General features: G+C 56.2%; 97 protein-coding genes, 1 tRNA gene, 2 other RNA genes, 1 pseudogene and 1 other annotated feature (2 of these 102 running past the window's edge). Of the genes and pseudogenes, 33 read left to right on the top strand and 68 right to left on the bottom strand.

What is annotated here, in order from left to right:
- Window positions 1–662, top strand: the 3' portion of a protein-coding gene (locus J3351_RS02125) for a DUF4300 family protein (RefSeq protein ID WP_242699270.1). It extends 247 nt beyond the left edge of the window; only the last 662 of its 909 coding nucleotides appear in the window; its start codon lies beyond the left edge, outside the window; its stop codon occupies window positions 660–662.
- A gap of 92 nt (window positions 663–754) precedes the next feature.
- On the opposite strand, the gene J3351_RS02120 is transcribed toward J3351_RS02125, so the two are convergent.
- Entirely contained in the window at window positions 755–1,618 is an 864-nt protein-coding gene (locus tag J3351_RS02120) for an AraC family transcriptional regulator (RefSeq protein WP_207697015.1), read from the bottom strand.
- 249 nt (window positions 1,619–1,867) lie between these two features.
- On the opposite strand from J3351_RS02120, the gene J3351_RS02115 reads away from it, so the two are divergent.
- Window positions 1,868–3,238 carry an MFS transporter gene (locus J3351_RS02115; protein WP_207697014.1) on the top strand — a complete coding sequence of 457 codons (1,371 nt, stop codon included), beginning with the start codon at window positions 1,868–1,870 and terminating at the stop codon, window positions 3,236–3,238.
- Between the two features lie 114 nt (window positions 3,239–3,352).
- Window positions 3,353–6,436: a glycoside hydrolase family 2 TIM barrel-domain containing protein gene (locus J3351_RS02110; RefSeq protein WP_207697013.1), complete on the top strand. Its 3,084-nt coding sequence runs from the start codon at window positions 3,353–3,355 to the stop codon at window positions 6,434–6,436.
- Window positions 6,437–6,739: 303 nt separating this feature from the next.
- On the opposite strand, the gene J3351_RS02105 is transcribed toward J3351_RS02110, so the two are convergent.
- The 4 genes from J3351_RS02105 to J3351_RS02090 form a co-directional block, all read right to left on the bottom strand.
- Window positions 6,740–6,817 (bottom strand) — tRNA-Pro (locus J3351_RS02105).
- Between the two features lie 138 nt (window positions 6,818–6,955).
- Window positions 6,956–9,838, bottom strand: coding sequence for an excinuclease ABC subunit UvrA (gene uvrA, locus J3351_RS02100; protein ID WP_207697012.1), 2,883 nt, complete (start codon window positions 9,836–9,838; stop codon window positions 6,956–6,958).
- A complete protein-coding gene (gene uvrB, locus J3351_RS02095) occupies window positions 9,825–11,882 on the bottom strand; it encodes an excinuclease ABC subunit UvrB (RefSeq protein WP_005930935.1) in 2,058 nt (685 codons plus the stop codon). Before uvrB ends, uvrA begins: the two co-directional genes overlap by 14 nt.
- Before the next feature lie 84 nt (window positions 11,883–11,966).
- Window positions 11,967–12,692, bottom strand: a complete 726-nt coding sequence (locus J3351_RS02090) for a RadC family protein (protein ID WP_207697011.1) — start codon at window positions 12,690–12,692, stop codon at window positions 11,967–11,969.
- A 314-nt stretch (window positions 12,693–13,006) separates the two neighbouring features.
- Between J3351_RS02090 and J3351_RS02085 the strand changes: the two genes are divergently transcribed.
- The gene (locus tag J3351_RS02085) at window positions 13,007–14,017 is read left to right on the top strand and encodes an RluA family pseudouridine synthase (RefSeq protein WP_097773615.1); all 1,011 of its coding nucleotides are present in this window, start codon (window positions 13,007–13,009) and stop codon (window positions 14,015–14,017) included.
- Window positions 14,005–14,382 (top strand): PAS domain-containing protein, encoded by a 378-nt coding sequence (locus J3351_RS02080; protein WP_097773614.1) that lies wholly within the window; start codon window positions 14,005–14,007, stop codon window positions 14,380–14,382. The genes J3351_RS02085 and J3351_RS02080 overlap by 13 nt, the downstream gene beginning before the upstream one ends.
- Before the next feature lie 150 nt (window positions 14,383–14,532).
- On the opposite strand, the gene J3351_RS02075 is transcribed toward J3351_RS02080, so the two are convergent.
- From J3351_RS02075 to J3351_RS02060, 4 genes are all read right to left on the bottom strand, one after another.
- Complete coding sequence (locus J3351_RS02075; protein WP_097773613.1) at window positions 14,533–15,714, bottom strand: FprA family A-type flavoprotein; 1,182 nt, start codon at window positions 15,712–15,714, stop codon at window positions 14,533–14,535.
- A gap of 89 nt (window positions 15,715–15,803) precedes the next feature.
- On the bottom strand, window positions 15,804–17,135 hold the full coding sequence (rmuC, locus tag J3351_RS02070) for a DNA recombination protein RmuC (RefSeq protein ID WP_097773612.1): 1,332 nt from the start codon (window positions 17,133–17,135) through the stop codon (window positions 15,804–15,806).
- A gap of 3 nt (window positions 17,136–17,138) precedes the next feature.
- Window positions 17,139–18,620, bottom strand: coding sequence for a transglutaminase-like domain-containing protein (locus J3351_RS02065; protein WP_207697010.1), 1,482 nt, complete (start codon window positions 18,618–18,620; stop codon window positions 17,139–17,141).
- Window positions 18,621–18,638: 18 nt separating this feature from the next.
- Window positions 18,639–19,712 (bottom strand): alpha/beta hydrolase, encoded by a 1,074-nt coding sequence (locus J3351_RS02060; protein WP_242699269.1) that lies wholly within the window; start codon window positions 19,710–19,712, stop codon window positions 18,639–18,641.
- A 326-nt stretch (window positions 19,713–20,038) separates the two neighbouring features.
- Between J3351_RS02060 and J3351_RS02055 the strand changes: the two genes are divergently transcribed.
- From J3351_RS02055 to ssrA, 3 genes are all read left to right on the top strand, one after another.
- Window positions 20,039–20,557, top strand: coding sequence for a GNAT family N-acetyltransferase (locus J3351_RS02055; RefSeq protein ID WP_098924772.1), 519 nt, complete (start codon window positions 20,039–20,041; stop codon window positions 20,555–20,557).
- Between the two features lie 113 nt (window positions 20,558–20,670).
- Entirely contained in the window at window positions 20,671–21,153 is a 483-nt protein-coding gene (gene smpB / locus J3351_RS02050; RefSeq protein WP_005930963.1) for an SsrA-binding protein SmpB, read from the top strand.
- A 62-nt stretch (window positions 21,154–21,215) separates the two neighbouring features.
- Window positions 21,216–21,564, top strand: a transfer-messenger RNA (tmRNA) gene (gene ssrA / locus J3351_RS02045).
- A 64-nt stretch (window positions 21,565–21,628) separates the two neighbouring features.
- On the opposite strand, the gene J3351_RS02040 is transcribed toward ssrA, so the two are convergent.
- The 3 genes from J3351_RS02040 to pheS are packed head-to-tail and all read right to left on the bottom strand — an operon-like array spanning window position 21,629 to window position 25,585.
- Window positions 21,629–22,129, bottom strand: a complete 501-nt coding sequence (locus J3351_RS02040; protein ID WP_207697009.1) for a methylated-DNA--[protein]-cysteine S-methyltransferase — start codon at window positions 22,127–22,129, stop codon at window positions 21,629–21,631.
- A gap of 3 nt (window positions 22,130–22,132) precedes the next feature.
- The gene (pheT, locus tag J3351_RS02035; RefSeq protein ID WP_207697008.1) at window positions 22,133–24,544 is read right to left on the bottom strand and encodes a phenylalanine--tRNA ligase subunit beta; all 2,412 of its coding nucleotides are present in this window, start codon (window positions 24,542–24,544) and stop codon (window positions 22,133–22,135) included.
- An 18-nt stretch (window positions 24,545–24,562) separates the two neighbouring features.
- Window positions 24,563–25,585, bottom strand: a complete 1,023-nt coding sequence (pheS, locus tag J3351_RS02030) for a phenylalanine--tRNA ligase subunit alpha (RefSeq protein ID WP_005930972.1) — start codon at window positions 25,583–25,585, stop codon at window positions 24,563–24,565.
- A gap of 85 nt (window positions 25,586–25,670) precedes the next feature.
- Window positions 25,671–25,912, bottom strand: a binding site (T-box leader).
- Window positions 25,913–26,505: 593 nt separating this feature from the next.
- On the opposite strand from pheS, the gene J3351_RS02025 reads away from it, so the two are divergent.
- Complete coding sequence (locus J3351_RS02025; RefSeq protein WP_207697007.1) at window positions 26,506–27,717, top strand: MFS transporter; 1,212 nt, start codon at window positions 26,506–26,508, stop codon at window positions 27,715–27,717.
- Window positions 27,718–27,771: 54 nt separating this feature from the next.
- Here J3351_RS02025 and J3351_RS02020 read toward each other — a convergent pair whose 3' ends face one another.
- The 9 genes from J3351_RS02020 to J3351_RS01980 all read right to left on the bottom strand — a co-directional run bounded on the left by J3351_RS02020 (window position 27,772) and on the right by J3351_RS01980 (window position 38,257).
- A complete protein-coding gene (locus tag J3351_RS02020; RefSeq protein WP_207697006.1) occupies window positions 27,772–29,214 on the bottom strand; it encodes a TrkH family potassium uptake protein in 1,443 nt (480 codons plus the stop codon).
- A 12-nt stretch (window positions 29,215–29,226) separates the two neighbouring features.
- Window positions 29,227–30,585, bottom strand: a complete 1,359-nt coding sequence (trkA, locus tag J3351_RS02015) for a Trk system potassium transporter TrkA (RefSeq protein WP_207697005.1) — start codon at window positions 30,583–30,585, stop codon at window positions 29,227–29,229.
- A gap of 47 nt (window positions 30,586–30,632) precedes the next feature.
- Entirely contained in the window at window positions 30,633–31,952 is a 1,320-nt protein-coding gene (locus J3351_RS02010; RefSeq protein WP_117504724.1) for a thymidine phosphorylase, read from the bottom strand.
- A gap of 155 nt (window positions 31,953–32,107) precedes the next feature.
- Window positions 32,108–33,025, bottom strand: a complete 918-nt coding sequence (locus J3351_RS02005) for an ABC transporter permease (protein ID WP_097770339.1) — start codon at window positions 33,023–33,025, stop codon at window positions 32,108–32,110.
- A gap of 1 nt (window position 33,026) precedes the next feature.
- Window positions 33,027–34,196 carry an ABC transporter permease gene (locus tag J3351_RS02000; protein WP_154276651.1) on the bottom strand — a complete coding sequence of 390 codons (1,170 nt, stop codon included), beginning with the start codon at window positions 34,194–34,196 and terminating at the stop codon, window positions 33,027–33,029.
- Window positions 34,197–34,202: 6 nt separating this feature from the next.
- On the bottom strand, window positions 34,203–35,711 hold the full coding sequence (locus tag J3351_RS01995) for an ABC transporter ATP-binding protein (RefSeq protein ID WP_207697059.1): 1,509 nt from the start codon (window positions 35,709–35,711) through the stop codon (window positions 34,203–34,205).
- 261 nt (window positions 35,712–35,972) lie between these two features.
- Complete coding sequence (locus tag J3351_RS01990; RefSeq protein ID WP_035393669.1) at window positions 35,973–37,148, bottom strand: BMP family protein; 1,176 nt, start codon at window positions 37,146–37,148, stop codon at window positions 35,973–35,975.
- A 202-nt stretch (window positions 37,149–37,350) separates the two neighbouring features.
- Window positions 37,351–37,800, bottom strand: a complete 450-nt coding sequence (locus J3351_RS01985; RefSeq protein ID WP_005931014.1) for a cytidine deaminase — start codon at window positions 37,798–37,800, stop codon at window positions 37,351–37,353.
- Window positions 37,801–37,813: 13 nt separating this feature from the next.
- A complete protein-coding gene (locus J3351_RS01980; RefSeq protein WP_207697004.1) occupies window positions 37,814–38,257 on the bottom strand; it encodes a GNAT family N-acetyltransferase in 444 nt (147 codons plus the stop codon).
- Window positions 38,258–38,404: 147 nt separating this feature from the next.
- Between J3351_RS01980 and J3351_RS01975 the strand changes: the two genes are divergently transcribed.
- Window positions 38,405–38,671, top strand: a complete 267-nt coding sequence (locus tag J3351_RS01975) for a type II toxin-antitoxin system RelB/DinJ family antitoxin (RefSeq protein WP_207697003.1) — start codon at window positions 38,405–38,407, stop codon at window positions 38,669–38,671.
- A gap of 106 nt (window positions 38,672–38,777) precedes the next feature.
- Here the strand turns inward: J3351_RS01975 and deoD are convergent, their stop codons facing one another.
- From deoD to J3351_RS01960, 3 genes are all read right to left on the bottom strand, one after another.
- Window positions 38,778–39,497, bottom strand: a complete 720-nt coding sequence (deoD, locus tag J3351_RS01970) for a purine-nucleoside phosphorylase (protein ID WP_035393670.1) — start codon at window positions 39,495–39,497, stop codon at window positions 38,778–38,780.
- A gap of 224 nt (window positions 39,498–39,721) precedes the next feature.
- Window positions 39,722–41,608, bottom strand: coding sequence for a M23 family metallopeptidase (locus J3351_RS01965; protein ID WP_207697002.1), 1,887 nt, complete (start codon window positions 41,606–41,608; stop codon window positions 39,722–39,724).
- A 130-nt stretch (window positions 41,609–41,738) separates the two neighbouring features.
- A complete protein-coding gene (locus tag J3351_RS01960) occupies window positions 41,739–42,656 on the bottom strand; it encodes an RluA family pseudouridine synthase (protein ID WP_207697001.1) in 918 nt (305 codons plus the stop codon).
- 106 nt (window positions 42,657–42,762) lie between these two features.
- On the opposite strand from J3351_RS01960, the gene rnpB reads away from it, so the two are divergent.
- The 4 genes from rnpB (at window position 42,763) to J3351_RS01940 (ending at window position 47,310) form a co-directional block, all read left to right on the top strand.
- Window positions 42,763–43,100: RNase P RNA component class A (rnpB, locus tag J3351_RS01955), an RNA gene on the top strand.
- Between the two features lie 183 nt (window positions 43,101–43,283).
- Window positions 43,284–45,218 (top strand): NAD(+) synthase, encoded by a 1,935-nt coding sequence (locus tag J3351_RS01950; RefSeq protein WP_207697000.1) that lies wholly within the window; start codon window positions 43,284–43,286, stop codon window positions 45,216–45,218.
- Between the two features lie 3 nt (window positions 45,219–45,221).
- The gene (locus tag J3351_RS01945) at window positions 45,222–45,578 is read left to right on the top strand and encodes a NusG domain II-containing protein (RefSeq protein WP_207696999.1); all 357 of its coding nucleotides are present in this window, start codon (window positions 45,222–45,224) and stop codon (window positions 45,576–45,578) included.
- Between the two features lie 25 nt (window positions 45,579–45,603).
- Complete coding sequence (locus tag J3351_RS01940) at window positions 45,604–47,310, top strand: LCP family protein (RefSeq protein WP_207696998.1); 1,707 nt, start codon at window positions 45,604–45,606, stop codon at window positions 47,308–47,310.
- 80 nt (window positions 47,311–47,390) lie between these two features.
- On the opposite strand, the gene J3351_RS01935 is transcribed toward J3351_RS01940, so the two are convergent.
- Both J3351_RS01935 and J3351_RS01930 read right to left on the bottom strand, forming a co-directional pair.
- On the bottom strand, window positions 47,391–47,870 hold the full coding sequence (locus tag J3351_RS01935; RefSeq protein WP_207696997.1) for a hypothetical protein: 480 nt from the start codon (window positions 47,868–47,870) through the stop codon (window positions 47,391–47,393).
- Window positions 47,871–48,038: 168 nt separating this feature from the next.
- Window positions 48,039–49,217: a phosphopentomutase gene (locus J3351_RS01930; RefSeq protein WP_207696996.1), complete on the bottom strand. Its 1,179-nt coding sequence runs from the start codon at window positions 49,215–49,217 to the stop codon at window positions 48,039–48,041.
- A gap of 334 nt (window positions 49,218–49,551) precedes the next feature.
- Here J3351_RS01930 and pyk point away from each other — a divergent pair, with 334 nt between their 5' ends.
- A complete protein-coding gene (gene pyk / locus J3351_RS01925) occupies window positions 49,552–51,300 on the top strand; it encodes a pyruvate kinase (RefSeq protein ID WP_097773593.1) in 1,749 nt (582 codons plus the stop codon).
- Between the two features lie 17 nt (window positions 51,301–51,317).
- A complete protein-coding gene (locus J3351_RS01920; protein WP_207696995.1) occupies window positions 51,318–51,770 on the top strand; it encodes an S-ribosylhomocysteine lyase in 453 nt (150 codons plus the stop codon).
- A gap of 86 nt (window positions 51,771–51,856) precedes the next feature.
- Here the strand turns inward: J3351_RS01920 and gpmI are convergent, their stop codons facing one another.
- The 22 genes from gpmI to J3351_RS01810 form a co-directional block, all read right to left on the bottom strand.
- Entirely contained in the window at window positions 51,857–53,383 is a 1,527-nt protein-coding gene (gene gpmI, locus J3351_RS01915; RefSeq protein ID WP_207696994.1) for a 2,3-bisphosphoglycerate-independent phosphoglycerate mutase, read from the bottom strand.
- A gap of 97 nt (window positions 53,384–53,480) precedes the next feature.
- Window positions 53,481–54,251, bottom strand: a complete 771-nt coding sequence (gene tpiA / locus J3351_RS01910) for a triose-phosphate isomerase (RefSeq protein WP_005931061.1) — start codon at window positions 54,249–54,251, stop codon at window positions 53,481–53,483.
- A gap of 186 nt (window positions 54,252–54,437) precedes the next feature.
- Complete coding sequence (pgk, locus tag J3351_RS01905; RefSeq protein WP_097773591.1) at window positions 54,438–55,646, bottom strand: phosphoglycerate kinase; 1,209 nt, start codon at window positions 55,644–55,646, stop codon at window positions 54,438–54,440.
- A 267-nt stretch (window positions 55,647–55,913) separates the two neighbouring features.
- Entirely contained in the window at window positions 55,914–57,362 is a 1,449-nt protein-coding gene (locus J3351_RS01900; protein WP_207696993.1) for a flippase, read from the bottom strand.
- Between the two features lie 12 nt (window positions 57,363–57,374).
- Window positions 57,375–58,334 (bottom strand): glycosyltransferase, encoded by a 960-nt coding sequence (locus J3351_RS01895; protein WP_307862846.1) that lies wholly within the window; start codon window positions 58,332–58,334, stop codon window positions 57,375–57,377.
- Window positions 58,335–58,347: 13 nt separating this feature from the next.
- Window positions 58,348–59,304 carry a glycosyltransferase gene (locus tag J3351_RS01890; protein ID WP_207696992.1) on the bottom strand — a complete coding sequence of 319 codons (957 nt, stop codon included), beginning with the start codon at window positions 59,302–59,304 and terminating at the stop codon, window positions 58,348–58,350.
- A gap of 11 nt (window positions 59,305–59,315) precedes the next feature.
- Window positions 59,316–60,464, bottom strand: a complete 1,149-nt coding sequence (locus tag J3351_RS01885) for an EpsG family protein (RefSeq protein WP_207696991.1) — start codon at window positions 60,462–60,464, stop codon at window positions 59,316–59,318.
- A gap of 12 nt (window positions 60,465–60,476) precedes the next feature.
- Entirely contained in the window at window positions 60,477–61,475 is a 999-nt protein-coding gene (locus J3351_RS01880; protein WP_207696990.1) for a glycosyltransferase family 2 protein, read from the bottom strand.
- A 15-nt stretch (window positions 61,476–61,490) separates the two neighbouring features.
- The gene (locus J3351_RS01875) at window positions 61,491–62,465 is read right to left on the bottom strand and encodes a glycosyltransferase (protein WP_207696989.1); all 975 of its coding nucleotides are present in this window, start codon (window positions 62,463–62,465) and stop codon (window positions 61,491–61,493) included.
- Between the two features lie 9 nt (window positions 62,466–62,474).
- Window positions 62,475–63,578: a glycosyltransferase family 1 protein gene (locus tag J3351_RS01870; RefSeq protein ID WP_207696988.1), complete on the bottom strand. Its 1,104-nt coding sequence runs from the start codon at window positions 63,576–63,578 to the stop codon at window positions 62,475–62,477.
- Window positions 63,579–63,580: 2 nt separating this feature from the next.
- Complete coding sequence (locus tag J3351_RS01865; RefSeq protein ID WP_156065542.1) at window positions 63,581–64,585, bottom strand: NAD(P)-dependent oxidoreductase; 1,005 nt, start codon at window positions 64,583–64,585, stop codon at window positions 63,581–63,583.
- Window positions 64,582–66,033: a sugar transferase gene (locus tag J3351_RS01860; protein ID WP_156065545.1), complete on the bottom strand. Its 1,452-nt coding sequence runs from the start codon at window positions 66,031–66,033 to the stop codon at window positions 64,582–64,584. Before J3351_RS01860 ends, J3351_RS01865 begins: the two co-directional genes overlap by 4 nt.
- Before the next feature lie 740 nt (window positions 66,034–66,773).
- Complete coding sequence (locus J3351_RS01855; RefSeq protein ID WP_156070768.1) at window positions 66,774–68,297, bottom strand: lipopolysaccharide biosynthesis protein; 1,524 nt, start codon at window positions 68,295–68,297, stop codon at window positions 66,774–66,776.
- Between the two features lie 256 nt (window positions 68,298–68,553).
- On the bottom strand, window positions 68,554–69,345 hold the full coding sequence (locus J3351_RS01850; RefSeq protein ID WP_156070770.1) for a glycosyltransferase family 32 protein: 792 nt from the start codon (window positions 69,343–69,345) through the stop codon (window positions 68,554–68,556).
- A 25-nt stretch (window positions 69,346–69,370) separates the two neighbouring features.
- The gene (locus J3351_RS01845) at window positions 69,371–70,369 is read right to left on the bottom strand and encodes an EpsG family protein (protein ID WP_207696987.1); all 999 of its coding nucleotides are present in this window, start codon (window positions 70,367–70,369) and stop codon (window positions 69,371–69,373) included.
- Window positions 70,370–70,422: 53 nt separating this feature from the next.
- The gene (locus J3351_RS01840; protein ID WP_207696986.1) at window positions 70,423–71,355 is read right to left on the bottom strand and encodes a glycosyltransferase family 2 protein; all 933 of its coding nucleotides are present in this window, start codon (window positions 71,353–71,355) and stop codon (window positions 70,423–70,425) included.
- Between the two features lie 15 nt (window positions 71,356–71,370).
- Window positions 71,371–71,964 carry a beta-1,6-N-acetylglucosaminyltransferase gene (locus J3351_RS01835; RefSeq protein ID WP_207696985.1) on the bottom strand — a complete coding sequence of 198 codons (594 nt, stop codon included), beginning with the start codon at window positions 71,962–71,964 and terminating at the stop codon, window positions 71,371–71,373.
- A 10-nt stretch (window positions 71,965–71,974) separates the two neighbouring features.
- Window positions 71,975–72,241, bottom strand: a complete 267-nt coding sequence (locus tag J3351_RS01830; RefSeq protein ID WP_207696984.1) for a hypothetical protein — start codon at window positions 72,239–72,241, stop codon at window positions 71,975–71,977.
- A 7-nt stretch (window positions 72,242–72,248) separates the two neighbouring features.
- Window positions 72,249–73,073: a glycosyltransferase gene (locus tag J3351_RS01825; RefSeq protein WP_242699268.1), complete on the bottom strand. Its 825-nt coding sequence runs from the start codon at window positions 73,071–73,073 to the stop codon at window positions 72,249–72,251.
- Window positions 73,070–73,936, bottom strand: coding sequence for a glycosyltransferase family 2 protein (locus tag J3351_RS01820; RefSeq protein ID WP_207697056.1), 867 nt, complete (start codon window positions 73,934–73,936; stop codon window positions 73,070–73,072). Before J3351_RS01820 ends, J3351_RS01825 begins: the two co-directional genes overlap by 4 nt.
- Window positions 73,936–75,297 (bottom strand): sugar transferase, encoded by a 1,362-nt coding sequence (locus tag J3351_RS01815; RefSeq protein WP_207696983.1) that lies wholly within the window; start codon window positions 75,295–75,297, stop codon window positions 73,936–73,938. The genes J3351_RS01820 and J3351_RS01815 overlap by 1 nt, the downstream gene beginning before the upstream one ends.
- A complete protein-coding gene (locus J3351_RS01810) occupies window positions 75,278–77,590 on the bottom strand; it encodes a Helicase associated domain protein (protein WP_307862845.1) in 2,313 nt (770 codons plus the stop codon). The genes J3351_RS01815 and J3351_RS01810 overlap by 20 nt, the downstream gene beginning before the upstream one ends.
- Window positions 77,591–77,872: 282 nt before the next feature.
- Between J3351_RS01810 and J3351_RS14050 the strand changes: the two are divergent.
- From J3351_RS14050 to J3351_RS01800, 3 genes and pseudogenes are all read left to right on the top strand, one after another.
- A pseudogene (locus J3351_RS14050) lies at window positions 77,873–78,208 on the top strand (site-specific integrase); the annotation flags it as partial.
- A 15-nt stretch (window positions 78,209–78,223) separates the two neighbouring features.
- Window positions 78,224–79,027, top strand: coding sequence for a site-specific integrase (locus tag J3351_RS01805; RefSeq protein ID WP_242699274.1), 804 nt, complete (start codon window positions 78,224–78,226; stop codon window positions 79,025–79,027).
- 178 nt (window positions 79,028–79,205) lie between these two features.
- Entirely contained in the window at window positions 79,206–79,448 is a 243-nt protein-coding gene (locus tag J3351_RS01800) for a helix-turn-helix transcriptional regulator (RefSeq protein WP_207696980.1), read from the top strand.
- Window positions 79,449–80,315: 867 nt separating this feature from the next.
- On the opposite strand, the gene gap is transcribed toward J3351_RS01800, so the two are convergent.
- The 3 genes from gap to J3351_RS01785 all read right to left on the bottom strand — a co-directional run bounded on the left by gap (window position 80,316) and on the right by J3351_RS01785 (window position 83,699).
- Window positions 80,316–81,347 carry a type I glyceraldehyde-3-phosphate dehydrogenase gene (gene gap / locus J3351_RS01795; RefSeq protein WP_156060671.1) on the bottom strand — a complete coding sequence of 344 codons (1,032 nt, stop codon included), beginning with the start codon at window positions 81,345–81,347 and terminating at the stop codon, window positions 80,316–80,318.
- Window positions 81,348–81,522: 175 nt separating this feature from the next.
- On the bottom strand, window positions 81,523–82,329 hold the full coding sequence (locus J3351_RS01790) for a hypothetical protein (RefSeq protein WP_207696979.1): 807 nt from the start codon (window positions 82,327–82,329) through the stop codon (window positions 81,523–81,525).
- Window positions 82,329–83,699: a citrate synthase gene (locus tag J3351_RS01785; protein WP_005931146.1), complete on the bottom strand. Its 1,371-nt coding sequence runs from the start codon at window positions 83,697–83,699 to the stop codon at window positions 82,329–82,331. Before J3351_RS01785 ends, J3351_RS01790 begins: the two co-directional genes overlap by 1 nt.
- Before the next feature lie 204 nt (window positions 83,700–83,903).
- Here J3351_RS01785 and J3351_RS01780 point away from each other — a divergent pair, with 204 nt between their 5' ends.
- On the top strand, window positions 83,904–84,923 hold the full coding sequence (locus tag J3351_RS01780; RefSeq protein ID WP_207696978.1) for a SpoIID/LytB domain-containing protein: 1,020 nt from the start codon (window positions 83,904–83,906) through the stop codon (window positions 84,921–84,923).
- Between the two features lie 197 nt (window positions 84,924–85,120).
- Here the strand turns inward: J3351_RS01780 and J3351_RS01775 are convergent, their stop codons facing one another.
- A complete protein-coding gene (locus J3351_RS01775) occupies window positions 85,121–85,774 on the bottom strand; it encodes a hypothetical protein (protein WP_207696977.1) in 654 nt (217 codons plus the stop codon).
- Window positions 85,775–86,108: 334 nt separating this feature from the next.
- On the opposite strand from J3351_RS01775, the gene J3351_RS01770 reads away from it, so the two are divergent.
- Window positions 86,109–87,107, top strand: a complete 999-nt coding sequence (locus J3351_RS01770) for a glycosyltransferase family 2 protein (RefSeq protein ID WP_207696976.1) — start codon at window positions 86,109–86,111, stop codon at window positions 87,105–87,107.
- 79 nt (window positions 87,108–87,186) lie between these two features.
- On the opposite strand, the gene J3351_RS01765 is transcribed toward J3351_RS01770, so the two are convergent.
- Window positions 87,187–88,095 (bottom strand): hypothetical protein, encoded by a 909-nt coding sequence (locus J3351_RS01765; protein WP_005931155.1) that lies wholly within the window; start codon window positions 88,093–88,095, stop codon window positions 87,187–87,189.
- Between the two features lie 114 nt (window positions 88,096–88,209).
- Window positions 88,210–88,551, bottom strand: a complete 342-nt coding sequence (locus J3351_RS01760; RefSeq protein ID WP_005931157.1) for an arsenate reductase family protein — start codon at window positions 88,549–88,551, stop codon at window positions 88,210–88,212.
- Window positions 88,552–88,707: 156 nt separating this feature from the next.
- On the opposite strand from J3351_RS01760, the gene J3351_RS01755 reads away from it, so the two are divergent.
- The 3 genes from J3351_RS01755 (at window position 88,708) to tsaD (ending at window position 92,587) form a co-directional block, all read left to right on the top strand.
- Window positions 88,708–88,896 carry a ferredoxin gene (locus J3351_RS01755; protein WP_005931159.1) on the top strand — a complete coding sequence of 63 codons (189 nt, stop codon included), beginning with the start codon at window positions 88,708–88,710 and terminating at the stop codon, window positions 88,894–88,896.
- A gap of 121 nt (window positions 88,897–89,017) precedes the next feature.
- Window positions 89,018–91,576, top strand: a complete 2,559-nt coding sequence (polA, locus tag J3351_RS01750) for a DNA polymerase I (RefSeq protein WP_207696975.1) — start codon at window positions 89,018–89,020, stop codon at window positions 91,574–91,576.
- Window positions 91,577–91,579: 3 nt separating this feature from the next.
- Window positions 91,580–92,587 (top strand): tRNA (adenosine(37)-N6)-threonylcarbamoyltransferase complex transferase subunit TsaD, encoded by a 1,008-nt coding sequence (gene tsaD / locus J3351_RS01745; RefSeq protein ID WP_005931163.1) that lies wholly within the window; start codon window positions 91,580–91,582, stop codon window positions 92,585–92,587.
- 169 nt (window positions 92,588–92,756) lie between these two features.
- Here tsaD and rplL read toward each other — a convergent pair whose 3' ends face one another.
- From rplL to rpmG, 7 genes are all read right to left on the bottom strand, one after another.
- Window positions 92,757–93,131 carry a 50S ribosomal protein L7/L12 gene (gene rplL / locus J3351_RS01740; RefSeq protein ID WP_005931165.1) on the bottom strand — a complete coding sequence of 125 codons (375 nt, stop codon included), beginning with the start codon at window positions 93,129–93,131 and terminating at the stop codon, window positions 92,757–92,759.
- A gap of 70 nt (window positions 93,132–93,201) precedes the next feature.
- Window positions 93,202–93,717: a 50S ribosomal protein L10 gene (gene rplJ / locus J3351_RS01735; RefSeq protein ID WP_005931168.1), complete on the bottom strand. Its 516-nt coding sequence runs from the start codon at window positions 93,715–93,717 to the stop codon at window positions 93,202–93,204.
- A 339-nt stretch (window positions 93,718–94,056) separates the two neighbouring features.
- On the bottom strand, window positions 94,057–94,749 hold the full coding sequence (rplA, locus tag J3351_RS01730) for a 50S ribosomal protein L1 (protein WP_005931176.1): 693 nt from the start codon (window positions 94,747–94,749) through the stop codon (window positions 94,057–94,059).
- A gap of 57 nt (window positions 94,750–94,806) precedes the next feature.
- On the bottom strand, window positions 94,807–95,232 hold the full coding sequence (rplK, locus tag J3351_RS01725; protein WP_005931181.1) for a 50S ribosomal protein L11: 426 nt from the start codon (window positions 95,230–95,232) through the stop codon (window positions 94,807–94,809).
- Window positions 95,233–95,365: 133 nt separating this feature from the next.
- Window positions 95,366–95,896 carry a transcription termination/antitermination protein NusG gene (nusG, locus tag J3351_RS01720; RefSeq protein WP_005931184.1) on the bottom strand — a complete coding sequence of 177 codons (531 nt, stop codon included), beginning with the start codon at window positions 95,894–95,896 and terminating at the stop codon, window positions 95,366–95,368.
- Between the two features lie 28 nt (window positions 95,897–95,924).
- Window positions 95,925–96,164, bottom strand: a complete 240-nt coding sequence (gene secE / locus J3351_RS01715; RefSeq protein ID WP_005931188.1) for a preprotein translocase subunit SecE — start codon at window positions 96,162–96,164, stop codon at window positions 95,925–95,927.
- 16 nt (window positions 96,165–96,180) lie between these two features.
- Window positions 96,181–96,330, bottom strand: coding sequence for a 50S ribosomal protein L33 (gene rpmG / locus J3351_RS01710; protein ID WP_005920501.1), 150 nt, complete (start codon window positions 96,328–96,330; stop codon window positions 96,181–96,183).
- Between the two features lie 306 nt (window positions 96,331–96,636).
- On the opposite strand from rpmG, the gene J3351_RS01705 reads away from it, so the two are divergent.
- The 5 genes from J3351_RS01705 to J3351_RS01685 all read left to right on the top strand — a co-directional run bounded on the left by J3351_RS01705 (window position 96,637) and on the right by J3351_RS01685 (window position 104,031).
- A complete protein-coding gene (locus J3351_RS01705; RefSeq protein ID WP_097773558.1) occupies window positions 96,637–97,731 on the top strand; it encodes a D-alanine--D-alanine ligase family protein in 1,095 nt (364 codons plus the stop codon).
- A complete protein-coding gene (murI, locus tag J3351_RS01700; protein WP_005931199.1) occupies window positions 97,724–98,548 on the top strand; it encodes a glutamate racemase in 825 nt (274 codons plus the stop codon). The genes J3351_RS01705 and murI overlap by 8 nt, the downstream gene beginning before the upstream one ends.
- A 19-nt stretch (window positions 98,549–98,567) precedes the next feature.
- Window positions 98,568–99,041 carry a DUF1934 domain-containing protein gene (locus tag J3351_RS01695; protein WP_227611447.1) on the top strand — a complete coding sequence of 158 codons (474 nt, stop codon included), beginning with the start codon at window positions 98,568–98,570 and terminating at the stop codon, window positions 99,039–99,041.
- 162 nt (window positions 99,042–99,203) lie between these two features.
- Window positions 99,204–101,018, top strand: a complete 1,815-nt coding sequence (gene argS / locus J3351_RS01690) for an arginine--tRNA ligase (RefSeq protein WP_207696974.1) — start codon at window positions 99,204–99,206, stop codon at window positions 101,016–101,018.
- A 313-nt stretch (window positions 101,019–101,331) separates the two neighbouring features.
- The gene (locus J3351_RS01685; protein WP_207696973.1) at window positions 101,332–104,031 is read left to right on the top strand and encodes a leucine-rich repeat domain-containing protein; all 2,700 of its coding nucleotides are present in this window, start codon (window positions 101,332–101,334) and stop codon (window positions 104,029–104,031) included.
- Window positions 104,032–104,178: 147 nt separating this feature from the next.
- Here J3351_RS01685 and J3351_RS01680 read toward each other — a convergent pair whose 3' ends face one another.
- Complete coding sequence (locus J3351_RS01680; RefSeq protein WP_156070073.1) at window positions 104,179–104,862, bottom strand: metallophosphoesterase; 684 nt, start codon at window positions 104,860–104,862, stop codon at window positions 104,179–104,181.
- A gap of 160 nt (window positions 104,863–105,022) precedes the next feature.
- On the opposite strand from J3351_RS01680, the gene J3351_RS01675 reads away from it, so the two are divergent.
- A complete protein-coding gene (locus J3351_RS01675) occupies window positions 105,023–106,363 on the top strand; it encodes a D-alanyl-D-alanine carboxypeptidase family protein (protein ID WP_207696972.1) in 1,341 nt (446 codons plus the stop codon).
- 50 nt (window positions 106,364–106,413) lie between these two features.
- Here the strand turns inward: J3351_RS01675 and J3351_RS01670 are convergent, their stop codons facing one another.
- The 6 genes from J3351_RS01670 to J3351_RS01645 all read right to left on the bottom strand — a co-directional run bounded on the left by J3351_RS01670 (window position 106,414) and on the right by J3351_RS01645 (window position 113,286).
- The gene (locus J3351_RS01670) at window positions 106,414–107,106 is read right to left on the bottom strand and encodes a peptidoglycan-binding protein (RefSeq protein WP_117476002.1); all 693 of its coding nucleotides are present in this window, start codon (window positions 107,104–107,106) and stop codon (window positions 106,414–106,416) included.
- A gap of 3 nt (window positions 107,107–107,109) precedes the next feature.
- The gene (locus J3351_RS01665) at window positions 107,110–109,710 is read right to left on the bottom strand and encodes a peptidoglycan-binding protein (protein WP_207696971.1); all 2,601 of its coding nucleotides are present in this window, start codon (window positions 109,708–109,710) and stop codon (window positions 107,110–107,112) included.
- Between the two features lie 72 nt (window positions 109,711–109,782).
- Window positions 109,783–109,977, bottom strand: coding sequence for a DUF3873 family protein (locus J3351_RS01660; protein WP_005931230.1), 195 nt, complete (start codon window positions 109,975–109,977; stop codon window positions 109,783–109,785).
- A gap of 198 nt (window positions 109,978–110,175) precedes the next feature.
- A complete protein-coding gene (locus J3351_RS01655) occupies window positions 110,176–111,117 on the bottom strand; it encodes an AEC family transporter (protein WP_207696970.1) in 942 nt (313 codons plus the stop codon).
- An 88-nt stretch (window positions 111,118–111,205) separates the two neighbouring features.
- Window positions 111,206–112,570, bottom strand: a complete 1,365-nt coding sequence (locus J3351_RS01650; protein WP_207696969.1) for a sensor histidine kinase KdpD — start codon at window positions 112,568–112,570, stop codon at window positions 111,206–111,208.
- On the bottom strand, window positions 112,567–113,286 hold the full coding sequence (locus J3351_RS01645; protein ID WP_113621247.1) for a response regulator transcription factor: 720 nt from the start codon (window positions 113,284–113,286) through the stop codon (window positions 112,567–112,569). Before J3351_RS01645 ends, J3351_RS01650 begins: the two co-directional genes overlap by 4 nt.
- A gap of 165 nt (window positions 113,287–113,451) precedes the next feature.
- Between J3351_RS01645 and J3351_RS01640 the strand changes: the two genes are divergently transcribed.
- The 3 genes in view from J3351_RS01640 to J3351_RS01630 are tightly spaced (at most 4 nt apart) and all read left to right on the top strand, a layout consistent with a single transcriptional unit that may run on beyond the window.
- Entirely contained in the window at window positions 113,452–114,378 is a 927-nt protein-coding gene (locus J3351_RS01640) for an ABC transporter ATP-binding protein (protein WP_207696968.1), read from the top strand.
- 1 nt (window position 114,379) lies between these two features.
- Window positions 114,380–115,129 (top strand): ABC transporter permease, encoded by a 750-nt coding sequence (locus J3351_RS01635; protein WP_207696967.1) that lies wholly within the window; start codon window positions 114,380–114,382, stop codon window positions 115,127–115,129.
- Window positions 115,130–115,133: 4 nt separating this feature from the next.
- Window positions 115,134–115,343: the start of an ABC transporter permease gene (locus J3351_RS01630; protein ID WP_207696966.1), read on the top strand. 525 nt of this gene lie beyond the right edge of the window; only the first 210 of its 735 coding nucleotides appear in the window; the start codon lies at window positions 115,134–115,136; the stop codon falls past the right edge of the window.

Below are 115,343 nucleotides of genomic sequence, written 5' to 3'. Positions count from 1 at the left end.
CCACAGGGTTTGAAAATGCCAAGCCTTCGGATCTGAAATACGATCCTTACTCCATGCAGGACGCATGGACAGAAAAATACGATACCTTCCCCGGCTGGAACTGTCGGATCACTGCCTGTGGGCTGTTCGGTGATTTTATCACTGTCACGGGCAAGGCAGACCTTGACTCAGCCGAGGACACCCTGTTTATGGACTATGAAACGCTGGATTCTGACCCGGAATCCCTTTGCGGCGACGAACGGCAAAAGTTTGATGCGCTGTTCGCCCCGGTTAAAACCACCAATACGACCGATATTCCTACCCATTTGAAAACGATTCAGCAGGAATGGAAGAAACGCGGTCTCTCCTTCGTGGACGATGATAAGATTCGTCTCGTCTCCGTGGTCCTGCACGATCAGTTCTCTGAAACGGACAATTCTCTTATGATCGGTCATGTCGGCGTTATGCTTCCCACATCGGATGCAGTATATTTCGTTGAAAAGGTCGCTTTTCAGGAGCCGTATCGCTTGTTGAAGTTCAAAAATCGAACCGAGTTGAGCGATTATCTGATGCTGAAATACGACAACTCGTGGGGACAGGATACTGCCCACACCTTTATTATGGAAAATTCAGACCTGATGGACGGCTGGCGCATTCTTGACGAACAGGAAAATGCAAGCTAAAAGCATCGCATTCGTTGGGTCGTAGACTTGTTGGCTGTGGATCGCATTTTTATCGGCATGGTTCTACTCTCCTTATTTATAAGGAATCCTTCTCATTTTTCAGTAGATTCTTCCAGATTCTTTCGGTACTGTGCCGGGCTGACACCATACTCTTTCTTGAATACCCGGCTAAAATAGAGTGGGTTATCATACCCTACGATCTCTGCAATTTCTCCAATATTGTATTCGGTGTTCTCCAATAAGCTTTGTGCATTTACCATCCGAAGGGACAGGATGTATTGTGCAGGGCTTATTTTCATGTACTGCTTAAAATTACGGATAAACCAGTTCGTACTGATATGCAGCGATTCTGCGTAATCGTCCACACTGACCTTTGTATTATAATTCTCGTTAAAGTAGGCAACGGCGGCTTCGATTTCTTCGGGGATGCTTGTAGTTGTTTTTTCGCTTTCCTGCTGTTGCCTGCTTACTAAAAGCAGAATGATGTTGAAGAGAGAAGCGATATAGTCTTCATAGCCATATTCACATTGTTGCAGTTCCCGGATGATCTTTCGGAACAGCATTTTGTAATCCGGCAGTGTGCCGCTGTAAAAAACGTGCTTGTCCAAGGGTATTCCGTGATAGTTCAGGATGTTTTTGACATCATATCCTGTAAAGTGAATCCAGAACACCTCTGGATGATCTTCTACATAGTAGACATACTTCTGGATTTCTTTCGGCTGATAAAGCACCATGTGTCCAGAAGTCACCACTTCCTCAACACCATCGAACCAGAAGTGTGCTTTACCAGATGCCACATAGAGGATTTGATAGTCTCTGCGACCCTTTGCCCAAAAAGTAGGTAGCTTAGGGCGTTTTTTCAAGCGATAAGTGCCGCAGCTGCCTACGACCAGCGGCTTTGAGTAGTCTTTGAAATCCAAACGGGAGTTGTGCAAATATCCTGAGTTGAAATACATCCCTGCGTCCTCCTCATCTTCAGAGATTTTACAGTGATTTGGGAAATGTTCTATCAAAAAATTACAAACTCTTTGATTTTGTGCATATTTTGTTCCATCTTGTCTATATCTTTTTGTTCCATTAGATTCTATAATATTTTCAGACGAAACGCAAGAGATTTGGGCAACTTGCGTAATGAGAATTCCAGTCTGAAGTGCGCAGCAGATTGGTCGCGCCCACACAAAACAAGCAAGATGGGAGAAAGCACAATGACTGGGAAACGTTATCTAAAGTGGTATAATAAAGTCGGCTATGGTTCAGGCGATATTGCAGGCAACGTGGTGTATGCATTCCTGTCCTCCTTCGTCATGATCTATCTGACCAACACCGTTGGCCTGAACCCCGGTATTGTCGGCACTCTGATTGCAGTTTCCAAACTGCTGGACGGTGTGACGGACATTTTCTTCGGTTCTTTGATTGACAAAACGCACTCCAAGATGGGCAAAGCCCGTCCTTGGATGCTGTACGGCTACATTGGCTGTGCCATTACGCTGGTGGCAATTTTCGCCATCCCGACCAATCTGGGACAGTTTGCACAGTACGCATGGTTCCTGATCGCATATACTCTGCTGAACGCTGTATTCTACACTGCCAACAACATTGCTTACTCTGCACTGACTGCTCTCGTCACGAAGAACAGTGCCGAACAGGTCGAGATGGGTTCTTGGCGTTTCATGTTCGCCTTTGCCACCAGCCTGCTCATCCAGTCCATCACGCTGGGTGCTGTTACGGCATTGGGCGGTGGTGCTGCCGGTTGGCGCACTGTTGCAATCATTTACGCCATCATCGGTCTGCTTGTCAACACCCTCTCCGTTTTCTCCGTGAAGGAACTGCCGGAAGGCGAATTGGTGGATACCACCGACAAAAAGGAAATCGAGCAGGACGAAAAGTACAATCTGGTTCAGGCTGCAAAGCTGCTTGCTGGTAACAAATATTATATGATGATTTGCGTCACCTACATTTTGCAGCAGATCTACGGTGCCATGATCAGCATGGGCACCTACTATGCAACCTACATCCTTGGCAACCAGAATCTGTTCGGTGTATTCTCTTGGGCAATCAACATTCCTCTGATCATCGCACTGGTGTTCACCCCGACCTTGGTTGCAAAGTGGAATGGAATGTATAAGCTGAATGTAATGAGCTATACTCTGGCAACGATTTCTCGTGCACTGGTTGCTGTAGCTGGTTACATGGGCAGCGGCAATGTGACCTTGATGCTGCTCTTTACTGCAATCGCAGCTCTTGGTCAGGGTCCTTGGCAGGGCGATATGAACGCTGCGATTGCTGCTTGCTCTGAATATACTTGGCTGACAAAGCATAAGCGCGTGGATGGCACGATGTACTCCTGCACTTCTCTCGGTGTGAAGCTGGGCGGCGGTCTGGGTACTGCCATCACCGGCTGGCTGCTGGCAGCAAGCCATTTTGACAGCGCTCTGACCGTTCAGCCGGATTCCTGCATCAATATGCTGAAGATCATGTATCTGGTGATTCCGTTTGCTCTGGATGCCATCATCACCTTCATTCTCTCTCGTATGAAGGTCGAAGAAGCAAATGAAAAACTGCGTGCAGCAGTCTGATAACAAGCCATTATCATTTCTCCTTCATCTGCTGTTCCCCGGAGGAATCCAGCGATTCCTCCGGGGAGGCTGGAGAAATATTATAAAATTATAAAAGGTAAATGAGGAAATACTATGGCTGCATTTGATTTTGCAAAAGTAAAAGACCCCACCTTTTTCAAGGAAAACGTGCTGAATGCTCATGCAAGTTTCCGTACTTACGCTTCCCGCGAAGAATATCTGGCAGGAGAATCTTCGCTTGCGCTGAAGCTGGACGGTATCTGGAAATTCGCCTACGCAAAGAACTACACCAGTGTCATCCCCGGCTTTGAAAAGACAGATTACGATTGCAGCGGCTGGGATGACATTCATGTTCCGGCACACATCCAGATGGAGGGCTACGACATTCCCCAGTACGCGAATGTTCAGTATCCGTGGGATGGCCGTGAAGAAGTACAGCCGGGCGAGATCCCGCAGCGGTTCAATCCGGTGGCAAGCTATGTAAAATACTTCGAGCTGCCGGAATCCATGCAGGGCAAGCCCGTCCACATCGAGTTCGAGGGTGTGGAAAGCGGCATGGCTCTTTGGCTGAACGGGTCTTATGTGGGTTACACCGAGGACAGCTTCTCCGCACACGCATTCGATCTGACTCCCTATCTCCAGCCGGGCGTGAACAAACTTGCTGTGCAGGTGTTCAAGTGGACTTCCTCCAGTTGGTGCGAAGATCAGGACTTCTTCCGCTTCTCCGGCATCTTCCGCAGTGTGTGGCTGTACGCCATCCCCACCGTGCATCTGGAAGATCTATCCGTCAAAACGCTGTTTGCCGGGGATGATTTTACTCATTCCACGCTGGAAGTTGCATTGCAGGTGGAGGGTAAGGGAGCAGCCCGTCTGACCCTGCGCCGCAGTGAACTGGAAGTGTTCTCCGAAAAAATCGCACTGAACGGCGGCTCTGCTCTGTTCAGCCATGCGGTGGAGAACCCCCACCTGTGGAGTGCAGAGGACCCGGCTCTGTATGAACTGGAAATCGAGCTGCTGGACAATGCAGGCCATCTGGTAGAGGTGACCGGGCAGAAAGTCGGTTTCCGCAAGTTCGAGTTGAAGAACAATCGGATGCTGCTCAACGGCAAGCGCATCGTGTTCAAGGGTGCCAACCGTCATGAGTTCAGCTCCATTACGGGTCGTGCTGTGGGCGTACACACCCATGAGGAACTGCTTCGGGATATCATCACCATGAAGCAGAACAACATCAATGCCATCCGTACCAGCCATTACCAGAATCAGGATGCACTGTACGACCTGTGCGACGAGTATGGTCTGTATCTGATCGCAGAGAACAATCTGGAATCCCATGGCACATGGGACATCCATCAGGCGGGCATTCGCGGCATCGAGGGCGTTTTGCCCAATGATAAGCCGGAGTGGAAAGCTGTCTTGTTTGACCGCATGAATTTCACTTACCAGCGTGATAAAAACCATCCTGCTGTTCTGATCTGGTCTCTGGGCAACGAATCGTTTGGCGGTGAGACCCTGCTCCAAATGGCAGAGATGGTCCGCCGCTTTGATGACACCCGTCTGGTGCATTACGAAGGTGTGGTCAATGATCCCCGCTTCCTCGAAACCACCGATATCGAGAGCCATATGTACAGCACGGTCAAGGACATTAAAGAGTATCTGGCACAGGGCGATAAGCGGCCTTATATCGAGTGCGAATATTCTCATGCTATGGGCAACTCCAACGGTGCTTTGCACAAGTACACGGAACTTGCCGACCAGAAGGACTGCGGCTATCAGGGCGGCTTCATCTGGGATTACATCGACCAGTCCATCTGGAAAAAAGACCGCTACGGCAAGTGGTTCCAAGCCTACGGCGGCGACTTCGGTGAGCGTCCTACCGACTATAATTTCAGCGGGAACGGCATTGCCTACGGTGGTGATCGTGCTCCTTCTCCCAAGATGCAGGAGGTCAAGTTCTGCTATCAGAACATCGCCGTTTCCATCGACAACTCTGGCTTTGAAGTCTGGAATAAGAACCTGTTCACCTCTACGGATGCTTTCGACTGCGTTGCTCTGCTGCATCGTGATGGAAAGCTGTATCAGCAACAGGAACTGACCAATATTGATGTTGCTCCCGAAGAGCGTTCCAGCTTCCCGCTGCCGTTTATGGTTCCTGCGCTCCCCGGTGAATATGCAGTGACCATCAGCTTCCGTTTGAAGGAGGACACCAGCTGGGCAAAGAAAGGCCATGAAGTCGCCTTTGGACAGGGTGTGATCGCTGTGGTCCGTTCCATTCCCAGCAAGAAGGTCACGCCGTTTACCGTTACGCACGGTACACACAACATCGGTGTCCGGGGTGAGAATTTCGATGTTTTGTTCTCCGATCTGAACGGCGGTCTGACTTCCTACCGCTATGCCGGCAAGGAGATGATTCAGGAGATTCCCCGTCCCAACTTCTGGCGCGCTCCCACCGACAACGACTGCGGCAACAACATGGGCGGCGTTCGCGGTCAGTGGAAGCTGGCAAGCCTGTACGCTACTGCCAAGGGCATCGGCAAGGAGATCCCGTCTGTTCATGGCGGAACCATCCTCCAGAACCCCACCTGCGAGGTGGAAGCCGACAGCGTGGTCGTGACCTATCTCTATAACCTCCAGACCAACCCCGCAGCAGAGTGCAGCCTGCAGTACCGTGTGTTCGGTGATGGCCGCATCCAGACCACCCTGCACTATGACCCGGTGGAAGGACTTGCAGCAATGCCGGAGTTCGGCGTACTGTTCAAGATCGACGCTGACTACGACACGGTGGAGTGGTACGGAAACGGCCCTGCGGAGACCTACTGGGATCGTCAGCATGGTGCCAAGCTGGGCATTTACCAGAACAAAGTCGCAGACAACATGGCACAGTACCTTGTGCCGCAGGAGTGCGGTGCAAAGACCGCTGTGCGCTGGGCAAAGGTAGTGGACCGCAAGGGTCGCGGGCTGCTGTTTACCGCAGATGCCGCAAAGCCCATGTTCTTCTCTGCGCTGCCCTACACTCCCCATGAAATGGAGAGTGCCAAGCATCCCTACGAGCTGCCCCCGGTCCATTACACGGTGATTCGTGCCATGGGTGAGCAGATGGGCGTTGGCGGCGATGACAGCTGGGGTGCCAATGTCCACCCGGAGTATATTCCTGATGTGACCAAGCCTGTGGAGTTCACCTTTACGTTCCGTGGCATCTGACCCTCGTTATTAAGACACCTTCGCGTTGAGATAAGGACATCCCTGCATGAGATTTCTATCAAAAGTGAGGGTGTCTTTTTTGGCATTCCAAAATCTCAATTCCTGACGCCACTATTTATAAGCAGTGCTTTGCTCTATATAAGCAGCGTTGCTATGTCAAAATAACCGTATTCAGTTTTTGTTCAGAGCATTTCTTTGAATGGTTCTCCAAACTTTCTTTATGGCATTGTGGTCAAAATCAAATTGAGGCCAGCCTATAAACAAAAAAATCCAACGATTTCTAACGTGAAATCGTTGGATTTATGGTCCGAGTGGCGAGAATCGAACTCACGGCCTCTTGAACCCCATTCAAGCGCGCTACCAAAACTGCGCTACACCCGGATATCGTCCTCTGCCTCCCTACCGAAGCATTGGCGACAAAAGATATTATACGCATCTTTCCGGGTTTTGTCAACACTTTTCTGCATCTTTTTCTGATTTTTTCAAGAAAAGTATGATTTTCGTCGTATGAGCGCCGCTTTACTTTTTTGCTTTTGCACCAATTTCCGCTTCCGCGGCCCGCAGCTGTCTGTCCTTTTCCAGCAGGGGCTTGAGGTACTGGCCGGTAAAGCTGCCGGGCACCTCGGCCACCTGCTCGGGCGTACCCTCGGCAATCACCAGGCCGCCGGCGCTGCCGCCTTCAGGGCCAAGGTCAATGATGTGGTCCGCACACTTGATGAGATCCAGGTTGTGCTCAATGACAATGACCGTGTTGCCCGCATCCACCAGCTTCTGCAGCACCTCGATCAGGCGATGCACGTCCGCAATGTGCAGGCCTGTGGTAGGCTCATCCAGAATATACACCGTCTTGCCGGTGCTGCGTCGGGCTAGCTCATTGGCCAGTTTGACACGCTGGGCTTCGCCGCCGGACAGGGTGGTGGCGCTCTGACCCAGGGTCACATAGCCAAGGCCCACATCCATCAGGGTCTGCAGCTTACGGGCAATCTTGGGCTGGTTGGCAAAGAACACCACCGCCTCCTCCACGGTCATGTTCAGCACGTCGGAGATGGTCTTTTCCTTATACTTTACCTCCAGCGTCTCGCGGTTATAGCGCGCGCCCTTGCATACCTCGCAGGGCACATAGACATCCGGCAGGAAGTGCATCTCGATCTGCAGGATGCCGTTGCCCTCACAAGCCTCACAGCGGCCACCCTTGACGTTGAAGCTGAACCGGCCCGGGCCATAGCCGCGCATCTTTGCATCCTGGGTCTCGGCAAAGACGGCGCGGATATCGTTGAACACACCGGTATAGGTGGCTGGGTTGGAGCGGGGCGTGCGGCCGATGGGCTGCTGGTCGATGCCAATGACCTTATCCACGAACTCAAGACCCTCCACCCCGTCGCACTTGCCCGCACGGCTGCGGGCACCGTTCAGCTCACAGGCCAGCGTCTTGTACAGGATCTCATTGATCAGGCTGGACTTGCCGGAACCGGAAATGCCGGTCACACAGACGAACTCCCCCAGCGGGAACCGGACATCAATGTTGCGCAGGTTGTTTTCCCGGGCACCTTTCACGGTCAGGAAGTTTCCATTGCCGGTGCGGCGGGTCTGGGGCACAGCAATGCGCTTGCGGCCGGAAAGGTAATCGCCGGTGATGCTTCGCTTGGCCTTACAGATATCCTTCACGGAGCCCGCCGCCACGATCTCGCCGCCGTGAACGCCCGCGCCGGGGCCCACATCCACGATATAGTCCGCGCTGCGCATGGTATCCTCGTCGTGCTCAACCACGATGACGGTATTACCGAGGTCCCGCAGGTTCTTCAGGGTCGCAATGAGCTTATCGTTGTCACGCTGGTGCAGGCCAATGCTGGGCTCGTCCAGCACATAGAGCACGCCGGACAGCGCACTGCCAATCTGGGTGGTGAGGCGGATGCGCTGGCTCTCGCCGCCGGACAGGGTGCCAGCCGCTCGGGCCAGGGTCAGGTAATCCAGACCCACGCTCTGCAAAAACTGCAGGCGGTTCCGGATCTCCTTCATGATCTGACCGCCGATCTGCCTCTGCTTCTCGGTCAGGTTCGGCTCATTTTCGGCAAAAAATTTCAGCTCATCCCGGATGGACATTTCGCAGAACTCGCTGATGTTCTTATCCCCAACGGTCACTGCCAGCACCACCGGCTTCAGGCGCTTGCCGTGGCAGTCCGGGCACTCCACGCCGGACATGAAGCTGCCGATCTCTTCCTTCATCCACTCGCTGTTGGTCTCCCGGAAGCGGCGCTCCAGGTTCTCCACGATGCCCTCAAACGTATTATAGTAGACACCGCTGCCGAACTCGTTGGTTCGGTGCATCTCGATCTTTTCGCCGTTGGTGCCGTAGAGCAGGGCGTTCACCGCCTCGGTGCTCATATCCTTGATGGGCGTGTCCAGCGTAAAGCCGTATTTTTTACCCAGACCAAGGTAGTACATTTCGCTGACAGATCCCTCGGCGTAGTACCAGCCGCTGGCCTTGATGGCCCCCTGCCGGATGGACAGGTTCTTATTGGGCAGGATGCGCTCCTCGTCCACCCGCATGAACGTACCAAGGCCCGTGCACTTCTCACAGGCACCCTGCGGGTTGTTGAAGGAGAAGAGCCGGGGCGACAGGTCCCCGATGGAGATGCCGTGCTCCGGGCAGGCAAAGTTCTGGCTGAAGGTCATGCACTCCCCACCGATGACATCGATCTCGGCGATGCCTCCGGTCAGAGCCAGCGCAGTTTCCAGCGAATCCGCCAGACGGCCCCGGATGCCCTTGCGCATGGCAAGGCGGTCCACCACGATCTCCACCGTGTGCTTGATGTTCTTTTCCAGCGTGATCTCTTCGTCCAAGTCATACAGATTGCCGTCGATCCTCACACGGGAGTAGCCGCCCCGCCGGGCGGCATCCAGCTCCTTCTGCTGCGTGCCCTTGCGCTGGCGTACCACAGGAGCCAGCACCTGGAATTTGGTGCCGTCCTCCAGCTTGAGCACGGCATCCACCATCTCATCCACGGTCTGCTGGCTGATGACACGGCCGCACACCGGGCAGTGGGGCACGCCCACCCGGGCATACAGCAGGCGCAGGTAATCATAGATCTCGGTCACGGTGCCCACGGTAGAGCGGGGGTTGTGGCTGGTGGTCTTCTGGTCAATGGAAATGGCCGGCGACAGGCCGGTGATCTCATCCACATCGGGCTTGTCCATCCGGCCCAGAAACATCCGGGCGTAGCTGGAAAGGCTCTCCACATAGCGGCGCTGGCCATCGGCATAAATGGTATCGAAGGCAAGGCTCGACTTGCCGGAACCGGACAGGCCGGTCATAACAATGAATTTTTCGCGCGGGAGGGTCAGATCAATATTCTTCAGGTTGTGCTCCCGTGCGCCTTTGATGACGATCTTATCGTTTGCCAAGGTACTTTCTCCCTCTTCTCTGTGTCTGTGCATGGTTCTGCCTGCGCTCGGTCTCGGCATCCGAGTCCACAGTGGGGTTCTCGCCCCGGCGCAGGCGGTCGATCTGGTCACGCAGGAAGGCCGCATGCTCAAATTCCAGCAGCTTGGCAGCCTCCTTCATCTCCCGGGTCAGGCGCTCGATGGCAGCTTCCCGCTCCAGTTTGCCCATGCGGCGGGTATTCCGCTTTGCGTTCTCCGCCTTATCGCTGATCTCAATGCTGTCCGCAATGGCCTTGACGATGGTCTTAGGCACGATGCCGTGTTCTTCATTGTAGGCCATCTGGATGGCACGGCGGCGCTCGGTCTCGGTGATGGCGCGTTCCATGCTGTCCGTCACCTCATCGGCGTACATGATGACCAGACCCTCGGCGTTGCGGGCCGCGCGGCCAATGGTCTGGATGAGGCTGGTCTCACTGCGCAGAAAGCCTTCCTTGTCGGCATCCAGGATCGCCACAAGGCTGACCTCCGGCAGATCCAGGCCCTCACGCAGGAGGTTGATGCCCACCACCACATCGATGGAGCCCAGGCGCAGATCTTTGATGATCTCCATCCGTTCAAAGGTATCTACCTCGTGGTGCATATATTTGACCTTGATGCCCTGCTCGGTCAAGAAGTCGGTCAGGTCCTCGGCCATCTTCTTGGTCAGGGTGGTCACAAGAACACGCTCGTTCTTCGCCGTGCGGGCGTTGATCTCGCCCAGCAGGTCAGTCACCTGCCCCTCCACAGGCCGCACCGAGATCAGCGGGTCCAGCAGGCCGGTGGGCCGGATGACCTGCTGCGCGATCCGGGTGCTGTTCCGGCGCTCGTACTCGCCCGGCGTGGCCGAGACGAACACCATCTGGTTCAGTTTGCTTTCCACCTCCTCAAACTTGAGGGGACGGTTGTCAAAGGCCGACGGCAGACGGAAGCCGTATTCCACCAGCGTCTTTTTGCGGGCGTAGTCGCCGCCGTACATAGCACGCACCTGCGGCAGGGTCACATGGCTCTCATCCACAAAAAGCAGAAAATCCTCCGGGAAATAATCCAGCAGGGTGGTGGGCATACTGCCCGGCGCACGGCCCGACAGCACCGCCGAGTAGTTCTCGATGCCCTTGCAGATCCCCACCTCGGTCAGCATCTCGATGTCGTAGTTCGTTCGCTGCTGGATGCGCTGGGCCTCGATGAGCTTGCCCTCGGCGGTAAACTTCTTCACCTGCTCGTCACACTCGGCGCGGATCTTTTCAATGGCCGCTGCCTTTTTATCGGCGCTGACGATGTAGTGGCTGGCCGGGAAGATGGCCACATGCTTCACCACGTTCTGCCGGGTGCCGGTAACGGGGTTGAACTCCGTGATGCGGTCGATCTCATCCCCAAAGAATTCCACCCGGATGGCAAGGTCGCTCATGTAGGCCAGATAGATATCCACCGTGTCGCCGTGAACGCGGAACTTATTGCGGATAAAATTGATGTCGTTCCGCTCATATTGCAGGGTGACCAGCTTTTTGCACAGGTCATCCCGCTCCATCTGCATCCCGGGCCGCAGGCTGATGACCATGCTGCGGTAATCGATGGGGTCGCCCAGAGAGTAGATACAGGACACCGATGCCACAATGATGACATCCCGCCGCTCCGAAAGCGCCGCCGTGGCCGAATGGCGCAGGCGGTCGATCTCATCGTTGATGGCGCTGTCCTTTTCAATGTAGGTATCGGTACTGGGGATGTAGGCTTCGGGCTGGTAGTAATCGTAGTAGGAAACAAAATACTCCACCGCATTGTCCGGGAAGAACGAGCGGAACTCGGTGCAGAGCTGGGCCGCCAGCGTCTTATTATGGGCCAGCACCAGCGTGGGGCGGTTGCACCGGGCGATCACGTTGGCCATGGTAAAGGTCTTGCCGCTGCCGGTCACACCCAGCAGGGTCTGGCAGCGGTCGCCCCGCTCAACGCCCTCTACCAGCTGCTCAATGGCCTGGGGCTGGTCACCCGTGGGGGCATAGTTGGAGACGAGATGGAACTGTTCATCGGCCATGTCTCGGTTCTCCTTTCTGTTCTCAGATAGAACTACAAATAGTTGTACTTTTCATGTTGATTATAACACAATTATTTTATAATATCAATACGGCCTGAGCATCTCCCCGGTCTGGAAATCGTAGTACGGCAGGCGGTTGGCCTCCCGCATGGAGAAATATTCGCTCTCAGTCAGGATGATGTGATCCCGCAGATGCACCTTGACCAGCCCCAGTGCCCGGACGATATTCTCGGTGGCCATCAGATCCTCCCGCGAGGGCAGGGCCACGCCGTTGGGGTGGTTATGGCAGAGCACCACACTGTCGGTACCGCCCTTGAGGGCTGCCGCCACCACATCCTTGATCTCCAGACTCACCCGGTCGCTGGTGCCGTCCCGCAGCCAGAACAGCCCCTTGATGCGGCTGCGGCCATCCAGCGCAGTCAGCAGGGCGCGTTCCTGCACAGTCCCGGCAAACTGTGCCATCAGGTATTCGACCAGCTGGTCGGTGGTCTTCATGCACTTTTTGCCGTTGACCGCACACTGGGTATAGTATCTGCCGACCTGCGGCAAAAGATGCAGCATCCGGGCGGTAGAGGGGCCTACGCCCTCCACCGTCAGCAGATCCTCCTCGGAAGCATCCAGCACCCCGGCAAAGTCTCCGAACCGGTCCATGAGGACATGGGCAAGGCCGTTGGTGTCCTTGCGGGTGTTGGTGATATAAAGGACATATTCCAGCGCTTCGTGGGGTTCCAGACTTTCCAGTCCGTACTGCTCTACCCGGGCGCGCATCCGCTGACGGTGCCCCTTATGCTGGCTGCTTTCCTTCGCCATGGTCATTCTCCTTTTGCGTTATTACTCTAATAGTACCGTTTTTTCAGCAAAACACAAGGAGGCACAGGAAATATTCTGCGTTGACTTCAAAGAAAGGGTGGTTTATTATAGAGAAAAGGCTTTTTTATGAATCAATATGCCCTCTCAGTCAAAGCCTGCGGCTTTGCCAGCTCTCCCAAAGGGAGAGCCCCTTGTGGCTCTCGGTCAGCATGTACTGAACCCGGGAGATGCATTGCCTCTCCCTTTGGGAGAGGTGGATTTGCGAAGCAAAGACGGAGAGGGCTTGTCTTTCATCCAACAAAAGGAACGATCTTATGAAACAATTTACTGCCACCGCAAACGACGAGGGCGTGCGGCTTTCCCGCTTTGTCCAGAGCGTGACGCGCGATCTCCCCACCAGCCTGCTGTACAAGAGCTTCCGCAATAAGCGGGTCAAGGTCAACGGCAAAAAAGGCGCCCCCGAGGATCGGCTCAAGGCGGGCGACCTCATTGAGCTGTACATCAACGATGAATTCTTCCCGCCCGAGGGCGCAAAGCCTGCAGCCCGCAAGCCTGCCCCCAAAAAGCAGCAGAACCAGCCCAAGGTGACCGTCATCTATGAGGACGAGAACATTGCCGTGCTGTACAAGCCCACCCACCTGCTCTGCCACAGCGACCGCACCGGCGATGCCAACCTTGTGGACGCATTCACCCAGTATCTGGCCCAGAAGGGCGAGTACGATGCGGGCGGCGAGAACCGCTTCAAGCCCGGCATCTGCAACCGGCTGGACCGCGGCACCGAGGGGCTGGTGATCGCGGCCAAGAGCTACGCCGCCCTGCGGGACATGAACGAGATCATCCGCACCGATCTGCTCAAAAAGGAATACTACACCATCACCGTGGGCATCCCCCAAAGCGGGCGGTTCACGGCCTGGTGGGAGCACGACGAAAAGAACAACAAGGTCAGCATCCATGCCCACCAATCTCAGGATGAGCGCCGCAAGCAGATCATCACCGATGTGGACGTGCTGCGCACCGCCGGGCCCTTTGCCCTGTGCAGGATTGGCCTGGTCACGGGCCGCACCCACCAGATCCGCGCGCATCTGGCCTACCTGGGCAAGCCGGTGTTGGGAGATATCAAATACGGCAACCGCAAGATGAACGAGCGCACCGGCACCCGGACGCAGGCTCTCTGCGCCGTCCGCATCAGCTTCCTGGATATCCCGGAGGAGAACACCCTGCACTACCTCACCGGCAAAGTCATCAAGCTGAAGGACCCCCAGATCCTCAAGCAGTTCGACGCACTGGATAAGAATAAAGAAGGAGCAACATCATGGCAGACCTGAACGCCTATTTCAAAAGCATCATCGACCAGGACCGCGAGGCCGTGGTTATCTGCGACCTGGATCACACCATCCTCTATATGAACCCTGCCGCCGTGGTGGATTACAAAAAATACGGCGGCGCTTCCCTGCTGGGCAAAAGCCTTCTGGCCTGCCACACCCCCCATTCGGTGGAAGCCATCCGCAAGGTGGTCGAGTGGTTCGCGGCGGATGCCAGCCACAACATCGTCTATACCTATCACAACGCAAAGCACGACCGCGACGTCTACATGGTAGCCCTGCGGGATGCAAGCGGCACCCTGATCGGCTACTACGAGAAGCATGATTCCCGAAAAGCTGAAACTATGAAGCAGTACGATTTGTTCTGACAAAGAAAGGCGAACTCCACACAAAAAAGACTTTGCCGCCTACCCCCGTGCGAAGATGCTACTCTGCTATACCTCCCGCATAAGCAAAACGAACGCCTGCCGGGCTTTTCTCACACGGCAGGCGTTCGTTCTTTTTATGGGGTCGATTCGTTACTTTGCCAGCAGCTCGTCAGCCAGCGCATCCATCTGTGCCTCAGCGGCGGCATTGGCGGCAGAGCGGATGGTCACAACGGCATCACAGACGGTGATGTTCTTCATGCCGTCCAGCTCAGCACGCATCAGCTTTGCAGCCATGGGGGCCCAGGTGCCGTTCTCCATCAGGCCAACGGTGCGGCCCTGGAAGTTCTTGGTCTTGAGGTGTGCCAGCAGATTCTCCATCGGCGGGAAGAGGAAGCCATCGTAGGTGGCACAGGCCAGCACGATCCGGCCGCAGCGGAAGGCCTCAGTGACGGCATAGGAGACATCGGTGCGGGTCAGATCCATCTCCACCACCTTGGCACCCTTGGCGCGCAGCTTCTCAGCCATGGTGTGGGCGGCGGCTCTGGTGTGGCCGTGGATGGAAGCGCTGGCCACCAGAATCTTCTCCGGCTCCTCGGCCTTGTAGCTGGACCACAGGTCATAGTAGTTCAGGTACTTGCTCAGATCGCCGGTCAGCACAGGGCCGTGCAGGGGGCAGATGGTGGCAATATCCAGCGCGGCGGCCTTTTTCAGCAGAGCCTGCACCTGCGGGCCGTACTTACCCACGATGTTCAGGTAGTAGCGGCGGGCCTCGCTGGCCCAGTCGGCGTTTTCATCAAACCTGGCCACTGCACCAAACCGGCCAAAGCCGTCTGCAGAGAAGAGCACCTTTTCACTGCTCTCATAGCTCACCATGACCTCGGGCCAGTGCACCATGGGGGCAAGCACAAAGGTCAGGGTGTGGGTGCCCAGGCTCAGGCTCTCGCCGTCCTTCACCACCACGCGGCGCTCCTTGGCAACGGCATCCGCCCCAAAGAACTGATCCATATACAGGAAGGTCTTGGCGTTGCCCACCACCTGCATTTCCGGGTAGAGGGCGGCCAGTCTGGCGATATTGGCACCGTGGTCGGGCTCCATGTGGCTGACCATCAGGTAATCCGGCTTGCGTCCGGCCAGTGCCTCGGTCAGGTTGGCAAGCCAGGGCTCCGTGGCACGGTTGTCCACCGTATCCAGAATGGCGGTCTTTTCGTCCAGAATGACATAGGAATTGTAGCTCACGCCGGTGGGCACCGGGTACTGGCTCTCGAACAGGTCAATGGTGGTATCGTCCACACCCACGCCCAGAATGGCTTCGCTGATCTTTTTCACGCTCATAGCAGACATCCTCTCTATCCATATTGCTGTGCCGGAAAAGCGGCAGTATAATACTAATAACGGTTCTTAGTATAGCACATTGTTAAAGATTATTCAAGCTCCTCCGGCAGTCTTGCTGCCACCGGCCGGCCGGGCTCGTTGTCCAGCTCCAGCAGGGCTGCTGCGCTGGCATCATCCAGGCTCTGGACACTGCGGAGCTTGCGGCTGATGGCCCGGCTGCGGACACCAATGAGGTTGTCCAGCTCTTCATCGGTCTGGCGCAGGCGCTGCTGCATCTTGGAGAGCCCCTGCCCGAACTTGTCGAACTCCGTCTTGACGGCACCCAGCAGCTGCCAGACCTCGCCGGAGCGCTTCTGGATGGCAAGGGTCTTGAAGCCCATCTGCAGGCTGTTGAGCAGAGCCGCCATGGTGCTGGGGCCTGCAATGTTCACCTGATAATCCCGCTGCAGCACCTCCAGCAGACCGGCGTTCACCACCTCGGCGTACAATCCTTCAAAAGGCAGGAAGAGGATGCCAAAGGTCGTGGTGTAGGGCGGCTCCACATACTTTTCCCGGATGTCCTTTGCCTCGCTCCGCAGCACCAGCTCCAGCGCATGGCGGGCATTCTCCACCGCCTGCGCATCGCCGGAGGCCTGGGCATCCTGCAAGTGCGCGTAGGTGTCGCCGGGGAATTTGGAGTCGATGGGGAGCCAGACCGTGCCGCCGTCCGTGCCCGGCATCTTGATGGCATATTCCACCCGCTGGGTGCTGCCCGGAATGGTGGCCACATTGGTCTCGTACTGCTCCGGGGCCAGGATCTCTTCCAGAATGGCCCCCAGCTGGATCTCTCCCAGAATGCCGCGGGTCTTAACGCCCGAGAGCACCTGCTTCAGCCCGCCCACATCGGCGGCAAGGTTCTGCATCTCGCCCAGCCCCTTGTACACCTGTTCCAGCTGGTCGTTCACAGCCTTGAAGCTCTCGGTCACCCGCTTCTGCAGGGCATCCTGCAGTTGCTCGTCCACGGTGTGGCGGATCTCATCCAGCTTTTTGGCGTTCTCGGCCTGCAGGGCGGTCATGTTTTCCGCAAGGGTCTTGCGCAGCTCTTCCAGCTTCTGGGTGTTGGCGGCCTCCAGACTCTGGAGCCGCTGGGTCAGGATCTGCTGCTGGCCGCTCTGGCCCTGTGCCAGTGTAGTGCTCATGCTCTGCACTGAGGTCTGCAGCGTCTCACTGACGCTGCGGATGGCGGTGTAATTCTGCTCCGCCATTGCCGCCTGTCTGGCCGCAAAGTCTTTTGCCTGTGCATCGAGCTGCTGCTGCATCCAGCGCTTAAGCTCCTCGTAGTCTCCCCCGTTCCGGGGCTTGTTCAGTTTCCAGAGCACCACTGCCAGCAGCAGGCAGATGGTGACCAGCAGCAGGGTGTACAATCCAGCTAAAAGTTCCATTGATTATAAGTCCTCGAAATCGACCAATTCTTTCCGGGTATCCAGCGCACCGCCATAAAGGCCCACGCCGTCCACCTCGCACTCGCCCGACTGGTTATCATAGGGGTCGGAGCGGAACCCGTACATCGGCGGGTCAAAGGGTGCCTCAAAGGCGCGGTTTGCCACCATGCGCCCGGTGTCCAGGCTGCCGAAGTAGTGGCGGCGCAGCTCTTCCTCGCCCTGCCGTGCCATGGAGGCACCAAACGAGCAGTCGGCATACATCCAGCCCTTGGGGGCAATGTAGAACATGGCCCAGTCGTGGCAGCCTACGCCGGTGGGCGACACCGACAGGCCGCTCTGCCAGCGGGCCGGAATGCCCACCAGACGGCAGAGAGTGATGAAGGTCAGGGCCATAATGCCGCAGTCACCGCGCCGGTTCCGTGCGCAGCGGTCGGGCAGGCATTCCTGCACAAAGTAGGCGGGCTGATAGTGATACCGCACGTTCAGGGTAACGTAATCATAGATGCGCTTTGCCTTTTCCGCCGGGTCGGTGATCCCTTCGGTCAGCTGTGCGGCCAGCGCCCGCAGGTAGGGTGTGAACACGATATGCGGGGCCTGCTCCTCGGTATCAAAGGTCGGCTGTTCCGGTGCAGGCACAAAGTCCAGCGGGTCAGCATAGACTGCCGTTGTCTTGTAACGGTACTGCACCCCGAAGCGGCGGTTTTCGGTCAGGTCAGCCTCCCAGCAGACGGTGCGCTGGGGAGCGTTTGCATCGGCGATGCGGCCCGGCTGCTCGGTAAAGCTCTGCAGCTCGATCTCGCTCTGGGCCAGGCATTCCGCCGGGATGGGCAGCCAGGCGCGGACGTGCACGCTCTCCCGGCCCTCTGCCTTTGCCTTGGCCAGAGCAGCGGCAAAGGCCTCATCCGACATCCCCACGCTGGTCTTCAGCGTGATGCGGGCACTGGCCTGCCCTTCCCGCTCCATCTGGTCATGGATGCGGTGGCGGCGCTCCCGGGCCAGCGCGGCCGGGGCGGGCGGGTCGAGCTGACGGGCGGCAAGGTCGGCGTGGGTGGCGATCAGCGTCTCGGCAAAGCGGTCAAGGTAGCGCTTCTCCCCTTCCACGAACCGCCAGTCCACCCGGCCATCATGCACCAGCTGGCGGAACTCCTCCACCGTGAAATCCCGCACCAGGCCCTGCATCCGGGCCACGGCCTGTGCCTCGTTCCAGCAGTATTCCTGCGGCAGGCGGCGCATGATCTCCTTCTGCACCAGCAGGGCATCCCGCAGTGCGTCCACGCCGTGGGGCACAGGGTTGGCGGGCTGCTCATACTCCGGCATTTCCAACCCCTGACTGCGGGGGCTGTTCTGGGTCTCCGTCCAGTCCTCGGCCAGATATTCATCGATCCGTGCCACGGCTTCTTTGTAATAGCCCGCAGCCTTCAGCCGCTCCACATCATCGGGCAGACCGACGTTCAGATGCACAAATGCTTCGTTCAGATCTTTCATCCTGTTTCATCCTTTCTCTCAGGCGCACTGCTCTTCCCAGAAAGCAGTGGCTTCCACCAGCCAGTTCTCGGCATCTGTTCCTGTGCCGATGCCGCAGACGTGAGGTGCATTGTTGAACACCCGGTAAACATGCTTGACGTGATTGGCCTGCAGGGCAGCTTCCAGCTGCGGTCCCTGCCGCCAGTAGACCAGCTCTTTCAGCAGCGTGTCGTTCACACCGTGCCAGTGGTAGGTGGCGGGGTAGTCCGGCGTGATCTCATCCGAAAGATTCCGGGTATAGTATTTGGGGCCGTACGCGCCGATATCCTGAATGACATGGTAGATGGGCTTGATGTAGGTCATATCGTTGATGGGGTAGCCCAGCAGCAGGGCGGCAGGCTTGGGCACATTGTAATGCTGATACCCCACCGATTCCGTGCCGAACAGACCCGTCAGGTGGCCGCCCATGGAATATCCCACGATGGCGTACTGCTCCGGCTGGATGCCAAACTCCGCAGCGTGTTCCTCAATGTACTGCATGGCCCGGCCGATGTCCTCCAGCGGAGCGTCATCGGAAGCATCCGTCCAGACGCGATACCGTAGAATAAAGGCGGCATAGCCCAGCTCATGCAGTTGCCAGGCCGTGCAGGCCCCCTCCTCCAGCTCGGCGCTCTCATTGGCACCGCTGCCAGCCAGGATCAGCGCAAACTTGGCATTTTCAGCCTTGGCCGGGAAATAGAACAGGCCGGTGTTGTTTTTGGTGCAGTCCGCCGCCTTTTCCGCATCCGTGTAGAACGAGTGGGTGACCTGAACGCCATTGTTGTAGTTCTCAATGACCAGATTCAGCCCCTTGGCACAGCCTTCGGCCACATACTCGTTGGTGTAGCCTTCCACAGTGGTCATCTCCCACAGGGCCTGACCCGGCGGGCAGTCCTTATCCTGCGAGTAGGTGTAGAAGCCGGAGTTCTTGATGCCCGGGTTGTTGCGCACTTCCTTCATGGTGGTCTGGGCCGTGATGTTGGGCTCTCCCTTTTCCATTACGGCACCGGCGGGCAGGGCCAGCAGTGCCAGCAGACACAGCACCATCGCGATGATTCGTTTTGCCTGTTTCATGTTCCGTTCCTTTCCCCCGGCACCGCCCTGATTGCATTTTCCCGTACAGAGGACTATAATATGAGACTGCACAGGCGACACCGGTTGGTTTTTGTTCTATTGTATCACACCCGCCGGTATTGTCAAAACAAATCTGTCCGCAAAATCCATGTGTTGTGATCTCCACGCTTCCGGGGGGCCGGGTATTCAGATTTCAGACACTCTGCCTAGCCTGAGGTGAACAGGTTTCCATTGTGATTTGCGGCAGATTCTGCTATACTGAAAAGAAATATTGCACACGCAATGAGGGGAAACCGGAGCATTGCGGCTCCGGTCAGGATAGGAATATGAGTGAGATCACAGTCCGGCCCATGATGCCGGAGGATTGGACTGCCGTGTCCAAAATATATCTGGAGGGCATCGCCACCGAGCACGCCACCTTCCAGACCAACTGCCCGCCCTACACCGCCTGGGACGCATCCCATACCCGGGAATGCCGCCTGGTGGTGCTGGACGATGGGGTCGTGGCCGGCTGGGCAGCCCTGCATCGGGTAGATCCCCGCTGGTGCTACCGCGGCGTGGCCGAGGTGAGCATCTATGTCGGGGAGAAATTCCGGGGCAAGGGGTTGGGCTATCACCTGCTCACGGCGCTCTGCCGCGAGGCCGAACAGGCCGGGTACTGGACGCTGCAGTCCACGGTGCTGCAGGACAACGCCCCCTCCCGGGGCCTGCACCTGAAATGCGGCTTCCGCGTGGTGGGCCGCCGGGAGCGCATTGCCCGGGACTGCCACGGCCGCTGGCTGGACACCTACCTGATGGAGCGGCGGTGTACAGCGGACGAACCGGTGGGCTATAAAAAGCTGTAAGGCGCTTTTTGCGGGAAAGATTTACAGTTTCTTCAAAAAGTGACCTTGAAAATCCACAAAAATATGATATACTAACGTAACGATACCAAAGCGATAGAAAGGAGGCGCGCGGAATGGCACCGACCAAAGAGCGTCCGGCAACCAAGACGATTGCCACAAACCGGGAAGCGCGCCACGAGTATTTCGTTCTGGAAGCGCTGGAGACCGGCGTTGAGCTGAAAGGCACCGAGGTCAAAAGCCTGCGTGCCGGCGGCGTGAACCTGAAAGACAGCTGGGTCGATATTGAGGACGGCGAGCTGCTGGTCAAGGGAATGCACATCACCCCCTATGACCACGGCAACATCTTCAATCAGGACCCCATGCGGGTGCGGCGGCTGCTGGCCCACAAGAACGAGATCCGGCGGCTGCACCAGCAGTGCAAGCTGCAGGGCTACACTCTTGTGCCGCTTTCGCTCTACTTCAAGCATGGCCGCGTCAAAATGGAGTTGGGCCTGTGCAAGGGCAAAAAGCTCTACGACAAGCGCGCAGATGCCGCCAAGCGTGATGCCAAGCGCTCCATCGACCGGGCCGTTAAATCCAACGGCGTTTACTATTGATTTCAGGCAACATTCCTGCCCGGAAACTTCAAAGCTTACCCACACCGCAAGGTGTGTTTTATGGGGGCGTAAAGGTTTCGACGGGGGGAGCGAGGCCTGGGCAGCGGGTAGCAGTGGGGGACCTGCTCTAAACTCCTCCAAAAAATTAACTGACAACAATAATTATCAGTTGCTCGCAGCCTGAGTGCTGCGCGTTCCGCCCACTCTTGTGTCGTGTGGGGCCGGGGCGTCCTTTAGACACAGCACCTGAACGGACCTAAGCTTTGCGGACCGGCAGGAACTCATGAAGCTACCAATGCGTTAGCCTGGCGACCGGCGTGACGCGGAGGGAATGTTGTTGATCGCCTGCACCCGGAGACACCTACGCTGAACTCTTTTCGGACATGGGTTCGACTCCCATCGCCTCCACCAAACAAGAAAAATCCGAACCTCTTCCCATCGGGAAAAGGTTCGGATTTTTCATTTGCTGCATTTCTTACAGCGTCATTTTCATTTCCAGTCTCAGCAGCGCGGCTTTTTTATCGATGCCGCCTGCATATCCGGTCAGGCTGCCGTTTGTTCCGACAACGCGGTGGCAGGGAATGATGATAGAGATCACATTGTGTCCGACAGCCCCGCCCACAGCCTGCGCAGACATCCGGGAAAGGCCGCGCTCTGCGGCAAGCTGCCTTGCCAGTGCCCCATAGGTCGTGGTCTGGCCGCAGGGGATGCGGCGCAGCAGCGCCCACACCTCCTGCTGAAAGGCAGAGCCAGCGGGATGGAGCGGCGGAGTAAAGTCCGGCTCCTGCCCGCCGAAATAAACATCCAGCCAGCGGCTGGCCTCGGAGAGCACAGCGGTCTCCTGCTCCTGGTGCACCGCATCCAGGGTGCGGGCAAAGTACTTCTGCCCCTCGAACCAGAGGCCGGTCAGGCCTGTGTCGTCAGCGGCCAGCAGGATGCCGCCCAGAGGAGACTCATAGTGCTGTGTAAAGATCACCGTTTACCGGATCTCAATGCCCAGCTTGAACTTCAGGTTGCCCAGCACCTTCTTGACGGTGCGCTCGACCTGCTCAGCGGAGATCTCTGCGCTGGGGTCAGACAGGGTCAGGGAGAAGGCCATGCTCTTCTTGCCCTCGCCCAGGTTTGCGCCGCGGTAGATATCGAACAGCTTGACCTCGGTGATGAGGGAGCTTGCCTTCTTGATGGTGTCCTCGATCTCGCCGCAGGTGACCTTTTCCTCGCAGACAAGGGCCAGGTCACGCTTGACGGCAGCGTAGGGGCTCAGCGGCTTATAGCGCAGCTCACCGTCCACACAGGACATCAGAGCCTCATAGTCCAGCTCACCCAGATAGATGTTCTGGCTGTCCTTCTGGTCCTTTGCGATCTCCAGCTCGCCGTTGATCTCATTGGAGAGCTTACCGAACACGCCCAGACGCTTGCCGTTGCAGTAGACAGCGGCGCTGATGCCGGGGTGGAGCCACGGGGTGGTCTCGCGCTCATAGGTGAAGGTCAGGTCAAAGCCTGCGGCCAGCGCCTCCATTGCACCCTTGACGGTGAAGAAGTCCTCCTCGGGGCCAAAGGCACCAATGCAGAGGGTCTGACGCTCATGGGGATGCTCGCTGATGGGCAGCTCCTTGGCCAGATAGACAGGAGCCATCTCGAACAGGCGGCCCTCAGCATTGCCCTTCTTGAGGTTGTCCACGATGACGTTCAGCATGGACGGGGTCAGCAGGGTGCGCATGATGGACAGGTTCTCGCTGATGGGGTTCAGGATGCGGATGGCCTTGCGGGCAGCATCCTCAGCGGGGATGTGCAGCATATCCAGCTCCGCGTTGGAGTAGAAGGCCAGGGTGGAGGCCTCATAGAAGCCCTGTGCAGCCAGCAGGCGCTTGGTCTTGAGCTGCTGCTTCTGCGCGTAGTTCAGGCCGCCGTTGGTGACAGAGGCGGTGTTCAGGAAGGTGGGGTTGATGTGGTCATAGCCGTACTCACGGATGACCTCCTCCGCCAGATCGGGGAAGCTCTCCACATCCTCACGGTAGAGAGGAGCAGACACATCCCAGCTGCCATCGGCCTGCACATCCACCGTAAACTCCAGGCGCTGCAGGATATCGATCATGGTCTGCTCGGGCACAGTGATGCCCAGCACACCGCAGATCTTGGCAGGGGTGGTCACGATGTGCTTGCGCTCCAGCGGGCGGCCATCGGTCAGGTCATACTCGAGGGTGGTGATATCGCCGCAGTCCAGCTCCTGGATCAGGTGCAGGGCACGAGCCAGGCCCAGCTCGGGAGAGTTGCGGTCCACACCCTTTTCATAGCGGGCAGAGGAATCACTGTTCTGGCCCAGGGCACGGCTGGTCTTGCGGACGCAGTCACGGGCGAAGGTGGCGCACTCGAATAGCAGGCTGGTGGTGTTCTCATCCATGCCGGAGTTGGCACCGCCCATGATGCCGGCCAGAGCCACAGGCTTCTCGGCATCACAGATGACCAGATTGTTGGGGTTCAGGGTGAACTCCTTTTCATCGAGGGTCACGATCTTCTCACCCTCGTGGGCACGGCGCACATCAATGGTGCGGCCGGCGACCTTGTTCAGGTCAAAGGCGTGCATGGGCTGGCCCATTTCCAGCAGGGTGTGGTTGGTGATATCCACCACATTGCTGATGGAGCGCAGGCCGCACAGGGCCAGATGGCGCTTCATCCAGCGGGGAGATTCGCCCATGCGGATGTTGCGGACGTAGTGCGCCATATAGCGGGGGCACAGGTCAGGGGCCTCCACCTGGACGTTGATGGGAGCATCCGGCTCGCAGACAGCCTTGTAATCCATGGCGGGCATGTGCAGGGGCTTGCCCAGAATGGCAGCGACCTCGCGGGCAATGCCCAGCACGGACTGGCAGTCCGGGCGGTTTGCGGTGATGGAGATATCGAAGATATAGTCATCCAGACCGACAACGGGTGCGATGTCGGTGCCGGGAACGGAATCCTCGGGCAGGATGAGCAGACCATAGACCTCAGAGCCCGGGAACAGGTCATCGTTCAGGCCCAGCTCCTCGCCGGAGCAGAGCATACCGTTGGACTCCACGCCCTGCATCTTGCGGGCCTTGATCTTGATGCCGCCGGGCAGGGTGGAGCCATCCAGAGCGGCGGGAACACAGTCGCCCAGCTTCATATTGGCGGCACCGGTGCTGATGCGGATGTCGTGACCGTAGTCACCGCAGTCCACCACACACTTGGTCAGGTGGGTGCCCTCCTGCTTTTCCATCTCCACAATCTTGCCAACGACCACCTTGCTGATGCCTGCATCCAGCGGGATCAGCTCTTCCACTTCAAAGCCGCAGGAGAACAGCTTCTCCTCCAGCTCCTGAGCGGTAACGTCGATATCAACGAATTCTTTTAACCAACTGAAAGGTACTTTCATTGTCTGTTCTCTCCCCTCTTATTCATGGAACTGCTTGAGGAACTGCAGGTTGTTCTCGAACATCAGGCCGATGTTGTTGATGCCGTACTTCAGCATGGCGATGCGCTCGATGCCAATGCCGAAGGCGAAGCCGGAATATTCATCCGGGTCAATGTTGCAGTTCTCCAGCACCTTGCGGTTGACAACACCGCCGCCCAGAACTTCGATCCAGCCGGTGTGCTTGCACAGGGGGCAGCCCTTGCCGCCGCACTCAAAGCAGCTGACATCGACCTCCACACTGGGCTCGGTGAAGGGGAAGTAAGAGGGACGCAGGCGGGTGCGGGTGTCCTTGCCGAACAGCTTCTGCACAAAAGTGTTCAGCGCGCCCTGCAGGTCGCCCAGGGTGATACCCTTATCCACGACCAGACCTTCCATCTGGTGGAACATGGGGCTGTGGGTGGCATCGGAATCGGAACGGAACACACGGCCGGGGATCAGCACCTTGATGGGCGGCTTCTGGCTGTCCATGGTGCGGATCTGGCCACCGGAGGTCTGGGTGCGGAGCAGGAACTCGTCGGACAGGTAGAAGGTATCCTGCATATCGCGGGCGGGGTGATCCTTGGGCACGTTCAGGCGGGTGAAGTTGTGGTCGTCGTCCTCGATCTCAGGTGCATCGGCCACGGCAAAGCCCATGCCGGAGAACACGTCGATGATCTGGTTGGTGACCAGCGTCAGGGGGTGCAGACCACCCACCGTGCGGGTCTTGGCGGGCAGGGTGATGTCCACGGTCTCAGCGGCGTTGCGGGCGGCCAGCTCGGCCTCCTTCACCTTGGCGGCGGCGGCATCGTAGTCTGCCTGCACCTTCTGCTTGAGCTCGTTGATGATCTTGCCCATGGCGGGGCGCTCTTCGGGCGCGACAGAGCGCAGATTCTTCATCAGCGCGGGGATCTTGCCGTTTTTGCTCAGATATTCCTGCCAGAACGAGGCCAGCGTCTCCTTGGAAGAGACCTGACCGAGGCTCTCTGCGGCCTGTTTGGCCAGCTCGTCGATCATTGCTTGCATGGAAATTCTCTCCTTCTCAGTTCGTGTTTTCAAAGCGGGGCAGCAAAAAAGGCCCCGTCCCCTGCCGGGCCATTTCTGGCCGGACAAAAGGGACGAAGCCTTTGCAAATCCAATGCTCCGCGGTACCACCCGGTTTCCGCCCTGCACAAAGAAGGGCGGCTCTCAAACGCCGTAACGGGGCGCGCCGTCCTGCCCTAATAGAAGCCGTTCGGGCAGGCCGCTCAGGAGCGAACTTCGGCACACACCCACGCGGAAGCCCTTTCAGCCGGTGAAGCTTCTCTCTTTGCTGTGGAACTGCATGCGTACTCTCTCCGTCGCTGCGTTTTCAAGATATTCAGGTTTCATAACCGGATATCATCTTACCACACTTTGGGCCTGTTTGCAAGCCGGGGCGGCACTTTTTCCCTGAATTTTACGGTTTTGCTTGTGTTTTGGCCGAAAGTATGGTATTGTAAGCGTAACGTTTTACTGAAAGGAGGGTACACCCAGATGGGTTGGAATGGCTGCATCTTTTTCAAAAAAGGTCAGATTTAATACGTTCCGGCTCGAAGTGTACCCTTTTATTGGAAACAAAACCTCTCAGTCTGCGCTTTGGCGCAGCCAGCTCCTCTCGTAGGGGAGCTAAATCGAGGAAACCTTTCAGCAAGACGTGGAGCATGATTTTCAGCGCCGCGCAGCTTTGCTGTTGGGCGCTTTTGTTTTGCCTGAACCCCTCAGACTCGCTTCGCTCGTCAGCTCCCCTAGTAGGGGAGCCTCTGGCGAAACCGGAAATTCTGCACGGATTGCCAAGGCCTCCACTATTAGGGGAGGTGGCAATGCGTCAGCATTGACGGAGGGGTTTGGTCACAGCAAACTTTCGTTAGCAAGGGTACACTTTCTATTTTGAAATTTCACAACGACAAATAGAAAGGGTGTTCCCCATGAACCATAAACGTAAGCTCAATTTGAAAAAGCAGCTTGCCTGCATTTACACTACCGATCTCTTCTCCGGCCTGCGCATCACGGATGCGGTATGGGTGGCGCTGCTGGCGGCCCGAGGCTTCTCCCTGTGGGAGATCGGCCTGGCCGAAAGCGTGTTCCATGTTGTCAGCCTGCTGTGTGAAGTGCCCAGCGGCATGGCGGCAGACCTGCTGGGCCGGAAAAAGACCCTCGTGTCCGGCGGCGTGTGCATGGTCCTGCAAAGCCTGCTGATGGCCTTTGCGTCAGACCTGTTCACCATCTGTTTTGCCATGGGGCTGAACGCGCTGGCCATGACCATGTTCTCCGGCACCTCCACGGCGCTGCTCTACGACAGCCTGAAGCAGGAAGGCTGCGAAGAAGAATACATTCAGGTCTCTGCCAACGGCTCTCAGATCTCCATGCTGGCCAACGCCATAGGCTCCATGGCCAGCATCCTGAACCAGTTTCTCGGCTACGTGGGCTTTTATCTGCTGAACGCCGCCTTTGAGGGTGCTTCCGCCCTTGCCAATATGCTGCTTGCGGAGCCCATCGTCACTGAATCACAGGCCAGCCGGGAAAAGCACCCGCTGCACGCTCTGCCCGAACAGTTCCGCCAGCTGGTGCGGGACAGCCTGCATGTCCTGCGCACCTGCCCAATGGCGGTGAAACTTATCGCATCCAGCGCCCTCATCAGCGTGCCCAGTTACCTGACCAAAATGTTTTTGCAGCAGCGGCTCGTTGAGCTGGGCTGGCCCACGGAGCTGCTCTTCCTTCCCCTGCTGCTGGGCGGTCTGGCCTGCGTGGCGGGCACCGAGATCGGCCGCCGGGTGAGCTGCCGCTCCATGCGGCAGCTCTACACGGCCTGTGCCCTGCTCTGCGGTGTGGGCACTCTGCTGGTGGGTACTGCGCCCGCCTGGGGCGGCATCCTGGGCATGATGCTGGTGCAGGGTGTGCTGGAGGTCTATCTGCTCCACGAGAGCCAGAAGCTGAACGATGCCATCCCCAGTGACCAGCGAGCCACCCTCATCAGCGTGGACGGCATGGCCTACAGCCTGCTGATGATCCCTGCAAGTCCTCTGGTGGGTGCCGTCGGCGATGCCTTCGGGCAGGCCGGTGCAGGCCTTGCCCTGCTGGGCGGGGTCATCGTGCTGAGCGGCGCGGCGCTCTTGGGGAAAAAGCCGCAGGAATTCTGATACAGCAAAAAGCGGATGCGTTCCGGTGGGAGCGCATCCGCTTTGTTATTTTGCTCAGAACCGCCGCCAGGTGTCCGGCATAAAGAACACCAGCATGGGGAAGATCTCCAGACGGCCCGCCAGCATGTCAAAAATCATAACCAGCTTGGCGGGATTGGAGTAGCTGCCAAAGTTCATCATGGGGCCCACCTGGGCAAGGCCCGGGCCGATGTTGTTCAACGTGGCGGCAATGGCGGTGAAGTTGGTCACCATGTCAAAGTCATCCAGACTGATGAGGAAGAAGGATGCCGCAAAGATGAAGATGTAGGCGGCCACATAGACATTGGTGGCGCGAATGGTCTCATGGTTGACCACCTTGCCGTCCATCCGGACGGGGGCAACCACCTGCGGGTGAAGGGCCTGCTTGAGCTCCTTGCCCACAGTCTTGCCCATCAGCAGGAGGCGGCTGACCTTCATGCCGCCGCCGGTGCTGCCCGCGCAGGCACCCACAAACATCAGCATGACAAGGATCTCCTTGGAGAGGGTGGGCCACAGGTCAAAATCACAGCTGGAAAAACCTGTGGTGGTAATAATGGAGCCCACCTGGAAGGCGGCGTGGCGCAGGGCCTCGCCCAAGCCGTTGTACATGCTGTAAATGTTGGCCGTGATGATGACCACAGCCACACCGATGATCACAAAGTAGGCGCGCACCTCCTCGCTGGCGGCAGCGCGGCGGAAGCGGCGCATCAGCAGCAGGAAATAGGCGTTGAAGTTCACGCCAAACAGGATCATAAAGATGGTCACGACCCACTGGACATAGGGCGACATGCTGGCAAAACTGTCATTGCGGAAGCCGAAGCCGCCGGTGCCCGCTGTACCAAAGGAGGTCAGCAGAGACTCAAACACCGGCATCCCGCCGAACAACAGGAACACGAACTCGATGACAGTCAGGCCAAAATAAATGCCATAGAGGATCTTTGCCGTGGACTGCACCTTGGGCACCAGCTTATCCACCTGGGGGCCGGGGCTTTCGGCTTTCATCAGGTTGACATGGGAGCCGCCGGTCAGGGGCAGCAGGGAGAGCAGGAACACCAGAACGCCCATGCCGCCGATCCAGTGGGTGAAGCTGCGCCAGAACAGGATGCCCCTGGGCAGGTCCTCCACAGCGGGCAGGATGCTGGCACCGGTGGTGGTGAAGCCGGAAACGGTCTCAAACATGGCATCCACCGGGTTGGGGATGCTGCCCGTAAGCACAAAGGGCACCGCGCCCACCACACTGATGAGCAGCCAGCAGAGCGCCGTGGTGGCAAAGCCCTCCCGCATATAGAAGATCTGGCTCTTGGGCTTGATGCGGTGGAGCAGAGCGCCCGCCACCGCAGAAAGTGCTGCCGTGAACAGGAACACGCCCAGCACCATCCACTCACCGTAGATCAGGCTGGCCATGGCAGGCAGCAGGAGCAGCGCGGCTTCGCAATAGAGGATGTAGCTCAGCAGCCGCAGAACGATCGCATAATTCATGCCGCGCCTCCGTTAATCTTCCACGATGTCCCGCAGGTCATGCAGGCCGTGCTCCAGCGTGACCACGATGACGTTGTCGCCCACCTGGATCTCATCGCCGCCGCGCGGGATCTTGATCTCGTTGCCGCGGGTGATGCAGCAGAGCAGCAGGTTCTTTTTCAGGTGGAGCTGGCTCAGGGGCACACCGGTGGCGCGGCTCTTCTCATGGACCGTGAATTCCAGCGCCTCCACGCGGTCGTCCAGAATGCGGTACAGGGTCTTGATGTTGCTGCCTGCCTCGTTCTGCAAAGCGCGCACATACTGCACGATGTAATCGCAGGTCATGTACTTGGGGTAGACGATGCTGCCCAGATCAAGCCCGGCCAGGATATCGTCAAATTCCAGGCGGTTGATCTTGGTGACCAACTTGCCGTTGGAATGCTTCTTGGCAAACAGGGTCAGCAGAACATTTTCCTCATCGATGTTGGTCAGGGCCACAAAGGCCTCGGTGGAGGTCAGGCCCTCGGAGAGCAGGAACTCGCGGTTGGAGCCGTCCTCACACAGGATCTGTGCCTCGGGCAGGGCCTGGGCCAGCACATCGCAGCGGGCAGGGTCCCGCTCCACGATCCGCACCCGGACATGGTTTTCCAGCAGCTCCTGGCTCAGGTAGAAGGCAATGGCACCGCCGCCCACGATGAGGGCATTGCGCACCGGGCGCACGGCCAGATGGATGCGCTGGAAGAACTCGTGGGCCTTTTCCTGCGTTGCAAGAAAAGTGACCTGATCACCGGTCTGGAGCACAAAATTACCGTTGGGGATGATGACCCCGCCGTTGCGCTCCACGGCACAGACCAGGATATCGCTCTTGAGCCGGGTGGGGATCTCCCGGATGGCCACGCCGTCCAGTGCCTGTGCCTCGGTCAGAGTAAACTTGATCAGCCGCACCCGGCCTTCCGCAAAGGTATCGATCTTGCTGGCACCGGGGAAGCGCAGCAGGTGGGAGATCTCCCGCGCCGCCGCCATCTCCGGGTTGATGATGGCCGAAATGCCGATCTGCTTTTTGATGAAGTCCAGCTCATGGCTGTAGGAGGGGTTGCGCACACGGGCAATGGCGTGGCAATGGCCCGCCTTTTTGGCAAACATGCAGCAGAGCAGGTTCAGCTCGTCCGAGCCGGTGACTGCAATGAACACGTCCGCCTCCTCGATCCCCGCCTCGGACAGCGTTGCGATGGAGGAGCCGTTGCCGGTAATGCCCATCACGTCATAGGATTCGCTGATATGCTCCACACGGGCCTTGTTGGTATCGATGACCGTGACATTGTGGCCTTCCTCGCTGAGCTGACGTGCCAGCGCTGTGCCGACCTTGCCGCAGCCCACCAGAATGATCTTCATAGAAAATGTCCTTTCCGTCCCTCCCGCCTTGCGGGAAGGATGCTTTCTCAGTAGCGCTCCACGCCGTCCTTGGTGACCAGGGCGTAGACCAGCGGGGCCTCCTCGGGCTTTTCCGCACCATAGACCAGACCGCTGCGGTACTCCGCAGCAGCGGCTTCAAACTTATCTGCCGCACCGTAGAAGGTGGCCAGACTTTCGCCCTTGTGCACATAGTCACCGCGCTTTTTGTGCAGGGTGATGCCGGCCGCAAAGTCCAGCGGGTCACCCTTCTTCTGGCGGCCAGCGCCCAGCAGCACACTGGCAGAGCCGATCTTCTCGGCATCGTTGGCCACGATGTAGCCATCTTGCTCGGCCAGCAGCTCAAAGCTGGCTGCGGGCTGCTCAAACAGGCTGTAATCGTCCAGCACACGGGTGTCGCCGCCCTGGGCCGCAAACATCTCCTTGCACTTTGCAAAGGCAGAGCCGTCCGCGATCACAGCCTGTGCCATGGCACGGCACTCCGCCGGGGTACCCTTGCCTGCCAGCACCAGCATATTGGCGGCCAGCTGCAGGCAGACCTCGGTCAGGTCGGCAGGGCCCCTGCCCTTGAGCACATCCATGCTCTCCATGACCTCAAGGCTATTGCCGATGTTACGGCCCAGCGGGGTGTCCATATCGGTGATCATGGCGGCCACCCGGCGGCCATGGTGGGTGCCGATGGCGACCATCAGCTCAGCCAGCTCAATGCTCTGGTCCACGGTCTTCATAAAGGCACCGGTGCCGGTGGTCACATCCAGCAGGATGGCATCGGAGCCGGAGGCCAGCTTCTTGGACATGATGGAAGAGGCGATGAGAGGGATGCAGCTGACCGTGGCGGTCACATCCCGCAGGGCGTACATCTTCTTATCCGCCACGGCAATGCCCTCGCTCTGGCCAATGACCGACAGCCCGATCTTGTTCACCTGGGCAAAGAACTCCTCCTGCGAAAGGGCAGTTCTGGTGCCGGGCACGCTCTCCATCTTGTCAATGGTGCCGCCGGTATGGCCCAGACCACGGCCGCTCATCTTGGCGATCTTTACACCGCAGGCCGCCACCACAGGGGCGATCACAAGGGTGGTCTTATCGCCCACGCCGCCGGTGGAGTGCTTATCCACCTTGATGCCGGGGATGGGGGAAAGATCGACCATCACGCCGCTGTGGGCCATCACGTCCGTCAGCTCGGCTGTTTCTTCGTTGGTCATGCCGCGCAGGTAGACCGCCATCATCCAGGCAGCCATCTGGTAATCGGCCACTTCCCCACTGACAAAGCCGTTGACAATGGCTTCCAACTCTTCCCGGGTGTGGGTACCGCCATCGCGCTTTTTCGCGATCAGATCATAAATACGCATCGCAATTCTCCTGTCTGACAGTATGACTTTCAGTAAATTCCATTATAACAGACTTTTTGACAAAGGCAATCCACATTCCGTCTCCTTTGTCGGGTTTTGAACACCAAGGGCGCAGCTGCCCGGAAAAGCAGCTGCGCCCTTGGAACAAACCTCGCTCAGCGGGAACCCTTGTCGTAAGGGATACCCTCGGCCTTGGGGGCCATGCTGTTTTTGGAGGTAAAGGCCAGAATGATCATGGATGCGATGAACGGCATCATGTTATAGATGTTGCTGGACCAGTGGAGCTGTGCCAGGAAGGTGGAATCCGCAATGTTTGCCAAACTCTTGAACACGGCAAAGAACATGGCGGCGGCACAGATGTTGAAAGGCTTCCACTGACCAAAGATCATAACAGCCAGTGCAAGGAAGCCCGCGCCAGCCACGCCGACCTCAAAGTTCCAGGTCTGCACCGGGGGCACGATATATGCCAGACCGCCGATGGCGCCCAGCGCACCGGAAAGCAGCACACCCGCATAGCGCATCTTGTAGACGTTGATGCCCACAGAATCGGCGGCCTGAGGATGTTCGCCGCAGGCGCGCAGGCGCAGACCGAAGCGGGTCTTGTACAGCACCACATAGCTGATGACGAGCAGCACGATGCCCAGCGGCACAAAGATGCTCAGCTCCAGGCCGCCGATGCTGAACAGGAACGGCTTGTTGGAATAGTTCAGCTTGGCGCTGCCGCTGTCGCTGAAATACTTTGCAATGACCACGGCAATGGCGGTGGCCAGCAGGTTCAGGGCCGTGCCGCCGATGGTCTGGTCCGCTTTCAGGTTGATGGAAGCAAAGGCCAGAAGCAGGCTGTACACAATACCGGCCAGCGCAGCCACCAGGACCGAGATCAGCACCACCAGGAACGGCGACATGTCGGCCGGAAGCATGGTCAGGGTCAGAACACCCGCCACACCGCCGATGACCATGATGCCTTCCAGCGCGATGTTGATGATGCCGGAGTGCTCACTGAACATACCGCCCAGTGCCACCAGCATCAGGACGATGCCATACAGCAGGGTATATTTGATCAAAAGCAGCATCTTACTTGCCCTCCTTCTTCGCGTTGGCCTTTTCCGCCGGGGCAGGCTCTGCGTTCACATTGGTCTTGTCCGCATTCTTGAACAGCAGCTTCTGGATCTTGCCGCGGAACAGCATGGAGAATGCACACAGGTAGATGATGATGCCGCTGATCAGGTCGGCGATCTCCGTGGGATAATACTTGGTGGAAAGGAAGGTGCCGCCCACCGAGATGTGGGAGATGAACAGGGCCGAGAAGATGGTGCCAATGGGGTTGGAGCTTGCCAGCAGGGCAACGGAGATGCCGTTGAAGCCCATGGCGGGCAGGCTGGTGGAGTTCAGGGGGTTCCACTGGCCCACGTTGGACAGGTAGAACAGGCCCGCGCCAAAGCCTGCCAGCGCACCGGCAATGGCCATGGAGAGGATGATGTTCTTCTTTTCGTTGATACCGGCGTAGCGGGCAGCGCTCTTGTTCAGGCCGACCGCCTTCAGCTCATAGCCAAAGGTGGTCTTGTTCAGCACCACCCAGATCAGGATGGCCACCGCAGCGGCCAGGAAGATGGCAATGGTGGTGCTGTTGGTCTGGAACAGCTTGTTCAGGCCGAAGTCCGGGATGACAGACTGGGCGAGATCTGCGTTCTTGCCCAGGTTCAGGGTGCGGGTGTTGCGCACATCGTACATGGGGCCGGTGCCGTTCTGGTAGACCAGCTCATTGACGAGGTACAGGCCGATCCAGTTGAACATGATGGAGGTAATGACCTCGTTGATGTTGAAGTAGGCCTTGAAGAAACCGGGGATGGCACCCCACAGACCGCCCAGAATGGCCGCAGCCAGCAGGCAGACGAACCAGGGCAGCTTGAGCATGATGGCACAGTAGAGGGCACCGTAAGCGCCCAGCGTATACTGACCGGCGGCACCGATGTTGAACAGGCCGGTCTTGAAGGCAAAGCCCACGGAAAGGCCGGTCATAATCAGGGGCGCGGCGTTGGCCAGCTCCTTGCCGACACCATAGGGGGCATCATGGAAGCCGCCCTTGAGGATGCGGACAAAGCCGTCTGCCCATGCGTGGGCCGGGTTGATGGCCAGCAGCACGAGGAAACCCACAAACAGACCGATCAGGATACACAGCAGGGCAGCCATCACGCTGGTGACAGAACCCTGTAGCCCGTTGTGGGAAAGTTTTTTGTTTTTCATTTCTGCTTACTCCTTTCCCTGCTTGCGGGCACCGGCCATGTACAGGCCCAGCTCCTGGACCGTGGTGGTCTTGGGGTCAAACTCGCCCACGATCTCACCCTCGTACATCACAAGGATCCGGTCAGAGAGGTTCATCACCTCGTCCAGCTCCAGACTGACCAGCAGCACAGCCTTGCCCCTGTCGCGCTCATTCACGATCTGCTTGTGGATATACTCAATGGCACCGACATCCAGACCGCGGGTGGGCTGCACTGCCACCAGCAGCTTGGGGTCTTTGTCGATCTCACGGGCAATGATCGCCTTCTGCTGGTTGCCGCCGGACATGCTGCGCACGATGGTGGCGCTGCCCTGGCCGCTGCGCACGTCATACTGGGCGATCAGCTTATCAGAGTACTCCCGCACCTTTTCACTGCGGATAAAGCCGTTGTGCTGGAACTCGGGCTGCCAGTAGCGCTGGAGCACCATGTTGTTCTCCAGGCTGTAATCCAGCACCAGACCATGCTTGTGGCGGTCCTCAGGGATATGGCTCATGCCGTCCTTGGAGCGCTGGCGGATGCTCTCGTTGGTGATCTCCTTGCCGTCCAGCAGCACCTTGCCGCTGTTGAACTTTTCCAGACCAGTCAGGCCGTAGACAAACTCTGTCTGGCCGTTGCCCTCGATGCCCGCCAGACAGACGATCTCACCGCCACGCACCTGGAAGGAGACGTTCTTGACGGCATCCTTCTTGTGCTGGGCGTTGTGCATGGTAACATTCTGCACGTCCAGCACCACCTCACCGGGGGCGGCGGGCTTTTTGTCCACCTGCAGCTGAACATCGCGGCCGACCATCATGCGGGAAAGCTCTTCCTTGGTGGTGTCCTTGATGTCCACAGTGCCCATATACTTGCCCTTACGCAGAACCGTGCAGCGGTCTGCCACTGCCATGATCTCGTTGAGCTTGTGGGTGATGAAGAGGATGGATTTGCCTTCCTTCTTGAACCCGCGCATGATCTCCATCAGCTCGTCGATCTCCTGCGGGGTCAGAACAGCAGTGGGCTCATCAAAGATCAGGATCTCGTTGTCGCGGTAGAGCATCTTCAGGATCTCAACACGCTGCTGCATACCAACAGAGATATCACTGATGAGTGCATCGGGGTCCACACGCAGGCCGTACTTCTCGCTCAGGGCCATGACCTTCTTGCGGGCCTCAGCCTTCTGCAAAAAGCCCAGCTTATTGGGCTCCACGCCCAGAATGATGTTATCCAGCACGCTGAAGCATTCCACCAGCTTGAAGTGCTGGTGCACCATGCCGATGCCCAGCGCGTTTGCATCGTTGGGGTTGCGGACGGCGACCTCCTTGCCGTTCTTGAGGATCTTACCGGCTTCCGGCTGGTACAAGCCGAACAGCACGCTCATCAGCGTACTTTTGCCAGCGCCGTTTTCGCCCAGCAGGGCATGTACCTCGCCCTTGCGCAGCTGCAGGGTGATATCATCGTTTGCCTTGATTCCAGGGAACTCCTTGGTAATGTGGAGCATCTCGATCACAAAATCCTCTGCCAATCTGCTCACTCTCCTTTCGTGTCAAATCGACACCTATACTATTCTGTGTACCATTATACCGTATTTTTGCAGTTTTGCACACTTCTTTTTGATTTTTTGGCGGGATGTACTCTTATAAGTATTACTTTTGTGCAAGCTGCACGATTTTTCGCGAGACAAAAACGACCCTCTCCGTCAAAGCCTGGCGGCAATGACGGAGAGGGTCGTTCCCTGCAGCCCTTGCGGACTGTTCAAATTTTACTGGATGTAGGTGACGTTGGTGAACTCGCTGACGGTGGGCTTGGTAGCGTCGTCAGAGCTGTTGTCAACAACGATCTCGCCGGAAGCGATCTTCTGCTTCAGCTCCTCGTACTCCTCAACCGTGAAGGTCTCGAAGTTCCAGCTGTCCTCATCGGTGGGCAGGCCGATGTAATCGCCGTCCTCCAGACCAAAGTTGCCGTTGGTCGCTGCGATGGTGCTCCACTCGCCTGCCTCGATGTCGGACAGAGAAGTAGAAACAGCCTCAGACAGGCCCTTCATAGCGGAGGTGATGAACGGGTTGTAAGCATAGGTGCCATCAGCAACGCCGTTTGCGCCGATGTAGTTCTGGTCAACGTCAACGCCGATGACGTAGCCGTTGTTCTTCAGGGCAGCCTCAACAGCGGAGGTGTAGATACCGCCGCCGCAGGCAAAGACGACCTGAGTGCCGTTGGAGTACCAGCCCTCCATACGGGAGGTGATGTTGGCATCGCCGTAGAACTGGCCGCCGTAGAAGTAGTTGATGTCGATGTTCTGGCCCAGCTCCTGAGCAGCAGCATCAGCGCCCTGCACAAAGCCGTAGCCGTAACGGATGACAGCGGGAACAGCCATGCCGCCCAGGAAGCCCAGCTTGGTCTTGCCGTCCTTGGCAATGGCGTAACCTGCCAGATAGCCTGCCTGCTCCTCCTTGAAGGTGATGCAGTAGCAGTTGGAGGGGATCTCATCGGTGCCGATATCGCCCTGGGTGACATCGATAGCGACGAACTTGACATCGGGGTACTGCTCAGCAGCCCATGCCAGAGAAGCACCATACAGGTAGCCGACGCAGACAATGACCTCAGCGCCATCGTTGACAGCCTGACGGATCATGGTCTCACGGTCCTCATCGGAAGCGTCAGCCTCGGGGATGTAGTACTGGCAGTCATCGCCCATGTAGCTGGAAACAGCGCTCCAGCAAGCCTGGTTGAAGCTCTCGTCATCGATCGTGCCGGTATCGCAGGTCAGAGCGACCTTTGTGATCTTGCTGGCAGCCTCGGAGCCAGCCTCAGAAGCTGCAGAAGAAGCAGTGGAAGAAGCGGTGCTGGTGGAAGAGGAAGAACCACCGCAGGCGGTCAGAGCAGCGGCAGCAGCTGCAGCGCCAGCCACAGCCAAGAAGTTACGACGAGAAATCATCATAAGAAAACTCTCCTTTTTATACATTAAAAATTGCGCTTTACAAAGGGAATGCGCACACTTGCACATTTACTGACCCAAGTATAGCCGGGTCATGTGAGGAAAGCAAGGCATTTCCGATTACAAAATCTTTACAGATTTTTTGTAAAATTCGTGTAAAAGTCGTACTATTTCGCCAATTTCGGCAAAATCTCCGCTTCCCGCCTCACTCTTCCACGGCTTTGTTGCCCGCCACGTTGGAGGGGCCAAAGCCGAAGGGCAGCAGCTCGTCCATGCTGCGCTCGATGAAATCATCGGGGGTCTTTGCCATGATGACATTCAGCTCCGGCCCGCCGAATTCAAACAGCGCCTGACGGCAGACCCCGCAGGGCGAGGTGATCTGCTTGTTCACCTCGCCACGGCGGGAACCCACCACGGCAATGTCGGTGAAGCGGGTCACGCCCTCGCTCACCGCCTTGAACAGGGCCGTGCGCTCGGCACAGCTGGTGGGGGTAAAGGCAGCGTTTTCCACATTGCAGCCGGTGAAGATGCGGCCATCTTCGGCCCGCAGGGCAGCACCCACCATAAAGTCGGAGTAAGGCACATAGGCCTGCTCCCGGGCTTCCAGTGCCATCCGGATCAGGGCTTTCTTTTCGTCTAAAGTCAGATTGGTCATAGGGGCCTCCTTTTCATTCTAAAGTATAAACAAACGTTTCTGCGTCTTTCTGAACAAATCCTATACTTTCAAACATTTTGCGGGACTGCTTGTTGAAGGAATAAATTTCTGCATAGCATTGCGGATATTTCTTCTCTTTTGCCAGTGCAAGAATCTTCCCAATCACTGTTCTCCCAATGTGCCGATTCTGATACTCTTTGCAGACCACAATCGAAATTTCTCCGCTTGTCTGCAAGCATACATCTCCGCACAGAATGCCCTTATATCCAATGTAGAACAAATCACCATGACTATCCAGATACTGGTACATATTTTTCAGGATAGGCAGGTCATAAATGCGATTCTGATTATCTACATGATGGCACAGTTCTGCGTCCTGATACCACGGAAGGGCAATTTCATAGGCTGGGTAATAAGGTACAAGGCAGATATCCTGATTTGGTTGAAAGTCGTCCATCTTTCATCCCCTCTTTTGCACTTCAATTATACGGCGTGTTCTCAAATTCTTCAAGAGATTTCTCGTTATCCATTTATTATGTAACGAAAGTTCTTGCATTTTTCATTACAGACGCATATAATAGAATCAAGAAGGAGGTGTATTAGAATGGCAAATGCAGTCAATGTGAACTTCCGGATGGACCCAGACCTGAAACGCAGCATGGAAGAGGTTTGCGCCGAGATGGGACTTTCTATGACAACGGCATTCACGATTTTCGCCAAAAAAGTTTCCCGGGAGCACCGCATTCCCTTTGAGATTTCCGCCGACCCGTTCTACTCGGAAAGCAACATCAATCATCTTCGCCAGATCGTCCACGACATCGATACCAGAAAAGCCAAGCTCACCGAGCACGATTTGATCGAGGTAGATTAAATGAGTTGGCAGTATCATCATCGCATCCTGTTTCGGACATTATAGTGACACTTAAAACATAAAAGGGTTGTTGTCGTGTGACAACAACCCTTTTTGTGAATGCAAATCAGTACTCCGCACCCAGTGCGACCTTCATCATGTTGGTGAAGCTGGTCTGACGCTGCTCGGCGGTGGTGATCTCCGGGGAGACAAAGCTGTCGGAGATGGTCAGCAGGCAGGCGGCATTCTTGCCCAGAACCTGAGCGTTGGCGAAGAGGGCAAAGCTCTCCATCTCCACACACAGGCAGCCGCGCTCATCCCGCAGCTTTTCCCAGTAGGTGGGCTTTTCATCGGAGGGCTGGCGATAGAACACATCGGAGGAATGGATGTTGCCCTCGATCAGGGGGATGCCCTGCTTTGCGGCAGAAGCACGCAGCTTGTCGTTCAGGGTCTGGCTGGGCAGGGTGAGGTCCCCTTCAAAGCCGCTCTGGACCCGGGCATAATTGCTCTCGCTCACAGCACCGGCGGCCAGCACCACATCGAACAGCTTGGCTTTGTCGGTGTAGCTGCCGGCAGAGCCGATGCGGATGATGTTGTCCACATCGTAGAACTTGTACAGCTCGTAGGAGTAGATGCCGATGGAGGGCATTCCCATGCCGCTGCCCATCACACTGATGGGGCGGCCCTCATAGGTGCCGGTAAAGCCCAGCATTCCACGGACACCGGTGACCTGGCGGACATCCTTGAGGAAGGTATCCGCGATGAACTTTGCCCGCAGCGGATCGCCGGGCATCAGGACGGTCTTTGCGAAATCGCCTTTTTCAGCGCTGATGTGGGGTGTTGCCATAATCATTCTCCTTTTTGTTTGTAAAATAAACCTCTCGGGCGCTTCACGCCAGCATACGAGTTGCGGCTCCCAGCGTCCACTTCGTGCAAAGTATTGCACTCGTGTCCTGCTGGCCGCTGCCCCAACAACGCCTCTCTTCATCCGCCACTGGCGGCGGTCGTCGTTGTTGCCTGATAGGGGAGCTAAGTTTATGCTTCGCATTGCCGGAGAGGTTCTGTTCTGATTTATCGCTTTCCGGGGAACACGCTCTGCGGTGCGATGTACGAGCCATTGCGGCGGATCTCGAAGTGGCAGTGGTTGCCGGAAGAGCGGCCCGTGCTGCCCACATAGCCGATGAGCTGGCCCTGCCGCACGGTCTGGCCCGCACTGACCGCCAGAGACAGGCAGTGGGCATAGACCGTGGTATAGCCGCCGGAGTGGCTGATGATCACAGAATAACCATAGCCCGTACCGGCACCGGCCTTGTTATAACCCGCCTTGGTCACGGTGCCGCCCGCCGATGCATAGATGGGCGTACCGGCAGAGGCACAGATATCCACGCCCTTATGGCCGCTGCTATACCAGCGTGAGCAGTTGCGGTAGCCCGGCACAGGCCAGATGAACTGACCGCTGCCACCGATGTATGCCGCCGCACCGTACTTCGTGACCTTCTTGGTGCCAACGACCACCTTTTTGTTCACCGGCTCCCGGATGGTCTCGGTGGAAAGGATGGTCTGCTCCAGCAGCGCGCCATTGGTATCGTAGACGTTCTGCATGGTGACGCGGCGCAGGCCGTTCTGGCCCTCCTGCAGGGTCTTGGTGGTACCCTTGGTGTACTCGTTGGACTGGGTGGTCTCGGTGCCGAAGGGGATTTCCTCCTCCCGCGTCTCCACCTTGGTGATGCGGACTTCCAGCAGAGCCTCCTGCTTGGTCACGATCAGCTGGTCGCCCTCCTGGATATTGGAGTTCTCGGTCAGGGGAGCACCCTTGAAATTCGTATTCAGGGCACACAGCTCCCGGAAGGTCAGGTCGTTCTTCTGGGCAATGTCCCACAGGGTATCGCCCGCCCTGACCGTATAGATCTTCTCCTGCTGCTGCACGCCGGTCAGCATATCCTCAATGGAATTGTCATCCTCAAAGCTGTCGTTGAAGTAGATTCCATCTTCCAGCGTCACATTTTTGTTAAAGCCCACGCTGATATTCTCGTCCGTCTGATCCTCGTAGGGGGCCAGCAGGCTCTCCAGATAGCTACGCAGGGTGTCACCATCGGAGCAGACTGCCGTCAGTTCCCCGTCCAGATACAGGGCGGTGCCCTCACTGATCTGGTCACTGGCGCTCTGCAGAATGGCGTTTGCCGTCTCGCTCTCGTCCATGGTCTTGTGGGTCACAGAGATGGTATAGGTCGGCTCGATGGTCAGCTCGGTCTTGTCCGAACCGGCGTAGTTGATGCGCTGCATCACATCCTCTTTTGCGAGGTTGAACACTTCCTCATTGGCCACATAGCCAACGGTCTGGCCGTTCACCTGCACAGCCAGCGCATAGGGCTGGGCCATCGTCCTGTTCCAGACCGTGACGAACACGGCCAGCATACACAGGGGCAGGATGTACATTGCTGTCCGGGGCAGCAGGCTCAGGTTGCGCTTGAGCCCGCCCACAAAATAGCGCCCGGCCGCTTTTACGGAAGCACCAAAGCCCCGCTCCCGGCGCACGTCGTTGGCGTGGGCCGCCACAGCGCCGAGGCCCTTGAAGAACAGGTAAAGCGGTGCCAGCAGATCCTTGAACATCTGCGCCGCACCGGGAAAGGCTGTTGCAATGATGGTATGCCGGGCATTCCTGCACCAGCGGGCCAGTCTGTGGGCCACGGCAGCAATGCCGCGCCCTGTGCGCACCACCATGTACTCTGCCGCAAAGCCCAGTGCATAAAGTGCCTCGCCAACTGTCAGCACCACGGCACTGGCCCGCAGCTTTTTGGCCACATCATTCATGTGCCGCTGCGTTTTGCGGCGGAAACGGTGCCGCCGCAGCAGGCCGGAGATCTGGACCTTTGCCCAGAAGCTTCGCAGTTTTTCTCTGCCCTTCACCGGCGCTGCAGGAGCCTGGCTCTGCGGCTCCTTTGTTTTTTCTTCGATCAAAAGGGGTTGCTCCTTCCTGACGTTTTGGGTCGAAAGTTACAAATTCATATCAATTATACACTCTGCTCGGGCCGATACAAGGCTTGTCACAAAATTTGGGCAGAGCTTTCACAGAGGTTTCACCGTATTTTCATATTTCAGCATCCAGCAATGCCCGCATATCCTCGGGCAGGGGGCTCTCCACTGCAACGGTGCGGGCGTGTTCCTCCACCGGCGTTTCCAGCCGGATGCCGCCGGGCACCTCGGTGTAAGCCGGCACCCGGAAACTCTGCCGGGCGCAATGGAGCGCCTGCCGGGCAATGCGGTCACGTTGCCCGCCGTAAAGGTCGTCCCCGGCCAGCGGGTGGCCGATGGATGCAAAGTGCACCCGGATCTGATGGGTGCGGCCCGTCACGGGAACACAGGCGGCAAGGCTCAGGCCCTGCGCTGCCCTTAATATGGTATACTCGGTGCGGCTGGGCTTGCCCTCGGGGGTCACGCACCGCCCGATGATACTGTCCCCTCTCCGGCCAATGGGGGCATCGATGACTCCGGGGCCAAGGGGCAGTTCGCCCTCCACGATGGCGTAATAGAGTTTCTCTACGCCCTCGGCCAGCAGGGGCGCGGCATAGCCGTTCTTTGCGGCCAGCACCAGCCCGCTTGTGTCTTTATCGATCCGGTTCACCGGGCGGAACACCGGGCTTTCGCCGTGGGCAGCCGCCCAGGCGGCATAGCCGTTGGCCAGGGTATCCCGGGGGTAGTTCAGGGTGGGGTGGACCGCCAGATGGGGCGGTTTTTCCAGCACCACGGCAAAAGCATCCTCGTAAACGACCCTGACCGGGATCTCAGGCTGCGGCTCCACGCCGGGGCCGTCGGCGGGCAGCGCAAAGCGGATGATCTGCCCCGCCTGCACGCGGCGGTTGGCCAGAATGGGCGCATCGTCCGCAAAAAAGCCGCTGCCATGGAATTTGACCGCCCGGGCCAGCTCCGTGGAGACGGCACACCGGCGCAGAAAGCCGCGCAGCAGCACGCCATCGGCTTCGGGTGGGACATTGAAAAGCAGCTGCATCCGTTGTCCCTCCCCAAAAATTTCACGCCATATTTAAATTTATTATACCAAATTTTATCGTCACTTGCAAATCTTGTTTTTTTATGGTATTATGGGGAACAGAAAACGAGTGGAACATACGGCGGCGGGGCGGCTTTGACCGCTCTGAGGAAAGTCCGGGCCTCACAGAGCACGGTAACTGCTAACGGCAGCCGAGGGTGACCTCAGGGAAAGTGCAACAGAAAGGAAACCGCCGCAGCAATGCGGTAAGGATGAAAGGGCGAGGTAAGAGCTCACCAGCGCATGGGTGACTATGCGGCTTTGTAAACCCTACCGGAAGCAACGCCTATATGGGACGTACAGCGCTGCTCGCGTGTCCCGAAGGCGGCACGAGCCTGTCAGCAATGGCAGGCCTAGACAGATCGTCGTTTAATACAGAACCCGGCTTACGGTCCATCTCGTTTTCCATTTGGTGTATCTGCAGGGGGTTGTTAGAACCCTTCTTTGCCCCGCCGTCAGGCGCAGAGGCAGAGAGGGTTGATAACAGCCCTCTTTTCGTTTTGGTCAGAGTGTGGTATACTATCCTCACCACGGGAGCACAGTTGTTCGCCGTGGGCAAACAAGAGAGACAGGATGTGAAATCCTCCGATGAAAGATGGTTTTTTGAAAGCAGCAGCCCTCTCGCCCGCGCTTCGGGTGGCGGACTGCGCCTACAACACCCGGCAGATCCTCACGGAGCTGCGTGCCGCCGCCGCCCGCGGCGTAAAGCTGGCCGTGTTCCCTGAGTTCTGCCTGACCGGCTATACCTGCGGCGACCTGTTTTTGCAGCGCACCCTGCAGCAGGGAGCCCTGACCGGCCTGCAGGAGCTGCTGGATGCCAGCCGGGAGCTGGACACCGTGGCCCTTGTGGGCCTGCCCCTGATGGTACGGGGTAAGCTGTACAACTGCGCTGCCGTGCTCTGCCGCGGGCAGCTGCTGGGTCTGGTTCCCAAAACGTACCTGCCCAACTACGGCGAGTTCTATGAAAAGCGGCAGTTCACCCCCGGTTCCACCGAGGTGGAGTGGGTGAATGTCTGCGGGCAGGATGTTCCCTTCGGCACCTCCCTGCTCTTCCGCTGCCGCCAGATGCCCAGCTTTGTGCTGGGCGTGGAGCTCTGCGAGGACCTGTGGAGCGCCCTGCCGCCCTCCACCTTCCACGCACTGGCTGGCGCTACCGTCATCGCCAACCTCTCGGCCAGCGATGAAACGGTAGGCAAGGCCGAGTACCGCCGGGCACTGGTGGAAAACCAGTCTGCCCGTCTGCTCTGCGGCTACCTGTACGCCTCGGCAGGCCACGGCGAGAGCACCCAGGACATGGTGTTCGCAGGCCACGACCTGATCGCCGAGAACGGCACCCTGCTGGCCGAGGTAAAGCCCTTTGCAGGCGGCCTTGCCGAGACGGAGCTGGACTGCCAGCGGATGGAGTCGGAGCGGGCGCGCAACACCAGCTTTGAGCCCAGCACCGAGGGCTACCAGACCGTGGAGTTCGACCTGACCCTGACCGACACCGTGCTGACCCGCTGGGTAGACCCCACCCCCTTTATCCCCCACAACGAGCAGCTGCGTGCCGAGCGCTGTGAGCTGATCCTGAAGATGCAGGCCGATGGCCTGGCCAAGCGTCTTGAGCACGCCCGCGCCAAAACAGCTGTCATCGGCATTTCGGGCGGTCTGGACAGCTGCCTTGCCCTGCTGGTGGCTGTCCGCGCCATGAAGCAGCTGGGCCGCCCCACCACCGATGTGCTGGCCGTGACCATGCCCTGCTTTGGCACCACCAAGCGCACCCGCAGCAATGCAGAGATCCTCTGTGACGAGCTGCACGTCAGCTTTACCGAGATCGACATTGCCGCCACAGTGCACAGCCACTTCCGGGACATCGGCCAGGACGAGAGCGTGCTGGACGTGACCTACGAGAATGGTCAGGCCCGCGTGCGCACTCTGGAGCTGATGGACACCGCCAACCGCACCGGCGGTCTGGTGGTGGGTACCGGCGACCTTTCCGAGCTGGCCTTGGGCTGGGCCACCTACAACGGTGACCACATGAGCATGTACGGCGTGAACGCAGGCGTACCCAAAACGCTGGTGCGCCACCTTGTCCGGTACGAAGCCGACATTGCCGCCACCCCGGCCCTGAAAGAGGTGCTGCTGGACATCCTCGACACCCCTGTGTCCCCCGAGCTGCTGCCCGCCAAGGACAACGGCGAGATCGCACAGCGCACCGAGGATCTGGTGGGCCCCTATGAACTGCACGACTTCTACCTTTATTATGTACTCCGCTTCGGCTTTGGCCCGGCAAAGATCTTCCGGCTGGCCAGGGCAGCCTTTGCGGGCCGGGAGGAATACCCGGACGCGGTGCTTTACAAGTGGCTGCGCAACTTCTACTGGCGGTTCTTTGCCCAGCAGTTCAAGCGCAGCTGCCTGCCCGACGGCCCCAAGATTGGCAGCGTGACCCTCTCGCCGCGCGGGGACTGGCGGATGCCCAGCGATGCCTGCGCCGCCCTGTGGCTGGCCGAGCTGGAACAGCTGTTCCCCCAGAAGGATGCCTGAGCCATGAAGCAGAAAAAAAATCTCTGGGTCAATTTACTGTTCGCCGCTGTTGTTCTGGTGATCGCGGGGGTGCTTTTTTACCTCCGCAGTGCCGGGCAGAGCGGCAGCACCCTGGGCGCGGAGCTGATCTACGGCGATGCGAACACGGTGCAGAAGATCTCTCTGGACAGGGATGCCGTCTATGACATCGACACCGGCTATCTGACGGTGCACATCGAGGTCAAGGACGGCGCGGCACGGTTCATTGATTCCCCCTGCCCTGACCACATCTGCGAAAGCTTTGGCTGGATCTCGCAGGAGGATCAGACGGCCACCTGCCTGCCGGCACGGGCCGTTCTGACCATCGTGCCCCTTGCCTGAGGACATGTCAAAAAGGAGAATTCCTATGTTTGATGAAACTTCCCGTTCCCACACGGACGATGACAGCACCCGGCACATCCACCGGGGCCACCGCCCACCGGAAGAAAAAACTGTGGAGGTGGACAGCGCGGCCTTTTTTGCGCCGGAAACTGCCGCTCCCACCCCGCCGCCTGCACCGCCCAAGCCGCCGAAGCATACCGGCGGGCCTGCCCCGGAGTCAAAGCCCCCCCGCCGCAGGCCGGATGCGGATACCGGCGCGGCCAACCCGAAACGAGGTACTGTTTTGCTGATCGTACAAGCCATTCTGAGCATTGCGGCCTTCTTCCAGCTCTGGCGCACCCAGATGCTGCCCGCGCTGTATCTGGTCATCATTGCGGCACTGCTGGTGCTGTTCTGGCTGCTGGTCAAGCGCTGCCAGGAGTACAGCGCCCCCCGCAAGGTATCCCGGGTGTTCTCGGTGTTCCTGTGCGCCTTTCTGGCGCTGGGCTGTGTCTGGGCGCAGCAGGGCCTGAGTGCACTGGATAACGTGACCTCCGGCCTTGTCACCGGCACCGAGGCCAACAAGATCACCAAGGAGCCTTTTGTGGTCTACCTGAGCGGCGTGGACAACCGCGGCGAACTGACCGAAAAGGCCCGCAGCGATGTGAACATCCTTGCCGTGGTCAACCCCTCCACCAAACGGGTGGCGCTCATCAACACCCCCCGCGATTACTACGTTGATCTGGCGGGTACCAGCAGCAAGGACAAGCTGACTCATGCCGGTCTGTACGGCGTGGAGACCAGCATGGCAACCCTGGGCAACCTGTACGGGGTCAATGTGGACCAATACCTCCGCATCAACTTTGCGGGCTTCATCAGCATCATCGATGCCGTGGGCGGCGTGGATGTCTACTCCGATCAGGCGTTCACCTCGGTGGGCAGCCCCGGCTATTATGATCCCACCACCTTTGCCGAGGGCTGGAACCATCTGGACGGCAAGAGCGCTCTGGCCTTTGCCCGTGAGCGTCACGCCTTTGCCTCCGGCGATATCCAGCGTGGCATCAACCAGATGAAAGTCATCGATGCCATGATGAACAAGATCAAATCTCCCACCGTGCTGATGAGCTTCTCCAAACTGATGGATGCTGTGTCCGACTGCTTTGTGACCAGCCTTTCTCAGGAGCAGATCTCCGCACTGGTGCGGATGCAGCTGGCAAGCCTGTCTGACTGGGACATCCAGAGCTATGCCGTGACCGGCACCAGCGGCAAGAGCTCCCAGTGCTACTCCGCAAAGGGTCAGAGCCTCTATGTGATGAAGCCGGATGAGAACTCGGTCAACCAGGCCAAGGAGCTGATCGCATCCGTTCTGGGCGGCGAGGGCACCGTGAGCGATACCCAGCAGACCCCCGAAAAGACCGAGGTATTCACCCCCACAGCTGACCCCAACGCGGGCACCTCTGTGGAGGAATCGCCCGACAGCATCATTGTGGAGGAACCTGCCGAGAGCGTGCCTGCGGAACAGCCTGCCGATGAGCAGCCCGCAGAACCCACCCCCGAAGCGCCTGCCGAGAGCGAGGCTTCCACCGAAGCACCTGCTGAGAGTGAAGCCAGCAGTGAATCCACCGGTGGAGCAGAAACACCTTCTATCTCTCTGCCCACGCAGGAGCAGGTGGAATCTGCTGCCAACTCCCTGCATCAGGCCGCTTCCACCGTGCTGGATGCCCTGTTCGGTTCCAGCAGCAGCGGAGAATAAAACAGGATAAAACAGCACAAGCCCCGGGCCTTGCAAAAGGTCCGGGGCTTGTTGTCTACTGATCTTACAGGGAAGCGCGATTACTCAGCGTCGCCCAGCTCAAAGGTCTTGACAGAGACAGTGCCGTTGCGGCCAGCCTTGTCGGTGCGCAGATACTGGCGGGTGGTCTCGCCGTTGCTGGTCACGTCAGCAACATAGATCTGCTCAGCCTCGGCCTCGATGGGGAACTCCTCGGCCATGCCCTTCATGGGCAGAGCGCTCAGGTCTGCGTAAGCGCCGTTCACCTTCCACAGCTTCATGGTGTCGCCGTTGGACAGGGTGAACTCGCCGTAGCAGTCAGCGGAGTAGGTGGTGCCGTTCACATCCAGATCCTCGGTGCTGACAACGCTGGCGGCAGCGGCCTCGCTCTCGGCAGCTTCGCTGGAAGCGGCCACAGAGGAAGCAGCCTCGCTGGAAGCAGCGGAGGATGCGGTGGAAGATGCACTATTGGAGCAGCCAGTCATGGCAACAGCCAGCACAGCAGCGGTCAGTGCCAGACCCAGAGTACGATTGATTCTCATGTGATAGTCTCCTTCTATTCTGAAACCATATCAATTCCTGCACCCGGCGTAAACTTTGTACGCACCGGGCGTGCATGTGCTAGTCTACCACAACTGACTATATTGTTCAAGACTTTACACAAAAATAGCCCTCTCAGTCGCGCTGTCGCATGACTGAGAGGGCTCATATTACTTCATGATCTCCTGCAACACGCTGTGGCCGTCCAGGCTGGAAGCATCCACACCCAGATATTCACACACGGTCTGTGCAATGGTGCCAAAGCAGAGCCGGGTGCCCAGGTCCACACCGGGCTTCACGCCCTTGCCGCAGACCAGATACGGCACATACTCGCGGGTATGGTCGGTGGTCTTGGTGTAGGAGGGGTCGCAGCCGTGGTCGGCGGTGATCATCAGCAGGTCGCCCTCCCGCATCCCGGGGATGAAGTCGGCCAGGAAGCGGTCAAATTCGGTGGCGGCGGCGGCATAGCCGGGCACGTCGCGGCGGTGGCCGTAGAGCATATCAAAATCCACCAGATTCACAAAGGCCAGACCCTCGAAATCCCGGGTCTGCAATGCCTTGGTGAAGGCGATGCCATTGGTGTTGCCGGTGGTCTTGATCTTTTCGGTCACGCCCTGTCCGTCAAAGATATCAAAGATCTTGCCCACGGCGATGACATCCCTGCCGGCCTCCTTCAGCAGGTCAAGCATAGTGGCACGGGGCGGCTTCAGGCTCAGGTCGTGGCGGTTGGTGGTGCGGTAGAAGGTCTCGGCGCTGCTGCCCAGGAAGGGCCGGGCGATGACACGGCCCACGCCGTACGCACCCTTCAGCATCTCGCGGGCGATCTCGCAGTAGCGGTAAAGCTCTGGCACGGGCACCAGCTCCTCGTGGGCAGCCACCTGGAACACACTGTCGGCGCTGGTGTAGACGATGAGGGCATTTTCCTTCATGGCCTGCTCGCCGTAGTCCTTCAGCACCTCGGTGCCGGAATAGGGCAGATTGCAGAGGACTTTGTGGCCGGTTTTTGCCTCAAAGTCCTGAATGAGCTCCTCCGGGAAGCCGTTGGGGAAGGTGGGCAGCGGGTTCGGGCTGACCACACCAGCGATTTCCCAGTGGCCGATGGTGGTATCCTTGCCCATGCTCTGCTCCTGCAGGCGAGCAAAGGCACCGGCGGGCGCGTCGGTCTTTTCGCCCGCGGTCACACCGTCAATGTTGAACAGGCCCAGCTTTTTTAGGTTGGGGCAGTTGAAATTGGGATGCCCTGCAATGGCCCCCAGCGTGTTGGTGCCCTCGTCGCCAAAGGCGGCTGCATCCGGCTCCGCACCGATGCCAAAGCTGTCCAGTACGATCAAAAATACACGCTTTTCCATATGTTTTCACTCCATTTTCCTCCGGGCTGCCCCGGAACAGTCGCACTTTTGCTTACCTTCATTATAAGCAAATCCCGCCGGTTATGCAAGCGCTTTGTGGTGGAAAGTTTTTTGTTCAAACCTGATGAAATCTTAGCAGTTTCTTTGCAAAGATTTTTCTTGCGCTATTGTATCCAAGAGCTTATAATGTATAGTGGTATGGTTTTTTGAAACAGCCATATTGGCGTATACTGCCGCCGCGGGCGCAAAGCAATCACTGCCCGCCAGAGAGCAGCCAGCTTGGGCTGCTGCGTCAAGATAGAGAGCATTATAGCGTAAACGTTGGAGGTATTTTATGAGAAAAACGAAGATCATCTGCACCCTGGGCCCTTCTACCGATAAGGGCGATGTCCTGCGCGACCTGATCGCAAACGGCATGAACGTGGCCCGTTTCAACTTCTCCCACGGTTCCTACGAGGAGCACGGCGGCCGTCTGGCAAAGCTGAAAGCTCTGCGTGAGGAGCTGGGCAAGCCTGTTGCCGCCCTGCTGGACACCAAGGGCCCCGAGATCCGCCTGAAGGAGTTCAAGAACGGTGTGGAGATGCTGGAAGCCGGCCAGACCTTTACCCTGACCACCCGCGAGGTGGAGGGCACCAAGGAGATCTGCTCCGTCACTTACAAGGATCTGCCCCAGGACGTGCAGCCCGGCGGCACCATCATGCTGGACGACGGCCTGATCATGCTGCACATTGAGCAGGTCACCGACACCGACATCATCTGCACCGTGTTGAACAGCGGCAAGATCAAGACCAAAAAGGGTGTCAATGTGCCCGGCGTGCATCTGTCCATGCCCTACCTGAGCCAGAAGGACCGCGAGGACATTATCTTTGGCGTGCAGAACGGCTTTGACTTCATCGCTGCTTCCTTTGTGCGCACCGCACAGGATGTGTACGACATCCGTAACCTGCTGAATGAGTACGACTCCAACATCCGTATCATTGCCAAAATCGAGAACCGCGAGGGTGTGAACAACATCGACAGCATCCTCTCCGCAGCCGATGCCGTCATGGTGGCCCGTGGTGACCTGGGCGTTGAGATCGACTTCACCGAGCTGCCCGGCATCCAGAAGGACATCATCGACCGCTCCTTCTCCTTCGGCAAGCCCATCGTCACTGCCACCCAGATGCTGGACAGCATGATGGTCAACCCCCGCCCCACCCGTGCTGAGATCTCCGACGTGGCAAATGCCATCTACGATGGCACCTCCGCCATCATGCTGTCTGGTGAGACCGCTGCCGGTGACTACCCCGTGGAGGCCCTCAAGACCATGTCCGCCATTGCAGAGCGCACCGAGAACGAGGAGCACTACCGCGCCCAGCGTCACGCCGAGATCCAGATCAGCGTCAGCGATGCAACCGCTCATGCTGCCTGCCTGACCGCCAAGGACGTGAACGCTGCCGCCATCGTCACCGTGTCTGAATCCGGCAACACTGCCCGCCTGCTGAGCAAGTACCGCCCCAAGCAGCCCATCATTGCCTGCGTTATGGACGAGCAGGTGCAGCGTCAGCTCTCCCTGAGCTGGGGCATCACTTCCCTGCTGATGGGCCCCGCCCACAGCACCGATGAGCTGATTGAGATGTCCACCGCTCTGGCCGAGAAGAACGGCTACCTGCACAACGGCGAGCTGGCCGTTGTGACCGCAGGCGTGCCCGTGGGCGTTTCCGGCACCACCAACATGATCAAGATCCACATGGTGGGCAACTGCCTGGCCACCGGTGTGGGCGTGGGCCGCGGCAAGACCGATCTGGTCTCCGCCAGCGGCAAGGCCTGCGTCTGCCGCACTCTGGAGGAGGTCAAGGCAAAGTTCCGCCCCGGCATGGTGCTGGTCGTTCCCTCCACCACCAACGAGATGCTGGGCTATGTCCGCGATGCCGCCGCTCTGGTGGTCGAGGAGCCCGGCCTGAACAGCCACGCTGCCATCGTGGGCAACTCCCTGCTCAAACCCACCATCGTGGGTGCTGCAGGTGCCTGCAGCCACATCCGCGACGGCCTGGATATCGCTGTGGATTGTGCCCACGGCAGTGTCCAGCGCCTGCAGGCCTGATCCTGAAGGAGAACATCATGGAACGCATTGCAAGCTTCTGTGTCGATCACACCAAACTGGACCGGGGCATGTACCTGAGCCGCCAGGATGGTGATGTGCTGACCTGGGACATCCGGATGAAGAAGCCCAATCAGGGCGATTACCTGACCACCGGTGCCGCCCACACGCTGGAGCACCTGTTTGCCACCTACGCCCGCAACAGCGCGGTGAAGGACGGCGTGATCTACGTTGGCCCCATGGGCTGCCGCACTGGCTTCTACCTGCTCACCCGCGGGCTGACCCCGGCGCAGGCATTGGAGCTGACCTTGGATTCCTTCCGCTTCATGGCCGCCTTTGAGGGGGATATCCCCGGTGCCAGCGAGGTGGAATGCGGCAACTACCGCGATATGGATCTGCCCGCCGCCAAGGCCGAGGCAGCCGCCATGCTGCCGGTGCTGGAAGCACTGACCGCTGACCAGCTGCACTACTAAGCGATACAGCAAAAGACCTCCCCATGCAGGCAGCACCTGCACGGGGAGGTCTTTTTACGTTTCCGGAAAGCGCTTTTGCGGAGTGCTTACTCCACGATGATGCTCTTGCCGGTCATCTCAGCGGGGACAGGCAGGCCGATATAGGGCAGCATGGTGGGAGCGATATCTGCCAGGCAGCCGCCCTCGCGCAGCTTCACATCGCCGCAGCCAACGGCCACAAAGGGCACCACATTGGTGGTGTGGGCGGTAAAGGGAGTGCCGTCCGGGTTCATCATCTTCTCGGCGTTGCCGTGGTCAGCCGTGATAAAGGCGCAGCCGCCTGCGTTCAGCACAGCGGTAACCACCTGATCCACAGCGGTATCCACAGCCTCAACGGCCTTGACAGCGGCATCGAACACGCCGGTGTGGCCGACCATGTCGCAGTTGGCAAAGTTCAGGATGACCACATCATACTTGCCGCTCTCGATGCGCTTGACGCACTCAGCAGCCACCTCAGGGGCGCTCATCTCAGGCTGCAGGTCGTAGGTGGCAACCTTCGGGCTGGGGATGACGCAGCGGTCCTCACCCTCGTAGGGAGCCTCCACACCGCCGTTGAAGAAGAAGGTGACGTGTGCATACTTCTCGGTCTCGGCAATGCGCAGCTGGGTCTTGCCGTTCTCGGACAGGTACTGGCCCAGAACATTCTTCAGCTCCACGGGAGGATAGGCGACCTCGCAGTTGGGCATGGTGGCATCGTACTCGGCCATGCAGACATAGTTGACCTGCTTGCGGCCGCCGCGGCGCTCGAAGCCCTTGAAGTCGTCATCACAGAAGATGCGGGTCATCTGGCGGGCACGGTCGGGACGGAAGTTCATAAAGATGACGGTATCGCCATCCTGCACGCGGCCGCCCTCGCAGGTGACGCAGGGCAGAACGAACTCGTCGGTCTTATCGGCAGCATAGGATGCCTCAATGGCCTCGGCAGCGTTGGCAGCGTGGTTGCCCTCACCGTAGACGAATGCGGCGTAAGCCTTCTCCTCGCGGTCCCAGTTGTTGTCGCGGTCCATGGCATAGTAACGGCCGGAAACGCTGGCGATCTTGCCAACGCCCAGCTCATCCAGCTTGGCCTGCAGGTCAGCCAGGAAGCCCTTGCCGGCGTGGGGGTCGGTATCACGGCCATCGGTGATGCAGTGCAGGTAGACTTCCTTTGCGCCCATGTGCTTTGCCATTTCCAGCACGCCGAACCAGTGGTCAGCGTGGCTGTGGACACCGCCGGTGCCCACCAGACCCATCAGGTGGATGGCCTTGCCTGCCTCAATGGCAGCCTTCATGTTCTTGACCAGCACGGGGTTCTTGAACATCTCACCGTCCCGGATGGACTTGGTGATGAGGGTCAGCTGCTGGTAAACGATGCGGCCAGCGCCCATGTTGGTGTGGCCCACCTCAGAGTTGCCCATCTGGCCATCGGGCAGGCCGACAGCCATGCCGGAGGCATCGATGGTGGTCATGGGATATTTTGCCATCAGGGCATCCAGATGGGGGGTCTTTGCGGCGACCACGGCATTGCCGTAGGTCTCGTTGGGCACCCAGCCAAAACCATCCATGATGCACAGAAGTACAGGTTTCTTGGACATAACGTTGAATCTCCTTTGATTTAGAACAAATAGCGCCCGGCACAGCGCTGGAAAAACGGCGCAGCCGGGCGCTGGGAAAACAGGTCAGAGGACTTTCTCAGCCGTTGGAAGCGGCATTGACGATAACAGCAAAATCAGGAGCCTTCAGAGATGCGCCGCCGATCAGACCGCCGTCCACATCCTTCTTGCTCAGCAGCTCCTCGCAGTTCTTGGCGTTCATGCTGCCGCCGTACTGGACCGTGACAGCCTCGGCCACAGCCTCGCCGTACACTTCGCCAATGACCTTGCGGATCTGAGCGCAGACCTCCTCGGCCTGGTCAGCGGTCGCGGTCTTGCCGGTGCCGATGGCCCAGATGGGCTCGTAGGCAATGACCACGTTTGCCATCTGCTCGGCGGTCACGTCGCGCAGGGCGATCTTGGTCTGCATCCGCACCAGCTCCTCGGTCACGCCCTCCTCGCGCTGCTGCAGGCTCTCGCCCACGCAGATGATGACCTTCAGGCCCGCATTCAGGGCAGCCAGAGCGCGCTTGTTCACGGTCTGGTCGGTCTCTGCAAAGTACTGGCGGCGCTCGGAGTGGCCGACGATGACGTACTCCACACCCAGATCCACCAGCATATCGGCGCTGATCTCGCCGGTGAACGCACCGGACTTCTCAAAGTGGACATTCTCAGCACCCACATGGATGTTGGTGCCCTTGGTCTTTTCCACAGCGGTGACCAGATCGGTGTAGGGGGTGCAGATAACGACCTCACAGGAAGCATCCTTGACGGCGGGGATCAGCTCGTCCACCAGCTTGGCTGCCTCAGTGGCGGTCTTGTTCATCTTCCAGTTGCCTGCAATGATTGCCTTACGCTTTGCCTTATCCATTCTAACGATCTCCTTATCACAAAATACCTCTCCGCCGCCTTCGGTGCCGCCTCTCCCGGCAGGAGAGGCAGTGCCTCCCGGATGGAGAGCTGGCGAGCGTCGGCAAGCCTGAGAGATCTTATTACCCAAAATAAAAAGTGCGGCGGCGTATATGCCGCCGCACCTCAGTGATGCTGGTTCAGATGCTTATGCGTTCTGGATCACAGCGATACCAGGCAGCTCCTTGCCCTCCAGATACTCCAGAGAAGCGCCGCCGCCGGTAGAGATGTGGGTCATCTTGTCGCCCAGGCCCATCTGCTGCACAGCTGCTGCGCTGTCGCCGCCACCGATCACGGTGGTAGCATCGCTCTCAGCCATAGCCTTGGCAACAGCCAGAGTACCAGCTGCCAGGGTGGGGTTCTCGAACACGCCCATGGGGCCGTTCCACACCACGGTCTTGGATGCCTTGACAGCATCGGCAAACAGCTTCATGGTCTCGGGGCCGATGTCGCAGCCCTCCATGTCAGCAGGGATGGCGGTGACGGGCACCACAGTGACATCCACGGGAGCGTCGATGGGATCGGGGAAGTCCTTGATGCAGGCTGCATCCACGGGCAGCAGCAGCTTCACGCCCTTCTCCTTGGCCTTGGCCATCATTTCCTTGCAGTAATCCAACTTGGTATCGTCGCACAGGCTCTTGCCGACCTCGTAGCCCTGAGCCTTGACGAAGGTGTAAGCCATGCCGCCGCCGATGATCAGGGTATCGACCTTCTCCAGCAGATTGGAGATGACGTTCAGCTTATCGGCGACCTTAGCGCCGCCCAGGATGGCGGTGAAGGGACGGACGGGATCGTTGACTGCGTTGCCCAGGTACTTGATCTCCTTCTCCATCAGGTAACCGACAGCGGTATCCTTGATGTAGTCGGTGACACCTGCGGTGGAGCAGTGTGCACGGTGGCAGCTGCCGAATGCATCGTCAACGTATGCATCTGCCAGAGAAGCCAGCTCCTGGCTGAACTCAGGCATGTTCTTGGTCTCTTCCTTGCGGAAACGGGTGTTCTGCAGCAGAACGACATCGCCGTTGTTCATTGCGGCAACAGCAGCCTTTGCGTTCTCGCCCACAACGTTGTCGTCATCAGCGAACACAACGGTCTTGCCCAGCTTTGCGCTCAGAGCCACAGCAACGGGTGCCAGGCTGAACTTTGCCTCGGGGCCGTTCTTGGGTTTGCCCAGGTGGCTGCACAGGATGACCTTAGCGCCATCATTGACCAGCTTCTGGATGGTGGGCAGAGCCGCATTGATGCGGTTCTCGTTGGTGATCACGCCGTCCTTCATCGGGACATTGAAATCGCAGCGGACAAGGACCTTCTTGCCGCAGTAATTCTGATCGTCGATCGTTTTCTTACCTAAACCCATGGTAACAAACTCCTCTCAAATTCTTTTCGTTCGGAATCGAATTTTGCTTTTCATCGGGGGCCGCGCACTGCGAACTTCCCCGTACATCCTTATTATAAACAAAAAGCGTGTGTATTGCAAGGACGGGGGATGGATAATTTATTAACAAACATTTGTTGCAGAAGCAAAGAAATGTGGTGATTTTGCCGGAACGCACCAAAAAACGCCGTTTTTTCCCAAAAGGACCCGCTGCAGGGAGTGTTCGCCCCCACAGCGGGTCCTGTCCATTCAGGATGTTTTCCGGAACTTCTGCTTCACTTTTTCCAGATATTCCAGCACCAGCGGATTTTTCATGCCCAGCAGGATGACCGCGTATGCAGCCACTGAGCCCAGCACTGCCGCCAGAATGCAGATGAGATTGGGCAGAGCCAGTGCCTTGACCCCGGTACAGACAAGAACGATACCCGCACAGCCGCAGAGCACCGAGCCAACGGTGCGCCGGTCAGCTGAGACCGTGACCAGACCCCTGGAGCAGCGGATACAGAGCATCATGGAGCACAGTTCTGCCAGCAGGGTGGTAAAGGCCGCCGCATTCTCCCGGAACCGCGGGATGAGCAGGATGTTCAGCCCCACGTTCAAAATTGCACTCACAAGCGTTGCTACCAAAAATTGACCTTCTCTTTTCCATGGCACCAAAACACAAGTATTATAGAGCCACCCAAATAAACTTGCTACCAGTGCTATACTCAAAATGCGAAGTGGCACAGCTGCTTCCAGATAGCTTTCGCTTGAGATAAAAAGAACGACCTCTTGACTTAGTTCAAACAATCCCACTACAGCCGGAAGAACGGTTAATACCATTGCCCCGAATACTTTATTAAAAAGCCTTTCAAAATTCAGCCTATCCTGCATTCCTGCATAACGAGACAACCTCGGAACAGATACTAAAAGAATAGATGCCAGAACCGATTTTACCATCGTATATATCTTCATTGCAACGGTGTAAATTCCCACATGATAGTCTGAAGTTAAAACTCCGAGAATTGTCACATCTGAATTTACATAAATCGTAATTGCAAAGCTCGATGCAAAAATCAGAAGTATTGGTTTTAAATGCTTTTTCCAGTCTATTTTTGCTGTCAGTCGAATCGTGCAATATTTCCTAGCTCGAAAGAAGTTCAATATATTCGCACCTGCTGCGGCAAACACCGTAATTCCTGCGTAAATACAGTAATCGTCCTGCGTTTTAACAAATGCGAACATCATCAGAATTGATATTATTTGAAAAATAATACCTCTAACTGTGATATAGGTATACTCCTCAAAGATCGTGAACACCCATTCGGTGCCGATGGTCGTAAAGAAGATCTGTAAACTCAGCACCAGCATCAGGTCGGTATAGGCATGGAGCTTTGTCCAGAAAAGCATCGTCACCGCCAATGCCGCATAGGTCAGGGCCGTGGAGATCATATTGATGGAGAACATCTCCGATGCAAAAGCCGACAGTTTTTCCCGGTCATTCACATAGCGGGAACCCTCACGCACCGCATAGGAGGAGATGCCAAGGCCTGCAAACAGCAGAAAATACCCGCAGACGGAGCTGGCAAAGTTCACTTTGCCCAAATTATTTACTTGTAGAATGTTAGATATGTACGGGAATGTAATCAGTGGAAAGATGATTTGTAGAATCGTCTTGATTCCACTCATTATTGCATTTAATGTAAGCGATTTCTTCATAACTAGATACTTTCACTCACCCTGTTTTTTCTTTACCCATGCGTCCCAGAAGAAATACGAATACATGGTTTTAAGCCAGTAAAAATATCTCTTTTCCTGAAGTTGCTGTTGCATCATTTCCTTTGCCCATCTGTAAAACCCTGCTTTTGCTTTCGGATAACCTTCTTCCATAAAGCGTGCACTCTTTCCATATTTAACCACTAACTCACGACAAACCTGTGAATATCCCGCTTTTGCAGTCTTCTGTACAAGTGATTCATTCGCATACAATACAACAATTCGCTCCCACGCCATCATTTCTGTTAATTTTCCAGTAAAATAATCGCACAGCGTTACCGACTGATCATTGCGGTAGTAATAGTATAATTCACTTTCCGAACGAACAATCTTAGATGCTTTTTTGATGCATTCTGCTAAGAAAAGAGTATCTTCTCCAATATACAGGTCATCAGAAAATCGAATATCCTTCACACAGCTTTTTCGGTATACTGCGCCGCAGGCGACCTTATGCGCTGCTGGTGTAAACCAATCGTACCGTCTTGCATCCAATATGCAAACTTTATCTGTAATTTGGGGAATATGTTCTACGTCACTGCCTTCCCAAACATCCAGCATTTTACAGTATGCAATTTCCGCGTCCGATTGCACCAACATCATTTCCAGCCGTTCTATAAATTCCGAATGAATAAAATCATCTGGATCAACAAATGAAATATACTTTCCTGTACTTTTTTCCAATCCCAGATTTCGCGCAGAAGAAACACCACCGTTTGGCTTGTGGTATATCTTGATCCGCAGATCTTTTTCCGCGTAGCGCTGACAGATGGAAAGAGAGTTGTCTGTTGACCCATCATCCACCAGAATGATCTCCAGATCCCGATAGGTCTGACCAAGGATGCTGTCCAGACATTTTTCCAGATACTTTTCTTTGTTATAGATCGGCACAATGATACTGACGGTATCGTTCAGCACAAATTATCCTCCCTTATTTTGCCGCCGGGCCGTTTTTCAGCAGGAACAGTTTTGCATACAGCCTCCGGCTGCATCTGAGCAGCTGATACTTCCGCTGGCTGCTGGTGCAGAGCAGCTTTGCCGCCGCCGGGTCACACTCCTGCAGAAAGGCCTCCATCTTTGCGCGGCGCTCCGTATCCTGCATCAGATACGGATAGCAGTGCTCCACCACGCTCAGCATGGCGGCATCATTTTCTGACATTCCCGGGTATGCTTCCCGGATGGCCTGATATTTCTGATAGCCCATATCCAGCTTATCCTCGTAGAACTTCATGTTCCTGCGGTGAAGGATGCTGTCCGGGCGCTGATAGTAATAATACAGCGGCACCGGGCGGTATACGACCTTGCTGCACTGCTGAAAAATGCGGTATGTCGTACCCTGATCTTCCATCATCCGCCCCAGCGGATAGCGGACATCCCGGAACAGCTCCCGCTTGTAAAGCTTGTTCCAGGCAAAATCCCCCAGCTCATCCGAGACAAGGGTGCTACGGATGGCCTCCCGGCCTGTCATGCACTGCACCGGTACGGCGAGCTCTGCCGGGGCAAGCTCTTCCTCCCGTTCAAACATCCGGAAGCCCACCACAGCCACGTCCGCATCCTGTTCCTGCAGGTCACGGCAAAGCGTTTCCAGCATCCGGCTGTCCAGAAAGTCATCACTATCCACAAAGCAGAGATACGTTCCCTGTGCCCGTTCGAGCCCCGCGTTGCGCGCTGCAGAGAGTCCCCCGTTTTTCTGGTGGACTGCTGTTACACGTTCTTCCTGTGCGGCATATTCGTCGCAGATGGCTCCGCTGGCATCGGTGGAGCCATCGTCCACCAGCAGGACCTCAAGATCCTGATAGGTCTGGTGCAGAATGCTGTCCACGCAGCGGCGGAGATATTGCTCCACATTGTAGACCGGAACAATGACACTGATCAGCTCTGTCTCCATGTTCTGTTCCCTCAGAAGAATGTTTCTCTGCCGATGTGGAGGATCTCCGAGGTGTACGGGCAAATGGCATTGTTGCCCTGAATATACGCCTGATAGATCCAGATGATGACCAGCATTCCCCACATGGCAGCCTTCAGCAGCTTGCGCAGACGCTCATCCTCCACGCACTTGACCACACGGCCAATGGCGAGATAACGGAAGAACGCAAAATACAGGCAGATGCGGTAGAGCGGCACATTGATGTTGCGCAGCTGGGCCGTTGCCATCTCGATCAGGATCATCACGATCCAGAAATCAGCATCCGAGCGGGTAAAGCGGCGGCGGCCCTCCCCTTCCTCTTTTGCGTACCAGCGGTACAGCACAATGGGCAGGATCAGAAAAGGCAGACGCACAATGATGGGATTCAGCGTGAAACCGCCCGCATTGGCATCATAATAATATCCGTAAAGTCGATCAATGAAGTCCACATTCAGGGCCAGCCTGACCACAGCCTTGCTGAAGAAGGCAAGGTAGACCGAAAATGCCGCCAGGCCACCCTTGACCCACCAGTTGTCGAAATGCTGAAGCAGGATATAGATCAGCAGCGCGCCAAACGAAATAAAGGTGGCATTGTGGAACAGGCAGGAGACCGCCAGCAGTAGGACCGCCCAGTGATACTTTTTCTTCCACACAAAGCTGAACGCCAGAAATGCCACGCCCAGCGCCACAGACTGCCGCTCGGCATTATAAGTATCGCCATAATACAGGCAGAGGTAAGCCAGCCAGCCATAGGGCACAGAGACATACTCCTTATACTGCACCAGCCCGATCATAAACAGGCCGCAGGCCAGCAGATCCACCATAAAGTAGAGCCAGTGAACATCACCAAAAACATGGGCCGCCAGATAGACCAGCGTCATAAACAGCGGCTCTGTTTTGTGCCGCTGCCGGATGCAGGCCAGCAGACCATCCTGCAGCTTTGCATCCGCCACCCATTCCTCATACACCACGCTGTCCGTGCCAATGGACGGGTCCCGCAAGCCTGCCAATACCGCCATCACCAGCACCGCCAGCGCCAGGCAGAGATAAAAGCCCTTCTCGTTGTTTTTCTTCGTCCGCAGGTGCTCGCCATAGGCGGCAATGCCCACAGAAATCGCAAAAGCCCCCAGATAAATCAGCATAACTTCTCCATTTTATTTTTCGATTGTGTGTTTATTTTTCCATTCTCCCAGCCCATAAACGGCATAAAACAGCCGCTTGCTGATCAGAAGTGTTTCCACCTTGATCCGGTCTGCCTTTTTGGCCCAGGGCCGCCGGGCAAGCGCCCGATACTCCTGTACAAAGCGGCAGATCCGTGCCTGAGCCTCCGGATAGCTGCCAAAGCCGCCATCCAGAATGCCTTTCAGTGTCTTCAGGTATGTAACCAGCTGCAGGTATTCCGCTTCTGCTTTCAGCACAGGGACAGTTTCTGCAATAAAATGGGTCACACCCTCGCCCACATCCAGAATGACCAGATTCTTCTCGGCAATGCCGCTCTTCATGGTCGAACCGGTATGGATGCGGTAATCGTACATCGGTTCCGGAAACACTTCCACTTTTGCACAGCGGGCAATGGCCCGATACATCACCGCATAGTCCTCGTACAGGATGCCCACAGGGAACTGCAAATCTCCCCAAACCTCCCTCCGGAAGAAAACACCGCCTGCCCCATGCCCGATGCCCTGATGCAGCAGCATCCGGCGCATGGTCTCTTCCCGGTTCAGCAGCTCTGGGATCTGGTGCGAATTATCCGTCCGCCCCTCCGGCTGATCTGTCGAGAACATCTCCAGCGGGGTAAGGGCCGCGTCAGCACCATCCGCCTCACAATGCTCCACGAACTGGGCAAGGGCCGTGGAGCGGATCAGGTCATCGCTGTCCAGCAGGTAAAAATATTTTCCCTGCATCTGTTTCAACCCGACATTCCGGGCATCGGACTGTCCCCCATTGGGCTTATGGAACACCTGGATGCGGCCATCCTCCGCAACCAGTTCATCACAAAGCTCCCCGCTGCCATCGGTAGAGCCGTCGTCTACCAAAAGCAGCTCCCAGTTCTGGTAACTCTGCACCTGCACGCTCTGCACACAGTCCCGCAGATACGGATAAACATTATAGACCGGCACAATGACCGATACAAGCGGTTTTCTTTCCTCCAACCGGATCCCTCCACTTTACTTTTTTCCACGCCATTGCGTTTTTTCATAAACCCGTCGGGTCATGGCGTAGCCGCTGTAGGAGAGCGCCGCCGCCAGCCGGGCCTTTTTGCGGGCCTGCGGGTCCAGCAGAACATTCCGGCGGTATTTTTTCACTTCCTGCCAGAGAGCCTTCTCTATTTTTTCATGCTGCCTGTCCCGGATCTGGAACAGAATATTGCAGACATTGCTCAGATAGCGGCATTCTGCCGCACGGCTCAGCTGGGGGAAATCACGCTTCACATTTTCCATCAGCGCGTGGCAGTGCCGCACACTGTCCAGCTTTCTGGGGTTGAAGGCCATATTCTGGATGCTGCTGCCCCGCTGGAAATAGTAGTAATCCCGATTTGCGATATGTGCCGCCTTATGGGCACGCTTTGTCACCTCATAGGCGACCGGGATATCCTCATAGAGCTTGCCCACCGGGTAGCGCACGCCCTCAAACAGTGCACGCTTATAGAGCTTGGTGGGGGTGGTCACCTCCATGCCCTCCTGATACAGGATGCGGCGCAGGCATTCCTCCCGGCTCAGGATCTCGAATGCTTCCAGACGCTCTGTGGGCACGGACTGCACCGGCTGGCCCTCGAACACCTCTTCAAAACAGCTGGCTGAAAAATCCGCTCCCGCCTGCTCCAGTGCCCGGTACAGGTTCTCGATGTAATAAGGTGACACCCAGTCATCGCCATCCACAAAAGAGAGATATTCCCCCTTTGCTGCGTCCACACCAGCGTTGCGGGCATCGGACAGACCGCCATTTTTCTTGTGGAGCACCCGCACCCGGGCATCCCGTGCAGCATATTCATCACAGAGGGCCTCGCTGCCATCGGTGGAGCCGTCGTCCACCAGCAGCAGCTCCATATTCTGATAACTCTGCCCCAGTAGACTGTCCACACAGCGGCTCAGATATGGCTTCACATTATAAACAGGAACGATGATGCTTATCAAAGGGTCCATCTTATCTCCTCATTTCAGCAGGTCGAAGTAAAACTCTTCCAGCTTCTTCGCCTCGGTGACGATATCAAAGCCGCCTGCCCGCATCTCGGCAGAGGTATCCCGCCGCCGGGCATTTTCTGCAGCCCGGATCGCCGCATCCGCCCAGACTGCCGGGCTTTCCTGCAAGCTCAGGTACTGCATCTCGGGCAGGACCTGAGCCTCCTGCGGCACCTCTGTGGAACAGATGACCGGCAATGCCGCCGCTTGTGCTTCGATCAGCACGATCCCAAGCCCCTCATACCGCGAGGGCAGAACAAAGGCATCCATGGCCTGATAAAACTTTGCGGGATCGCTTTGGCGGCCCAGAAAACGGACATTCTCCTGCAGCCCCAGTGCCTCCGCTTTCCGGCGGGCAGCGGCCTCGTTTTCCCCTTCTCCGATCAGCAGTAAAACGGCATCCGGCCGTTGCTTGCAGACCTCCACCATTACATCCAGCAGAAATTCGTGATTTTTGGCATAGCAGAACCGCCCGACATGGCCCAGCACCAGTTCATCCCCCAGGCCAAGCTCCTGCCGGACGGCTTTCCGTTTGGCGGCATCATAAGTAAAGCGGTCGAGCTCAATGGCATTGTTGAACACCCGGAAAGGCTTTTCACCATAAAGCCAGCTGCCTGCCGTTCTGGAGCAGGCACAGAGCCGGGTGGGGTACACTGCGGCAAAGGGACGGAGCAGGTACTTCATCACATTTTTTGCCCCTTCTCCCCTGCCCACCGTAGAATGGTTATGCGCGATCCGGTTGGGCACCCCTGCACGCTTTGCCCCCCAGAGGGAAAGCACGCTCAGGGTGTTCATGTGGGAGTGAACGATCTGGTATCCGTTCTGACGGAACAGCCGCCCGATCTCCCGTTCATACTGCGGCAGGTGGGTATATTTTGGCACCACATACACCCGGCCGCCCAGCCGTTCGATCTCTTCCCGCTGGGGCAGAGTCGAGCCTTCCAGCGCAAAAAAATCAAACTGAACTCTGGAACGGTCCATGTGGCGGTAGTAGTTCATCACCACCATCTCCACACCGCCGTAGTTCATATCCGTCATCATCTGGGCCACACGGATGGGCTGTGCATTCTGCTCCATGGTCATACCAGCTCCTTGCGGTCACAATCCTCGAACCAGTCCCGAAAGCTCTCCTCCAGCGTATAGTGGAACTTGTAATCAGTGGCGGTCAGCTTTCTGCCGCAGACATTGGTGGATACCATCAGCTTCCGGACACGGGCGGGATGGATACCCACCTTTTTGCCCCCGATGGGTCCCAGAATGCCCGCTGCAAACAGCAGCAGTCCGGCGGGCACCAACGGCACATGGCGGTGCAGGCCGGTCGCCTTCTGCATCGCATTGCAGATTTCTTCAATGGTATAAGCCGGCTCGTAAGTACAGTTATAGATCTCTGCTCCGGGGAAAGAATGTTCCAGCATCCGGTACTTGAAGAAGCGCACCAGCTCCTTGACATAGATGCACGCCTTGATGGTGTCCTTCCGGCCGGCATAAAAAAAGTAGCCCTTCTTCTGCCCCCTGTACAGGCGGGTCATGTTGCCGTGCTCCCCTTTGCCATAAACGATGCCTGGCCGCACGATGGTCAGCTCCCGGGCCGGATCACGGGCCTGCCAGATCTGGTGGATTTTTTCTGCCACCAGCTTGCTGATCCCATACGGCGTGTTGGGCGTCGGCAGAGTCTCCTCCGTCTTAAGGTCCTCAGACGCACCATAGGGTGCAATGGAGCTGGTGAACAGGATCTTCCGGATGCCGTATTTTTCCGCAAATGCGGTCACATTTTCCGCGCCCCGGATATTTGTTTCAAAATAGGCTTCTTCCGGGTGGCCGGGGGTGCGGTGGACCGCTGCCAGATCAAAGATCACATCCTCCGGGGTCGGAACGAACTCAAAATCGATGGGCTTGCGCACATCCAGCCGGATATACTGCACCCCATCGTTCTTTTCCACAATGCCCGGCACCACGCCCTCTTCCCCAGGCATCACAAGATCCAGGTCGTAGATCACGTCGCCGGGTCTGACGCACTCCTTCAGCAGCAAATGAATGAGATGGGTGCCGATAAAACCAGATCCACCAAAAAGAATATAATTCATTTTGCCCCTTTCCGGTCAAACACAACGCCCACCGTCCTGAACAGCAGGTAGATATCCATCCAGATGGACCAGTTGTCGATGTACTGGACATCCAGCTTGACCACTTCTTCAAAATCATCAATATCGCTGCGGCCGCTTACCTGCCACAGGCCGGTAATTCCCGGCTTCATGGAAAGGCGGCGCTTGTGATGGCTCTCGTACTGCCGGTACTCATCCAGCGTGGGCGGGCGGGTACCCACCAGGCTCATGGAGCCCCGCACAACGTCAAAAAACTGCGGCAGCTCATCGATGCTGGTGCGACGGATGAAGCGGCCCACTCGGGTGATCCGGGGGTCATCCTCCATCTTGAACATCAGGCCGTTCATTTCGTTCTGGGCCATCAGCTCCTTTTTGCGTGCTTCCGCGTCCACATACATGCTGCGCAACTTGTGGATGTAGAACACCCGTCCATTCCGGCCCACCCGGCGCTGCTTGAAGATCAGCGGGCCGGGGCTTTCCAGCTTGAGCGGGATGGCCACCAACGCAATGATGGGGATACTGATGATGCACCCCACGATGCCGCCTACGATATCCATGGCCCGCTTCAGCACCTGATCCCGCAGCTTGAGTTCCACCGTGCCCATCGTCACAACATTGCCGCCCGCACAGCGGCTCAGTTCCCGGCTGATGCGCACCGCACTGGTCTCATCGCAGCAGGCTTTTTCGATCCGGTCCAGCACCGGCAGGCGGAAATGGACCGTCAGCCCCATGCTCTCCATCTCCTCGAGATAGGGCAGCATGTTCTCCTCACTCTCCTGCGCCACATCCAGATACACTTCATCCAGCGCTGCCTGCCGCAGCCAGTCCATGAAATTATCGAAGTTCGCCTCGATCTTCACCCCATCGATCTCAGTGTGAAGCTGCTCCGGGGCAGCTTCCAGAATGGCAAGGCCGGTCACACGCTTGGACCAGTCCTTTTTCAGCTCTTCCAGAATGGGGCTTGCGTTCTCCTGCGTAGTCACCACCCCCACAAGGCTCTGAATCCCCTTGGTATAGCGGGAGCGCATCAGCATCTTTTTGAGGACAGCATGAGCGCCCGTCATCACAAAGACATCGATGACGGGCACAAACACCAGAAAATAGCGGGAATGCAGCATGGAAGCCTTGGTCAGCGCCAGACAGGCCGCATCAATGAGAGTCAGCAAAAAATTGAACCGCACCGCAATTTCAACTTCACGAATCGGAGTGCGGTTCACGATATTTTCGCTCTGATCAAATGTAAAAAAAGTCAGAATATAGGCCAGCAGCAATAAAAAACAGGCTTCTACCAGATCGTCCAGCTGGAAGTCCCCCATCTTGTGCAGAACACCTGCGGTCAGCCCCCACGCCAGCCCGATGCTGAGAGCCAGAGAGAGCAGATCAATCAGAAACAGGTATCCATACTGCAGTTTTTCACGTTTCGTAATCATACTGTTTCGTTGTCTCCATTTATTTTTACCATTTTATCATATCGGGAGAAGGGTTGCAATAGATGGAGGTCGAATGCAGCACTGCTTTTGTCGGATCACTGCGAATGGATCATGCCATTTCACAAAAGCGCCTTATCGCACCCAAAATGGTCAGCAAAAAGCGCCCTTTCTCTCGCATCACACAAGAGAAAGGGCGCAGTCAAGCTTTATTCAGCTCAGGAGAAACTCCGATCAGCAGTTCTCAGCGAAGTACTTAATGGTACGGACCATCTGAGAGGTGTAGGAGTTCTCGTTGTCGTACCAAGACACGACCTGAACCTGATAGGTGTCGTCGCAGCTACGCTGAATTTTTGCACTTTTCCAAGTAGTTCTTCACAGTTTTGTAACAACAGTTACAGTACCAGAACATACCGTTGTCGTACCAAAACCGGTTTGTTCATACTACGATTATATCACGTTTCAGCGTCATTTGCAAGAATTCAATCCGTTTCGCTTCTGGCCTGCATTTTTCAGATTTCAGCGTATATTCTTACGGTATTCCACGGTTCGAGCGCCTGAGGCCTAGGGCTTCCGCCGGGGCAGCAGCTCTCCCAAGCACTCTCTTTAGAAGCTATATGACAGCTAGATTGCCAACATATTCCTGCTGATTAACTGAAATTTCTCCGGACGTGATTTGGGGCCATGGTGTGGGAAATGTAGCCATCTTGTTCGATATGAAGCAATTTTACTTCATTTGTAAGTTACAATCTTGACTTTCTTCTTGTTTTTAAAAGCCTCTGCAGCAGCTCACGCTCTGCCGGATCAGCTGCAAACAAAAACATTACTGCGCCGTACACTATGGTATAGAGGAGAATGCCGAGGCCCAATTGTATTACAGATACCGGATCATGCCAAATTATTCCCTTGATGAAACATGCAGCCCCGGTGAGAAGAACTGCCAAACTTATGATGCCAATTGTAGTTTTCCAGAACTTTATCATGTTCAGGCCGACTCTTTTCTGAAAAAACCAGTTCATTATCAATCCACTGGTCAGAAACATCGAAATTCCTGTGGAAAGTGCCGCACCGGTGATTCCGATCCTGCCTGCGAATAACACTGTCGTTATAATGTTCAGTAGTGCACTCAGCAGGTAAATCTTCGCACGAAAACCATACTGTCCTTTGACCTGTAGAATGCATAATCCGAGGTTTTGTGCCAGATCAACAGAGAACGGCAGCATTACAATGATTGCAACCCAATAGGCTGCCTCATAGCCTTCGCCGACCCATACCAGCAGAAATTCACGACCAAAAATGATGAAGCCGGACAAAACCAGCAGTATCACAAAAAATGTAGCCCGTCCAACCCGAATAAACAGATCCGAAACCTTCTGCAATCCATTTTCTTCCTGATACAACACACTGACCCGCGGGTAAAAAACACCTGCGATCTGTGTCCCAAACTGCATATAGATCATGTAGATCTGCGCACCAACAGAGTATACCGCAACAACTGCGGTGCTGAACATTTTGCCCAAAATGACCTGATCTGTTTTCCAGAAAATCTGATCTGCGATGCATCCGATCAGGATGGCCGAAGACAAGGTCAAAATTTCTTTTGCCACTTTTGAATTCGGTTTCAGCGTCGGAATCCGGATTTCTAACCTGCACTGAACATACCACCAGCGAAACAGGATGTTGACCAAATTCAAACCTGCAATGACTGCTGTCACAGACATTGCATAAGGGAGCCTCATCACGCAGAGGATCACAAGCAGTGGCTGAACTGTCTGAAGTAAGATCCCGGAAATTTTCAAAAACACAAAGCGTTCCTGCCCTGTGATCACTGTCAGATAGACTGAACTCAACAGAGTTGCAACCATATTGCAGAACAGCATCCCAAGGATGATGGTGCTCTCCTGGAGTTCCGCCCCCGTAAAGGAACTGGCATAAAAAGCCCGGAAGCCTAAAATTACAACAACTCCAAGCCCTGTCATTCCGGCTGCCATCAGCCGATAGATGCTGCGTGCTGTAGAAAGAATTTCCCTTGCCAACTGTTCATCCTGTTTTCCAAGTGCATTGCAGTAATTGCGCAGGACTCCCGCAGACATACAGGATTCAAATACCGTGACATACGAGAAAAAGGAGCCGACGATCTGATAAAGACCGTATTCACTTTGGCCAAGGTAATGCAACAATACCGGAACATAGATAATGTTGACCAGAACATTTAAAATGACTTGAATATATGACAGAACTACACCGGTTCTACGTTCAGTGTTCATTTATTTTCTTAACAATTCCTTTAATAGTTTTTCTTATTTTGCGATAGTATTTCAGCGGCGCAACATTTGATGCTGTCATATAGATTTTCAGCCTCATCGTTAACGGTTCCTTTTTGAGATATGGATTGTTTCGCCATTCCGGAAAACGTTGATCAATCCACTGCCGATTTTCCCGAATCAAGCTGTACTCTCCATGATAGCTGCTCAGTACTCGTTCTGTGTTATAATACAGCGCATGCTGTTCATAGACTTTTCCCTAGTGATTTTTACTCTTTATGATTCCCTTGTACTCCAATTTTCTTTTAAGTCGAACTGGTAGAACTAATATCGCACTAACTTTCTGTCCAACATTTACGCCAAAGCGTTCAATACATTTTTTATTGATTGTAGCAATTTGCTTATCTGTTTTTCCATACCAAGATGCCGCATAATGGTGGATAGTTCTCGTATTTTTAGTTATATTTAATTCGCCACTTTTGTAATTCATCGGGCAAAAGTACTCTGGCGGATAAATCGTAATGCCCTCTACCGTTTGAATTTCTCTCTCCGGTTTCCATCCGTGTTGCATCAAAATCTGTGTCGTATAAGTCACAATTGTTGTTGTATCAATCGCACCATTCTGATTTCGGAAATGCCGCTTTTCATAAAAATCAAGCATTTCTTTGTATATGACTAATCCGGGATTAGCAGCCATACCTAATCCGGGTGCTACAGTATACAGAGTTTCGCAGCCTAAAAAAGCCCCCTGTTTTAAAATTTCATTCAGCGGTTTAATAATTTCGACATCAGTATCAAAATAAATGCCACCCTTATGATACAAAATCCAAAATCTAGCATAATCGCTCACAAACGCCCACTTTTTTGCCTCATAAGCTTCCCGAACATAATCGCAGCAATTCAAGTCGAAGTTGCTTTCATTCCACTCTCTGATTTCATATTCCGGGCAGTACTTTTTCCATGATGCAATGCACTTTTGCGCCAACTCTGGAAGAGGATTTCCGCCAAACCAGCAATAATGGATTATCTTCGGAATTTTCTGATTCATCATTTTTTCATCCTAACCTTATACTTTTTCATTCCCAAAAGAATTGATACGGCATAATTCCTTGGGCACTTCGCGCTATCATCAAGAACTCATAGAGAACGAGAAAAACTATCACGCATATATTCACTATCTTCGCTTGTTTTCTGTTTTTCATTTCCACAATCAAATTTGGCAATATCGTCATCACACTTCCCGTAAAATAATACGGAATTCGATTTACAATTTGCACTGAAAGTGAAATCCAATAGAACAGAACACCTACTGCCAACATTTCATACTCGATTTTGAACTTTCTTTTTTTTGTAGATTTTGTCCCTATACTTAAGATCGTGCAGAACATTAAGATGATCAAAAACAACGCAGGGTGAAGAACATTTCCAGCGTTCGCATATTCGGTCTGCAAATAGCTCGAATATCCAATCAGTCTTGCCCCGATTTCCGTTAATATTCTTCCGAAAACTGCACAAATACCACATAACGCTACAATCATTATAGACAGCGACAAATTTATTTTACATTTCACAAAGGAAATCGGAAGTAGCAAAAAGAAAACTGCAGCACTCGAATGGAAACTCATTGCTATCAAAATGATCAATATATACCGAAAATATTTTCTCTCATCCAGCAAACTCACTGCTTGCAGAACAATTCCTATCGCCAACGCTTGCCGCACCAGACTGAACTCTAGGAAATAGAACATTAAACTCGCAAAAATGTATATTGAAAGGTATATATCTTTCGAATTTCGGATTATATAACGATAAAACAACACCACAGTCGGTATTGCCCATGCTGCCAGATATTCCGTATATGTTGTGCATATGTTACCTAGCAGATGTATATACGCTCTGCTGCCCGCCTCAATCCAATAGATTTCAATATCATTTTTGCTCCATTCAAGCAGTTGAATATACATTGCTGTATCTATACCAACCGTTTCTTTTCTCAATGAAACAATAGCCGCTAACTGAAGAAAAGTAATTATTACGAAAAGCTTTTTCCCGCATTTTAAGGATCGTCTTTTCAACACGAAGCCTTCTGCAATCATCAAAAAATAATTTATTATAAAAATCATATCATTCAAATGCACTCTAATGTCAGCAATACTTTTCTGCTCAGCGGCATTTTTGACGTAAGTAGCTGGAAGTAATCTTTTCGGACTTCACTCTTCAGTCTTTTGTAAATACTTTTTAGATTTTTATTTTTCTTATCATATCCACGAATTAGCATTTTAGAAAGCATTGTAAAATTTGCTCTTTTTCTCGCCAAAATAGCAAATCTCAAATAATCCGGCTGTTCCTGTTCAGTGCGAGTTACAACACGATCCCATACGGAAAGATAGTCCAAATCTTTTTCCGAAAAAGTAGAACGTGTAATTCCACTGTTATTCACAAAATAATGATGTAGGATTTGATTTGTTTCCACCATAAAATCTGCTCTTGTATAAAACTCATAACATGCTTCTACGTCTTCGTTTAAAGTAATTACATACCTAAAGTTTTCTAAAATGGAAGTTTTTATAAGCTTATTCCACACACCTGTATTACTTGGCTCTCCGTTTACCCGAAAAAAATAATCAAACATTTTTCTTTTGTCATAAACGGTTATATATTCTTTTGGCTGAATAACTTGAAAATCGGGGATTGCATCTTGCCTTGAGGCACACGCCGTAATTTTTGCCTGCGGATACTTTTCAAAAAGACTCCTTAAGACTTCGAGAAAGTTCAATTCGATCCAGTCATCGGAATCAATAAAGCATACATATTTTCCGCACATTACATCCATTCCTGCATTTCGCGCAGAACTAAGACCGCCATTTTTCTTGTGAATCACTCGAATTCGCTCATCACGCTCTGCCCACGCATCACACAGGGCAGGACAATTATCCGGAGAGCCGTCGTCAACAAGAATAAGTTCAAGATCAGGATAGGTCTGATTTACAATGGACTCTATGCACCGATCAAGGTATTTTTCAACCTTATAAACTGGAACAATAACACTTATTTCTGGCATCCTTTTTCCTCTCTTCTATCGGCTAACAAAAAAGTCATCAACATCCATATCAACTTTTCGCATTACAAGACATCCACTTTCCTTCGCTTGTGGAAAGTCACTTGCTCTTAGTATATCCGGACTGTTCGCTCCTTCTGAAAAATGCAAATAAGTCAGGTAGTCTGTTTTCTTGTCTGCATAAGGTGACCTCATCACTAATGTCTGAAAGAACGATTCATCCGGACATACGGTATTTTTATAGAATATATAGTAGTCCTCGTGTTGGCCAAGGTAATTTATAATCCACTCCACCGTCTCACCTGTCAACGCCCACCACTGACTCCCAAAATAGAAATCAACCCCTAGCTGTTTCCTTTCAAAAATTTTCCACGTTCGATTGTATCCTCCTGTGAGCTCAACCCATCCCCTCTTGATGATTTTTTGCCACGGTTTTGGGCCAATAAATTTGATTGGAAAATAAATTTGATTTCGTTTGTCTAAATTGTTTTGTTTATGGTTCCCGTGATTTTTACTATCCCAATACTGAACAAAATTCACGCCGCTGTGTTTTTCAAAGAACTTTACAATTTCATCTGCTGAACGAAGCGGCCAATCTTGTCCACTAATCAACCAATAGTAGTCATAGCCCCCCCCCCCTTATACCAGTAACAGCTGTATTCAGAAGATTTAGCGTTGCCGTAACCTGCGAAATCTGTGCCCATTCCACCGAAACACGCTGTTCATCCGGAAGCACAAACACATTTTCTCTATGAATAATTTTATCTGCAAAGTCAGCCTTCTTATCAATATGAAGATAGCAATCAATATCCGGGTGATTCAACCTCTCCAGAAGAAGGTTGATCTGTTTCGGATTTTTATGGCATTGAATCAAAACTGCAATTCTCATGTTTTCCTTACTTTCTCAGTACTTTCTCAAACATAAACTTTCGTAGCCAGTTCGGAGCCAACGCCGACCCACTACGAATCACACAGCTCCTAATGTACTGCCCTTTTCCAATAAAGCCTTGCTGTTTCATAAACTTGAACAGCTTGGCCTGCGTCTTGGCATACTTCCAACCGGCACGCCGCAGGTACATATCCGAGCCGGCCCTCATATGGAGCAGCGGCTCTTGAATGTTGTAGCCTTGATACCCCGCCATCAGCATCCGAAGCCAAAGATAGTAATCTTCCAGCAGATAAAAATCCTGATAAGAGCCTACTGCCTCGACTGCAGATTTCTTATACATCACGCAAGGATGATTAAACGGATTGCGCTTCTTTGCAAACTCCACAATTTCCGCATTCGTCTCCGGTGGCACACGCTTCGCATCGACGGTATTCGGATCAGTAGTAAACTCTTCCACGATGCCGGAGCAAATACTCACTTCTGGATGCTCGTTAAACACAGCAAGCTGTTTCTCACAGCGATCCGGATACGCAATATCATCACTGTCCATTCTGGCAACCAGTTCATTCTTGCAATGTTTGATGCCCTCATTCAGTGCATTGCCAAGTCCACCGTTCTTAGCAAGGCGAACGACATTTAAAGTTATCCCCATCTCTCGCTGCTTTTTGGTAATCACCTTGTCCAGCGCATCATTCAGTGGTCCGTCACATACCAGTATGAAATCATCCGTCGGGAGAGTCTGTGCTTGAATGCTCTCAATTGCTTGCTTCAAATACTCTGGTTTTTCTCTGTGATAAACTGACATCAATACAGAATACTTGGAAGCCATCATGCAGCCTCCAGTTGTTCTTCATGCAGTTGCTCAGGGAAGACCAGAATATCAAACGAAGCAATGTAAATTACCTCATTCCATCCCCCCCCCCCCCCGGATATTTTCAGGTTCGTGTACTTAATCACATTTTTTATCATGTACCAGCCCTCATAATAAGCGGCCTCTATCGGGTTCAATCCGATATACCGATATGTATTCCAATTCATCTTTGCAGCCTTGAACTTGTTGCCCGACTTCGATGATTTTGCAATTCTATAAATGAGCAGCGGCTCATCTACACCATAGGCCTTTCGTCCATCTTTCAGGATATTGAGCCACAGCGCAAAGTCTTCATGCATTCCATCGCCTACCGCATAGTACTTTGCATATAGCTCCTTACGGACAAGCGCAGAAGAATTAGATAAGACATTCTGTTTCAACAGCTGCCGGTAGGTAACTTCTGCAGGAGCAGCTAGATACCAGTCGATTGGTTTTCCATCCGCATCCATGAAAGCCGATCCGGTAAACAGCAGGTCTGCATTTGTTTTCTTTTGAAGCTTGATCTGCTTTTCCAGTTTCTCCGGTGCCCACGCGTCATCGCTGTCAAGAATAGCGACCCACTCACCGCTAGCTTCTTCCAGCCCATGTTTCCGGGTGTAAGAAACGCCGCTGTTCTTCTCATTCGAAATCAACCGAATCCGATCATCTTTTTTCACGATTGCTTCAGCCAACATTGCGGTTTTATCTGTCGAGCAGTCGTTCACAACCAAAAGTTCGAAATCAGGGTACGTCTGGCTCAAGACTGAGTTGATCGCTTGTTCAATCGTTTTTTCAGCATTGTACGCTGCCATAATGATACTGATCAGACCAAAATCATTCTGCATCACTCTTCCGTCTCCTGCCCCATCGCCGTGGTCGCACCTTCTGCCACACCTTCCGTGCTCTCCGGCATAAACAAGATCTTGACGGTTGCCAGCATGATTTTCAAGTCTTCAATCAGGCTGGGATGGGCGATGTACATCAGGTCCATCTGCAGCTTATCGTAGGGAGTGGTGTTGTATTTTCCATACACCTGTGCGTAACCGGTCAAGCCAGCCTTTGCCTGCAGGCGCAGCGCAAATTCCGGCATCTCCTCGCAATACTGGGCGGCGATTTCCGGGCGCTCCGGACGAGGGCCTACAATAGACAAATCACCCTTCAAGATATTGAGAAGCTGGGGCAGCTCGTCCAGACGGCAGGCACGAATGACGTGGCCCACCTTCGTGATGCGGTCATCTTTATCACCGGTGGAAAGGCGTGCTACACCATCCTTTTCAGCATCCACTCGCATAGAACGGAACTTCAGGATCTCGAACGGTTTGCCGTCTTTGGTAAGGCGAACCTGCTTGTAAAAAGCCGGGCCACCATCGGACTTGACGGCAATAGCCGTAATCAGAAACAACGGACTCAGGATAACCAATGCTGCCAGTGAGATCACAATGTCCATTACCCGTTTCACAAACAGAAATTCCGGGCTTGCCATATAGCGACCCACACGCAGCATGGGCAGATGGAACATATGCATCGGCTGGGCACCGCTCATAATCACATCTCCCACACGAGGGATCACAAACACATTGATGCCCTGTCCCACACAGTATTTTAGGATGATATTGCGCTCATGGCTGTGGACACCGCTGATGAACACGCTCTGCATTCCATCCAGCAGACTCAGGTCGTTCAGGCATTCCTCAACGTTCAATGTCATCTTGACATCGTATTTTTTCGAGAGGCCATATTCATTGATGAGCTTTTCCAGACCATGCCGGACATCATAGACCACTGCGGTGGGCTGAGGAGGGAAGGTCCGGAAATACCAGCGATGGGCGCATTTTGCCCAGATTGAAGCCATCACGACCTGTCCGACAATCGCCGCAATACCCGGCAGAATATTGCAGAGCCGCCGGGACATCAGGCAGATCACGATATACAGAATGCCGTCTGTCGCCATTGCCGCCAGCACTTGCCCATAAATCAACTCCGAAATGCGTTGCAAAGACATCCAGAACGCATCGTAGACTTTACCTAACAGAAAGAACAACACCGCAAACAGACCGATCATGGCCCAGTTGCCCTTCCAACCAAACTTTGCATAGATCTGATACGAATAATACAGCTCCCAACAAAGTGCAAACGGAATTGTGATCATTACCAAATCGATGATTTTTACGATTTTCAACATCACATCATGCTGAAATTTTGACATAATACCCCAATAGCTCCTTTAGCTTTTTCTTTTGCTCTTCGCTCAACTTTTTCGACCCGCTTTGCAGCAGCCGTTTCTGGTTGTACACCCATCGGCTCAGCCAAATGCCATCCGCAGTCTTGTATTTTGCTGGAATCTCCAGATTTCCATGGCATCTTTTATACTCCTGCGCCAGCTCGTACCGGTGCTGCCACGGGTCCGGTTTCTCCCACTGCATTCCGATGGCATCCAGCAACTCAATGCGCTCTTGTGATAAAATCGCATTGCTCTTCTCCGGATTCCGATATGCATACTGCTGCCGCCGCACCCATTTTCCAAGGGCATAGCCCTCCGGCGAAACATAGGCCACCGGGACATCAAGGTCTCCATTTGCCTCAAAGTACCGTTTCGCTGCCTGATAAACCTCATTCCACTGTCGGTCATAGCGACTGCCCCACTGCATTCCTATGGTTTCCAGTCGTTTGATCTGATCCGCAGACAACTTTTTCTGCTCATAGGCTAGTTCTTGATTTTGAATCCAGCGGCCAAGCGTTTTTCCATCTGCTGTTTTATAATCTCGTGGAACATCCAGATTTCCATACTCCTGCGCATAGACTGCCGCAAGTGCATACCCCTGTTCCCATCGGACATCAAATACCTTCCACGCCATCCCCAACTGATTCAACTGTCGGATGCGTTCTTCTATCAGTTTTCCATCGTTTCGGCGTTTCCGCGCATTGTTGATCCACTTTCCCAGAGGATAGTCATCTTTCGTTTTGTATTTCGCCGGGACCTGCAAATTCCCAAACTGTTCCCGAAATTTTCTCGCTTCTTCCAGACCACGTTCCCATGCGGCATCGTTGCGGTTGCCCCACTCCATCCCGATGCTGTCCAGCCGTGCTATTTGCTGTTCGGTCAAGTTCCCCGGAATCTGTCCCGCACGAACACGGCGCTGGGTCGTCAGCCATTCGCCAAGGCTCAATCCCGCCGGTGTGGTATAACGCTTTGGAATATTCAGGCTGCCATGCTCCGCATAGTAAATGCTTGCTTCCGAAAAATAATGGTCCCAACTAGAGGACAAGCTTGCTTGCAGCCGCTCAAACAGCACCCGGCAGTCATGCACCTGCTCGACAACTTCAAACCGTTCGGTGACGATCCTATCGCCCTCACCGTTGGCATAGAGCCGATGGACCGCCTCCTGCATCTCGCCCTGCAATCCCGCAATGCTGCATAGACCCTCGAAGTTGTTGACTACATCAAGGATAAGCGGCGTAGAATTTTCCCCAGCGGTCAAAGCGCGGCCAATCTGCTGCTTGTAGATGATGGGTGAGATGGTGGGCCGGAACAGGATGACACCTGAAATGCCTTCTACATGAACCCCCTCGTTGAGCATGTCGATGCAGAACAGCAGCTTCAGTTTGTCGCTCTCATCCGTCTTGAAGTCTGCAAAAGCCTTGTCTGTACCAGGGTCATCAGAATAAGCTTCGTAGACCACCACCTCTGGGTTGACCCCTGCAAACCACTCTGGCACATGAGAGATCATTTCGTCCATGTGCTCCTTGTTGGCGCAGAACACGATGTATTTTCCAGACTTGTTCGTGATATGATGAGCGAAAACCTTATCTAATCCATCTGCCTGTTCCAAGGCGCGACGCAGGGCATCCAGATATTTTTGATTTACGTCCTGAATCCCAGCAGAACGCAGATTATCCACTCTTGTCTGATAGCGTGCCAAGTCTTTCTGGTACTGATAGACGGTGGTCACATAGTTCGGAGCAGGCAAAATACCCCTGACGATTGCTTCGCCAAGGGTCATGTCGCTCGCAACACAGCTGTCAAAAAGCTCTTCGGCCATGTCACGGTTATTATCCAGATATCGGATGTTTGTCGCTGTCAAGCCCAGCAGTCTTGCGTCCGGGCATAACCTTAATAAAGCCACCGTGCTTTCGCCCCAACATTCCGCACCGGCACGGTGGAATTCATCGAGTATAATATAGGCAGGTTTCTGCGCTGCGATATCATCCAGTTGCGCCTGGGTGCAGCACATCAGTTTGGCATAGGTATAAAAGTGAACGTTTGCCAACGGAAAATCCGGGTCGTTCCTTTTCAGGCTCTCCAGCTGTGTCTTGAAGATATATTCACTGGGAGAAAGCCAGATCACAACCTTTTCCGGGTTGTCTTCGATCAGCTTGAACGCAATGTAGCTCTTTCCAGTGCCGGTCGGGTGGACAATGGCGGCCTTGCCATACTGCTCCATCATCCGGACTGCCGCATGATATGCTTTCTCGTTGTGCTCGAACAGACGCAGTGCCACCTTGTTCACCCCTTTCCGCAATTCAGGGGTATCCTTCACATGGAAAATGGAGGATACCGTTCCTTTGACATCGTTGTCTATAATCTCATCTTATTTTATCATGGTTATATCTGGGATTCAATAGAAATCATCATAAATGTATCACATTTGACCCTAAAAAAACATCGCGAAGGCCGGATTGTTTTTGTGCCATGCCCAGTTCTGTATAATAATTCCAGCTGTAAACGAAGATGGAGAAAATAAGGGGTCAGATGAGGGTCTAAACAGCAGGAGGAAACAGCGATGGCGCGACGGGGAGAAAACATTCGCAAGCGTAAGGACGGTCGGTGGGAAGGCAGGTACATCAAGGCGCGCACACCAGAGGGGAAGATCCAATGGGGTTACGTTTACGGAACGGCCTATGTGGAGGTCAAACGGGTGCTGATTCAAAGGAAAGCCGAGGCGGGCTTTTACAACCTGAATCGAACTGACCTGACCTTTGAAGCACTAGCCGAGGTATGGCTGTACTCCCTGAAAAACGCTATAAAAGAATCCACCTATGCGCATTATTCGTACACGCTGCACAAATATCTTCTTCCGGTTTTGAGCAAAGTGCCCGTTGCATCCCTTGAGGAAAGCTTTCTGGAGCAGGCCATGCAGCAGATCGTTGCGCCCACAGATGCCGCACACAAACCGCTGGGAAACTCCTCTGCCCGGGAATGTCTCTCCATGCTGCGCCGCATCTGCAAATATGCCGCTCATTTACGTCTGATTCGTCCAATGGAGCTGGAAGTTGCGTTGCCAAAAGCCAGCGACAAAATTTCTGCGCCTCTCTCCCCGGCGGAACAGCAGCGACTTCATCAATATGTACAGGCGAACCCTACGCCTCGCAAAATCGGCTTATTATTCGGACTTGAATTAGGTTTGCGTATTGGTGAGATCTGCGGCTTGCAATGGGGCGATTTTGACCTGAAACTCGGCACGCTGAACATCAATCGGACGGTCTGCAGAATTTCCTGTGGAAACGGCCATACAAAGGTGGTCATCCAGACACCCAAAACCTGCACCTCCCGCCGGGAAATTCCAATCCCGAATCAGCTGCTTATTATGCTGAAAAAGCTGCGCGGAAAAGCCAGCAATGCTGCATGGTTCCTGTCCGGCAGCGAGTCCAAGCCCACAGAACCCCGCTGCTACCGGAAAAGCATCAAAGCGTATCTGAAGCAGGCGACCGTCCGGCAAGTACGTCCGCACGCGCTGCGACACACCTTTGCTACCACCTGTTTGCAGGCGGGGTGTGATGTAAAGACCCTCAGCGAATTGTTGGGACATGCCAACGCCAACATCACCTTGCAGCGCTATGTGCACTCTGACCTGACCCGAAAGCGCAGGGAGATGAACCGGATATTCTCCCATCAGGTGTCTATGAGGGGCAGGAAGGCGCAAAATCTGATAGAATAGCGCCATATTTTGTCCATGGCCCTCCATTTTCCATGTGGAGGATACTTTTTGCTAAATATATTCTTTGTCGTTACGCATCCATGTATTCTCTACAGCATAAAATACTTTCGTGATATACGCAGTTGCGCACGCAAAACTGCACGAACTTCTGTACCATCCTATTGAGGTGAATTTCATCATGACAGTAAAAGATGCCGTTGCCAAACGCTTTGAACAGCTCTGCAACCAGCATGGGATACGCCCCAACGAGTTAGCAACCCGTGCCGGTGTAACACCATCTACGGTATATAGTATGCTCGACCCATCCCGTCAGCGTGTGTCCATCGCCACCATTAAAAAGCTCTGTGATGGTCTTGATATCACGCTTGGTCAGTTCTTTTCCTGTGTGCTGTTCGATGAACTGGAGCAAGAGAACCAATAGCTCACCGAACGATCTGCTCGGCTTTCCCTGCAACGCGTACTCTCTTTTCTAAGTGAATTTTAGAATTTCATATCCATTGTCAGCCTGATTTGTGCTCTTTTGCATGGGTCAGGCTTTTTTTACGCTAAAAGGCCCCTGTCCATCACATTTCTGTGAAAGACAGAGGCCTTTTGCTGCTAGATTCTAATTCGGTCTGGGGAGATGGAACAACTATCTCATTCTACCGGGTCAGTGTCCCTTACCAGATTTTTAACTACCCCCCGGATGCTGGTAATCCGCACCACCGGGGTTTTGCTTCATGAATCATGTGGTTCGTACGGTTGTGGTCGCAGGAATCTCACGTTGTCAGTAAAAAATCAACCAGAGGAACGACCGAGATCGCAACACCGTCTACCTCAGTGTCAGAATCTTCCTCGTAGGTCACGATGATATGGTGGTGCGGTTCGGTCACGGTTGCAGCAATTTTCTTCAGCAGATCGTTGTTTGTAATAGTTTCTCCTACTGCTCATTTTGTCTATCATATAAGACATTATAGCATATTCTATGTTCTATATATAAGACAAACAAAATAATTTCTTACATCATTGCTTGACCAGAATATAGTCCGGTTTGATATCTTCCGGCTCCATCAGGACCATCTCATTGCAGCGCATCCCGGTGTCGAACAGTAACATAATACAGAAATTCATCGCGGAGATCCTTCAAACACATAAAAAACACCCTTCCTCTCACGGAAACCCGCAAAAGGAAGGGTATTGAACTCGTTATCCTGTTGTCATACCAATCACAGCATGTTCGTACCAGCAAAGCCGGTACCAGCCGTCATTCAGCACGGCACTTCAAGCACTTTTGAGCGTAGAGCTGTAATTAGCAGTTCTCAGCGAAGTACTTAATGGTACGGACCATCTGAGAGGTGTAGGAGTTCTCGTTGTCGTACCAGGACACGACCTGAACCTGATAGGTGTCGTCGTCGATCTTAGCGACCATGGTCTGAGTAGCGTCAAACAGAGAGCCGTAACGCATGCCGATGACATCGGAAGAAACGATCAGATCCTCGTTGTAGCCGAAGGACTCAGAGGTAGCAGCCTTCATAGCAGCATTGATAGACTCCTTGGTGACATCCTTGCCCTTGACAACGGCAACCAGGATGGTGGTAGAACCGGTAGGAACGGGCACACGCTGAGCAGAGCCGATCAGCTTGCCGTTCAGCTCGGGGATGACCAGGCCGATAGCCTTAGCAGCGCCGGTGCTGTTGGGAACGATGTTCTGTGCGCCAGCACGAGCACGGCGCAGGTCGCCCTTGCGCTGAGGACCATCCAGGATCATCTGGTCGCCGGTGTAAGCATGAACAGTGGTCATGATGCCGGAAACGATGGGGTAGGTTTTGTTCAGGGTGTCAGCCATGGGAGCCAGGCAGTTGGTGGTGCAGGAAGCAGCAGAGATGACCTGATCCTCAGCGGTCAGGGTCTTCTCGTTGACGGAGAAGACGATGGTCTTCAGGTCGTTGCCTGCGGGAGCAGAGATAACGACCTTCTTTGCGCCAGCCTGGATGTGAGCCATGCTCTTCTCCTTGCTGGTGTAGAAGCCGGTGCACTCCAGAACAACATCAACGTTCAGTTCGCCCCAGGGAGCATCCTTTGCGTCCTTAACAGCGTAGATCTTGATCTCCTTGCCGTCGACGATGATGGAATCCTCGGTAGCCTCGACAGTGTGCTTGGCTTCGCCGATCTTGCCGCAGAAGGAACCCTGAGCGGTATCGTACTTCAGCAGGTGAGCCAGCATCTTGGGGCTGGTCAGATCGTTGATTGCAACGACCTCGTAACCCTCAGCATCAAACATCTGACGGAAAGCCAGACGGCCAATACGACCAAAACCATTGATAGCAACTCTAACAGCCATGTTAATAGTACCTCCTAAATGTTCTTACCCTTTTATCGGATAATAATCACGGTAGCTTTATTATAGACCAAATCGCGGAAACCTTCAAGTGCCCGCCAAAAAATTAACAAGGTAATTTCACACTTTTTTGTTTTTGAACGATTTTCACAGCTTTTATGGGAATCTTTTCAGCAATTCAACCAACGGCGTGTCGGGGTATTGCAGGCCTTCCGTCACTTCCTGCCACCCGCGCCACAGTGAACAGCCCCAGCGCGCCGATGCAGCACATGCCAAAGCCAAACAGCACCTCGGGCAGGTCAGCCGCCGTGATGCCGTGGAACAGCAGCACCAGCACCCGGGGCAGCTCCCAGCAGAAGCAGAGCAGGAACGTGCAGATCCCGGCCTCGCACAGCTGGCAGCCGTTGGACGTTTCCGGCAGCCAGAGGGCGCGGACCATCGCCGAAAGAAACACCAGCGCGGCCAGCATCTGCCAGACCATGGCAGTCGGTTCCACCCGGTGCCAGCTGGAGCTGTTCTCCATAAAGCGGCTCAGCACCCCCCAGTAGAACACCGCCGTGCCAAGCACCGCCGGGGTCATGCTCCGGCCGGGCAGACGATATTCTCCCTTATGCGTCCAGCTGCGGCCCAGTCGGATCAGCCAGACAGCGCACACCAGCTCCAACACAGCACGCACCAGCGCGCCAACGCCGGTCATGCCCACTGCCAGACGCACCGCACCGGCCAGGCCGACACACACGCCGCCCAGCACCGATGTGATCCCCACCGGCCTGCACGCACTGCGCAGAACAAGGGGCTGGCGGGCCAGCTTCCGGGCGGCAATGATGCCAACGACCAGCGCCGCCCACAGGCCGCCGTACCGCAGCCAGACAGAGCCCGCCGTACACAGGCCGGTGTTCCAGTCCGTCCACAGGGCAAGATCAAGCCCGCGCCCAATGGCAAGGGCACCACCACAGGTGAAAATCAGCACAAATAAAGCGTTCATCAGCGTTCCTCGATCGGTTTATATTTCTGGCGCACGCCCAGATACTTATAGGCGGGCCGGATGATCCGGTTGGCAAAAATGACTTCCTCCACCCGGTGTGCGCACCAACCCGGCACACGGGCAATGGCGAACAGCGGGGTGTAGATATCCTCAGAGATACCCAGCATGTTGTAGATCAGGCCGCTGAACAGGTCCACATTGGCGCACACCGGCTTGCTGCTGCCCTTCTCCTCGGCAAAGATATCGGGAGCCAGCCGCTCAATGCTGCACAGCATGTTGTATTCTTCCTCAAAGCCCTTCTCGTAGGCCAGGTGTTTGGCGCGCTCCTTCAGGATGACTTCACGGGGATCGCTCATGGTATAGACCGCATGGCCCATACCGTAGATCAGGCCGGAGCCGTCGCCCGCCTGCTTGCGCAGGATGCGGCGCAGATACTCGCGCACCTCGTCGTCGTCCTCCGGGTGCTCCACATGCTTGAGGATATCCTGCAGCTGGCGGTTGACCATCAAGTTGGCACCGCCGTGCTTGGGGCCCTTCAGCGCGCCAATGGCGGCTGCAATGGCCGAGTAGGTATCGGTGCCCGAGGAGGACAGCACACGGGCGGTAAAGGTGGAGCAGTTGCCGCCGCCGTGGTCGGCGTGGACCAGCAGACACATATCCAGCAGCTTGGCTTCCTCGTGGGTAAACTTCTGGTCCGGGCGGTAGGTACTCAGGATGTGCTCCGCGGTGCTCTGGCCGGGCTTGGGCATGTGGAAGAACATGCTCTGCTTGTCATAATAGCGGCGCTTCATCTGGTAAGCGTTCACCATCATGGTGGGCATACTGGCGATCAGGTTGATGCTCTGGTTCAGGATATTCTCCAGCGTCAGGTCCTCGGCGTGCTCGTCGTAGGAATACAGGCCCAGCACGCACCGCTGCATCTTGTTCATAATATTGGGCGAAGGAGCATTCATGGTATCCATAAAGCCATCGGGCAGGGCGCGGTGCTCCGCCAGCAGCTCACAGAAATCGTCCAGCTGCTCCTGGGTGGGCAGGCTGCCGAACAGCAGCAACCAGATGACCTCTTCAAACACAAAGCGGTCGTTGCGGTAGGCCTCGTTCACGATCTCATTGATGTCCACGCCGCGATAGATCAGACGGCCCGGAATGGGAATGACATGCCCCTCCTGATCCTTTTTGTAGCCCACAACGTCACAGACATTGGTCAGCCCTGCCAGCACACCGGTGCCATCCGGGTTGCGCAGGCCGCGCTTGACACCGAGACGCTCACTCGTCTCCGGGTCGATGTAGTTGTTTGCCAGATACTCTTCACACAGCGTCCGCATGGTCTGCGGGTCCAGCGACGCTACTTCTGCATGGGTATAGTTCATGCGCGAATTTCCCCTTTCTCTTATTTCTCTCTTATATACTTTTTTCTCTCTTATATACTTTCCGGCCATCCACCATGATGGCACACCCTTATGATAGCGCTTTTGTGAAGTAAATTCAAGTCTTGGATGAAATGTGCGCTTTTTCACCCTGCCGGGCTGGTACACTGGGCCCAGAAAAATGCCTGTCCGGGAGGGAAAACTACGATGAAAAAGACATTCTTTCTCCTCTGCGCCCTGCTGCTGGTGCTGGGCACACTCCTGCCGATCGCCGGTTACCGGCTGACACTGGCGGTGTTCGGCCCGGCACAGGGGGCTTCTTCTGCTCCTCTGCCGGGCACTGCGGCTTCGGAAGCCGCCCCGGACAGCGCCGCCGTGCCGCCCTCCGATCAGGACAGCGAGAGCTTTCTGCTGGCTGACCAGAGCGCCGGGGCCGTGGTCTCGGTGCCCCGGCGGGAATATCTGATCGGTGCCGTGGCGGCGGAAATGCCCATCAGCTGGCCGGACGAGGCGCTCAAGGCGCAGGCCATCGCGGCCCACAGCTATGCCCTCTACTGCCGCGACCATGCCGCCGAACCGGCTTCCGGCTGGCTGAGCGTGGACCCCGTCCGGCGGCAGGGATACTTAACAGATGCAGTCCTCCACAGCTACTGGGGCACCGCCTATGAGGAAAACTATGCCCGCCTCTCGGCGCTGGTGGACAGTGTGCTGACCGATGTGCTCTACTATGGCAGCGCCCCCGCCGGGACAAGCTACTTTGCCATCTCCAACGGCATGACCGAGGCCAGCGAAAACGTCTGGGGCACCGCCCTTCCCTATCTTGTGGCCGTAGACAGCTCTACCGACCTCAATGCGGACAACTACCTTTATACCGTCCAATTCACCACCGAACAGATGCAGCAGGCTCTCGCCGGGCTGGGGCTGCTCCCTGACCCTGCCGCACCTGCCAGCTGGTTCGGAGAGGCCGCACTCACCCCTTCGGGCTATGTAGCCTCCCTGCCTGTCTGCGGGCAGAGCGTCACCGGTCCGGCCCTGCGCAAAGCGCTGGGCCTGCGGAGCGCCTGCTTCACGGTACAGTATCAGGAGGGCAGCTTTCTTCTCACCACCAAGGGCTATGGCCACGGTGTGGGTCTGAGCCAGTGGGGTGCCAAGGCGCTGGCCGAACAGGGACAGAGCGCAGAGGAAATTCTGGCGCACTATTTCCCGGGGACAGAGCTGCGGAGGTGAACGGGCTCACCCTCTCCGTCATCGCTTACGCGATGCCACCTCCCCCAAAGTGGGAGGCCTTGGCAGTAAATGCAAGGTTTGCGGTTTTGTCAAGAGCTCTCCCTTTGGGAGAGCTGGACGCGAAGCGGCCTGAGAGGGTGAGGATGCTAACAAAAAAGGCAGCTGACCCAACGGCCAGCCGCCCAGAAGATCAATATTCAGCCAAACAGGCTCGTCCACCAATCCTGACTGCTGCTTTCCTCGCCAGCAGCGGCTTCAGTCTCTGCCGCAGTCTCAGTTTCCGCGGCGGCTTCCTCCGCCTGCACAGCCTCTTCCAGAAGCTCCAGACCATCGTCATTGCCATCCTCGGTGATGTACCAGTAGCAGGACGCGCCGCCAATGGAGATGCTGGCGGCAGACAGTGGCACACGGCCGGAGGCAACCCCGTTGGAAGGATCGGAACAGTAGAACACGCCGTCGGTGTAGTCCGTCAGGAGCACGGCATGGGGTCTGGTGCGGTCGTACAGCACGATGCCCTCCGGATGCTCTGCCAGAATGGAGACCAGCGCTCCCGTCTTGGCCGCCTTGCCCGAGGGCAGGGTCGCATAACCCACATGCATATCGTTGTATGTAAAGCTGTGGGAGAGCCCGCCCGACCAGGCCGTGCTCTTGATGCCGTTTTCAGTCACATCCACCCAGCTGTCCATCCCGTCCAGATAGGCCCGGCGGCGAAGCATCATTGCGGCAGAGGCCAGGGTGCAGGTGCCGCCCCGGCTCTGTTTGAAGTAGAACCCAACATCAACGTTCAGGTCCACGGCCAGTGCCCCGGGGAGCAGCACGGCCATCAGGGCCATCGTTGCAAGCAGGGCCATGAGAGTTTTCCGAAGTTTGCTTCCAAAGTGCTTGGCTGTTTCCACGTCAGTATCCTTTCTTCACAAAAGAGCGTTTCATTCACTGGTGTAAAGTATATCATCTTGTTACTCTTTTGTAAACAGTTTTGCAGCCATTTTCTCAATATTTACACGCTTTGGTCACAATTCAAGGGCAGATTGCACAATCGTGCAGTGAAGTGGTTGGTTATTTGCTACAAAAGTCCGGAAAAGTTTTTCATTGTGCTTTCCGCTTTTCTTCCCAACTGCCGGTTTCTTTTTCAACGCAATTATGGTATAATCTGCCCTGAAGTTGAATTTTCAGGAGCATCTATATATGAAAGCAACCATCGTTATCCCCAACATCAACGGCAAAGGCTGGCTCAAGGACTCCATCGAGTCGGTCTATGCCCAGACAGAGCAGGATTTTGAGCTCATCATCGTGGACAACGGTTCCACCGATGAAAGTCTGGAGCAGGCCCGCAGCTACTGCGGCCGCCCCAACTTCACCCTGATCGAAAACGGCACCAACACCGGCTTCTCCCACGCCGTGAATCAGGGCATTGCCCGGGCCAAGGGCGAGTATGTGGTCATGTTCAACAACGATGCCTTTGCCGAGCCCGACTGGCTGGCCGAACTCATCCGCACCGCCGAGACCGATCCCAAAATTTTTGCCGTGCAGAGCCTGATGCTCCGCCACTTTGAACGGGAGCTGGCCGACGATGCCGGTGATTACGTCACCTGGATGGGCTTTGCCTGCAAGACCGGCGACGGCCGCCGGGCCAGCCGCTACACCAAACAGAAGCGCATCTTCTCGGCCTGCGGCGGCGCAGCGCTCTACCGCAAGAGCATTCTGGAGGAGATCGGCACCTTTGACGAGAACTTCTTCGCCTACTTTGAGGACGTGGACCTGAGCTGGCGCGCCAACAACGCAGGCTACAAGTGTGTCCTCTGCCCCACCGCAAAATGCTACCACATCTGCGGTGCCAGCACCGGCGCTGTGAAGTACAATGCCTTCAAGAGCCAGCAGAGCGGCCGGAACAGCATCCTGCTCCCCCTCAAGAACGAGCCGCTGCTTATGCTCATCCTGAACTTTCTTCCGCTGGCGCTGGGCTATCTGCTCAAGTGCTACAAGTTCCACAAGCAGGGCTTTGGCGAAGCCTGGGACAAGGGAATGCACGAAGCCTTTGCCCTGCTCAAGGAAGGACGGCTCGGCAAGCGCCCCTTCCGCCTGAAGGATCTGCCCAACTATATCCTCATGGAGCTGTGGATGATCTGGAACATGGTGCCCTACCTGTGGTATCGGCTGGTCGTGGTCAGGTTCGATCTGAAATAATCAGGAAACAAAAACACCCCTGCGTGGAATGCTTCACACATTCCGTGCAGGGGTGTTCTGTCAGATTTCGGTTTTCGCTTTATGCCGCCGGGCTCTCAGAGGAAGCCTCGGTGCTCTCAGCCGGGGTGCTCTCAGCCGCCTCTTCCACCGGGGCAGCCTCGTCAGCAACGGCGCTGGCGGCCACGCTGGCGGCGGCAGAATCGCCTGCGGTGGCAAGGATGGCATCGTTGACCTCGCTCTCGGCCAGCGGGGCAGGCTCCGCGGCAGAGGCTGCACTGTCGGCAGATTCGGGCTTGGTCTCGCTGTCGGTCAGGCCGGTCAGGTACCAGCTGCCGCTCTGGCGGCTGAACAGGTAATCCATATACTTTGTGGGCGTGTCGGACGAGGTGTTCAGGATGCTGTCATCACTGCTCTGGGTGGGGATATAGCCCACGGTAACGTGGAGCAGGCCGTCCTTCTTGAACAGTCTGGTGACGGTAGCGCGGAAGGTGCCCACGCTGCCGGTGACGGGGATCTTATAGCACTGGGTCGTCTCATCGAACTCGACAGTCATGTCGTCCATCTCAAAGCTCTTGTGGGTCAGCTTGAAGCTGGGGCCCACCAGCTTTGCCAGATAGGCATCCACATCCACCGAGGGCAGCAACAGCTGTTCGGTGTCGGGGTCCGTGTTGTAGTTATCAAAGCTTCCCTGGGTCTCCTGGATGCTGTACACGCAGCCCCAGACGGCGGCTTCGCGCAGGGTCAGATCATCGATGTTCTCGATGCCGTCAAAGGGCAGCGGGTCGAACAGGACCAGACCTTCCAGCCGGTCCTCATATTCCGCTTTCTGCTGGGTGTCGTCAAACAGGGTGGCCACACCCTTCACACCGGCCCGCACGACCGTTACAATGCCCACCAGCGCCAGCACGGCGATCAGCAGGCCAAGGGTCTGCCGGGCGCGGCGGCGGTGGAGCCGGGCGTGTTCTTCCGGGGTCATATAGGTCTTCATATCGTTATCGTCTCCTAAATCAGGTCATCTTTTGGGGAAATACCAGCTTTCAGTATACCACAAACTGCCCGCCGGTGCAAAACCCGGGGCGTGGATTTTTTGTGAAAGCGCGATTTATTCCCACGTTTTCCAGATCTCGGGCTGGTAGCCCACGGTGGCCTTTTTGCCGTTGCGCACGATGGGCGTTTTGAAGAGCTGCTGATTCTCGAACAGCTTGTCCTCCTTCTGCCAATCCACCAGTGCATCCAGCAGGGCCAGCGTCTGCTTATCCTTTGCCGCCGGGTTCACCAGCTGCTCCCAGCCGCCCAGCGCGCGGGCCACGTTCTCAAACTCGCCCCGGCTCATCTCTTTTTCCTTCAGGTCGATCATCTGGAACTTGATGCCCCGCTCCTTGAAATAGCGCTGGGCCTTTTTGGTATCAAAGCACTTGCTGGTGCCAAAGATCTGAATGTTCATCGTTTTTCCTCCTGGATCCTGTGTGCTCTATTGTATCATATCTGCCGGAAAAAACCTAGGGATAATTCATCTTCTTTCCGTCCATACTTGCTTTATCACAAGCCGCCCCTGAGATTGAACGAAGGGCGGGCCATTTCAGAAAGAGAGGAACTTCCCATGAAAGCATTCGTTGACCCCGATCTCTGCATCGGCTGCACCCAGTGCACCGGGATCTGCCCCGAGGTGTTCCAGATGACAGGCATCCTGGCCGTTGCCGTGCCAGGCGAGCTGCCGCCCGACACCGTACCCACCGCCGTGGAAGCCGCACAGGCCTGCCCGGTGAGCGCCATCACCATCTCGGAGTAACGCCTTCACCTGCCTTCCCAACATGGGAGGGCATTTTTGTTTTTTCTGCAAAAATCCCCCGCTGGCCCCCATTTTGTGTTATACTATAAATTGAGTTATAATGCAATGGAGGAGACTGACTATGCGTTTACTAGTCATTGACGGCAACAGCATTGCCAACCGTGCCTTTTACGGCATCAAGCTGCTGACCACCAAGGACGGCCGCTATACCAATGCCATCTTCGGCTTTTTGAATATTATGAATTCCCTGCTCCGGGAGTGTGAGCCCGACGAGGTGGCCGTTGCTTTCGATCTGAAGCACCCCACCTTCCGCCACGAAATGTACGACGGCTACAAGGGCACCCGCCACGCCATGCCGGACGAGCTGGCCCAGCAGATGCCCATCCTGAAAGAACTGCTCACCGACCTGGGCTACCGCCAGGTATCGGCAAAAGGCTGGGAGGCGGACGACATTCTGGGCACGCTGGCCGCTGCCTGCGAGGCCCGCAGGGACGACTGCTTTCTGGCCACGGGAGACCGCGACAGCCTGCAGCTGGTGAGCGAGACCACCACCGTGCTGCTGGCCACCAGCGCCATGGGCCGCAGCAAAACGGAGACCATGGATCTGGATGCCATCCACGAAAAGTACGGCATTGAGCCCAAGCAGCTCATCGAGGTGAAGAGCCTGATGGGCGACACCTCCGACAACATTCCGGGCGTGAAGGGCATCGGCGAAAAGACCGCCATGACCCTGGTCAAGAACTTCGGCACCCTGGACAGCGTGTACGACCATCTGGACAGCCCGATCATCAAGCCCCGGCAGCGGGAAAATCTGCTGGCCTGCCGGGAGGATGCCTACCTCAGCCACACGCTGGGCACCATCCGCACCGATGCTCCCATCGACACAGCGGAAGGGGCCTACAAGGTGACCGAGGGCAACAAGCCCGCCGCTGTCCGTCTGATGCAGGAGCTGGAGATCCAGACCCTCATCACCCGGTTCGGGCTGGACGGCATCGTTCCGGAACAGGACCCCGATACCCTGCCGGAGGTGGACGCAGCCATTGCGTCCCTGCCCGCAGAACCCTCCGGCCACTATCTGGTGGCCGCGCGCCCTGCTGTTCTGGGCAAAAAGAGCGCGGTCGTGCAGCCGGAGGCCTGGTACGCCGTGCAGGACACCACCGTGTATCCCCTCTCCGAGGAGGAACTGGTCTCCCTGCTGGACGACCCCAAGGTGACGCTGGATGTATTCGATTCCGCTCCCCTCTACGCCAGAGCCATGGCCGCAGGCAGCTGGGGCAGCAGCATCGTCTGGGACGGCAAGCTGGCCGCCTACCTGCTGGACGCTTCCGCTTCCCACTATCTGCTCACCACCCTTGCCACCAGCTACCATGCAAGGTCAGCGTTCTCCTGTGAGGAGTACCCCGATGCCGGTTTCCTGGCAGACCTGTTCGCCAGAATGAAGGCGGAGATCACTGAAAATGGAGAGGACGAGCTCTACAACAACATTGAATTCCCGCTGGCACAGGTGCTGGCCGATATGACCCGCACTGGCATCCTTGTAGACCGTGAGGGCATCGAAGCCTTCGGTGTGCAGCTGCGGCAGGAGCTGGACCAGGTGCTGACCCGCATCGAGATGGAGGCAGGCACCTCCGATTTCAACCCCAACAGCCCCAAACAGCTGGGCACCCTGCTCTTTGATACCATGGGTCTGCCCCACGGCAAAAAGACGAAGAACGGCTGGTCCACCGATGCCGAGACACTGGAAAAGCTGCGGGACATCCCGCTGGTGGAGGACATTCTCCAGTACCGTGCCTGCCAGAAGCTGAACTCCACCTATGTGGAGGGTCTGCTTAAGGTCATTGGCGAGGATGGCCGCATCCACACCCGTTTCAATCAGACCGAGGCCCGCACCGGGCGGCTCTCCTCCGACAACCCCAACCTGCAGAACATCCCCATCCGCACCGAGATGGGCAGCAAGCTCCGCGCCTACTTTGTGGCAAAGCCCGGCTGCGTGCTGGTGGATGCCGATTACAGCCAGATCGAACTGCGCATCCTGGCCCATGTCACCGGCGATGCACACATGCAGGAGGCGTTCCTCTCCGGTGCCGACATCCACCGCAGCACCGCAGCCAAGATCTACAACATCCGGCCTGAGGATGTCACGCCCCGCCTGCGCTCCAGCGCCAAGGCCATCAACTTTGGCATCATGTACGGCAAGGGCGCTTACAGCCTTTCCAAGGACATCGGCGTGAGCGTCAAGGAGGCAGAGGCCTTCCTGCAGACCTATCTGGCCACCTTCCCCAATATCGACGGTTATATGGAAAAGACCATTGCGGATGCCCGCCAGTGCGGCTACGTTTCCACCCTGTTCGGCCGCCGCCGCGCCCTGCCGGAGCTGAACAGCAACAACCACAACATCCGGGCCAGCGGCGAACGGATGGCCCGCAACACCCCCATTCAGGGCACGGCCGCTGATGTTATCAAGCTGGCCATGGTGCGTGTCTGGCGGCGGCTGCGGAACGAGAAAATGGAAAGCCGCCTGATCCTGACGGTCCACGATGAGCTGATCGTGGAAGCCCCGGAAGCAGAGGCCGAAAAGGCCGCGCAGATCCTGCGGGAGGAAATGGAAGGCTGCGTGCACTACGCGGTGCCCCTGAGCACCGATGTGCATACTGGCAAAAACTGGCTGGAGGCCCACTGAACTATGATCGTATTAGGAATCGAATCCACCTGCGACGAGACCGCCGCATCCCTTGTGGAGGATGGCCGCCGCCTGCTGAGCAACGTCATCTCCACCAGCGTCAAGGAGCAGGCTCTTTATGGCGGCGTGGTCCCTGAGATCGCCAGCCGCCGCCACTGCGAGTTCATCAGCGCTACGGTCAAAAAGGCTCTGCTGGACGCAGGCAAGACCATGGACGATGTGGACGCGGTGGCTGTCACCTTTGCGCCGGGCCTGATCGGCGCAGTGCTGGTGGGCGTGAACTTTGCCAAGGGACTGGCCTATTCTGCCAACAAGCCGCTGGTTCCGGTGCATCACCTGCGGGGCCACATTGCGGCCCTTTACCTGACCCATCCGGAGCTCAAGCCGCCCTTCCTCTGTCTGGTGGCATCCGGCGGCCACAGCCATATCGTGGAGGTGCAGGACTACACCCACTACCACATTCTGGGCCACACCGTGGACGATGCCGCCGGTGAAGCCTTTGACAAGGTCGCCCGCACCCTGGGTCTGCCCTATCCCGGCGGCCCCAGCGTGGCAAATGCTGCCAAAACAGGCGATCCCAAGGCCTACCGCCTGCCGGTGCCCCATGTGGACGGCAAGTACAACGTCAGCTTCTCCGGCCTGAAAACCGCCGTGCTGAACGAGGTGAACAAGGCCCAGATGAAGAACGAGGAGATCAACGTGCCTGATCTGGCAGCAAGCTTTCAGGAGCGCATTGCGGGCATTCTGGCCGAAAAGCTGCTGCTGGCTGCTGCCGACACCGGGGCAAAGCAGGTCTGTCTGGCGGGCGGCGTGGCTGCCAATGGCCGCCTGCGTCAGCTGGTGAACGATGGTGCCCAGAAATTGGGGGCCAAGGTCTATCTGCCTGAGCTGAAATTCTGCGGCGACAACGGCGCAATGATCGCGGCGCAGGGCTACTACCAGTACATGGCGGGCCACACGGCAGGCCTTGATCTGAACGGTCTGCCCACCCTGCCCATCGACTACGAATAAACGAAGCAAAACCAAAGCTCCCGGAGCGGTGCGGCATTCAGTGCCACTGCTCCGGGAGCTTTTTGCCCTGCTGCGGGCGCACAACCAAAAAGGCACCCTCGCCTTTCAGCGAGAGTGCCTTTTGTTTCAAGAATAAGAATTCAAGAAAGAACGTTCAGAAGGGATCAAATTACTTGATCTCGACCTTAGCGCCAGCCTCTTCCAGCTTCTTCTTGATGTCCTCAGCCTCAGCCTTGGAAGCCTTCTCCTTGACAGCCTTGGGAGCGCCGTCAACGATAGCCTTTGCTTCCTTCAGGCCCAGACCGGTGATCTCCTTGACCAGCTTGATGACCTGCATCTTGGTAGCGCCAGCCTCAGCCAGGATAACGTCGAACTCGGTCTTCTCTTCCTCAGCGGCAGCAGCAGCGCCAGCAGCAGCGGGAGCAGCAGCAGCAACAGCAGAAACGCCGAACTCCTCGCAGTAAGCGTCGATCAGCTCTTTCAGCTCCAGAACGGTCAGGCCCTTGACGGACTCGATGATGGCAGTAATCTTCTCAGAAGCCATGGTAATAACCCTCCAATATCAATGGTTTTTGTTTGTTTCAGTTTTGTGTTAAGCAGCGGTCACGCAGCCATTAGGCAGCGGGCTCCTCCTGCTTGTCGGCGTAGGCCTGCATAGCAACAGCCAGACCGGACAGAGTGCTGGTAAGAGCACCTGCGAACATGGACAGCATACCCTCGCGGTTGGGCAGCTTTGCGATGGCGTTGGTCTCGGCAGCGTCCATGACCTTGCCTTCCATGAAGCCAGCCTTCACGACGAACTTCTTGGACTTATCGCCATCCTGGTACTTGCACAGGATGCGGGCAGCGGACATGGGGTCTTCTTCGTGAGCAAAGGCAACAGCAGTGTCACCCTTGAAGTTCTCAGCCAGGCCCTCCAGGGAGGTACCCTTGACAGCCAGACGCAGCATGGTGTTCTTCACGACCATGTAATCAACGCCTGCCTCACGCAGCTCCTTACGGAGCTTGGTGTCGTTCTCGACGTTGATACCGCCGTAAGCGACGACGCAGCCGGAAACCGCACTCTCAAACTTTGCCTTCAGATCAGCGACATAAGCCTGCTTTTCAGAAAGAATCTTTGCACTGGGCATTCGGTTTCACCTCATTTCAAAAACTTGTATCGAAAGCCGGAGCAACGAAGAAAGCCTCTTTCCCGCACTGTGTCGAGAAAGAGGCATAAAACAACTTTACGCACGTTTCTCGGCAGGCGGTTTGCACCTTACGCTGGACTCCAGCACCTGCTGTCTCAAAAACAGCATCATTATTCTACCGCAAACGTGCGGTGTTGTCAAGCGCTTTTTTGAAAGTTTTTGCAAAACCTCTCCGTCACAGCTTGCGCTGTGCCACCTCTCCTAATAGGAGAGGCAAGTCTTGGCTCCCCTGGTAGGGGAGCTGTCGCCAAAGGCGACTGAGAGGTTCAACCCTCAAAATTAGACACCGTACTTCAGGGTGTTCAGACGGATGCCAGGGCCCATGGTGGTGGCGATGGTAGCGCTCTTGAAGTAGGTACCCTTTGCAGCAGCGGGCTTTGCCTTTGCAATAGCGCTCATCACGGTATCCAGGTTGGTGTACAGCTTCTCAGCGCCAAAGGATGCCTTGCCCACGGGAACGTGGATGATGTTCTGCTTGTCCAGACGGTACTCGATCTTACCAGCCTTAGCCTCGGTAACAGCCTTGCCCAGGTCGGGAGCAACGGTACCGGCCTTGGGGTTGGGCATCAGGCCGCGGGGGCCCAGAACCTTACCAAGACGGCCAACGCGGCCCATCATGTCGGGGGTGGTGACAACAACGTCGAAGTCCATGAAACCGCCGGCGATGCGTGCGATCAGCTCGTCATCACCCACGATGTCAGCGCCGGCTGCCTCAGCAGCAGCGGCAGCAGCGCCCTTAGCAATGGCGCAGACGCGGACAGTCTTGCCGGTGCCGTTGGGCAGAACAACAGCGCCGCGGACCTGCTGGTCAGCGTGGCGGCCGTCAACGCCCAGGCGGACGTGCAGCTCAACGGTCTCGTCGAACTTGGCGGAAGCGGTCTTGCAAGCCAGCTCCAGAGCCTCGTTCATATCATACAGCTTAGAAAAATCGACCTGCTTAGCAGCATCGACATAGTGCTTGCCATGTTTCATTGTATATCCTCCTATGTGGTCATGCGGGCAGTGTTATGCCCTCCCACTGTTTGTGTCTCAGCCCTCGACGGTAACGCCCATGGAGCGGCAGGTGCCACGGACCATGCTGCATGCAGCTTCCAGAGAAGCAGCGTTCAGATCGGGCATCTTGGTCTTGGCGATCTCTTCCACCTGAGCGGCGGTCAGAGTAGCAACCTTTTCCTTGTTGGGCTTGCCGGAAGCGGTGTTGATGCCAGCAGCCTTCTTGATCAGAACGGCAGCCGGAGGAGTCTTGGTAATGAAGCTGAAGGAGCGGTCAGCGTAAACGGTGATGACGACGGGGATAACATAACCCATCTGGTTCTTGGTACGCTCGTTGAACTCCTTGGTGAAGGCCATGATGTTAACGCCCTTCTGACCCAGAGCAGGGCCAACAGGGGGAGCCGGAGTCGCCTTGCCGGCCTCGATCTGCAGCTTAATGTAGCCAGTAACTTTCTGTGCCATAGTAAATGCACCTCCAAAAATCTGTGGTGAGTTGCGGCGTGGTCTCCCCACGCCTCCCACGAGCGCGTACACGATGCACACGCTCTATAAGAACCGCACTGCGGTCTTACCTTGGTAAACGGATGCCGGTTGGTTACGGCAGCTCGACCTGCGCGATATCCACTTCTGCGGGTGTCTCGCGGCCAAACATGTTGACCTTGAGCTTGACTTTGAAGCTCTCGGTATCGATGCCCTCCACAAGGCCCATAAAGCCTTCCAGCGGGCCGGCGGTGATCTGCACGGTATCGCCGACATTGAAATCGACGGTCAGCGGAGCCGCCTTTTCAACGCCCATCTTCTCCACTTCCTCAGCAGAGAGGGGAACGGGCTTGGATGCGGGACCGACGAAACCGGTGCAGCCGCGCGTGTTGCGCACCACATACCAGGTATCGTCGTTCATGACCATCTTGACCAGAACGTAGCCGGGGAACAGTTTATGCTCCACCATACGCTCCTTGCCGTCCTTGATCTCAGGCACCATCTCGGTAGGAACCTTGATATCACAGATCAGGTCCTGCAGATGGCGGTTTTCCACCATGGTCTGTAGGTCGTTCGCAACCTTATTCTCGTAACCGGAATAGGTGTGGACTACATACCAAAGGGCCTCATTGGTCTGTTCTTCCATTTTGGTTAAGCCTCCGTTTCAAGATGAATCATGCGCCGATGATCAGGCCCAGGATGCCGCCGAAAATGGCATCCAGCGCGATCATCACAACGGCTGCGATCGCCACGGTCACGAGCACGACGATGGTGTTGGTCTTAACGTCCGCCTTAGACGGCCACACGACCTTCTTCAGTTCGCTCTTCGTGTCGCGGAAGAACTTGGCGATGTTTGCGCCAAAGCCCTTCATTCTGGCTACAAAGCCCGGCTTTTTCTCGGTTTTGTCTGCCATGATGCGTCCGCCTTTCTTACTTCGTCTCGCGGTGAACCGTGTGCTTCTTGCAGAAACGGCAGTACTTCTTCATCTCAAGACGATCGGGGTTGTTCTTCTTGTTCTTCGTGGTGTTGTAGTTGCGCTGCTTGCACTCGGTGCAGGCCAGAGTGATTTTAACGGTCATTTGTTGACACCTCCATTATAACGGTTGTTTTGAACCTCCCTCGGCTTGCGGTGCACGCCCTAAAAACAGGGCGCACTTAATAACCCCGCAAAAGAGGTGATATCATTGTATCACGCGTTTTGCCATTCGTCAAGCGGATTTTTTGCGTTTTTGAGACTTTTTTGAATTTTTTCTCTCCTGCCTGTTTTGGCCTACGCCTTGAATCCGCCGCATAGATATAGTATAATAAAGTGTCTATAACTGCTTATAGAAAATCCGGCCCCGGGCAAAGCGCCCCTTCCGGCCATAAGATCAGGAGAGATCATGATGCAATCTGAAGATAAACTCTGTGTCGTCGTGCTGTTTGGCGGCATGTCCAGCGAGCACGAGGTCAGCCGCGTGTCCGCCGGTACCTTTGTGGATAACCTGGACCGCGCCCGCTACGAGGTGCTGACCGTGGGCATCACCCGGGAGGGCCGCTGGCTGTGCACCGAGGCCACCAGCGCCCAGATGGCCGACGGCAGCTGGGAAGAGCTGCCCGGCAACATGCCCTGCGTCATCAGCCCCGACCGCGCCGACCACGGCATGATCCTGTTCACCCCGTCCGGTCAGGTGGAAAAGCTGCACGTGGATGTGGTCATCCCCGCGCTCCACGGCCTGTGGGGCGAGGACGGCACCGTGCAGGGCCTGCTGGAGCTGGCCGGCATCCCCTATGTGGGCTGCGGCGTGCTGGCAAGCGCTGTCTGCATGGACAAGGCCGTGGCCAACGCTCTGTTTGATGCAGCCGGCATCCCCCACACCAAGTGGCTGAGTGCCTGCCGCTGGGAGATTGAGAGCGACCTGGACGGCGTGTGTGACGGTGCCATTGCCAAGCTGGGCTGGCCCATCTTCGTCAAGCCTGCCAACGCCGGTTCCAGCGTGGGCATCACCAAGGCCCACGACCGGGATGAGCTCAAGCAGGCCATTGCACTGGCCCTTGAAAACGACCACAAGGTGGTGTTCGAGGCCTTTGTGGACGGCCACGAGGTCGAGTGTGCCGTCATCGGCTCTGACCCTGCCGTGGCCACCCGCCCGGGTGAGATCCTGGCCGGTGCCGAGTTTTACACCTACGACGACAAGTACAAGAACGGCGTAAGCCAGGTAGTCATCCCTGCCAGACTCAGCGAGGAAAAGCTGGACGAGGTCAAGACCTACGCCGCCATGGCTTACACCGCCCTGAACTGCGAGGGTCTGGCCCGCTGCGATTTCTTTGTGGAGCACGGTACCAACCGGGTGATGATCAACGAGATCAACACCTTCCCCGGCTTCACCCCCATCAGCATGTACCCCAAGCTCATGGAGCACGAGGGCACCCCCGTGCCCGCCCTGATCGATCACCTGATCGAACTTGCGCTGGAAAGGACGGAAAAGCAGCATGGATAACCGCCCCATCGGCGTATTTGACAGCGGCCTGGGCGGCCTGACCGGCGTGCGGGAGCTGCGCAGGCGGCTGCCCCACGAAAACATCGTCTACTTTGGCGACACCGGCCGGGTGCCCTACGGCAGCCGCAGCCCGGAGACCATCCTGCAATATGCCCGGCAGGACATCGCGTTCCTGCTCTCCAAGGATGTCAAGTGCATCATGGCGGCCTGCGGCACGGTATCCAGCACCTACCCCGCCGCTGAGGCCGAAAAGCTCCCGGTGCCCTATCTGGGCGTGGTGGATGCCGCCGCCCGGGAGGCTGCCTTTTCCACCCGGAACCGGCGCATCGGTGTCATCGGCACTGCGGCCACCATCCGCTCCCGCAGCTATGAAGCGCTCCTGCGCAGGCTGGTACCCGGTGTAGAGATCACCGCCCGTCCCTGCCCGCTCTTTGTGCCGCTGGTGGAAGCGGGCTATGTGGATCACAGCGCCCCGGACAAGCAGGAGATCACCAAGCTGGTCATTGCCCAGTACCTGACGGAGATCCGGGATGCCGGGGTGGACACCCTGATCCTGGGCTGCACCCACTATCCCCTGATCAAGACCATGATCGGTGAGTTCATGGGCCGGAACGTGGTGCTGGTGGACCCGGCCAAGACTGCCGCCCACCATCTGGAGCGCATCCTGAGCGAGCGGGGGCTCAAGGCCGACCACCCCGCCGGGCAGGCCCATTTCTATGTCAGTGACGCGCCGGACGGGTTCGTGCAGACAGCCGACCTGTTCCTGGGCGAGTACAAGGGCGGCGAGGTGGAGCAGATCGCCATTGACAAATATTAAAGTGAAGGAACACAAAACTGTGAGCACTGCACACAACGAAGATTACCGCATCCTGATCCGGAGCGTCTCGGAGCAGTTCGAGCACACGGAGCCCCTCCCTGCGGAGGAGACAGACAAGATCGAACTGATGACCTACGGCAGCTTCCTGAAAAAAGCCGGTTCCTATTATATTAGCTATAAGGAGACGGAGACCATCGGCTTTGCAGGCTGCACCACCACCATCAAGATTGCCGAGGACGGCAGCCGGGTGGCCCTGCTCCGCTTTGGCAAGGTCAACACCCAGCTGGTCATCCAGCGGGATTACCGGAACATCTGCTACTACGAGACCGAGGTCGGCCCCATTACGCTGGGCGTGACCGGCGACGGCATCGCGTGCGACCTCTCGGAGCCTGCGGGCGGCACGGCGAAGTTCAGCTATCTGCTGGATGCCGATGACCCCACAGCGCTCATCAATCGGACAACGCTTGAGATCCAGGTCGAGCACATCAACTGAACATCCTCACCCTCTCCGTCATCGCTTGCGCGATGCCACCTCCCCCAAAGTGGGAGGTCTTGACAGAAATTATAGAGTTTGTGGTTTTGTCAAAAGCTCGCCCTTTGGGAGAGCTGGACGCGAAGCGGCCTGAGAGGGTGAGCCCGTGAAAGGATAAAAATTATGACAGACTTTGAAAAGACCTATCAGAACTACAACCCCCGGGCAGCGGCACTGGCTGAGGCCCGCGCTCTGCTGACTGAGGCTGCCAAGGCCGCCATGGCCGACGGCACTCTGGCCGAGGCCGAGCTGCCCGCTTTTATCGTGGAGATCCCTGCCGACACCAAGAACGGTGACATCGCTTCCAATCTGGCCATGGCCGGTGCCCGCACCTGGCGCAAGGCCCCCAAGATGATCGCCGATGCCCTTCTGGCCCATCTGCCTTCCATCGAGCACAGCGTGTTTGCCAAGGTGGAAGTGGCCGGCCCCGGCTTCATCAACCTGTTCCTCGCCCCCTCCTTCTGGGCCAGCGTGGTGCTGGGTGCCTGCTCCAACAAGGAGTACGGCCGCACCGACCACGGCAAGGGTGCCAAGTACAATGTGGAGTTCGTTTCTGCCAACCCCACCGGCCCCATGCACATGGGCAACGCCCGCGGCGGCGCTCTGGGCGACTGCCTGGCCGCTGTGCTGGACTGGTCCGGCTATGATGTGACCCGTGAGTTCTACATCAACGATGCAGGCAACCAGATCCAGAAGTTCGGCAAGAGCCTGGCCGTCCGCTACCTGCAGCAGTTCTGCGGCGAGGAAGCCTATCCCCTGCCCGCTGAGTGCTATCAGGGCGGCGACATCAAGGTGCTGGCCGGTGAGTTTGCCGAGATCAACGACGACAAGTACGTTGCAGCCTGCTCCGGGCTGAACGAAGAGGCCCTTTTTGCCAGCGAAGCCTTTGAGACCCTGAAGAACGCTCTGGTGGATTACGCCCTGCCCAAGAACATTGCGGCCCTCAAGCGCGACCTGGGCAAGTACCGCATCGATTACGATGTCTGGTTCCACGAGAGCACCCTGCACGAATCCGGCGCTGTCCTGGATGTTGTGAACAAACTGCTGGAGCTGGGAGCCTGCTACAAGGCCGAGGATGGTGCCATCATGTACCGCAGCGCCCAGTATGCTGCCAAGTACGGCACCGTGAACAAGAAAAAGACCGAGGACGGCACCGAGGAGGAAGCCAAGGACGAAGTCCTCGTCCGTGCAAACGGCATCCCCACCTACTTCGCCGCCGACATTGCCTACCACTACAACAAGCTGGCCACCCGCGGCTTTGCCAAGGCCATTGATGTCTGGGGTGCCGACCACCACGGCCACGTTGCCCGCATGAAGGGTGCCATGGATGCCATCGGCCTGAACGGCAACGATCTGGATGTTGTGCTGATGCAGATGGTCAACCTGATGCGTGACGGTCAGCCTGTCCGGATGTCCAAGCGCACCGGCAACGCCATCACCCTGACCGACCTGCTGGAGGAAGTGCCCATCGACAGCGCACGCTTCCTGTTCAACATGCACGACGCAGGCAGCGGCATCGACTTTGACCTGGACCAGGCCGTCAAGACCGACAACGACAACCCCGTGTACTATGTCCAGTACGCACACGCCCGCATCTGCTCTATCCTCAAGAAGATGGAGAGCGAGGGCGTGGCCTTTGCCGGTGCCGAGCAGGTAGATGCCACCCTGCTGACCGACCCCAGCGAGATGGACCTGATCCGGATGCTGGCCGCCTTCCCGCAGGAGATCGTTATGGCTGCCGAGAAGTACGACCCCAGCCGCATCAACCGCTTTGTCATTGATCTGGCAAGCGCCTTCCACCGCTTCTACGGCAACTGCCGCATCCAGGGTGCAGATCCCGCCGTGCAGCAGGCCCGCCTGGCCCTGTGCATCGGTGTGAAGAACGTTATCTTCAATGTGCTGACTATGTTCAAGATCAACGTCCCCGAAAAAATGTAAAAGAGAATGAGAAGGGGCTGTTGCAAAACAGTGCCAATAAAAAGATGAGATAGACTTCCCCGAAAGGGGGTGCCTATCTCATTTTTTTATTGTATGCTGAGCCTTCCGCCCATATATATCACAGGACTCGGTTCTTTTTGTATCTTCCGTATAAAAAAATTCTCAGTTTTTGTGTTCTCTCACAAAGCATGTCCCATTATATTGACTTTATATTTTCATCTACTGTAAAATATTTTGTGTAAAGCGTCATATTCATTCGCATTATGACGCACATCGGACAAGTCTTTTACGAAATGCAAAGGAGGATTTTCTTATGAAAAAGCGTCTACTCAGCTTATTTCTGACATTCAGTATGCTGCTGACCTTTTTCCCTGTGGGCACTGTCACTGTTTTTGCAAGCGATTCCCCTATGGCATATACAGATGGTTCTTATCAGTTTATCCTCAATGCTGACAATACTGCAACAATAACCAAATATACGGGCAATGAACATAGGATCACGATCCCTGCTCAGGTAACACATGGTGCTTACATATATCCTGTATCAAAAATCGGAGACCGGGTATTCTGCAATTACAAGTACGTCCTGACAACTGTTCAGATCCCCGACACTGTAACAGAAATTGGCAGCAATGCTTTTTATAATTGCACCTCACTGAAAAGCGTTACCATTCAGGACGATAAACCATCCTGCGTGAAAAAGATTGGCCGCCAGGCCTTTATGTTTTGCAGTGAATTGACAGATATTCCCATTCTTGATTCTGTAACAGAGATCGGTTCAGACGCTTTTCATCAATGCGAAAAATTAGATACTGTCACCATTCCAGAGGGTGTAACATCCGTTGCAGACGGCATATTCAGTTATTGTTACAGCTTGCACACCGTTACTCTTCCAGACAGCGTAACCTCCATTGAAGAGCGGGCTTTTACCGGAACCGCATTGACTCAAATTCATATTCCTGCCAATGTGGCACAGATCGGAACCAATGCATTTTCCGAATGTTTCGCTCTCTCAACGATCACATCAGACAGCGAAAGCTATCCGGCAATAGACAATGTGTTGTACGAAAAATCAGCAAATGGCGATTACGCCTTAATTCGTTATCCTTCTCGAAGAGCGGATCCTGCTTTCAAAATACCCAATGGTGTGGCAAGAATTGAAACTCATGCTTTTGACTGTTGTTCGTATCTGGCCTCTGTAAAGATGCCAGACTCCGTGGTTTCTATTGGAACCGGTGCCTTTATGAATTGTCAAAAGCTACAAGACATTGAATTTTCATGCAGGATAACGAAACTTCCAGACTCAGTTTTTGAAAACTGTATAGGCTTAGAGAGCATCGATATTCCAGAGGGTATCACACAGATCATGGATTATACTTTTGCTGGCTGCGAGCAGCTCGAACGGATCGCGATTCCCAGCAGTGTAACCAAAATTTCCGAGTATGCATTTTCCAATTGCACAGCATTGAATAACATAGAGTATTCAGGCTCTCGTTCTCAATGGAACGCTATTTCCACGGATTCTGGCCTACAAAATGTCCCTGTAGCACCTGGTTCTATTGATGTTACAGTAACCAGCGACATCCGTACCGTTACTGCCAAGATCGATGGCAGCAGCGTTCCCATCAACGATGGCAAATTCATTGTCACGATTGGTAGAACAGTGGAATTGACCGTCAGCGATCCCCACTACAGAGATCGTTATACCTGGGCAGGGGGCAGCGGCACTGTGAGTGCAGACAATACCACCTATACTTTTGTTGCAGGTCAGGATGATACAGCCGTAACTCTGACCACTGTCGAACACACAAATTATGACACCGGTGATTTCACCATCAGCGGTCTAGCGGACTATTCCTATGGGGACAATATCGATATCAGGATCGAGCCCAAGGATACACGCATCACAGATTACATTGTAAGATATGTCAGGAACGCAGGCACCTCAAACGAAGAAGAATTCAATGAGCTTCCAAAAGATGCCGGAACATACACCCTGCGAATCATTCAGGGTGATACCGTCCGAATCGACATTCCGGAAAAGATTACGATCCACCCCGTTACCATCACCAATGATACTTTCCAGAACGAACTCACTGTCACCCTTCCAGCAGATGCTGTGGAAGAGGAGGGCAAGGATCATACAGCCACAGTGACTGTCCGGGCGGACAGCAGGCTGAATGCTCTTTTACAATCTGACGAGATCAAACTTGAGCTTGTCTATCTCAACGATATGGGAGAAGAAGTCGTTGCCCCCACAAAAGCAGGCAGGTATACCGTAAAGGTAAAGATCCATTCCAATAGTCCTAATCTGCTCTCTGCCATCGTGGACGGAGGCACGTTTGAAATTCGCCAAAAAGCTGCTCCCATTGTTCCCACTGCAGACCTCTATCTCCTGACCATTAAGAATGCTGACGTTTTTATTGAGCATGATGGCGAAGAGATCCATGCTGAGAGAAACGAGATTGGTGATCTGGTTGCAAAGGTGCCTGAAAACGCCAATGTAACTGTCACCTACATCAGCCAGAGCGATGCCATTGCGTTCGATCAATGGTTGGTCAGCGGTTTGGATGATTCGACCGATGTCAAACAAAATCCATTGCGCTTTCAAATGCCCGCAGGTGAAAAGGGTGTAACAATGGAAGCCATGACAAAAGATGCTTCCATCGAAGATGGTGGTTCTGGCATTCTGGGCACCGTTATGGTCATTGGTGCTGCCGCCGTGCTGACATGGCAGGGTTGCCGAATCGGTACGGAGCTTTATCTGAAGCGTATTCTCCCCGATGGCGCAGCGATCCCCGCCAATGCCACCGAACTTGCCGAACTGGTGTGGGATGATGCCGGCAAACCTGCTCCCGCTGCTGCGTTGGACAACGATGCCACCAGTGCACAGAAGGCTCTCACCTGGGCCTCTGAGAACCAGCTGCTTCCTTCCAATAAAACTGCAGATGCTTCTGTAAGTTACTGGGAAGTGATCCAGATCTGGCGCAAGGCGCAGGCACTCAAGAACTAACCCCTGGCAGGCAGAAAGCCCCCTGACGATTACACTGTCAAGGGGGCTTCCTGCTGTTTATTGGTGAACCCAATAGAGTGTTCACGATCTTCTTCGTCTTTTTATGATGTACACCACCGGCCTGAAAGTCATGGGCACCTTCTCTTTTTACCGCTTCGCGTGGCGTTCGCCCATGGGGATGACATCACAAAAGACGCACCGGCTCTTGGTGGAAAGGGCCACATCCTTGTGGTAGCAGCCAAAGAACCACTTTTCGTAGGTCAGCTTCAGCAGGATCTTATCAAGAAACAGGTGCAGGCGGTTGGATTCGCCCACAGCGAGGGAAGTAAAATCAAGGAATCTGCTTGGGGCATCGTGGGTCAGCACATAATCTACCTGCCAGCCGTTTGCTTCGAGATTGGCCTCACAGGCGGCGTATTCCTCATCGCTGGGCATCTCCTGCGGCCACCAGTTGTATCCAGCCTCCCGCTCTTCCTTGTCGGGGCTCTCGGTGCCGCCGAAGCAGAGGTATTTCTTTCCCTCCAGCTCCAGCACACTGCCACGGCAGACATGGTACACATTGCCGCCCAAAGCCTGGACCCTGCCGCCAAACCGCTCCTCGACGGGGTACTGGGCCAGCAGGTCGTAATTCTCGTGGGCACCATCAAGGAAAAGCAGGGTATAGGGGCGCTTGCGCAGCCAGTCGAGCTTTTTCTGTTCCTCCTTGCTGCCATCCCACACAAAGCCGAAATCGCCCAGCACCACCACAATGTCCCGTTTGCCCAGCCAGCGGAGCCTGCCGTGCTTGAAGCGGTCAAGCTCGCCGTGGGTGTCGCCTGTCAGATATACCATAGTCCCCTCCTGCCGCTTTGTGAAACCGTGGCAAAACCCTTGTCTCTGCGCGGCAAACCTGTTATTATTAAAGGAGCGAATCTTTGTTCGCCATTCTTTGTCATTTCCGGGCGCAGCGCCCGTATTTTATATATTATCGCTTTTTGAAGGAATTGTCCACATGAAACGTATTTTTGCACTGCTTTTGTCCCTTGCCGTCCTGTTCAGCTGCCTTGCCGTGACAGCCGGAGCCATGTTTGACCCCAGCACGGTCTACGATGTCAAGGCCCAGAGCGCCTATATCGTGAACACCGACACCAACATCATCGTCTATGAAAAAGACAGCGAGAAACAGGTGTCCGCCGGGGGCCTGACGAAGTATATGACCATTGCGCTGGTGCTGACCAACTATGCCGACCAGCTGGACAGCACGTTCACGATGCCCTTTGCCATCTCGGACTATGTCCACAGCACCGACAATGCCGACATGCGCTCGGGCGAGACCTTTACCTACCGGGAAGCCCTTTACGCCATGGTGACGCGCAACGCCAATGAGGCCGCCATGGGTCTGGCCTACGAGCTCTCGGGCGGCGACCTGGCGGGCTGGGTGAGCCAGATGAACACCCTCTCCCAGCGCATCGGCACCACCAACAGCACCTGGACTGATGCCTGCGGGCTGGACAGCGGCAACACCACCACCGCCGTGGATATGTACCTGATCCTGCGCTACCTGATGAGTTTTGATGCCTTCAAGGAGATCTCCGCCGCCCCCACCTTCACGATGCCGGCCAAGGAAAAGCACGCCAAGAGCTTTGTGCTGCTGAGCCAGAACGTGGCCCTGAACAAGACCAGCGGCGGCAGGTTCTACCGCAGCGCCATGCAGGGCGGCATGTGCGACGTGATGGCCTACAAGAACGACAGCGGCGATCAGAGCTATGTCTCGTGGGCCAACAAGGACGGGGCCACCTACATCTTCTGCATCATGCAAAGCCCCGACACCTGCGATGATTACGGCTATTCCAACCGCCGCCCGGCGCTGTGCGAGACCACCAAGCTCATCGACTGGGTGTTCGAGAGCTTTTCCATCCAGGCCGCGCTGGACACCGACCAGGCGCTGGCGGAGATCCCGGTCAAATACTCCTCCGATACCGACACCCTGCAGCTCTACCCCGCCGACAGCATGATGACCCTGCTGCCCTCCACGGGGGATGGCTCGGTGACGCAGAAATATTTCCACCTGCCCGATTACGCCACGGCCCCCATCCAGCAGGGCGACGTGGTGGGCACTGTGGAGCTCAAGCTGGCAGGCGAGACCATCGGCGTGGTGAACCTCATTGCCGGGCAGGATGTCCACCAGAACGCATTGCTTTTCACGGTCTCCAAGGTGCAAGCCTTCTTCCACAGCCTGTATCTCAAGGTGGTCATCGTCCTCTCCCTGCTCACTTTGGCGGTCTACGGCCTGTGGGTGTTCATCAACCTGTGGAACGGGCGCAGACCGAACCGAAAGATCCATAGAAGATAACAGAAACAACCCTCTCCGTCATTACTTCGCAATGACGGAGAGGGTTGTTTTTAGTCAATCGTCGTTTTTGTTCTGCCGATGCCGAGCACTGCTGTCGTGATCTTTTTCCAGCTGTTGCAGCCACACACGCCGTCCACCGTCAGGCTGGTGCGGCGCTGGTAGCCTCTCAGGGCTTCCTCGGTGCGGGTGCCGAACAGGCCGTCGATGCGGCTGCCGGTCTGGTACCCCAGTGTGGAAAGCGCGTCCTGCAGGATCATCACATAGCAGCCCCGGCTCCCACGCCGCAGGGTGGGGTAGCCCGCTGTGGTGCCGCTGCAGGCCGGGGTGCCGTAGCGGCGGTCAAAGTGCACCCAGGTGGGGGTCTGGCTCAGGGGCTCCACATAGCCCCATGCTCCGGTGGACCGGGCGGCCCTATAGATGGCTGTGCGCTGGCTCTGGGTCAGGCTCTGGCCCACATCAAAGGCCACGCCGGCGTAATGCTGGCTGCGGGTGCCGTGACCGCCCTCCCAGATGCGGCGGAAGGCATACCCCACCGGGATGCCCTTGCCGTACTTGCGGCGGGTCAGGTTCCAGGCCTCCATGGCGGCGATGGTCGTCCAGAGCACCGGGCTCCCCGATTTGCCCCGGAACTCCCGCAGTGTCAGGGTGCGCTCGGTGCTGTAAGGCATCGGGTCGTTTTCGTTCAGGCTGTTGTAGGTGTACACCTTGTTCTCATAGGCATCGTAGATCAGCAGCCGTGCCATCCGTCATCCCTCCTCGCATTCGCAGCTCTGGGCACGGAGCGCGGCCCAGGTCTCCTCGTTCACCGTGCCCGTCACCAGCAGGTCCGCCCGCTCCTGTGCAGCCCGGACCCCTTCTGTTTCCTTCGGGCCGAAGCGGAAGTTCTCGGTCACATAGTCCTCGCCGCAGTTCCGCATACAGCGTCCATTGAGCCACTGTTCGATCTGCCCCACATCCGGGCCAACGCTCCCCTCTTTCATGGCGCGGCCCGGGTAAGCATCGGCCTGCCCGGCATCCCGGTCAGGGTTGGGGGAAACGGCGGCCAGCTGCAGGCTCAGGGCCTCCACCGCCGTCCAGGTCTCCGCATCCGCGACTCCGGTCTCAGGCAGATCCAGCAGGGCCTGCGCACTGCGGGTAGAGGCTGCCGTCTCGTCGGTATACCGGTCAGACAGGGGCGGGCTTTCCACGCTGTCGAAATAGTAGGCAATGCGCTGCAAAAGGAGGTTGTAGTAGAGCACCGCGTCCCCTGTGGCCCCCACTGCCAGCGGCGTGCCCGGGTAAGGCAGGCGCTTCAGCGTGACCACCGGGCCGGACACCCGCAGGATGCTGGCTTTGCCGTAGAGAGAATTCCAGGTCGTGCGCCCTACTACACCGTCCACCGTCAGCTTCGCAAAGCGCTGGTAGGCCCGCACGGCGTTCTCGGTCGCCGCACCGAAGCTGCCGTCGATGGAAACCACGGGGATGCTGCTCTCGTAAGCGCTCATCAGGTAGAGGTAGAACTGCAGCTCCCGCACTGCCGTTCCGGTGCTGCCCTGGCGCAAAATGCCCGGATACTCGCCGGGGCGCAGGCTGGCTGTGAGCAGCCGGTTGGCGATATCGTTGTAGACCTCATACAGCTTGTTCCAGGTCGTGCGGCCCACCACGCCGTCACTGGTCAGGCCGAAGTAGCTCTGGAATCTCCGCACTGCCGCCGCCGTGCCTGCGCCGAATTTTCCATCTACGGTCAGGGTGTTCAGGCTGGGATACACCGTGCGGGCGATCTTGAGCCAGAACTGCACCAGCCGGACGTTCTGCCCGCTGCTGCCTTGCCGCAGGGCTGTGCCCGGGTAGGCGTTGGGCCTGCCGTTGTCGGACTGGATGCTGCGGAACTGATTGTAGAGTTCTGTCCAGGTGGCGCGGCCCACCACACCGTCCACAGACAGGCCGTATCTTCGCTGGAAAGCCCGGACAGCACTGGCGGTACCGCTGCCATACACGCCATCCACTGTCACGGAGGGGATGCTGCTCTCGTACTGGGCCAGAGTGTTCAGCCAGAACTGCAGCTGCTCCACAGCGCTGCCGGAAGAGCCGACGCGCAGGACGGTGCCGCCCCAGGTGCCGTCCGAGAGGGTGCCTGCGGCCGTTTCTCCCTCGCTGGTCAGCTCTGCAAGGTCTTTCACCGAAACATAGATATAGCTGATCTTATACCAGGTCTGCCGCCCCACCACGCCGTCAGCGGTCAGGTTGAACTGCTTCTGGAATCTCTTCACGGTCTCGGTCATCCTGCTGCCAAAGATCCCGTCCACGGTCAGCAGGCCAAGGAAGGGGTAATCCTTGGTGATGCGGTTCAGCTGCCGCTGCAGGGTGAACACCGCCGTGCCCCGGTCTCCCTGCCGGAGGGGGGAACCCGGATAGCTTCTGGGGATGGACTGGATGTTGCTGGTGCGGACGATCTCGATATCGCTGCCGTAATAGTACTTGAGGATGCTCAGGGCATTGCGGCCCTGATTTGCCAGCGTGACCGTACCCCACTGCTTGAGCCCCGGGCAGGTAACGGACTTTCCGTCACAGTATTCGGAGTAGTAGGGATTCACGGTGCCGGTCTTGCGGATGTAGGTGTTGAAGATGTCATCCGTCAGCTTTACCATCACATCGAACACGGTGCGGCCATGGACGTAATACTGATCGTAGCTGGTGGAGTTGGTGATATTGAAGGTGTAGCCCTTGCTGGGATACCACTCGGTGTAAATACGGTTGAGCGCCAGCGAGATCTGGCAGTGGATGTTCGCTTTCAACGCTTCAATGGGCCAAGTGGGGTAGACCTCGCTGGAAGCCACATTGGCGATATAATCCCGGAAGGACACCGTCACGTTCCGGGCCGAGGCAGCGGGCCTGCCCAGATGGACCGTAATATTTTTGGGCACGATGACACGGTCCAGCACCCGGCTGCCGGTGCATGGATTGGTGGGAGCCGGGCCGCTGCCGCCGTTCCCCGCAAACAGAGCGTGGGTGGGGATGATCACAGGCGGGTCGACAATGTCTTTTCCCTCCTCGGTGTCCGGGATCATCTCAGGCCGGGCCAGCGTGACCTGCCCGGCAAAGATCTGGATGCCCTGGATGCGGACGGTGCGGTAGCCCGGCTTGCGGGCCGTCAGGCTGCACACGGCATAGGGCAGGGTCGTGGTGTTGTTCTCGTCCAGCGAGAGGGCGCAGGCCGGGGCACAGATGGCCACATCCTCGGCATTGCCCTCGGCATCGGTGATGCGGTGAGCCGTGAAGTCGCTGCCGGTGATCACAACAGTCACTCCCTCCACCGGAGCCGACTGCCGGGGCCGATAGGTCTGGATACGCAGGATGCCATTCATCATATAAAAAAACTCCTTTGCCGATAAGCTGATTCTCTTACAGCTTATTCCGCAAAGGAGCAGAGGGTGCATTTTTCAGTTGATGTAGCAGCGGTCCTGACCCACCAGCCAGTCCTCGCACAGGCGCTCGGCTTCTTCCACGCTGCGGCTCACACAGCGGAACAGCGCCCCGTTCAGCGAACAATAGGAGTAGCGGACTTTGGGCACACCGTTCGCATCCTTAAACTGTTCACAGCGTTCCTGCCCGGGCATCAGATAAAATGGTTCCATTTTCCACGCGCTCTCCTTATTTTTGTCATGTTACGGCATTCTGCGGCACCGCCGCGCAACACCTTGCCTATTGTATCACCATCCGGCGGCAAAGGCTATTCGCCGATTGGACAAAAAGAACCGTGATTCTTCGGCCATGATTGCCATTGACAAGGTGTTTTTCGCATTCCGCTGCGGGCGCAGCGGTCAGCCCCACCCTTACACGACCATGCACCACAGCGGTGTGGTGATGAGGGAGAGCACCGTGGAGACCGCCACGCACTTGCTGGCAAAGGCGGAATCCCCGCCGTACTTTTCCGCCAGAACGGCGGTCACGCCGCCCATGGGCATGGCGGCCAATACCACGGAAACACCGGTCACAAGGCTCTCCGCGCCGCAGAGCCTGCAGCCCAGCAGCACCGCCGCCGGGATGAGCCCCAGCCGGATGAGGCAGTAGAGGAAGCAGTCCTTATCCCAGAGTTTGCCCATCCGGCTGCTGCCGATGATGGCACCGATCAGGATCATGGAAACACCCATGTTGCAATTGCTCAGGCTCTTGACAGTGCGGCCCAAAAAGCCGGGCAGCGGCAGCTGAGAGGCCATCAGCACCATGCCCACCACGACCGCCAGGATGCAGGGGTGGGTGAATGTTTTCCGCAGCACGGCCCTGCGCTCTGCCCGCATCTCCTCTTTGGAATCGGGCTTTTCGTCCTGCAGAAAGTAGCTCACGCCCACCGACCACATTGCCACACGCTGAGGGATGAGGTAGATGGAGCTGAGCAGCAGGCCGCTGCTGCCCCAGATGCCGTCCACCAGTGCGTTGCCCAGAAACGCACCGTTGGAGCAGACCGTGCCATACTGGTAAACGCTCCGCCTTGCAAAGGGCAGCCAGTTGTAGCCCAGGGCACACAGCACCACACAGCCGATCTGCAGCGCCAGCGAGATCACAAGGATCGATGCACTGCTCTTCAGCACATCCCAGCTGAACTCCACCAGAAACGACTGGATGATGTTCGCGGGCAGGATGACATTGATGAGCAGGTCGGTCAGGCACTTGCGTCCCTGCGCATTGATGATGCCCTTGCGGGCCAGAAAAAAGCCAATGAGGGTCAGCAGCGCAAGCTGGCCCTGCAATGTCAGCAGACTTGAAATTTCAGCCATGATTCCTCCTGTGTTTTGCACCAAAAAAGACTTCTTTGTCCAAAGTATAAGAAATCCGGCCGGGAAAAGCAAGGATTCCGATCAATTTTCAGCCCAGCGGCAGGTACACCACCGCTTTGGCACCGTGGGGAATGTTCTGTCCGAACACTGCCCTGCCGCCATGGGCGGCGGCGATCTGCTGCACTACATACAGGCCAAGAATATGGGGCGCATTTTCGGCAGGCTCCGCAGCGTTCAGCGCCGCCAGAACGGCAGCCGGATAGCCGATGCCGTCATCCGCTACGGTCAGGCAGAAGCGCTCCCCTGCCCGCCGGGTGTGCACGGTAATGTTCACCGGCTTTGGGTTATGCCGGACGCTGTTGTTCATCAGGTTTTCCAGCAGCCGTGCCAGCAGCGCCTCATCCACCGAAAGCACCGTCTGCTCTGCCGGTTCTTCCTGTTCCAGTGTGATCCCGCAGCGCTCTGCCAGCGGGCTTTCGCAGAACTGCGCCACCAGCTGCCGGAACAGCGGCCCTGCCCGGAGGTCTTTCCGGCGCAGGGGTTGGGCACCGTATTCCAGCTTACTGGTCAGGTTCAGGTCATCAATGAGGGTGCGCAGCTTTTCGCACTGGGTGCGGATGCCGGCCGCTTTCTGCCGGGAGCTGTCCGGCAAAAGTGCGTCCTGTTCCAGCTGCTCCGCCCAGCCTAAGATCAGCGCCAGCGGGGTGCGCACGTCATGGCTGACCCCTGCGATCCACTGGGTGCGGGCGTTGTCCCGCCGGGAAAGCATCTCATTTTTGGCTTGCAGCTGCGCCCCGGTCTGGTTCAGCTTTTCTGCCAGTTCCCCGGCAAAGCCGTCGGTAGGCAGCTGGACGGTCTGCCCCTGCGCCAGTGCATCCAGACCGTTTGCCACGGTCTCCAGCCGCTTTGCCCCCCGCCAGCTCAGCCAGAAGCAGAGCGCCAGACCCAGCAGCAGCATTCCCAGCGCTGCTGCCGGGAGCACCCGCACCATGCTCAGGGCAAAGTCCGGTGAGCTGTAAATGCTGTACTTCCACAGGCTCCCCTTTGGCAGCCCGATGACGAACAGTCCGTAGGGTTCTGTCCAGCAGAACACCGGGTAATCCGCCAGATACCAGCGGGAAAATTTGGCGATATCGCCGGGAGTGTAGGCATGGTTCAGATCCTGCGGCAGGCCGTAGCTCCAGCGGATGTTTCCCACATCGTCCAGCACCATCGCCCACGCGTAGCCGTTCATCCACACCTGCGGGGTGCGTTCTGCCCCAAAGGCAAGCCCTTCGGCGGTCTCCACCATGGAATCCGCGATCTCGCTGGAGGAATACTCCCGCTGCGGCAGGCGGCAGCTCTCCTGCCAGCCCAGCCAGCCCAGCACCGCAACACCGGAAAACAACAGCAGCAGAACGATGCCCACCGCCGCCAGCACATACCGCCGGATCAGGCGCACAAAGGTTTTCATGCTTCTTCCCCCTTTGTCAGCTTATAGCCAATGCCCCGCACCGTCCGCAGAAACTGCGGCGCACCGGGTTCGGCTTCCAGCTTCTCCCGCAGATGCCGGATATGTACCCCCAGACTGTTCTCGTAGCCATAGTAATCTGCGCCCCAGACCGCCGCACAAAGGGCATCGTAGGTAACGATGTGTCCCCGGTTCTCTGCCAATTTCCGCAGCAGCGCCAGCTCGGTGGCAGTCAGCGCCAGTGTTTTGCCCTCTGGCAGGGTAACAATGGCATCATTCAGGTCTACGCACCGCTCCCCCAGCTGCAAAGGTGCCGGTTTTGTACGGGACAACTCTGCCCGGTACGCCCGCTGCAAAATATGCTGCACCCGCAGCAGCAGTTCCTGCATCAGAAAAGGCTTGGTCAGGTAGTCATCTGCGCCAAGACCCAGCCCGAACAGACGGTCGGCATCCGCGTCCCGTGCGGAGAGGAACAGTGCCGGGACATCCGCTTTTGCCCGCAGCGCCCGGAACAGCGAAAATCCATCCCCATCCGGCAGGTTGATATCCAAGATCATCAGCTCCGGCTGCTCTGCCGCAAAACAGGCGCGGGCAGCGGCGCAGCTTTGGGCAGTTCTGATATGGCCATATCCTGCGCCCCGCAGCTGCTCACACAGCAGTGCCAGCAGTTCGGCGTTGTCATCCACAATAAGAAGCTTTGCATCATAAATGGTATCCATAAGGGCAGTTCTCCTTTCCCGCCTTTACTATACCACACTTTTTGCGCCGCAGCGGAAAACACCTGCAAATTTAAGGGTAAATTAAGCTGCGCTTCCGGTCAGTTTAAGGCAGCGGATGTATTCTGGCATCGTTCCGAAATCCATGAATGCGAAAGGAGACCATTTATGAAACCTGTGATTGAGACCCATGCCCTTTGCAAAAGCTACCATGGCCGCCCGGTGGTGGATCATTTGGACCTGACTGTCCCGGAGGGCTGTGTTTACGGATTTTTAGGCCCCAACGGTGCGGGCAAATCCACCACCATGAAGATGCTGCTGGGGCTTGTACACCCCACCGGCGGCAGTGTGGAACTGCTGGGGCACACCCTGAACGAAGCAAACCGCATTGCCCTGCTGCGGCAGACCGGCAGTCTGATTGAATCCCCCTCCGGTTACCTGCACCTGACTGCCCGGGAAAACCTTTCCATCGTGGCTGACCTGAAAGACGTGGACCGGAAGGACATCAGCCGGGTGCTGGAGATCGTGCACCTGACCAAGGACGCTGACCGGAAGGTGGGTCAGTATTCTCTTGGCATGAAGCAGCGGCTGGGCATTGCCATGGCGCTGCTGGGCAGCCCCAAACTGCTGATTTTAGATGAACCCACCAACGGTCTGGACCCGGCAGGCATTCAGGAGATGCGCAGTCTGATTGCTTCCATGCCCCAGACCACCGGAGCCACCGTGCTGATCTCCAGCCACCTGCTGGGCGAGATCGAGCAGATGGTGGATCAGGTGGGCATCCTGAACCACGGCAGACTGCTGTTCGAGGGTTCTCTGCAGCAACTGCAAAAGCACAGCCGGGGCGGCATTCTGCTGCGGGTGCTGGACGCACCCAAAGCCGCAGCCGTTCTGCAGCAGCAGGGGGTAAAAGCCGCTGCACCGGCAGACCAGCCGGCCACCCTGCAGCTGCCCCCGCTGCCGGACGAAGCGCTGGCGGCACTGGTCTGTACCCTTGCCGAAAGCGGCGTGGGTGTGGTTGGCCTGACGGCCCAGACGAAGAGCCTTGAGGATATCTTCCTCAGCCTGACCCAGACCAGCGGGGAGGTGGCGTAAGATGGCAGCTTTCCGTGCAGAACTGCAAAAAGCCCACCGTCGGCACGACCTTGCTCTCTGCCTGCTCATCCCCGGCATTGTCGTGCTGTGGGTGGGCGGCCTTGCCCCGGCAGACCCGGAGGAGCTTGCCAACGGTTACAGCGCCCTGCTTTACAGCCTGCCCGTCATTGAAGCCATTCTGATGCCGGTGATGATGGCAGTGCTGGCCTCCCGGCTGTGGGATATGGAGATCAAAGGCAACACCACAAAGCTGCTCTACACCCTGCAGAGCCGCAGCAGCCTGTTTGCAGGCAAAGCTGTCTTTGGGGTGCTGGAAGTGCTGTTGGTCACGGTGCTGGAGCTGGCCTGTGTTCCGGTGCTGGGGCGTGTCCATGGTTATACCGAAGCCTTTCCCACTGGGCAGCTGGTCTACCTGTTCGTCTGCACGCTGGCGGTGGACACAATGCTCTTCTTTGGAGAATTTCTGCTGATGCTGTGGATGGGCAATCCCCTGCCGACGCTCTGCGTGGGCATTGTAGGGGCGCTGGTGGGGCTGTTCTCTGCTTTTATGCCGCCGCTTGCCAGTTATTTTGTACCCTTTGGGTACTACATCCCTCTGAGCGCCTACGAAGTGGCGAACTGGGACAAGGCCACCCACACCGTCACCTACGGCACCCGCCCCTTCAACTGGGTGCTGCTGGCCTTCACCCTTGCGCTGGGCGCTGTGCTGTTTGCCCTTGCGTGGCGCAAGGTACAGGACGAGGAGGTATAAAACCATGCTGAAACGCTGTATTCTTGCGGAGAACCGCAAACTCCACGCATCCCCCATCTGGGCAATGTTCTTTGTGCTGCCCATTCTTTCGGCCACCTACGGCACCTTCAATTATTTACAAAATCTTGAGATCCTCACCGACGGCTGGTATAGCCTGTGGACCCAGCACACCCTGTTTTATTCCATGCTCTTCTTCCCTGCCATGGTAGCCACC

Origin of the sequence: Faecalibacterium sp. Marseille-Q0746, from assembly GCF_017377595.1 — a bacterium.
GTDB classification, from domain to species: domain Bacteria; phylum Bacillota; class Clostridia; order Oscillospirales; family Ruminococcaceae; genus Faecalibacterium; species Faecalibacterium duncaniae.
This window is presented reverse-complemented; position numbering and strand designations above follow the sequence as displayed.

What these genes read in the sequence shown, in the direction of transcription:
- J3351_RS02080 (WP_097773614.1), top strand. Translation starts at nt 14,005, where the DNA reads ATGGCAGACCTGAACGCCTATTTCAAAAGCATCATCGACCAGGACCGC.
- rplL (WP_005931165.1), bottom strand. Translation starts at nt 93,131, where the DNA reads ATGGCTTCTGAGAAGATTACTGCCATCATCGAGTCCGTCAAGGGCCTG.
- J3351_RS01875 (WP_207696989.1), bottom strand. Translation starts at nt 62,465, where the DNA reads ATGGACCCTTTGATAAGCATCATCGTTCCTGTTTATAATGTGAAGCCA.
- J3351_RS01865 (WP_156065542.1), bottom strand. Translation starts at nt 64,585, where the DNA reads ATGAATTATATTCTTTTTGGTGGATCTGGTTTTATCGGCACCCATCTC.
- J3351_RS01675 (WP_207696972.1), top strand. Translation starts at nt 105,023, where the DNA reads ATGAAACGTATTTTTGCACTGCTTTTGTCCCTTGCCGTCCTGTTCAGC.
- J3351_RS02085 (WP_097773615.1), top strand. Translation starts at nt 13,007, where the DNA reads ATGAAACAATTTACTGCCACCGCAAACGACGAGGGCGTGCGGCTTTCC.
- J3351_RS01930 (WP_207696996.1), bottom strand. Translation starts at nt 49,217, where the DNA reads ATGGAAAAGCGTGTATTTTTGATCGTACTGGACAGCTTTGGCATCGGT.
- rpmG (WP_005920501.1), bottom strand. Translation starts at nt 96,330, where the DNA reads ATGACCGTTAAAATCACTCTGGCCTGCACCGAGTGCAAGCAGCGCAAC.
- J3351_RS01985 (WP_005931014.1), bottom strand. Translation starts at nt 37,800, where the DNA reads ATGACCAATCTGACTTTAGACGAAAAGAAAGCCCTGATCCGGATGGCA.
- J3351_RS01755 (WP_005931159.1), top strand. Translation starts at nt 88,708, where the DNA reads ATGAAAGCATTCGTTGACCCCGATCTCTGCATCGGCTGCACCCAGTGC.
- J3351_RS01670 (WP_117476002.1), bottom strand. Translation starts at nt 107,106, where the DNA reads ATGGCACGGCTGCTGATCTACGATGCCTATGAGAACAAGGTGTACACC.
- deoD (WP_035393670.1), bottom strand. Translation starts at nt 39,497, where the DNA reads ATGGCAACACCCCACATCAGCGCTGAAAAAGGCGATTTCGCAAAGACC.
- J3351_RS02120 (WP_207697015.1), bottom strand. Translation starts at nt 1,618, where the DNA reads ATGTATTTCAACTCAGGATATTTGCACAACTCCCGTTTGGATTTCAAA.
- rplA (WP_005931176.1), bottom strand. Translation starts at nt 94,749, where the DNA reads ATGAAACATGGCAAGCACTATGTCGATGCTGCTAAGCAGGTCGATTTT.
- J3351_RS01765 (WP_005931155.1), bottom strand. Translation starts at nt 88,095, where the DNA reads ATGAAGACCTATATGACCCCGGAAGAACACGCCCGGCTCCACCGCCGC.
- rplK (WP_005931181.1), bottom strand. Translation starts at nt 95,232, where the DNA reads ATGGCACAGAAAGTTACTGGCTACATTAAGCTGCAGATCGAGGCCGGC.
- uvrB (WP_005930935.1), bottom strand. Translation starts at nt 11,882, where the DNA reads ATGGCCGATGAACAGTTCCATCTCGTCTCCAACTATGCCCCCACGGGT.
- J3351_RS02055 (WP_098924772.1), top strand. Translation starts at nt 20,039, where the DNA reads ATGAGTGAGATCACAGTCCGGCCCATGATGCCGGAGGATTGGACTGCC.
- gap (WP_156060671.1), bottom strand. Translation starts at nt 81,347, where the DNA reads ATGGCTGTTAGAGTTGCTATCAATGGTTTTGGTCGTATTGGCCGTCTG.
- J3351_RS01635 (WP_207696967.1), top strand. Translation starts at nt 114,380, where the DNA reads ATGGCAGCTTTCCGTGCAGAACTGCAAAAAGCCCACCGTCGGCACGAC.
- J3351_RS02115 (WP_207697014.1), top strand. Translation starts at nt 1,868, where the DNA reads ATGACTGGGAAACGTTATCTAAAGTGGTATAATAAAGTCGGCTATGGT.
- J3351_RS01850 (WP_156070770.1), bottom strand. Translation starts at nt 69,345, where the DNA reads ATGATGAATCAGAAAATTCCGAAGATAATCCATTATTGCTGGTTTGGC.
- J3351_RS01855 (WP_156070768.1), bottom strand. Translation starts at nt 68,297, where the DNA reads ATGAACACTGAACGTAGAACCGGTGTAGTTCTGTCATATATTCAAGTC.
- J3351_RS01665 (WP_207696971.1), bottom strand. Translation starts at nt 109,710, where the DNA reads ATGATGAATGGCATCCTGCGTATCCAGACCTATCGGCCCCGGCAGTCG.
- J3351_RS01820 (WP_207697056.1), bottom strand. Translation starts at nt 73,936, where the DNA reads ATGCAGAATGATTTTGGTCTGATCAGTATCATTATGGCAGCGTACAAT.
- polA (WP_207696975.1), top strand. Translation starts at nt 89,018, where the DNA reads ATGCGTTTACTAGTCATTGACGGCAACAGCATTGCCAACCGTGCCTTT.
- J3351_RS01645 (WP_113621247.1), bottom strand. Translation starts at nt 113,286, where the DNA reads ATGGATACCATTTATGATGCAAAGCTTCTTATTGTGGATGACAACGCC.
- pheT (WP_207697008.1), bottom strand. Translation starts at nt 24,544, where the DNA reads ATGAAAGTACCTTTCAGTTGGTTAAAAGAATTCGTTGATATCGACGTT.
- J3351_RS01800 (WP_207696980.1), top strand. Translation starts at nt 79,206, where the DNA reads ATGACAGTAAAAGATGCCGTTGCCAAACGCTTTGAACAGCTCTGCAAC.
- J3351_RS02020 (WP_207697006.1), bottom strand. Translation starts at nt 29,214, where the DNA reads ATGAATTATGCGATCGTTCTGCGGCTGCTGAGCTACATCCTCTATTGC.
- pheS (WP_005930972.1), bottom strand. Translation starts at nt 25,585, where the DNA reads ATGCAAGCAATGATCGACGAGCTGGCCAAACAGGCCGCAGAGAGCCTC.
- J3351_RS01770 (WP_207696976.1), top strand. Translation starts at nt 86,109, where the DNA reads ATGAAAGCAACCATCGTTATCCCCAACATCAACGGCAAAGGCTGGCTC.
- rmuC (WP_097773612.1), bottom strand. Translation starts at nt 17,135, where the DNA reads ATGGAACTTTTAGCTGGATTGTACACCCTGCTGCTGGTCACCATCTGC.
- tpiA (WP_005931061.1), bottom strand. Translation starts at nt 54,251, where the DNA reads ATGGATAAGGCAAAGCGTAAGGCAATCATTGCAGGCAACTGGAAGATG.
- J3351_RS02065 (WP_207697010.1), bottom strand. Translation starts at nt 18,620, where the DNA reads ATGAAAGATCTGAACGAAGCATTTGTGCATCTGAACGTCGGTCTGCCC.
- J3351_RS02005 (WP_097770339.1), bottom strand. Translation starts at nt 33,025, where the DNA reads ATGCTGCTTTTGATCAAATATACCCTGCTGTATGGCATCGTCCTGATG.
- J3351_RS01775 (WP_207696977.1), bottom strand. Translation starts at nt 85,774, where the DNA reads ATGGCCCTGCTTGCAACGATGGCCCTGATGGCCGTGCTGCTCCCCGGG.
- J3351_RS01830 (WP_207696984.1), bottom strand. Translation starts at nt 72,241, where the DNA reads ATGAGAATTGCAGTTTTGATTCAATGCCATAAAAATCCGAAACAGATC.
- pgk (WP_097773591.1), bottom strand. Translation starts at nt 55,646, where the DNA reads ATGGGTTTAGGTAAGAAAACGATCGACGATCAGAATTACTGCGGCAAG.
- gpmI (WP_207696994.1), bottom strand. Translation starts at nt 53,383, where the DNA reads ATGTCCAAGAAACCTGTACTTCTGTGCATCATGGATGGTTTTGGCTGG.
- J3351_RS01785 (WP_005931146.1), bottom strand. Translation starts at nt 83,699, where the DNA reads ATGAACTATACCCATGCAGAAGTAGCGTCGCTGGACCCGCAGACCATG.
- J3351_RS01680 (WP_156070073.1), bottom strand. Translation starts at nt 104,862, where the DNA reads ATGGTATATCTGACAGGCGACACCCACGGCGAGCTTGACCGCTTCAAG.
- J3351_RS01950 (WP_207697000.1), top strand. Translation starts at nt 43,284, where the DNA reads ATGAAAGATGGTTTTTTGAAAGCAGCAGCCCTCTCGCCCGCGCTTCGG.
- J3351_RS01650 (WP_207696969.1), bottom strand. Translation starts at nt 112,570, where the DNA reads ATGAAAACCTTTGTGCGCCTGATCCGGCGGTATGTGCTGGCGGCGGTG.
- J3351_RS01840 (WP_207696986.1), bottom strand. Translation starts at nt 71,355, where the DNA reads ATGCCAGAAATAAGTGTTATTGTTCCAGTTTATAAGGTTGAAAAATAC.
- J3351_RS01890 (WP_207696992.1), bottom strand. Translation starts at nt 59,304, where the DNA reads ATGGAGACAGAGCTGATCAGTGTCATTGTTCCGGTCTACAATGTGGAG.
- J3351_RS02000 (WP_154276651.1), bottom strand. Translation starts at nt 34,196, where the DNA reads ATGAAAAACAAAAAACTTTCCCACAACGGGCTACAGGGTTCTGTCACC.
- J3351_RS01920 (WP_207696995.1), top strand. Translation starts at nt 51,318, where the DNA reads ATGGAACGCATTGCAAGCTTCTGTGTCGATCACACCAAACTGGACCGG.
- trkA (WP_207697005.1), bottom strand. Translation starts at nt 30,585, where the DNA reads ATGAAGATCATTCTGGTGGGCTGCGGCAAGGTCGGCACAGCGCTGGCA.
- J3351_RS01990 (WP_035393669.1), bottom strand. Translation starts at nt 37,148, where the DNA reads ATGATGATTTCTCGTCGTAACTTCTTGGCTGTGGCTGGCGCTGCAGCT.
- J3351_RS01660 (WP_005931230.1), bottom strand. Translation starts at nt 109,977, where the DNA reads ATGGAACCATTTTATCTGATGCCCGGGCAGGAACGCTGTGAACAGTTT.
- J3351_RS01760 (WP_005931157.1), bottom strand. Translation starts at nt 88,551, where the DNA reads ATGAACATTCAGATCTTTGGCACCAGCAAGTGCTTTGATACCAAAAAG.
- murI (WP_005931199.1), top strand. Translation starts at nt 97,724, where the DNA reads ATGGATAACCGCCCCATCGGCGTATTTGACAGCGGCCTGGGCGGCCTG.
- argS (WP_207696974.1), top strand. Translation starts at nt 99,204, where the DNA reads ATGACAGACTTTGAAAAGACCTATCAGAACTACAACCCCCGGGCAGCG.
- J3351_RS01885 (WP_207696991.1), bottom strand. Translation starts at nt 60,464, where the DNA reads ATGCTGATTTATCTGGGGGCTTTTGCGATTTCTGTGGGCATTGCCGCC.
- J3351_RS01935 (WP_207696997.1), bottom strand. Translation starts at nt 47,870, where the DNA reads ATGAGAATCAATCGTACTCTGGGTCTGGCACTGACCGCTGCTGTGCTG.
- J3351_RS01805 (WP_242699274.1), top strand. Translation starts at nt 78,224, where the DNA reads ATGCAGCAGATCGTTGCGCCCACAGATGCCGCACACAAACCGCTGGGA.
- J3351_RS01825 (WP_242699268.1), bottom strand. Translation starts at nt 73,073, where the DNA reads ATGATGGCTTCCAAGTATTCTGTATTGATGTCAGTTTATCACAGAGAA.
- J3351_RS01815 (WP_207696983.1), bottom strand. Translation starts at nt 75,297, where the DNA reads ATGTCAAAATTTCAGCATGATGTGATGTTGAAAATCGTAAAAATCATC.
- J3351_RS01790 (WP_207696979.1), bottom strand. Translation starts at nt 82,329, where the DNA reads ATGAACGCTTTATTTGTGCTGATTTTCACCTGTGGTGGTGCCCTTGCC.
- J3351_RS01705 (WP_097773558.1), top strand. Translation starts at nt 96,637, where the DNA reads ATGCAATCTGAAGATAAACTCTGTGTCGTCGTGCTGTTTGGCGGCATG.
- J3351_RS02110 (WP_207697013.1), top strand. Translation starts at nt 3,353, where the DNA reads ATGGCTGCATTTGATTTTGCAAAAGTAAAAGACCCCACCTTTTTCAAG.
- J3351_RS01945 (WP_207696999.1), top strand. Translation starts at nt 45,222, where the DNA reads ATGAAGCAGAAAAAAAATCTCTGGGTCAATTTACTGTTCGCCGCTGTT.
- J3351_RS01780 (WP_207696978.1), top strand. Translation starts at nt 83,904, where the DNA reads ATGAAAAAGACATTCTTTCTCCTCTGCGCCCTGCTGCTGGTGCTGGGC.
- J3351_RS01655 (WP_207696970.1), bottom strand. Translation starts at nt 111,117, where the DNA reads ATGGCTGAAATTTCAAGTCTGCTGACATTGCAGGGCCAGCTTGCGCTG.
- J3351_RS01975 (WP_207697003.1), top strand. Translation starts at nt 38,405, where the DNA reads ATGGCAAATGCAGTCAATGTGAACTTCCGGATGGACCCAGACCTGAAA.
- secE (WP_005931188.1), bottom strand. Translation starts at nt 96,164, where the DNA reads ATGGCAGACAAAACCGAGAAAAAGCCGGGCTTTGTAGCCAGAATGAAG.
- pyk (WP_097773593.1), top strand. Translation starts at nt 49,552, where the DNA reads ATGAGAAAAACGAAGATCATCTGCACCCTGGGCCCTTCTACCGATAAG.
- tsaD (WP_005931163.1), top strand. Translation starts at nt 91,580, where the DNA reads ATGATCGTATTAGGAATCGAATCCACCTGCGACGAGACCGCCGCATCC.
- J3351_RS01685 (WP_207696973.1), top strand. Translation starts at nt 101,332, where the DNA reads ATGAAAAAGCGTCTACTCAGCTTATTTCTGACATTCAGTATGCTGCTG.
- J3351_RS02010 (WP_117504724.1), bottom strand. Translation starts at nt 31,952, where the DNA reads ATGCGTATTTATGATCTGATCGCGAAAAAGCGCGATGGCGGTACCCAC.
- J3351_RS01640 (WP_207696968.1), top strand. Translation starts at nt 113,452, where the DNA reads ATGAAACCTGTGATTGAGACCCATGCCCTTTGCAAAAGCTACCATGGC.
- J3351_RS01940 (WP_207696998.1), top strand. Translation starts at nt 45,604, where the DNA reads ATGTTTGATGAAACTTCCCGTTCCCACACGGACGATGACAGCACCCGG.
- J3351_RS01995 (WP_207697059.1), bottom strand. Translation starts at nt 35,711, where the DNA reads ATGCTCCACATTACCAAGGAGTTCCCTGGAATCAAGGCAAACGATGAT.
- rplJ (WP_005931168.1), bottom strand. Translation starts at nt 93,717, where the DNA reads ATGCCCAGTGCAAAGATTCTTTCTGAAAAGCAGGCTTATGTCGCTGAT.
- nusG (WP_005931184.1), bottom strand. Translation starts at nt 95,896, where the DNA reads ATGGAAGAACAGACCAATGAGGCCCTTTGGTATGTAGTCCACACCTAT.
- J3351_RS02025 (WP_207697007.1), top strand. Translation starts at nt 26,506, where the DNA reads ATGAACCATAAACGTAAGCTCAATTTGAAAAAGCAGCTTGCCTGCATT.
- J3351_RS01980 (WP_207697004.1), bottom strand. Translation starts at nt 38,257, where the DNA reads ATGGACGACTTTCAACCAAATCAGGATATCTGCCTTGTACCTTATTAC.
- J3351_RS01860 (WP_156065545.1), bottom strand. Translation starts at nt 66,033, where the DNA reads ATGATTACGAAACGTGAAAAACTGCAGTATGGATACCTGTTTCTGATT.
- J3351_RS02075 (WP_097773613.1), bottom strand. Translation starts at nt 15,714, where the DNA reads ATGAGCGTGAAAAAGATCAGCGAAGCCATTCTGGGCGTGGGTGTGGAC.
- J3351_RS02090 (WP_207697011.1), bottom strand. Translation starts at nt 12,692, where the DNA reads ATGGCGAAGGAAAGCAGCCAGCATAAGGGGCACCGTCAGCGGATGCGC.
- J3351_RS02060 (WP_242699269.1), bottom strand. Translation starts at nt 19,712, where the DNA reads ATGAAACAGGCAAAACGAATCATCGCGATGGTGCTGTGTCTGCTGGCA.
- smpB (WP_005930963.1), top strand. Translation starts at nt 20,671, where the DNA reads ATGGCACCGACCAAAGAGCGTCCGGCAACCAAGACGATTGCCACAAAC.
- J3351_RS01900 (WP_207696993.1), bottom strand. Translation starts at nt 57,362, where the DNA reads ATGAAGAAATCGCTTACATTAAATGCAATAATGAGTGGAATCAAGACG.
- J3351_RS01960 (WP_207697001.1), bottom strand. Translation starts at nt 42,656, where the DNA reads ATGCAGCTGCTTTTCAATGTCCCACCCGAAGCCGATGGCGTGCTGCTG.
- J3351_RS01870 (WP_207696988.1), bottom strand. Translation starts at nt 63,578, where the DNA reads ATGGAGCAGAATGCACAGCCCATCCGTGTGGCCCAGATGATGACGGAT.